Genomic DNA, 115,343 nt, shown 5'->3' with positions numbered 1-115,343 from the left:
CGCGGTAGCCAGATGCCACCATGGCGTACACGGCATCGGCCCCGGCGAAGGTGGCGGCCAGGAAATCCGCATCTTCAAATGTACCGATGGCGGCGGTGGCCCCCAGGGCCTCAATGGCGGCCTGCCGCGCCGGTTGGCTACTGATAACCGTGACCGCGTGGCCCTGCTGCACTAGCGTAGCAGCCAGGGGCTTACTGATGTTTCCGAGTGAACCTGTTACGATGATTTTCATAGTGCAAAGCTCGGCTTCGATGCCTGGGGTTGAAAGGGCCTAATGGCGGGAAGGTTGGGCCAAAGTGCGGGGGTAGTAGCCGGACGATACCACGCGCGGACTCGCAGCGTCCGCGCTACACTTATGCCCGCTGGCGGTAGGCGGCGGGCGAAACGCCGGCATTGTTGCGGAAAAACCGCCCGAAAGTGGATTGGTCGGCGAAGTGCAGCGTATCGGCTACCTGGCCGATGGTCAGGGCCGGGTTTAGCAGCAGCACCTGGGCTTCGAGCAGCACGGCGTCGGCTAGCCACGCCACGGCGCGCTTGCCGGTGGCTTCCTTTATGGTTTCGGCCAGGTGCTTGGGGCTGATGCACAGCTTATCGGCGTAAAAAGCCAGGCCCCGCTGGGTAGCGTAGTGCGTATTAACCAGCGCCTTAAACTCGGCGGCAATGAGGTGGCTTCTCGGCTGCGCGGCCTTGGCCGACCCGCGCAGCGCGCCGTAAATGGGGGCCGTTTCGTGCAGGAGAATGTGCAGCAGGCTGCGCAAAATCTCCTCGCGGTACACGTGGGGCGCCCCGTAGCGCTGCTCGATGGTGCGCAGCAGCGCCTCGATGCTCGCGGCCTGGGCGGGGGGTAGAGCCAGCACGTGCTGGGCATCACGCGCAAAAAAAGCGAACGTATCCGGGCCAGGCCCGCCGTTGGCCGCGATAAATTCCTTAGTAAAAAAGATGCTCAGCGAGTCAAAATCGGCCGACATGGCGGGCCACTGCTTGATAACGTAGGGCGAGAGCATGACCAGCGAGCCGGGCCCTACGTCGTAGGCTTCGAGGTTGACGTGCAGGCGGGCGCTCCCCTGCAAGCCAAGGCCGATTTTGTAATAATTGCTGCGGTACGGCAGGTGAATCGGCAACTGGGACGGCGGCGAGTTAGGCCCCAGGAAAAATATTGCCGCAGGCTTTTCCTCGGTTTCGGTGAGGGTAGCTAGCTGATAAACAGGAATAGTAGCGTTCATAGCGGCTGGTGGCCAGGTCGTTGATAGAGGATGCGCGGCAGTTTGGAAACCGCAGGCGCGGGCCGACGGTTTGGATAACCCAGCCGCGCCGCCGGGCGTACTGCCCCAACCGGCCTTTTTTTGTAATGACTGAACTCCAACGTCTCTTTCTCGCTTACGACCAGCACCACGCCGCGCACCGCCCCTGCGCGCTGGCCACGGTGGTCGAAGTTATTGGCTCGGCCTACCGCCGCCCCGGCGCCCGCATGCTCGTGACCGAAGACGGTGAGCTGACCGGCGCCATCAGCGGTGGCTGCCTGGAGGGCGATGCCCGCCAGCGCGCCCGCCGCGCTATTTTCCAGGGCGAGCCGGCGCTCGTTACCTACGACACCCGCGACGAGGACGACCCGCGCCACGGCCTCGGCCCCGGCTGCCAGGGCGTGGTGCGCATCCTACTGGAGCCGCTCGATTTTACCAATGCTGATAACCCGCTGGAGCTGCTGCGCGACTTTGCCCGGCACCCCACCCCCGCCGTGCTGGCCACCGTGTTTGCCACCGATGCCAGCGGGCTAAAGGCCGCCGTGGGCCAGCGCGTATTGCTGTCTGAAACGGGGGTAGTGCGCGGCACGCCGCTGCTGGCCGCTCCGCTGGCCGAGGCCGCCCGCGCCACCCTGGCGCTGGGCCAGCCGCGGGTGCTGGATATTGAGACCGACGCCGGGCCGGTGCGGGCGTCGCTGGAAGTGCTGCGGCCGCCGCTGCGCCTGGTGGTGTACGGCGCCGGCAACGATGCCCAGCCGCTGGTGCACCTGGCCGCCTCGCTGGGCTGGCACATCACCGTCGTGGACGGCCGGCCCAACCTTGCTACCCCCCTCCGCTTTCCCGAAGCCGCCGAAGTGCGCCTCACGCCCGTGCGCGAGTTGGAAACCGCCCTGCCCGACCCGCTGGCCTACCACGTGCTGCTGAGCCACAACTACGCCTACGACCTGGCCGCGCTGCAAACCCTGCTGGCTTCGCCCGCGCCCTACATTGGCCTGCTGGGCCCGCGCCTCAAGGCCCAGCGCCTGCTCGATGAGCTGGATGCGTTTCCGGCCGCGCAGGTAGCCGCCTTGCGCGAGCGCCTGCACAGCCCGATTGGGTTGGATTTGGGGAGTGAAACGCCCGAGGAAATTGCGCTGGCTATTGTGGCTGAGATTCAGGCGCAGCACAGTGGGCGGCAGGGCCGGCCGCTGCGCGAGCGGGCGGGCACGGTGCACATTCCGGCCAGCATATGATACTGGGGTTCAACGAGGCGTTTATTCCATCTATTATCGCGGGTACCAAGATTCATACTATTCGGGCGGGCCAGCGGTGGCAGGCGGGCGAGGTAGCGCAGTTTTGCGCCCGCGCCCACCAGCCCGACCAGTACGAGTTCTGGCCGCCCTTGCCGGTGCGGCTGGTGCAGGAAATCGAGCTAACGGCCACCGAACTGCGCGTAGACGGCCGCCCCCTACCCCCCTCCGAGCTGCTGACGCTGACCCAGGCCGATGGCTTCGAGACAGCGGCCGAGCTACTGGCTTTTTTCGCCGACAAGCCTTTGCCTTTCCGGGGCCAGCTCCTGCACTGAACCGACTGCTGTTACTAAGCAAATCGGCCCCGCCTTCCATTAGTTAGCAGCGGGCTATTAGCCGACGAGCGCGAAGCCGCTGCATCAGTTCCCTACCCCCCTTAGGCGCGCTGAATTCAATTAGGGAGCTTATTTCTCAGCGAAAAGTAATGGGAATGACGAAACGCACGGCGGCGGGCTGACCGTTTTGGAGGCCGGGCTGCCAGCGCGGCAAGGCCGCTACGGCGCGCAGGGCCTCGGCATCGCAGGCTGGGTCGAAGCCCTTCACAATGCGGGTGCTGGTGATGTTGCCCTGTGGGCCCACCACAAACTGCACAAAGACCTGGCCGCCGCCCGCGGGCATGCTAGCCGGGCGGTGCATCGTAGCTCCGAGGTACTGCGCCAGGGGCAGCGGCCCTAGAAACTTGGGCATCTGCTCTATCAGCTGCGGCACGTCACTGTCTGCGGCTTTTATAGTGTAGGTCGCTAGGACTTGTCTACTGGCGTGCCACGTTATTTTTCGGCGCAGGGTGCCGTCCTCGTTCCAATACCGCCACTCGCCTTCGCGCTTGCCATTGACGAACCGGCCGGTGGTACTTTTAGGCCCCGAGCGGAAAAAGTACGTCACGGGCCCATCCTTCACCACCGGCGGGCCCGACCAGCCCAGGGCTTCCATCTGCCGCTCGCCACTGAGGTAAAAATCCTGGATGCGACAGCGGCCCGAGTCGAGCGGCGTATTCCAGCCGTAGTACACGGCGTTGGCGCGCTGCACGTGCCGCCAGCTGCTGTCAAAAAAGGTGGTGTCGATGGCGAGCTTCGGCGGAGCAGCCAGCACGAGCAACAAGGCTAGAGCAGTCATAGGTAAGTAGCTAGCAGCTAATAGCCTACCGCTCTCACAAAGCAACATGACTAACCTGTAGACCGCGTGAACCGCCAGGCCCTACCCCCCTCTTTTTACTCGAAGCCACGGCCGGCGTCCTCTTTTTCCTCCTTGCGCTTGGACTTAGCCGATTCACCGTCGCGGCCGAAGCGATAGCTGAAATTGAGGAACGCTACCCGCGACTCGCGCTTGTTGTAGCTCTGCGAGTCGAGGCCGGGACCGTAGGCTAGGAAGTTGAATTGCAACGTATTAAAAACATCTGACACGCGCAACGTGAGCGTGCCGCGGTCTTCGGGCAGGAAAGTGTACTTGGCGGCGGCATCGACGTTGAAGGAGGTGAGGCGGCGGCCCTGGGCCGTGACCACCGGCGAGCGGTAGTTGAGCGACACCTGCACGTCGAATTTCTTGGTGGGCGTGAAGGTCGAGTTGAGGCGGGTCGTGCCCACGATGTTGCTGTTGGTGTAGTCGGAGGCCAGCAGCGTGGTGCGCACGAGGCGGCGGAAGGTCGAGGCCGAACCACTCAGCTTCCACCACGCGGCGAGGGGTAGGGCGCCCACCAATTCCAGGCCGTAGTTGGTTTCCTGGCCGATGTTGAGGCGGCTGCTGCTCGTGACCTGGTTGCCGGTGAGCGGGTCGCTGATGACCTGTCGAAAGCTGGTAATCGTCTGGGTTTCGAGGCTGTAGAAGCCCGTCACGGCCACCGAGGCTTTGTTAGCGAAGCCTTTCTGGTAGCCCAGCTCGGCCTGGCCCTCGTACTCGGGCAGCAGCGCGGGGTTGCCGGCGCGCAGGTTCAGCGGGTCGGAGCGGTCCAGAAACGGGTTCAGCTCGCCCTGGTTGGGGCGCTGCACCCGGCGCGAGTAGCTGAGCTGCACCTGCTGCTCGCGGGGCAGGTCATAGGCCAGCGTGCCGCTCGGAAACAGGTTGAGGTAGCTGCGGCTAAACTCCTGGCCCGTTTGCTGTTGCAGGCCATGGGTATTGGTTTGCTCCAGGCGCAGGCCACCCTGGTAGTGCAGCTTGCCCAGCTCACCGCCCAGGCTGGCGTAGAGCGCCTGCACGTATTCCTGGTACAAGAAAACCGACTGCTGCGTGAGCGCCGGGCTGGCGCTGGTGGCGGTGCTGCTGAAGTCGTAGCGGTTATCGGAGCGCTGCCAGGTGCTCTTGGCCCCGGTTTCGAAGCGGCCCTTCTCGCCCAACGGCTGCGTAAAATCGACCTGTGCCGCGCCCTGGTGCAGGTTGGTGTGAAAGGTCTGCTGCTGGGTAGCCAGCACGCCATCGCCGAGGTAGCGCAGGTCGGCGGCCAGGGCATTGTCGGCCGAAAGGGGCGTGTACACGGCGCCGGCCGTGAGCTCGCGGCCGGGCCGGGCGGGCCACACGCGGCGGTAGTCGAAGGTGAAATCGGCCGAGTTGTTGTGGCCGAGGCTCGCGTTCTGGCGGTCGCTGGTGCCCACGTACACCGGCTGGTTCAAGGTCTGGTCCAGTTGGCGCGACAGGATAGTTTCGTCCGACGAATACGTGTTGAAGCGCGGCTGGGCGGCCAGCGTCAGCGTCTGGTCGTGGGGTAGGGCGTATTCCAGGCCCAGGCGCACGGCGTGCGAGGTTTGGTAAGCCAGGCCATTGCGCTCCTGGTGCAGGTAGAGGGTGTGCGCATCGGGGGTGGGCTGGCCGGTGGCGGGGTCGAGCACCGGGCCGCTGGTGGTCTGGTCGAGGCTACCGTTGGTGAAGCGCTGGTCGTGCCGAAAATCATACGAGCCAAACGCGTTCAGCTTGCCCTTGCGGTAGTTGAGCGTGAGCGAGGTATTGTACTTATTACGCGTCCCGAGTCCCCCCGCTGCTACGCCATTGAGGCCATCACGCTGGTTTTTCTTGAGAATAATGTTGATGATGCCCGCCGAGCCAGCCGCGTCGTAGCGGGCCGAGGGGTTGGTAATAACCTCAATGCGGTCGATGCTGCTGGCCGCAATCTGGTCGAGGCTGCCGCCGCCCGCGCCGCCCGCCGCCCCGGTCGGCTTGCCATCGATGAAGATGGTGACGCCACTCTTGCCGCGCAGACTCACGGCGCCGGTCTGGTCCACGGCCACCGAGGGCACGTTTTGAAGCACATCGGTGGCGGTGCCGCCCACGGCGGTGAGGTCCTTGGCCACGTTCACCACCCGCTTGTCGAGGCCAGTGCTCACGGGCGGGCGCTCGGCCGTTACGACCACTTCGGTGAGCTTGGTGGCGGCCGGACGCAGGCGCAGGCTGCCGAGCTGCGCCACCGGCGCGGCGCTGGTGAGGCTCACTTCGCGCCGGCCCACGCGGTAACCCAGCACGTTGGCCCGCAGCACGTAAGTGCCGAGCTTCAGGTTTTGCAGGGCAAAGGCGCCGGTTTCGGCCGTTTGCGCATCGGCCACAACCGTGGAATCGGGCAGGTGCAGCAGCACCACGGAGGCAAAGGGCACCGGCTGGCCGGTAGTGGCATCGAGCAGCGTACCGCGCACGGCGCCGGTCTGGGCCTGGGCCAGCGCGGGCACGCTCAGCAGCGCCAGCAAGGCCAGCGGCCCTGTTATTTTCTTAACAAACATGAATAGTACCCACTAAAACTGCTCAAAGCTACCGGCCGATTCTGTGGTAATTTTGGCAAAGGAGGCTTTTTAGCGCGTATGTTGCAGGCCACCGAGTCTTGGCGCGTGCGTTGGTCAGCAATCGTTCAACGACGAGACGCGAAGGGTCGCGTCTCTACACTGGTGACCGACAATTTGAAGAAACCTTCCTAGTTCTATGCAGGCAGCCATCTACGCCGATACTATCCTGATAGGGCACGCCGACTTGTTGTTAGGTGACAGGAGTATGGGCCACATCTATGGAGAGCTGCTGCCAACGTCTGCTTATTATGAGACGGTGCAACGGACGGTGCAGGATTTTTGCATCTCTACTTCACTAACTGCCAGCAAGTGGCAATCTTTAAGGCTTAATGCGCAGCTGGCCAACGGCTATTTTTTGTTGCCGCGTGGTGGCTATACCATTGACGACTCACCAGAATTTTCGAGTGCGCCGAAACGCATCGATATAGCGGGTATTGCAGCCGATATACTCAGCGATTTTATCAGTAGTGAGCCACCCCGACCCTTCGTGGAAGAACCTTGGGAAGCGCTAACAATCGAGCAAAAATTAGCGTTGGAGCTAGAGCTGCGCCAGGAACTAGGCAATGTGCCAGCCACCGTTCAACCTCATGCGCACCCGTTGACAAACTGCCGGTTCTCTGCGCTTTGCCGATTTGGCCCGTCAGATGATGTATTATTTCAACTTGACTGCCCAACAGATAGTAGAAAAAGCTTTGCTATTGTGCATTTAATGTGGTCAGGAAAGAAAGAATCTTCACCGCGCTTTCCTTCGACAACTTTCTACGAGTCATTCGATGAATTTAAATTCTATCGCATGTACCCGGACAAAGCAGTGTGGGAAGATTGACAGAAGCACCAATTCTTTCAAACCCCTACCCCCCCCTGGCCGTTTGGCGTAGCAACCTTGTTTCGCCTTCATGCAGCTTCGCTACTTTCTCCTACCCCTGCTCACGCTGCCAGCCCTGCGCCTGGCGGCGCAGCAGGCCCCTACCCCTCTTGACACGCTCAATGCCCGCGCCCTGCCCGCCGCCACGGTAGTTGGCTACGGCGAGCGGCTGCCGCTGCGCCGCACGGCCGCCGCAGTGGGCGTGGTGGATAACACCATTATTCAGCGCTTTAATGAGAACTCGCTGGCCTCGGCGGTGAATACGCTGCCGGGCGTGCGGCTGGAGGAGCGCGCCACGGGCAGCTACCGCATCAGCGTGCGGGGCAGCACATTGCGCTCGCCATTTGGGGTGCGCAATGTGAAGATGTACTACTTCGACATTCCGTTTACGGAGGCGAATGGCACGAGCCCGCTCAACATCCTGGACCCGGCGCAGATTGGGCGCATTGAGGTGCTGAAGGGGCCGGCGGGCAGCGTGTACGGGGCCGGCACGGGTGGCGTGGTGCGCCTCGAAAACCGCCGCCCTACCCCCCCGGTATTGGCGGGCGCGGCCAGCCAGGGCCAGGCACAGGTGGGCTACTCGGTGGGCTCGTTCGGGTTGCGGCGCTTCACGGCCGCCGTGGAGCAGAGCAAGGCCAACGGCGATTATTTCCGCGCCCAGTACGCCCACCAGCAGCTGCACGGCTACCGCGTGCAGAGCGCGCTGCGCCGCGACGTGTTTGCGCTCGATGGCCAGACTTCGCCCACCGACCGGCAGACGCTGGCCGTGCATGCGCTCTATACCGACCTCTATTACCAGCTGCCGGGCGGCCTCACGCGCGCTCAGTATGAGCAGGACCCGCGGCAGGCGCGGCCGGGCACGGCAGCCGCCCCCGGCACGGTGGCGCAGCGGGCCAGCTACGCTTCGCAAACCGGGTTGCTGGGGCTCACGCACGAGTACCGGATTTCGGATAAGTGGCGCACGGTGGCCACGGTGTATGGTCGCAGCACCAGCGTGCAGACGCCGTATCTGGTTGATTGGGAGCGCGATGCCATATTGGGCGGCGGCGGGCGGGCGGCGCTGCACTACCGCGGGCTGCTGGCCGGGCGCACGCTGCGGATGCAGGGCGGCGGCGAGTTTCAGGCCTCGTTTACTGATTCGCGCAGCTACCAGAATGTGGGTGGCGCGCCCACTACCCTGCGTTATGACGACGAGATTCGGACCCGCACGGGCTTCGTTTTTGCCCAGGCCGACTATGAGCTACCGGCGGGCTTCCTGCTCACGGCCGGGGCCAGCTACAACCGCCTGCGCTACCAGATTGCCCGCATATCGTCGGCCGCCACCAACCCTACCGGCTACGGTGTGGAGCGCGATTTTCAGCCCCAGGTGTCGCCGCGCCTGGCGCTGCTCAAGGAGTTGACTACCAATATTTCGGCCTACGCCAGCGTGAGCACGGGCTTTTCGCCGCCCACCGAGGCCGAGCTGCGGCCCTCCGATGGCACCATCAGCCAGGACTTGCAGGCCGAGCGCGGCACCAGCTACGAGGTGGGCAGCCGGGGCACGCTGCTGGGCGGCCGGCTGGTTTTCGACATGGCGCTGTTTGATTTGGAGCTGCGCAATACCATCGTGTCGCGCTCCAACGCGCAGGGCATCCAGCTCTTTGCCAATGCTGGTGACACCCACCAGCGCGGCGCCGAAGTGGCGGCTAGCGGCTGGCTGTGGCAGCCCCCTACCCCCCCCGACGCCGCCAGCCCGGCGGCGGGCCTGCGCGCCTGGGCCAGCTACGCCTACAACCGCTTCCGGTTTGGCAGCTACGAGTCGGCCACCGGGCAGCAGTACGGCGGCAACCAGCTCACCGGCACCGCGCCGCACACGCTCAGCGTGGGCCTTGATTTCAGCCAGGCGCTGGGCTTTTACCTCAGCCCCACGGCCGGCCACCAGGCCACCCTGCCACTTAATGATGCCAACACCGACTACGCAGCCGGCTACTGGGTATTCGGCAGCCGCGCCGGTTGGCGGCGCACGCTGGCCGGCCGGCTCAGCCTCGATGTGTACGGGGGGGTAGAGAACGCCACCGACCGCCGCTACAGCCTTGGCAACGACCTGAACGCCTTCGCCAGCAAGTACTTTCAGCCCGCGCCGGGGCGCAACTGGTATGGTGGGGCGCTGCTGGGCTGGCGCTGGTAGGCGCGCCAGCGAGCAGTAGCGCTACCCGTAAAGGTAGCCCTACAGCGTGACGCCGATGCCCGGCCCGAATAGCAGGAAGGGCTTGCCCGCCGACAGCAGGTAGCCCCCGCCCAAATAGAGGGGAAACGTGAGCCGCGCGCCCGTGCGCACCGGCACTACCGAACCCAGGATGACGATACCCAAGTCGCGCGTTATAGTCTTATCATTGGAGAGGTTGAAGGCGTTGAGGGCCACGAAGCCGGCGCCGACGCGGTAGGGCCGCAGCTTATTAATTCGGTCGGGGGCGTAGAAGCTAAGCTGCGCCAGCGTGGCCAGGCTAATGCCACCAAAGCTGTTGTAGCTGGATTCGCCGGCATACTTGGTGAGCAGGCCGGCCGGGAAGCTGACGCTGATATCGAAGTTGACGTGGCGGCGCAGTACCAGCTCAATCTGCTGCGAGTAGCCCTTGCTGCTGTACTGCCCGGCAACGTCGCGCACGGTGATGATGATGCGGTACCAGGCGTCGAGGTCGTAAGTTTTGCGGCCCAGAATGCTGTTGAGGCTGAAGTTGCCCACCTGGCAATCGTTGCCCTGGTAGTAGGCGTAGCGCGGCGACGACTCGCCGGGGCACACCACGAACTGGTCCACAGTGCGCTGGTCGATGAGGTTGCCCTTGTCATCCACGGTGCGCACGTCCATCGTCAGGTACTGGCGGCCGTAGAGGTTACCGCTCTCGTCGATGGCGTTGTTGTTGAAGCTGAAAATAACGTCCGAAATCGTCTTATCGTAGAGAATAGGGCCGTTGAGTTGGTTGATGGGGTGCGGGCCGTTGCCGTAGTTCACCTGCACGAAGTTGAGCGGGTGAGGCCGCTGGGCTTCCTTCACGTTCAGGCTGAAATCGGTGGGCGAGTTTCCATCGTATACCACAATGCGCTTGCGCACGCTGCTCAGCGGCACCTGCACCCGAAAAATCGCCACCTTCTCGGAGCGCGTGGAAGAGTCCGAAGGGATGATGTTGGCGCCATCGAAGTGGTAGCGGCCCTTCAGCAGCGACTCGCCTTCGAAGCGCACATCCACGGTTTCGCCGGGGTTGATGGTGGTGTTGGTCGTCCAGTCGCCGCCGCGGTGCAGCACGCTGAGCGTGGCAATGCGCGGCCGGGGCGTGATGTCGAAGTTGGTGATGTACTTAGCCATGTCGCCGTCCTTGATGTAGAGGTAGCCATCGGCCTGGCGGTGGGTGTTGTACACGCGCAGCTGGCACAGCACGCGGTCGTTAGACAAATAGCTGCGGGTGTACAGCTCGGCGATGAGCGCGCCGCCGGGCTCCTGCTGGCCCTCGATGCGGTAGGTGCGGCGCAGGTCGAAGTTGTGGCCATCGTCGAGGGTCAATTCGCTGCCCGCCGTGCGGCCCGCCTCGTCGTAGGTAATGTCCTTGCGGTCGGCGGAGAGGAAGCGTAGGCGGCTGGCCCGCACCACGAAGTCGAGGCGCAGCGGCAGCAGCTGGTAGCTGAGGCGGCCGGCCCCGTCGAGGTGGGGCCGCTCGGTCTGGGCACGCACGATAACCGCGTGGCCCCCCAGGGTATTGGGCACGAGGTGCAGAAACAGACCGTTTTTCTCGCGCGTCAGCTTGTAGTCCACATCCTGGTTTTTAGTCCACTCGTTGGGCACGCGCACGTTGGCCAGGTTGTTCGTACTCAGCTCAATTACCTTTTCTTCGCCAATAAACAGCTCGGGGCTGGTGAGGCGCGCGTCGAGGGTGGTGCGGGTGAGGGGCAGCAGGCTCACGAGCTGCTGCGCCCGCGCCAGCTGCCCGGCCGAGTCGGCGGCCGGCGCAAAGGCCAGCCGCACAAACGGCGCCCCGGTGAGGTTGCGGAAGTGCAGCATGCCCCGGTACTCGCCGTTGGGCCCGGCAATGAGCGAGTCTTGCAGCACAAAATCGGGCGAGGGCAGCAGGCGCGGCGCCCTACCCCCCGCCCGGCTAGGCACGAGGCGCAGCTCGGCCACCTGGTCGTCGTTGTGGTAGTAGAAGTAGAGCCGGGGCTCGCCGGCCACGGTCAGCATCTGTTCGCCAAGGCTGTAGCGCACCGTGTCGAAGGTGAGCGAGAGGCTGCGCAGCAGCGGCGCGGTGGGGGCCGAGCCCTGGGCGCGGGCCGGCGCGAGGCTACCCAGCCACAGCACCAAACCCGCCAACACGCTACGCCAAACTAATATTTTCATGGGCACAAAGGTCCGGCCGGACCCGGATTGGGGCAAGCCAGTGCAAAAAACGGGTATTTTTATCAACAACGCTAAACTATCGGGGGCGGCGCCCGTCTGGCAGCCGGCCCCAGGCCGGCCGCAAACATCAGTCCTTTTTGTTGAGGTTTGCGTGAGCCGGGGCTTCATGGCTCTCTCCTGGCCGGCTACTTGCTTGAGGGCCGGCTTACGTTCTCCTCCTTCGCCTTCTGCATGCGTCATTCACTACCTGGCTGGCTGCCAGCGGCCTGCCTGCTCCTGACGGGGCCGGCGGCCGCTGCGGCCCTACCCCCCGACTCGGCGGCCACTTCGCCCCCGCCCCGCCTCACGCTGGGCCTGGCCACGGCCAACCGCACCACCTACCTCCAGCGCGCCCCGCTGGCCGCCGACGACCGCGGCTACTTCGGTACCACGCTTACCTACCAGGCCCCCAGCGGCTTCATCGCATCGGGCTACCTCAACCACTCGTATGCCTACACCTACCTGCACGAGCCATTTATCAACTTTGGCGAGCTGATGGCGGGCTGGCAGTCGGTCAGCAATTCGGATACGTACTGGACGGTGCAGTACACGCGCCTGTTCGTGTACGGTGAGAGCGCGCTGGTGCAGGCATCGCTGCGCAACGACCTCAGTGCCAGTATTACGCAGTTTTTTGGGCTGATTACGGCCAGCGCCAGCGCCGACTTGTTTCTGGGTGGCAAAAATGACTTTGTGCTGACTTTCGACGTGAGCCACCGCTTTCAGCTGCCCATGCTGGCCCACGACACGCTCAGCATCGAGCCCACCGTGGAGTTTGGGGCGGGCAGCCAGCACTTCTACGCCTCCTCGCTGGGCCAGACCGCGGTGGTCAAAACCAGGCGCAACGGCACCACTACCACCACCTTTGCCGAGCCGGCCACGCCGGCGTTCAGCTCATTGGGCTACACGTTTTCGCTGCCAATCAGCTTCGCGGCCGGGCGCTACGTGGTGGCCGCCACACCCAGCTATCTGGTGCCGCTGCATATACCCACGGGCGGCGACACGAGCGCTTTTTTCTACGGCACGCTGGCCGTTAGCCGTACCTTTTGGTAGGGGTAGGCGCGGGGCCTACCCCCTGTTTTTTGGCTAAGGCAGGGGCTGGCGTGAGATGTAGAACAGCGCCGTCTTCTGCTGCGTGCCCTCAATGGGCGCTATACTGGCCGCCCACTTTATGATAGTAAGGCGCGGCAATATAGCACCACTTACCTACGCAGCCGGCTTTGGCAGAGACAGCTGCGCGATAATCTCGCCTACCAGCTGCTGGGGCGAGTCGGCCACGTTGAGGTGCAGGCCGTAGGTGGGCATTTCGAGGGTGGCGAGCTGCGAATCAAGCATATTGGCCTTCATGTAGCTGCCCTGGCGCGACTCCATGCGGTGCAGCAGCAAGTCGCGGTCGCCGGTCAGAAACACCCAGTGCAGCGGCTGTTGCGCGCCGGCTTGCAGGGTAGTGCGGTAGGTTTCCTTGAGGGCCGAGCAGGCCAGGATGGTGCCCTTGTCCTGCTCCCACTGGCCAATGTGCTGGGCCAGGTCGGCGAGCCAGCCGGCGCGGTCGGCGTCGGTGAGGGGCGTGCCGTGGGCCATCTTGTCCACGTTGGCCTGCGGGTGAAAGTCGTCGCCGTCAAAAAACGGGATGCCGGTTTGTTTGGAAAGCAGCTCGCCAATGGTCGTTTTGCCGCTGCCCGAAACGCCCATCAAGATGATGATTGGTCTGTTCATATCAGAAAAGTAGTAAGCGTTGCGCGCGTTGAGCTATAAGGGCCGCAGCAGCACCCGCGCAGGTGCGCCGTCGCTACCCACTATTTTGAGGGGTAGGCACAGCAATTCGTACTCTCCGGGCGCAATGTGCTGCAAAGCCAAGCCCTCAATCACGCAAATGCCCGCGTCGAGCAGGGCGTGGTGGGCATCGGCCTTGCCCACCGAGAGGTAATCGACGCCCACGCACACCACGCCCGCGTCGCGCAGGTGGCGGGCCGCGTCGCCATCCAGGGCCACAAAATCGGGCTTGAACGGCTCGGTGCTCCACTCGCTGCCGGAGATGCGGGTTTTGAATAAAATCCGGGCACCGGGCAGAATGTCCAGCTGCTGCACCTCGGCCAGACTGATGCTTTTCGGGTCCTGAATGGCCACTACCGTGGCCGGGCCCATGAGGCGGTCCAGGTCGAGGGTAGTAGTGTCGCCGGCACCGGTGGTGAAGTGCAGCGGGGCATCGACGTGGGTGCCGGTGTGGGCGCTCAGGTGCAGCTCGGTCACGTTGGCGGCGTCGCCGCGGTCCTGGCTCAGGGTGCGGCGCACGGCCACGCCGAGGTTATCGGGCCAGTGCACCATCTGGTCGCGAATGGGGGTAGTGGCATCGAGCCAGGGAGCAGGGGTAGGCATATTTTTAATGACTAATTACGAGTGACTAATGACGTTTGTCATTGCGAGCCTGCGAAGCAATCGCACCCGAACGATACCCGAACGATTTCGTTCTGAGGCGATTGCTTCGCAGGCTCGCAATGACAAACGGCTCACAACTTCTTATTTATCAGAATTCTACTTGCTGCTTTCGTAGTGCGACTCAATAGCGTAGCTCGGCAGCAAGAGCTTGGCCACCAGGCCCGTCCAGCCGGTTTGGTGGCTGGCGCCGAGGCCCTCGCCCGTGTCGCCGTTGAAATACTCGTTGAAGAGCACGTAGTCGCGGAAGTTGGGGTCGTGCTGCAAGAGGTCGCGCGGGCCAAAGCAGGCGCGGAGGCCGGTTTTGTCGTTGCGCAAAAACAGCCGGTTGAGCCGCTGCGATAGCTCGTCGGCCACTTCCAGAATGGTCGCGTAGTGGCCCGAATGCGTAGGGCACTCCACCTTAAAGTCGTCGCCGTAGTAGTGATAAAACCGCTGCAACGACTCCACAAGCAGGAAGTTGACCGGAAACCAGATGGGCCCGCGCCAGTTGGAGTTGCCCCCAAACATGTCGCTCTCCGACTCGGCCGGCTGGTAGTTGACCACGAATTTTGAGCCGTCTTCCTCAAATACGTAGGGCTCATCCTGATACACCCGCGACAGGCTGCGGATGCCGTGCTCAGAAAGGAATTCCGCAGGGTCCAGCATCCTGAACAGCAGGCGCTTCATGCGGTGGCCACGCAGCAGGCTCAGCAGCCGGCGGGCACCCTTACCGGGCTCCTGCCAGTGGCTCACCAGGCCAGCCAGGTGCGGGCGGTTGGTGAGCAGCCAGTTCATGCGGGCCAGAAAAACGGGCGCCCCTATCAGCAAATCCTCGTCGAGCACCTCCACCGCAAACAGCGGAATGAGGCCCACCATCGAGCGCACTTTCAGCAGCTCATGGCCACCGTTGGGCTTGTTGAGGGCGTCGTAGTAAAACTCGTCCTCCTCGTCCCAAAGGTCCAGCGCGGTGTTGCCCACGTTGGTCATGGCCTCGGCGATGTAGAGGAAATGCTCGAAAAACTTGCACGCCAGGTCCTGGTACACGGGGTTGGTCTGGCTCAGCTCCAGGGCAATGCGCATCATGTTGAGCGCAAACATGGCCACCCAGGCCGTGCCATCGGCCTGCTCCAGGGTGCCGCCAAAGGGAAGCGGCGCTGAGCGGTCAAACACCCCAATGTTGTCGAGGCCCAGGAAGCCGCCCTCGAAGATGTTGTGGCCGTCCTTGTCCTTGCGGTTAACCCACCACGTAAAATTGAGCAGCAGGCGGTGGAACACGGTTTCCAGAAACTCCACGTCGCCGGCATCACCGCGCGCCTTCTGGTCAATCTTGAAAACCCGAAACGTGGCCCAGGCATGCACCGGCGGGTTCACGTCGGAGAAGTGCCACTCGTAGGCCGGCAGCTGGCCGTTGGGGTGCATGTACCAGTCGAGGCACAGCAGCCGCAGCTGGTTCTTGGCAAACTCGGGGTCGAGCTGCACCAGCGGCAGGCAGTGAAAAGCCAGGTCCCAGGCCGCATACCAGGGGTATTCCCAGGTATCGGGCATCGAGATAATATCGTAGTTAGTCAGGCTTTTCCACTCCGCGTTGCGGGCGTTCTGCCTTTCGGCCGGCGGGGGGGGTAGGGCCGGGTCGCCGGCCAGCCACTTCGGAATGTCGTAGTCGTAGAACTGCTTGCTCCACAGCATACCCGCGTAGGCCTGGCGCTGCACCAGGCGGGCATCGGCGTCGGTTATTTCGTGTTGTAGCTCGGCATAAAACTCGTCGGCCTCCTGCTGGCGCTGCGCGAATAGTTGTTCAAAATCGGCGAAGGGCGCGGCCTGGCCAGCCGGGCTCAGCCGCAGGCGCACCTGCCGGCTCTCGCCCGGCTGCAAGGTGAGCACGCAGTGCGCGGCGGCCTTGGTACCGGTGCGGGCCGGGTTCACGGTGTCTTGCTGGCCATCAACCAGGTAGGTATTGATGCCATCCTTATAATAGGTCTCGCGCAAGGGGTAGCGGGTAATACGCTCCGCGTTGGTGTGGTTGTCGCAAAACAGCAACTCGGGTTCGCCATCCACGTGCCAGGTCAGCTCGCCCAGCTCGCGGTGGCTCACCTGCACTGCGTTGTTGGTCAGCGCTTTCAGCTCGGGTCGGTAGTCGTCGTAGCCCCAGCTCCAGGTGTTGCGAAACCAGAGCTGCGGCAGCACATGCACCGTGGCCGCCTCGGGCCCGCGGTTTACGATGGTGTACTGAAAGAGCAGGTCGCCGGCGTCGGCCTTAGCCATTTCCACAAACACGTCGTAGTAGCGGCTTTCGTCAAAAACACCGGTATCCAGCAGCTCATATTCGGGTTGCTGGCGGGTGCGGGCGGCATTTTCCTGCACCAGCTCCTGGTAGGGAAAAGCGGCCTGCGGATACTTATACAGCAGCTTTTGGTACGCGTGCGAGGGGGTAGCGTCGAGGAAATAGTAAAGCTCCTTCACGTCCTCGCCGTGGTTGCCCTGCGGGCCGCTCAGGCCAAAAAGCTGCTCCTTAAGGATGGCGTCCTTCCCGTTCCAGAGCGCCAGGCTCAGGCACAGCAGCTGCCGCGTGTCACAGAAGCCGGCCAGGCCCTCCTCGCCCCAGCGGTAGGCGTAGGAGCGGGCCATCTCGAAGTTGGTGTAGTTCCAGGCATCGCCGCCGGCCGAGTAGTCTTCGCGCACGGTGCCCCACTGCCGCTCCGAGAGGTAGGGGCCGTAGTGCCGCCAGTTTTTCTGGTTGGTGTTAGCTTCTTGTAAGCGTTGATTTTCGGCGTTCATACAGTGAAATGTGGCGTTTTGGCCCGAAAAGGATTCCCGCAGAGGTCGCGGAAGAAACGCGGAAGACGCAGAACGTTCTGCATCTTCCGCGTTTCTTCCGCGACCTCTGCGAGCAATGAATCCCGCGCCTACCCCCCCGTGGCAAAGCCAGGGTACAGGGTCATGCCGCCATCTATGAAAATGGTTTGGCCGGTAATGTAGTCGGCCTCATCAGAGACGAGCCAGGCGGCGAGCTGGCCAATGTCTTCGGGCTCACCCACACGGTCGTAGGGAATGAGCGTCAGCAGCTTGGCTTCGGCCTCGGGGGTAGCCCAGGCATCGTGGTTGATGGGCGTTTTGATGGCGCCCGGCCCAATGCTATTCACCCTAATTTTGTGCGGGGCCAGCTCCTGGGCCACACTCTTCATGAGCTGCATAATGCCGCCCTTGCTGGTGGCGTAGTTGACGTGACCCGCCCACGGAATGACTTCGTGCACGCTGCTCATGCAAATGATTTTGCCGGCGGCCTTGCTCACGTCGGGCCGCACGCCCTGCTTCATAAACTGGCGCGCCGCCTCGCGCAGCACCAGAAACTGGCCGGTCAGGTTCACGTCAATCACCTTCTGCCACTGGGCCAGGGTCATGTCCACGAACGGCGCATCGACTTGCAGGCCAGCGTTTGACACCACAATATCCAGCCCGCCGAAGTGCTCGATGGCCTGCTGAAACATGGCCTGCACCTGGGCTTCCTGGCTCACGTCGGCCTGATAAGCCAGGGCCTGCCCGCCGGCATCGGTAATGTCTTTTACAACGGCATTGGCGCCGTCGGTATCGTGGCCGTAGTTGACGATGACCGAGGCGCCGTGGGCGGCCAGGGCTTTGGCCACGGCCACGCCGATGCCGGAGCTGGCCCCGGTTACGAGGGCGTGTTGCCCGGCCAGGCGGAGTGAAGGAGGGGTAGGCATGAAGAAAGCGACGAGCAGAAGGTGAAAAGAAGGTAGCCGGCAGACCCGGCAATCAGGCACTAGACGGTATTTGCGGGGTGCAGGTTGGGAAATCCGGCTTTTCTCATCTACTCTTCACGCCCACGGTCTTGGCGGGGGTAGGGATGCGGGTTGGTCGGCACATTTGCGGTGCTGGCCGACTAGCCGCGCGGTGCCGCGCCAGGGCGGGCTAGCTTTGAGAGCGATTCCTGTTACAAGGCACTAGCACTCACCTCCTTTTCCTTACCCGTATGTTCTCCCGTTCGCTTTACCTGGTTGGCCTGCTGGCCGCCGGAGCCCTGGCTACCGCGCCCGCCGCCCACGCCCAAACCACCCCGGCCCCCGACCAGGCCGCCGCCGCCGGCCAGGGCCGCATGGGCCGCCAGGCCGAGATGATGAAAGAGCTGAATCTCACCCCCGACCAGCAAACTAAGATGGAAACGCTGATGAGCGCCAACCGCCCCGCCCGCCCCAGCGGCCCGCCCTCCGACGCCGACCGCCAGGCTATGCAAACCCGCCGCGCCGAAATGGAAGCCAAAATGAAGGAAATTCTTACCCCCGAGCAATACACTAAGTACCAGGCCATGCGCCCGCAGCGCGGCCAGCGCCCAAGCAACTAAGCACGCTTATTGTTTTCCAACTCTTCTCGCTGGTTTTCAGCCCTTCCCGCTCTGTTATTAATTATTATCAACAACAACGCCCCGAGTCAGCTAGGCTCGGGGCGTTGTTGTTAAGGAGCTATGATAACGGGGCGCCGTAGTGCCGACCCACTTGCTGGCGCAACGGCTAGCTTTGTACAATGCGCACCCTACTGCTTGGTTTTGTTTTTTCGGTGGTTGCCCTGGCCGGCGGCGGCCTGCGGGCCCAGGCTTTGCCCGAGGTAGTGGTGCTGGGCCACAACAAGCGCGCTACCCTGCTGCGAAAGCTCGACCTTAGCCCCGCGCAGCTGGCCCGAGTTGCCACCGTGCTCGATGAGGAGCGGGCGCAGCGCAAGCAGCGCCTCACGCACCGACCCAACGAAACCGAGCACGCGGCCCGCCTGGCGCGGCAGGCCGACTTCGAAACCAAGATTGCGGCAGTACTCACGCCCGCCCAGCGCGAGCGTTACGAAGAGCTGCGCGGCCTGCGGCCTACCCCGCGCGCCCCGGAGATGCAGGTGCCCGGCGCCATTCCCAAGTAGGGTAAGCTTTAGCTTGCCGTCGGCAGTTCACAAAACCCAAAAACGGCAAGCTAAAGCTTACCCTACACTTTTCAGCTCCAGCGAGTTAGGAACTGCTGGAAGGCTTCTTTATATTGCTCGCCCACGGGGATGGTTTCGGTGCCGATTTGCACGGTGAGGCGGCGCACGGCCTCAATCTTGTCGAGGGCCACGATAAAGGAGCGGTGAATGCGCAGAAAACGCCGGGCAGGCAGCTTCTCCTCCATCGCCCGCAGGCTCATGAGCGAGAGTAGGGCGCGCGGCGTGCTCTTGAGATGCACCTTCACGTAGTCCTTCAGGCCCTCCACGTAGAGAATATCACTGAGCGCCACCCGCACCAGTTGGTACTCTACTTTCAGGAAAATGTGCTCTTCCTCAGCGGCGGGGGGGGTAGGGGTGGGCGCGTCGGCACTGGCGTGGCTCAACTCGGCGTAGGCCCGGCCCTTGTTGGCGGCCCTTAGAAACTCTTCGTAGTTGAAGGGTTTCACCAGGTAGTCGAGGGCATCGACCTTGTAGCCATCCAGGGCATACTGCGGGAAGGCGGTGGTAAAGATGATACGCGGCGGCGCGGCCTGCTGGCCCAGCACCCGCGCCAGCTCCAGCCCGGTCAACTCCTGCATCTGAATATCGAGAAAGGCCAGGTCAACCGGCTCGGTCTGCTCGTGCAGGCCTTTGAGGGCTTCCACGCCGCTGCCGTAGCGGCCTACCAGCTTCAAAAAAGGCGTTTGCTCAATAAAGGTGCAGAGGAGCGCTAGGGCCAGCGGCTCATCATCAACGGCAATGCAAGTAACAAGTGTCATCTATACTATTTTAAGAATTGGTTGGGGCAGCGAGCTGGCGGGCAGCTTATTATCCACCAGTAGGCTGAGCTTTACCTCAAATTCGTTGTCGGGGGTTTTTTCGGTCACCTGCAAGGTATAGCGGCCGGGATAGAGCAGGTCGAGGCGGCGGCGGGTATTCACCAGGCCGATGCCGTTGGAGCCGGCCAGGTCGGTGCTGGGCTTGGCAAACAGCGTGTTGCGCACCACTATTTCGAGCTGCTGCGCCGTGGGCTGGCGCAGGCCGATGTAGATGTGGCTGGGTGCTGTGGCCGCCACGCCATGCTTGAAGGCATTCTCCACAAACGGCAGCAGCATCATGGGGGCGATGAGCACCTCGCGCACCGGCTCGGGATGCTCAAAAGTGACCTGCACGCGGTCGGTGAGGCGCAGCTGCATCAGGGTGATATAATCCTGAATAAACGCCACTTCCTGGCTGAGCTGGGCCTGGCCCGAAGCCGTGTCGTAGAGCACGTAGCGCATCATGCGCGAGAGGCGGTGCAGGGCCGCCCGCGCCCGCTCGCCATCAATGAGCGTGAGCGAGTAGATGTTATTAAGCGTGTTAAAGAAGAAGTGTGGGTTGATTTGGGCCTTGAGCAGGCTTAGCTCGGCCTCCACGCGCTGCTGGTCGAGGCGCTCGCGCAGCTGGGCTTCCTGCTGCCAGTGCTGCACCACCGTGATGGCCGTGGCAATGCCCAGCACCAGCAAGGTAATGAGCATACTTACCACGTCGAAATAGCCGCCGCGGGGCCGCTCGGGCCGGTGCGGCCGGCTCGCGCCCTCCGCTGCCCGAAAAGCCTGGCGCATGAGGTCGGGCAGGTGCAGCACGTTTTCGAGCCCCCGGCCCACCAGCACCACTACCCCCGCCGTCACCACCAAGGCCAGCACAAACCAACCCGTGCGCCCGCGCAGCAGCAGGCGCGGCACGCTCACCCGCGTGGTCAAGTAAAAGGCGCCCACCCACATCAGCAGCAGCGCGCCCTGCTTCACCCAGTATTGGGGGGGTAGCACTATGCGTCCCTGCATGGGCTGAAACAGCAGCAGTGTGAGCGCCAGCAGCCCCCATGCCAGCACGTGAATAAGGGGCGTAAGAATGCGGCGGGACGAAAAAGCGGACATGACAACTCCGTGAAATTAAGAATATCAAAAATAAACCGACCGGGGCACGCCCCTACCCTACCCCCGACCACCGGGCCAATTGTGCCGACTGCGGGCCCGCTTTCGCCGGTTGGGCCGGGCCGTGTTTTTCAGTACTTTTACGCTACCTCCTCCGCGTGCGCTTTCTTCCCACCCACCCGCGCTTTGCTCTTGCTTTACCTTTTCCTACCCCTGCTGCTGGGTATGCTGGCCTGGCTGGCTGGTCGGCACCGGGTCGCCTGGCCGGTCTTTGGCCTGGTGCTGGCCCTCAGCCTCGCCCGCCCCGCCCTGGCTGCCCCCGAAGACACCCTGGTGGCGAGCCCGGCCCGGCCCGCGCAGTACCTGGATGGCCAGTTCTACAGCGTGCTGGAAGACCGCACCGGCCGCCTACCCCTGCGCCTGGTCAGCAGCCCGGCCTGGGCGGGGCGCTTTGCTACGCTGGCAGGCACCCGGCTGCCCCCCAATATCCGGCACCCGCGCAGCACCTACTGGCTACGCTTCACGGTGCGGCCCGAAGCTGACCCGGCGTCTGACTGGTACCTGGAGCTGTATGACCCGCACATTGGGGCGGCTACGCTGTTTCGGCCGGTGGGCGTGCCGGGTGGCCCGGCCCTGGCCTATGATAGCGTGCTCACCGGGGCCAATTACCCCTTCGCCACGCGGCCGCTGCCCTATAAGAACTTCCTGTTTGACCTGCCCCTGCGCCACGGCCAGCCCGTGACGTACTACCTGCGCCTGCGCTCCGACTCGCCCACCAGCTTCCGGGCCATGCTGCACAGCGGGCCGGGCCTGCTGCCCGAAATGAGCCTGCAATACTGCCTGCTGGGCGGCTTCTACGGCATTCTGCTCATCATGGTGTTGTATAATCTGTTCCTGTTTTTCTTTCTTCAGGACCGGTCATACCTCTACTACGTTTTCTACGTGCTGAGCGGGGCGCTGCTCTTTTTGTCGGAAGACGGCCTGGGTTTTCAGTACTTATGGCCGGGTAGCCCCCAACTCAACCACTTCATTGGGGCGGTGGCACCGGTGCTGCTGCTGCTCACGTTTGCCCAATACGCCTACTCCTTTCTGGATATGGCGGCCCGGCTGCCCACGCTGTACCGGGCCGTGCGCTGGGTGGTGTCGCTGAGTGTGGGCCTGCTGGTGCTCGATGCGGCGGTAGTGCACGCGGGCCTCAGCTTCTGGCTCTACCTACTCCCCTACGGGCTGCTCTACTACACCGCCTGGCGGGCCTACCGCGGCGGCCTGCGGGCCGCGCGCTACCTGCTGTTGGCCCAGGCCATGGTGGCGGGCAGCCTGGCCTTCCTCATCAGCCGCAAGCTGGGCATTGATTTTTATAACAACGCCTACACGGTTTACAGCCTCAACGTCGCCTTTGTGATAGAAGTAGTGGTGCTCAGCTACGCCCTGGCCGATAAGATTAAGGGCATTATGGACACCACGCTGCACACGCAGCGCCGCCTGCTGAAGCAATTGCGTAAAAAGCATCAAGCCCAGGACCAGCTGGTAGATCAGCTGCGCGAAAACCAACTCCTTAAAGACCAGCTCAATACCGAGCTGGAAGCCCTGGTAGCCCTGCGCACCGAGGAGCTGAGCCAGCAAAACGACCTCATCGCGGCCCGCAACCGTGAGCTGCTGGAGCGCAACAGCCTGCTGGCCTTGCAGTCGGCCGCCATTGAGCAGCTCAACCGCGACCTGAGCCGCGACCTGCAAGACCAGAAGGAGGCCCGCCTCGAAGCCCGCGAGTTCGACTTTGGCGAGTTCAGCCAGCTTTACCCCGACAAGGACGCCTGCCTGCGCTACCTCGCCGACCTCAAGTGGCAGCACGGCTACCACTGCCGCAAGTGCGGCCACGAAAAGAGCTGCGAAGCTCGCGAGCCCTTTGCCCGCCGCTGCACCCGCTGCCGCTACGTGGAGTCGGCCACCACGGGCACGCTGCTTCAGAAGTGTAAGTTCCCCATTGTGAAGGCGCTCTACGCGGTGTTTTTACTGCATGCCCACCGGGGCCGCTACGCCCCCGCCGAGCTGGCCCGCGTGCTGGAGCTGCGGCCCGCCACCAGTTGGGCTTTCGCCCAAAAAGTACTCGCGGCCCTACAGCGCCGCAGCCAGGCCGCCGACTACGACGAGGCCGAACCCTGGACCTATGTGCTCCTCGACGACACAGCAAACGCTGACCTAGAAACCCTGCTGGAATCAGCCTGATTTAGTCTGGCACGGCTCTAACCACCGCATAAAAACCGCTACCAAACCCCAGCAGTCATTTTTCTGAAAAATCCCTGTTTTAAAACGTTGTTTTTTAGTCCTAATCGCTCAGCACCCAAAACACGGATTATGACTTTTAAACCCTCAATAGGCTGAATTTACGTGTGCGCTAGGTGTAATAGGGAGTGGTACCAAAGCGATAAAATCCCTTTTATAAGTTGTTTTGATGAAATCAGACTTGTTTTTTTACAAAACACTTTAGCTATTTTTGACTAGTAAATGGTGCTGCTCTAAGATTATCGTTCCTGCTATTAGGGCAAAAGCACCAGATGCGCACCTAGCATCAGGCTAGGCATAAAAACGATGATTGTTAAGCAATCAGCTCTTTTTGGTCAAAAAGATGCAGAGCTGACTCAGAGAATCTTCTAAGTCAAAAGTGACTTCAATTACTGGAATTGAGACCTGCTTTTTCTGGCTCGACAGCAAGGAAACGCTAAGTGTGCATTCGGTGCCTTTTCCCTGTTCCTACTGTGCCTTTTCCATCTATCGCAATCGTTGCCGGTTCTGCAACCGATTGCAGGACCTTACCTTTGAAATACTACCCTTTTAGCCTAGCACTGCTAGCTAGTTAGTTGCTTTTTTACTTCTTTCCCACCCTTTTTTCACTCATAGTATGAAGCGAAAGCTTTACTTAGCCCCGTCGTTTAGACACACAGCAATACTGTTGGCCTGTGGGCTACCAGTAGCCGCTGGGGCCACTACTCCCCACTTGCTGCCGACTTCGGCGCTGCACGTCCTGGTTGATGTGCCGGTGACGGGCCGAGTAGTGGGGCCGGATGGCAAACCCCTACCTGGTGTTACAGTGCTGGTACGCGGTACCACCATTGGCACCAATACCGATGTTGATGGCCGCTTCAGCCTACGAGCGCCCGAAGGCAGCACGCTGCTGTTTAGCTTCATTGGCTTCATTAGCCAGCCGGTGGTCGTGACGAGCGCCAATGCTTCGAATGTCAGCGTCACCTTGCGCGACGACACGCAGGCGCTTAACGAAGTCGTAGTAGTAGGCTACGGCACCCAGGAGCGCGGCAGCGTAACGGGGGCCATCTCGTCGGTTAGCGCGCAGGACATTATACGTCAGCCTGTTGCCGAAGTTTCGCAAGCTATTCAGGGCAAAGTTTCCGGGGTAACCATTACCTCCGGTGGTGGTGCTCCCGGTGGGGCGGCCGGTACGTCAATTCGTATTCGGGGTATATCGTCGGCTGGTAACAACACGCCACTGTACGTTGTCGACGGCTTTCCGCTACCCGACAATGGTGACGCTCAGTTGAATGCTATCAGCCCCAACGACATTGAAACCATTGACATCCTGAAAGACGCCTCGGCTACGGCTATCTACGGGGTGCGGGCAGCCAACGGGGTGGTTATCATCACCACCAAGCGCGGCAAAATCGGTAAAACGACCTTTAATGTTGATGCGTACGGCGGGGCACAAACCGTGACCCGTAGACTGAACCTGCTCAACGCCGAGCAGTATGCGACGCTCAACAACGAGGCCCGTATTGCGGCAGGCAAGCCCATTGCCCTGGATAAGCTGCGTGACCCGGCTGCCCTGGGCACGGGTACCGACTGGCAGGACCTGGTGTTCCGCCGCGCCCGCATCCAGAACTACTCACTCTCAGCCACGGGCGGTACCGAAAAGGCACGCTTTGCGCTGTCGGCCACGTATTTTCAGCAGGATGGCATCATCGTTGGCACTGACTTTGAGCGTTATACGCTGCGCGCCAATGGCGATGTACAGCTAAATAAAGTATTTAAGATAGGCACCAGCATCGCGCTAACTCACCTTAGCGACCGCCAGATTTCGAGCAATAACGGGGAGTACGGCACTGTGCAGCAGATGCTGCGCCTACCCCCAACGGTGCAGGCATACCGGCCCGATGGCTACTGGTACCAGCCCAACAGCGTTTCGGACAACTTTACGGAGGAAAACCCGCTGGCCGTGCAGCGCACCAACCAGCGCTTCAACCGCAACCGGGCCATTACCACGTTCTTTGCCGAACTGGAGCCGCTGAAAGGACTGCGCTTTCGCACCAACCTCGGGGCAGACCTTGTCTTTGATAACTTCAATGCCTTCTCGCCCAAAGGGCCGGAGCTGGCGGGCTACACGCAACGCTACATCACGGCTGGTGCTTCAGCCACGTCGAGCTACGCGCCAACCTACCTGATTGAGAATACGGCAACCTACGACCATCTGTTTGCTGAGAAGCACCAGTTTACGGTGCTGGTGGGTCAGTCGGCCCAGCAGTTCAACTACAGCAATGTGGAGGCCTATCGGACTGGCTACCTGCGCAATGATTTGCAGGTAATCAACACCGGTCCCATCAACACGCTGTTGGCTAACGCTGGCACTATCGACCCTTCCCGTAGCTTGGCCAGCTACTTCGGCCGCCTCAACTACGAGTTTGCCGGCAAGTACATCTTTCAAGCCACGGCTCGTTACGATGGCTCCTCGCGCTTTGAGCCGGGCAACAAGTTCGGCTTCTTCCCGGCAGTATCGGCCGGCTGGCGCATCTCAGAAGAGCCTTTCTTGAAGGGCAACAGCGCGATAAGCAACATGAAGCTACGGGCCGGTTACGGCCAGGTAGGTAATGAGTTGAACGCCGGTCGTTTCGCTTATCTGTATTCCATCAACTTCGGCATCAACTACCCCTTCGGCCCAGATGGGACCATCAACCAGGGGGCGGCGCCTACCCGCCTGTCTAACCCCAACCTGCGCTGGGAAAAAAACAATCAAGCTAACATCGGTTTGGATTTGGGTTTCCTAGATAACCGCCTGGAAGCCAGCATTGATGTTTACAACCGCGAATCGCCTAACCTGATTGCCCCGGTGCCGGTATCCCTGGTTTCGGGTACGTACGAATCGGTTAACTCGAACGCGGCTTCGGCTTATAACCGGGGTATTGACTTCTCGCTGACCTCGCGCAACTTCGTGAGCGACAATGGGGGGCTGAACTGGTCAACCACTTTGAATGCGTCGGCTTACAAAACCCGCCTGCAATCGCTGGGTGGCGGCGTACCCTACAACGGCCAGGGCTCGCTGAGCGGCACCATCGTGCGCTACGACAAGAACCAGGCGTTCGGGGCTTTCTACGGCTACATTGCTGATGGCCTCATCCAGACTCAGGAAGAGTTGAATACGCTGAACGCCGGGGCTAAATCCGGCACGGCCAAAGCCGATTACTACATTGACCAGAGCACTGGCCCTGGCGACATCAAGTACCGGGATATAAATGGCGACGGAGTTATCACGGATGCGGACCGCACGTTTATCGGCAACCCCAATCCTAACTTCACGTTTGGCATGACCAACACCTTGACGTATAAGGGCTTTGACTTGAGCATCTTTATTCAGGGTGTTCAGGGCAACGACGTATACAACCTCAACCGCTACATCACGGAAACTGCGTTGTCGGGCACCACGAACGGCACTACCAACCTGCTGAACCGTTGGACCGGACCCGGCACGAGCAATGATGTGCCGCGCGCCTACGTGGGCAACGCCAACAACCTGCGCGTATCCACGCACTTCATCGAAGACGGCTCTTATGTGCGCCTCAAAAACCTGACGTTTGGCTACACGCTGCCGCGCACCCTATTGAACCGCATCACTGCCAACCAGGTACGTTTCTACCTCACGGCTCAGAACCTGGCAACGCTGACTCACTACACGGGCTTCGACCCGGAAGTAAGTGCCAGCGGCATCGACCAGGGCGTTTACCCGCAGGCGCGGGTGCTCATCGGTGGCGTGAACATCGGGTTCTAATTCTTAACAGCTGACATTTCTCATGAAATTTACTAAGTATACCCTCAGCGTGCTCGCAGTAGCCCTGAGCGCACTAGCGGGCTGCACCCAGAAGTTTCTGGACGAAGCGCCCGTGGACCAGATTACCGACGCCAACTTTTACCAGACTGAAACCGATGCCATCCAGGCAACCAACGCGGCTTACAGCGAGCTGACTAAAGAAGGTCAGTACAACTTGGCGATGTGGGCCTTCGATATGTGGTCGGACGTTTCCAGCTCGGGGGGCGACGACGGCAACGACGCTATTGAGTACAAGCAGCTCGAAGCGTACAGCATTCCGACTACCAATACCGTAGCTAACCGGCTCTGGGGTGGCTCTTTCATCGGTGTTCAGCGCGCTAACATCGTGCTACAGAAGGTACCCCTGATTACGAACATCGACCCGGCTATCCAAAAGCGCTGCCTGGGTGAGGCGCAATTTCTGCGGGCCAAATTCTATTTCGACCTGGTGCGGGCCTACGGCGATGTACCCCTGTTTACCACCCCACCAAACAGCCCGGCGGCCGTGAGCATTCCACGCACGCCCGCCGCGCAGGTGTATGCCCAAATTGAGAAGGACCTGGCTGATGCCATCGGCAACCTGCCGGCTTCTTACGTCGGAGCCGACCTGGGCCGGGCTACCAAGTGGGCCGCCACTGGCCTGCTGGCCAAAGTGTACATCACGGAGGGTAAAAAAGCGGAGGCCGCTACCCGTGCCCGCGAAGTGCTTAACAACTCGGGCAAGACAATGTGGGCCAGCTACGGCGACAACTTCAAGGTAGAGAACGAAAACCGCAACGATAAGGAATCGCTGTTTGAGGTGCAGTACATAAACGGCCGCAACCAGTACGAGCGCAACAACGTGGGCTCGGCCATGAACGAGTTCTTCGGCCCGCGGGGTGCCAACCAGACGCCCGGTAGCGGCTACGGCTTCAACGTACCGGACCCAGACTTCGTGGCGGGCTACGAGGCCGGCGATATCCGCAAGTCCGTAACCGTATGGGCGCCCGGCGATACGTATCCCGATGGCAGCAAGGTAGCCAACAAGGCCACCGGCTCGCCGTTTGGCTACAGCTGCAAGAAGTGGTTCGTCGGTAAGGTCAACACCAACATCTGGGACTCGGGTCTGAATGTGCCGGTAATACGCCTGGCCGAGATGTACCTGATTGTGGCGGAGGCCGTTGGCCCGACGGCTGAGGGGCTGGAAGCCATCAACAAAGTGCGGCGGCGTTCTTTTGGGCTGGACTACACCAAGCCATCTACCGCCCACGACCTGACGGCCGGTACGGCCAACTTTACTGATGCCGTGCTACGGGAGCGTAAGTATGAGTTGGCGTTTGAGTTTGACCGCTGGTTCGATATGAAGCGCGCGCAGAGCCTGTACCCGACGCTGACTAACCATGCGCTCATCCCGCGCATGACCGAGCAGGCGGCTTATTTGAAGAATATCGCGCCTAACACGCACGGTATTCCGACCCAGAACACGCTGGTGCTGCCCATTCCGCAATCGGAGATTGACACCAACCCCGGTCTGGTTCAGAACCCTGGCTACTAAGCTGCCTCCCACCCACAACTCAATCTGTTAACTAGATGAAAAAATATTGGAAATCGGCGGCGGGATTGGTACTAGCCGGTCCGCTGCTTTTCACCGCCTGCAAGAAGAGCGATAATGGCGAGCTGAGTGGCCCGGCCCCCCAGCCCACGTTCAGCGTCGTTACCAAGCAGGTGGGTCTGACAACCCAAGCCACGTTTACGAACACCACTGCCTACACCGGGCCGGGGATTGTGTTCTACGAGTGGGACTTTGGCGACGGGAGCACCGTGAGCAGCACTACCCCCACCATCACCCACGTGTACTCGAAAGGCGGCACGGTGCAGGCGCAGCTGCTGGCTTCGGCCAGTGGCGGCAACGGCTTCTCCGCCAAGCAGAACATTGTGCTCCCCGACGTAGGCACCCTGGTGAAGCAGCTGCTCACGAACGGCACCACCAAGACCTGGCTCCTTAATGATACGATAAGCGTTATCACGGTGGGCCCTAGCGATAGTGATGTAACAAGCTATTACAGCGGGAACACGAAGGTAAATCAATCACCTGCCTGCCAAGTTGATGACGAATATACCTTCTCGAATGCTGGCGTGCTTACTTACGATGCGAAGGGCCAAACCTTCGTAGCGGGTGGCAATTGCGATACTCCCCGCAACTACACCGTGAACTACACGTTTGGTCCGGCAGTGGGCACAGGTTTGGCCCAGTTCGACCTGCAAAGCACGGCCACGGGTGCCGCCCGCCCCTTTATTGGGGTTACGGATGCGCCGGACTTAACCTATCGTATCATGCGCATCTCGGCAAACCGCATGACGGTGCGGGCTGGCAAATCGACTGGTAACCTGGTATTTGAAATGAAATTCAAGGCCAAGTAAGCTGGCTTGCTGCACCGCAGACGTTAGCTAATTGTTTTTCTGTTGCTTACACAAGTGCCCGATGAACTATCCGTCGGGCACTTGCTTCTCCCCTACTATGCAAACTTTCCCACTCACCCGCGTGGCCGGCGCTAGCCTGCTGGCGCTGCTACTAATCGCTTGCACGGAATCTAAAACTCCGAACATCCCGGCCCCTACCCCCACCCCTACTACCCCCACTACGCCGACTGCACCGGCCGCAGTTAATGCGGACTCCCGCGACTACGCCGACTACACGGAGCTGCAGTGGGCCGACGAGTTTAATGGCAGCGGGGCCATTGACCCGGCAAAGTGGATGTTTGACCTGGGCGCCGGCGGCTGGGGCAACCGAGAGTTTGAAACGTACACCAACTCGACGGACAACGTTTATCAAAGCGGCGGCAACCTCGTTATTCAGGCACTGCAAACCTCGGGCGGCTACACGTCGGGGCGGGTGCTGACCAAGAATAAGAAAGACTTCCAGTTTGGTCGCATTGACGTGCGGGCCAAGCTACCCCAGGGCGTCGGCATTTGGCCCGCCATCTGGATGCTGGGCAGCGACATCGACACAAATAACTGGCCTAAATGCGGCGAGGTTGACATTATGGAGCTGCGCGGGCAAACGCCCACGGAAACGCTCACTACCCTGCACTATGCCGACCAAAGCGGCAACCACCAGCAAAGTGGTATCGACCACATCAAGCTGCCCGACGGCAGCAGCTTTGCCAATGACTTTCACACCTACAGCGTAGTGCGCAGCACGAATCAGGTTCGTTTTTACCTCGATGGGCAGCTCTATTACACTTTTACCAAGAGTATGGCAGGGGCTAACACTTATCCCTTCAACAACAACTTTTTTGTAGTTCTAAACGTGGCCGTAGGGGGCGACTTTGTGGGTAACCCCAGCATGGCCGCCATTAATGCTGCCACCACCTTCCCGAAGCAGATGCAGGTAGACTACGTGCGCTACTACCAGTATAAGTAAGCAGCGCGACCAGCTTCTTGATTTGGGACTGTTTAGGAAGTTTAGGCGGCGCACATGGTGGGCTACCGGCTTTTTCCAGACCGAATTCCTGAACGGCCTGTTTAGCAAAAAAAGGCTCTGCGAAAGCAGAGCCTTTTTTATTGACGGCGCTAGCAAGTAGCAATGGCTCACTTTTAAACCGTGCCCACTGCCAGCCGTGCGCTCACCTTTGGGCCAGCCCTACCCCCTTTGCAAACCAGCGCCAGCCGGCGGTCGGCATCCTGGCGTAGTAGTTGGGCGTAGGTGCTACCTACCGGCTCAGTGGGTCAGTTATCAGCTTTCTATTTGAAAGCTCATGCCCGGTTCACAACTCCCTGCGCTATTTGAAGGCCGGCTGTTGCACTCGCCACTGCGGCGGCCAGCGCTCTTTTCTACCCATCCATGACCCCGACAACCGACCTGCCCCCCGCTCTGACCCCAGAGCCCGAAGCCACTCCGAAGCCCGCCGATTTTCAGATAGCCTTTCGGCAAAAGGAAACTCTGATTGCCGGTTACCTGGCGGCCTTCGCGGTGGTGTGCTTCCGCCAGCCAGCCGAGCGCAGCGCCACCCAGCTGCAAGCCACGCTGCGGGCTGAGAATGACGTGGCGGCTTTTCCGCCCGCCACGGCGCTGCTGAATATCAGCGACGCGCTCACGCTGGCCGAGGTGGAGGCTGAGGCCGCCAGCCAGCTTGTGATGGGCCTGGCCGGCGTGGCCGAGCAGCTGGGCGCGGCCATCACGCGGGCGCGCATCTCGTTTCCGGCGCCCGAGGCCCAGAGTGCCGACCACGAGTGGTGCGTGACCCTGGACTTTGCCGCCGACAGCACCGTGGCCGTGAGCTTTGCCTGCACCGCCGGGCTGCCGGGGCCCTGGGGCGCAGCCTACCTGCCGGCCCACGTGCAGCGGGTGTTCGAGCAGATTGGGAGCAATCCGCAGGTGCCGGTGGGCTACGTGTTTTTCCTGGCTGATGAGGAAGTGCAGCTGCTGCGCGACTTCCGTACCGTACCGCAGCAGGTGGCCGAAGGCGGCCCCCAGCAGCTCCATCACTTATTCGAAGAAACCGCCAGCCACTACCCCAATAATCTGGCCCTGAGTTGGCTAAGCGATACCCGCACCTACGCGCAGCTCAACGCCGAGGCCGACCAGTTGGCCGCCTGCCTGCAAAGCCAGGGCGTGCAGGCCGGCGACTTCGTGGGCCTGTACATGGCCAAGTCCATTGAATTGTACGTGGGGATGCTGGCCGTGCTCAAGGCCGGCGCCGCCTACGTACCGCTCGACTTATCGTTTCCGGCCGACCGCGTGACGTTCATCCTGGGCGACTGCGGGGCGCGGGCGCTGCTCACCAACCGGCCGCTGCCCGCAGGCTTCGATGCTTGGCCCGGCCTGGTGCTCGACCTCACGCAGCCCGCGCCCGCCCTACCCCCCGCGCTGGCGCCGGTGGCGGGCGGGCCCGATGCCATTGCCTACGTCATTTACACCTCGGGCACCACGGGCTTGCCCAAGGGCGTGCTCATTCCGCACCGCAGCATCTGCCACCTGGTGCGGGCCGAGCAGGTGCTGTTTCAGCCCACCCCGCAAGACCGCGTAGTGCAGGGCTTTTCGGTGGCCTTCGATGCCTCGCTCGAGGAGCTGTGGCTGGCGTGGGGCGCGGGCGGCGCGCTCGTGCCGGTGCCCGAAGAAACCATGAAGGCGCCCGACGCGCTGCCGGGCTTTCTGGTCGAAAATCAGGTCACGATTTTCTCCACGGTGCCCACGCTGCTCTCGCTGCTGCCGGCCACTATTCCCACGCTGCGGCTGCTCATTCTGGGGGGTGAGGTGTGCCCGCCCGAGCTGCTCACCAAGTGGGCCAGCCGGCAGTGCCGGGTGGTGAACACCTACGGCCCCACCGAAGCCACGGTGGTGGCCACGGCCGCCGACTTCGTACCCGGCCAGCGCCTCACTATCGGGCGGCCGCTGGCGGGCTACGAGCTGCTGCTGCTCGACCAGCTGGGCCAGCTGGTGCCGCTGGGCCAGGCCGGCGAGCTGTGCATTGGCGGGCCCGCGCTGGCCGCCGGCTACCTCAACCGCCCTGAGCTGAGCGCCGCCAAGTTCAACACCGTCAGCGAATTGCCGAATGGCTTCAGTGGCCGCCTCTACCGCACCGGCGACCTGGCCCGCTTCGAAGCCGAGGGCAACGTGGACTTTTTAGGGCGGATTGATACGCAGGTAAAAATCCGGGGCTTCCGGGTTGAATTGGCCGAAATCGAGAGCCTGCTCCTGCAATGGCCGGGCATCCGCAACGCCGCGGTGGCCCTCAAAGAAGGCGCCGATGGGGTCAAAAAGCTCATCGCCTACCTCATCCTTACCCCCGACCACCTGCTCGATGAGAAGGCAGTGCGGGCCTACCTGCGCGAGCGGCTGGCGCCCTACATGCTGCCCGCCGCGCTGGTGCCGCTGCTGGCGTTTCCGCTGCTCACCAGCGGCAAGGTGGACCGCAAAGCCCTGCCCTACCCCGTGAGCGGCGACCAGGCCCCCACCCGCGAGCTGACGCTGCCCCGCAACCCGCTCGAAAGCACCATCTACGCCGCCTGGCAGAAGCGCTTCGACACGGCCGACATCTCCGTTACCGACGACTTTTTTGACCTCGGCGGCAACTCGCTGCTGGCCTCGCTTATCATCTCCGAACTGCGCCAGCAGCCCGATTTTCAGGGCCTGTCGGTGAAGGAGATGTACACCCGCCGCACCATTGAGGGGCTGGCAGCCGCCGTGGCGGCCGATGCGGCCACGGCCGCCGCGGCGCCTGCTTCCGAGCCGGTGCTCACTACCCCCTTGCAGCGCGCTAGCACCGGCACCCGGCTGCTTACGGCCATTTTGCAGCTGTTCTCCATTACGCTGTTCTACGCCGTGCCGGTGTTTTTCTTGAACGTGACGCTGCACCTGCGGCCGGTCATTGCCGAGTGGTCGTGGCCCGAGCTGGTGCTGGCCGGCGCGGCCGCGGTGGTGGGGTACGTGCCGCTGGCCTGCTTGCTGGTAGTGGTGGTGAAGTGGCTGATTATCGGCCACTTCCGGGCGGGCGAGTACCCGCTGTGGGGGATATATTACTTCCGGTTTTGGGTGGTGAAAAAGCTGGTGGAGGCGGCCCCTACCCCCCTGCTGTCGGCCACGCCGTTCCTGGCCATTTTCTACCGCCTGCTGGGCGCCAGCATTGGCAAAAACGTGTACCTGGGCACCACCCGCGTGCTGTGCTTCGACCTGCTGACCATCGGCGAGGGCACCAGCGTGGCCCGCGAGGCGGCGCTGCTGGGCTACCGCATCGAGCGCGACCGCCTCATTATCGGCCCTACCACCGTGGGCCGTGAGGCCTACGTGGGCCTGCGCGCCATTATGGAAGGCAATACCAGCCTGGGCGAAGGCGCCGAGCTCGACGACCTGTCGGTGCTGCCCGCCGGCCAGCAGATTCCCGACCGCGAAGGCTGGCTGGGCTCGCCCGCTAAGCGCGTGCGCGAGGTGGCGCTCACGCCGTTGCGGCCAGTGGCCGGGCCGGGCGCGGGCTACCTGGCGGCCCAGCTGGCGGCCATCGCGCTCATGCTGCTGGTGCCCACGGTGGCCTCGCTGCCAGTGCTGGCTATCCTCTATGAATTCGTAGAACCCCTTAAGCATGAGGCCTCTTTGCTGGCCCTAATGCCGCTATCGGCGCTCTACGTACTGCTGCTGATAGCCGTGCTGGCCGGCACCAAGCGCCTGGTAGCCGGCCGCCAGGCCGACGGTTCCCTACCCCTCTACAGCCTGGCCTATGTGCGCCACTGGGTGGCCGATGCCGTGCTGGCCCAGAGCCTGACGCTGCTGCGCCCGCTCTACGCCACCATTTATACGCCCTACTGGCTGCGGCTGCTGGGGGCCAAAATTGGCCACCGGGCCGAGGTTTCGACGCTCAACCACATCTCGGCCGACCACCTCACGGTGGGAGCCGGCTCGTTTCTGGCCGACTCGGTGAGCGTGGGCGCGCCGCGCGTGCAGCACGGGCTGGTATCGGTGCTGCCCACGGTGGTGGGGCCGCGCACGTTTGTGGGCAATGGCGCGGTGCTGGCTGGCGGCACGGTGCTGGGCACCAACAATTTGATTGGTGCGCTCTCGTCGGCGCCCCTCGACACGCCGCCCGATGGCACTTCCTGGGTGGGCTCGCCGGCCTTTCTGCTGCCCAACCGGCCGGTGTCGGCGGCCTTCGCGCCCGAGCTGACGTTTGCGCCACCTGCCCGGCTGGTGTGGGCGCGCTCCATCATCGAGCTGTTCAAGATTGTGCTGCCGTTCACGTTCACCTTCATGACGTTCGCGGTGCTGTATCACTATTGCCACTTGCACCTGCTATACTACGCTTTCTGGAGCAGTGTGGGGGTAGGCACGGGCGTGCTGGTGGGGCTGATTTTCGGCTTCTCCATTCTCACCGCCCTGCTCAAATGGGTGCTCATTGGCCGCTACCGGCCTTCGGAGAAGCCCTTGTGGTCGTCGTTTGTGTGGCGCAATGAATTTGTCAACTCCTTATGCGAAAGCTATGTATATCCATTTTGGGAAGCCGCGCTGCTAGGCACGCCGTTCGCCACCTGGTTTTTCCAGCTCATGGGCAGCCACTTCGGCCACTCGGTGTACATGGATACCACCGAAATCACCGAATTTGACCTGGCCTGGGTGGCCGACCACGCCGTGCTCAACAACGGCTCGACTATCCAAACCCACCTCTTCGAGGACCGCGTGATGAAGATGTCGAACCTGCGCATCGGGCGCTACGCCACCGTGGGCACGTCGAGCGTGGTGCTCTACGACTCGGTTATCGGCCCCGGCGCCACCCTCAGAAGCCTGTCGCTCCTGATGAAGGGCGAGCAGCTGCCGGCCAATACCAGCTGGCAAGGCATCCCAAGCAGCTTTATCTCGGGCGCGTAGAATCAGCTTAAATCCAGTTAAGCGCACGTCTCGCCTGTCATGCTGAGCTTGTCGAAGCACCTCTACCGCCGCGTTAGGTTAGTAATTCAACGAGGCGGCAGAGATGCTTCGACAAGCTCAGCATGACGTTCTTTTAAATTCTCAAATACCCTCTTAGCTAACCCAAGTTGCGAGGCATGCTCCCCGGTCCGCCGGCGAGCATGCCGACCGGTTGTCGTTGCTTGGGCCACAGCTGTCAACGATAACCGGTCGGCCGGCTCGCGCCGACGGACCGGCCAGGCGGCCCTTCCAGCTGAAACTTTGCCCCGCAGCAAGCTGGTCTGCAACTTGGGTTAGCTAGCGTTGGAGGGGGTAGGGCCGGCATCCGAAGTATCCGTCGGCTGCGGGGTATTCAGGCCGAGATTCTTGGTTTGGGCCTCGGTGGGCTGGTCGGTGCCACCGCCGTCGTAGCCGCCCACGAAGGGATTCTGATTAGTATTGGTATTTCGGTCGCTCATGTCCTCGCGGCCGCCGCTGGTGCCCAGGCCACCGCGGTAGCCGCTTTGGTCGTAGCCCCGGTCTTCATCGCCGTTGCCGCCCGCGTGGCCCATGCCCTGGCCGCGGCCGGTGGTGCCGTAGCTGTCGCCCTGGCCGCCGGCGCCCTGCTGCCGCTGCTGGTTGAAATCGGAGCCTTGCTGCGAGGTTTCCTTATTTTGGTCGGTGCGCGACTTATCGGCGTCGGCCATGATGGGCGACATATCGCGCGAATCGTCTTCGGGCGTGGTGGCGGGGCCCTGGTCGCCGCCCAGCTGGGTAGGGTCGGTGGGGCGATTCAGCTCGTTGTTTGCTTGCTCGTTGGTGGCCATGGTAAGGGGGTGGAAAAGGTGGTGAGAACAAAAAAGGTCAGCCAGTGCATACTTGGCTGGCTGGGTAAGGTTGCGCGGCGCGGGGCCAGGCGCAGCCATTAAGTACGTACTTCGCTGTTATGCGCAAGCCGCCCTTTCTGCACGTTTGGCAAGCCGACCTGGCCGCCGCCCTACCCCCCTGGGCCGCGGCCGAAGCCACCCTATCGGCGGCCGAAACGGACCGGCAGGCGCGCCTGCGCACCCCGGCCCTGCGCCAGACCTACGGCCGGGCCCACGGGTTTTTGCGGGCGGTGCTTAGCCAGTATACCGGCCGGCCGGCCGGCACTTTGGTGTTTGAGCACGACGCCAACGGCAAGCCCACGCTACCTGGCGCCGAGCTACGTTTCAACCTCTCATACCGGCCGGGCCGGGTGCTGCTAGCCGTATCCGACGCCGGCCCCGTAGGGGTCGATGTGGAGCCGCTGCGCCCGCTGACCGATGCCGCCGCGCTCATCCAAGAGCTGTATGCGCCCGCCGAGCAGGCTGCCCTGCGCGCCGCTGCGCCGGCCGACTACTGGCCGCTCTTCTTCACCATCTGGACGCGCAAGGAAGCTTATGCCAAGGCCCTGGGCCGGGGGGTAGGGATGCCCTTCGCCGACTTTTCGGTGCTAGCTTTTGAGCCCGGCCAGCCACCGGTTTTTATTGCACCGGCGGGGGCGGCGCTGCACCACTGGGCTGCGGGCGCGGGCTATCAGGGGGCCGTGGCAGTGCTAGGCGACGCGCTGCCGGAGCCGGCGTTTTTTACTTATCCGACAAGCTAGCGCGGCCCTCCCCCTGTCATCCTGAGCCTGCGAAGGACCTTACCGCGTTTGCGCAGTTCTACTTTTTTTTAGCAACTTATTCAAACGTGATAAGGTCCTTCGCAAGCTCAGGATGACAGGCGGCAGAAAACTCAGCCTGCTCCACCGGTCATTTCTTCCCCTTTGCCCTGCGCCTGGGAGAAGCTCAGAAACCGCTGGGCCGGGCGGGTCAGCGGCTGGCCCTGCACCCACACCGCCTCAAAGTGCCGGGGTAGGCGCAGGCCCGCCACGGGCACCACTTCGAGCACGCCACCCGCCAGCTCGCGGGCCAGCGCCCGCCGCGACACAAAGCCCAGCGCCGCCGGGGCCGCCGCCAGATAGCCCTTAATGGCCTCCGTACTATCCAGATAAATGGCCACGTGCAGCTCGCCGAGCTTGATTTTGAGCTCGCGCAGGGCCATTTCCAGCACTTCCAGGGTGCCCGAGCCGCGCTCGCGCAGCACCAGCGGGTGCGCCAGGGCTTCGGCCAGGGGCAGGGGGGTAGGCGGCGGGCCGGCGGGCGTGGCGCGGCGCACTGCTACCAGCTCATCGGGCAGCAGCGGCTCGTAGTGCAGGTCGCGGCTTTTGGTGCGGCCCTCCACGAAGCCCAGGTCCAGGTCGCCGCGCAGCAGGGCTTCGGCAATGCGCTCGGAGTTGACGTTGAGCAGCGTGAGCTGCACCTGCGGATAGCGCTGTTGGAACGCGGGCAGCCAGGCGGGTAGCACGTATTGGCAGAGGGTAGTGCTGGCGCCCAGGCGTAGGCGGCCGGCAGCCTCGTCGGGGTCGCGCAGGCCCAGCAGTTGCTCGTCGAGCTGGCGGGCCGAGGCTTCCACGGCTTCAGCGTGCAGCAGCAGCAGGCGGCCGGCCTCGGTGAGGGCTACGCGGTTGCCGCGCCGCGCCAGCAGCCGCTGGCCATACTGGGCCTCCAGCTCCCGAATATGTTTGGTGACGGCCGGCTGCGAGATAAACAGCTCCTGCCCGGCCTTGGTGAAGCTCAGGTGCCGGGCCACGGCGGCAAATACGCGCAGGCGAAAGTCGGACATGCCCGCAAAGTAACGGGAGCACCCGCAACGGCCAAAGAGGCCAGCCAGGCCGCCTAACAATTGTCGTTGCGAACAACGCGGAGCAACCGCACCAGAACGAGTCGTTCGGGTATCGTGCTGGTACGATTGCCGCGCGTTGCTCACAATGATAACCGGGGTTTCAGCCGTTAGTAAAGGCACAATGAACCTTCGCTTTTCGTTACCAGCGTACGCAGAATTTCCGAAAATAGCACGGAGCTAAGAACAAGTGGGATAAATAGCAAGTGACTGCTCACTGTTGACTGTTTCTTGCGCACTACTTTTGCCCCGTGCACGACTACTTGCTTTTCGTTGATACCGAGACGTCGGGCTTGCCCGCCGACTGGCGCCGGCCCTACGCCGAGCCCGGCGCGTGGCCGCACGTGGCCCAGGTGGCTTGGCTCATCTACACCGCGGCGGGTGAGTTGGTGAAGACCGAAAATCACTACATCCGGCCCAGCGACTACGACCTCACGCCCGCTTCTATGCAGGTGCACGGCCTCACGCTGGCCTACCTGCACGAGCACGGCGAGGCCCGCCTGCCCGTGATGCAGCGCCTGCACGACGACCTGCGCCGCTACAAGCCGCTGGTGGTGGGCCACTTCATCGAGCTCGACTACCACATGGTGGGCGTCAGCTTTCACCGCTCGGGGCTCGATAATGCGCTGCTGGGGCTGCCTACTTTCTGCACCATGCGCCTCACCGGGCGCTTCTGGCAGCCAGTGCGCCAGCAGTACCTTCGCCTGGCCGACCTGTACCAGCGGCAGTTTGGCCGGCCCATGGGCAAGCAGCACGATGCCCTGGCCGATGCCGAGGCCACCGCGCAGTGCTTCTTCGAGCTGCGCCGCACCGGCGACATCGACGCCGAGGTGCTGGCCAGCCAGCCCACGCTCCAGCCGCCGCCCACCCACGCCGTGCTGGCCGCCGCCCGCCGCCCCTTCTGGAAATACTGGCTGGGCATGATTTAATTTGAACGACTAAAATCGTCCGTCATTGCGAGCGCAACGAAGTGGAGCGCGGCAATCTTTCCTAATCGTTGGATTAATACCTCCAACGTGAAGGAAAGATTGCCGCGCTCCACTTCGTTGCGCTCGCAATGACAGTTGCTTGCGTTATTTGCCGCTTACCGCTCCCTGCTTCTATGGATACTCGCCTCGCTTTTCTGCGCACCGTTCGGCCCTTTGACCTCCTACCCCCCGAGGTGCTGGAAGAGGTGGCCGCGCTGCTGCAAGAGGTGACGCACCCGCGCGAGGCCGTTATCTACCACCAGGGCGAAACCAAGCTGCGGGGCGTCGATTTGATTATTGAAGGGGCCTACGACACGTTTTTTTTCGATGCCCAGCAGGCGCGCCGGCTGCCCGAAGAATATGGGCCCGGCGAGTGCTACGGCGGCGTGTCGGTGCTGCTCAACAAGAAGCGCTCGCTGCGCACGGTGCAGGCGCGGGCCGGCACGCGGGTGTATTTCCTGCATCGCAGCGATTTTCGGGGGCTGTGCCTGGGCTACGAGGCCTTTTTCCACTACTTCACGAGCCGCTACGGCCAGCTGATGCTCGACGACGAGTATGCCCGGCTGGTGCACCCCGGCCCCCAAACCGCCCAGAATTTCATTGCCGCTGACGAGCTGTACTCGCGCCGCATGGCTGCCGTGGAGCTGCGCGACGTGCTGGCCTGCCCCGGCACCACGCCCACTCACGAAGTGGCCCGCCGCATGGCTAAGGCCCGCAGCAGCTGCTTCTTCGTGCTCGATGAGGAAGAGAAAATCGTGGGCTACGTCACCGACATTACCCTGCGCGACAAGGTGGTGGCGGGCCTTGGCGATGCGCGCTTGCCCATCAGCACCTACCTCGACGCCCCTACCCGCTCGGTGAGTAGCCAAGCCTTTGTGTATGAGGCGCTTTTGCTGATGTTTCGGACCAAGACGCGCTACCTGCTGGTGGAGGGCGCGCCGGGCGAGTACCTGGGCTTTATCAGCCGCAATAAGCTGCTGGCCGAGCAGGCGCAGTCGCCATTTCTGTTTATTCAGGGCGTGAAGCAGGCGGTGTCGCTGCGCGAGCTGCGGCGCAACTGGCAGAAGGTGCCGGACATTGTATTTCAACTACTTGACCGTGGTGTGAAACCCGAAATCGTTAACCAGGTTATCACGACCGTGGCCGACACCATCGCCCTCAAGGTCATTGAGGACGTGATAAAGGAGCTGGGGCCGCCGCCGGCGCGGTTCGTGTTCATCGTGCTCGGCTCGGAGGGTAGGCAGGAGCAAACGCTGCTCACGGACCAGGACAATGCCATCATTTACGAGGACAAGGCCAACGAGCAGCGTGAGCTGGTGCGCGACTATTTCCTGCGCTTCGCCACCGAGGTGAGCGACCGGCTCAACGAGATTGGCTTCAGCTTTTGCGACGGCGGCTTCATGGCCAAAAACCCTAAGTGGACGCACTCGCTCTCGCACTGGAAGCGCAACTACACGGAATGGCTGCACGAGTCGAACCCCGAGAACGTGATGCGCTTCGCGGCATTTTTCGACATTCGCTTCCTCTACGGCGAAGCCGATATTCTGGAAGAGCTGCACGATTTTCTGGACACAGAGCTGCAAAAGCCGCTCGACCGCTTCCTGCACTACATGGCCACCAACGCCGTGCAGTACGAGCCGCCGCTCACGTTTTTCAACAACATTCGCACCTTTGCCGTGGGCCAGCAGCAGGTGGTGAATTTGAAGAAAATAATGTCGCCCATCGTGGATGCGGTGCGCGTGTTTGCCCTCAAAAACCGCGTGTTTGCCACCAACACCGGCCAGCGCCTGGACGCCCTGCGCACGCTCGGCGTCTTCACCGAAAAGGAATACCAAGAGCTATTGCAGTCGTACTACTACCTCATGGGCATGCGCCTCAAAAAGCAAGCTACCCAGATGATGCACGACAAGCTACCCCCCGATAACTACCTGGACCCCAAGAAGCTGACCAAAGTAGAGCGCGTCACGCTCAAGGAGATTTTCAAAGTCATCGCCGATTTCCAGCTGAAAATCAAAGTCAATTTCGCCAAGATGCTGAGCTAGATAGAACGGTCATGCAGAGCAAAGCGAAGCATCTCGCTCTTATCGCTGCACGAGATGTGGACGACCCCGAGCGAGATGCTTCGCTTTGCTCTGCATGACGTTCTCCCTCAACTTTTTGCCGGTTCCCTACCCCTCCCGCTGTGACGAATCCCTCACTATCACCTTGGGCTTGAGCACGATGCCGCGCGGGGTGCTGGCCTTGTGGCCGGGGGTAGGGAGCATTTTCTGGAGCTGCTGCACGGCCGTGCGGCCCATTTGCTCGCAGCGCTGGTCTACGGTGGTGAGGGCGGGCTCGGTGAGCTGGGTAAAGACCTCGTTGCTGAAGCCGGCGATGGCCACGTCTTCGGGCACCCGGAAGCCGAGCTTTTTGGCCACCTGCATGGCGCCCACGGCGGCTAAGTCGTTGGAGCTGAACACGCCGTCGGGGCGGCGGGTGGGTGAGAGGCGCAGCAGGCCGCGCATGGCGGCGGCCCCGCCCTGCTGGCTCAGCTCGCAGAACGCAATGAGGCGCGGGTCGGGCGTGAGGCCGTGGGCAGCCAGCGCATCGAGGTAGCCCTGGTGGCGGTTTTGATGGATGTTGACGTGCAGCGGGCCGGTAAAGTGCGCAATGCGGCGGCAGCCCTGCTCAATGAGGTGCTCAACCACCTGGTAGGCGCCGAGGTAATCGTTGAGCGTGACGGACGTCACGTTCTGGCCTTTAAAGCCCTGCACTACCCGGTCAAAAAACACCAGCGGCACACCCTGCTGGCGCACAGCCTCAAAGTGCTCAAAATCAGTAGTAGTATCCGATAAAGAGAGCAGGATACCAGCTACCTGCGCGCCCATCAGCAGCTCGATAATCTGCTTTTCCTGCTGCGCGTCTTCGTTCGACTGGCAAATCATGACATTGAAGCCCGCCGCGCTGGCTTCGCTGGCAATGCCGTGGATGACCTCGGGGAAAAAGTAGCCCGTGATGTGGGGCACTATCACGCCGAGCGTGTTGCTGCGGCCGCGGCGCAGGCCGGCGGCCAGCGGGTTGGGCTGGTAGTGCAGCTCCTTGGCCAGCTGGCGCACGCGGGCTTTGGTGGCCTCGCTCACATCGTGGTGGTCGGCCAGGGCGCGCGAAATAGTGGAGGGTGACAGGCCCAACGCTTTGGCCAGGTCGGTAATAGAGGCACGACGATTCATAAGGCAGCGGGGAGAAGCGGAAGCGTAACGGGCAATAACAACTGCAAAGATGGGGTTTAGGGTCCCTATCAGCGGGTGGGCGCCCTGGCAATAAGCGAGCCGATGGCTAAATTGCACTTAACTACGTAGGCAGCCGAACGCCCGGTGCGCAGCAGGTGTTGCGGACTGTATTAGCCCGGCTACCGTAGCTTGCCGTATGAAGTCGTTTTCCCTCTGGCGCGTGCTGGGTGTTGGTTTTTTACTTCTGCTGCTGGCACTAGGGCTGGCGGGCTGGTTTGGGTATAGGCGCTATGCCCAGCCCTACGTGCAGCAGCTCGTGCGCGAGCAGCTGACCCGCAACTCGGAGCTGGTACTCGACCCGTTTGAGGTAGAATTTTCGGTGTGGCACGACTTTCCGCACCTCACCGCCTCCCTCGGGCACCTTACCCTGCGCGACAGCTCGCACCACCGCACGCTGCCCGTGCTGCGCCTGGGCCGCGCCGACCTGCGCCTGAACCTGCGGGCGCTGCTGCACCGCCGGGTAGAGGTCACGCGCCTCACCCTGCGCGATGTGGCCATTGGCCAGCGCGTCGATTCGCTGGGCCGCTCCTGGGGCCTGCGCGGCAAGAAGCGCACGGCCAGCAGCGGCCCGCCCAAAATTGACCTGGCGCTGGACTCCATCATTATTTATAATTTCGGGATTTTTACCCGCAACGATTTCACCCATAGCGTACTGCAAGGCCGTATTTACCAGGCCCGCGTGGCGGCCACGCTGCACCAGGGCGTGCTGGCAGTGCGAGGGCGCTTTGGGGGGCGGCTTGTGCAGCTGCGCAACCGCAGCGGCGACCTGCTGACCAATGAGCCGGTGCAGGCCTGGCTCAACTACCGCTACGACTTTGGGCAGCGCCAGGGCACGTTTTTCAACACCCGCGCCACACTGAACGGCGATACGATTCACGTGAGCGGTACGCACACGGCGGCCGTGGCCGTGGGCAGCGCCCCGCCTCCTGGCACGGTGCTGAACCTGCGTTTTGCTGGCAACCAGCCGCTGCTGGCCGTGCTGCACGCCGCCCTACCCCCCTCGCTACGCTCGCTGCTCACCGACGCGACCAGCCCCAGTAAGGCTCATATTGAGTACCTGATGTCGGGCCTGAGTGGGCCCAAAGTGCGGCCGCACATTGTGCTGCACTTTGGCCTGCGGAGCGCCAGTATTCAGTGGCCCGACTCGGCGCGGCGCATTGACCGCTGGGACTTGCAGGGCACCTACGACAACGGCCCGGCTCACCTGCCCAAAACCATGTCCTTGAACCTGAGCCAGTGCCGCATTTACTCGCCGGCCGGCCTGCTCGACATGGCTTTTCTGCTGCGCGATTTTCGGCGGCCAGTGGTGCAGGGCCGGCTGCACGGCCGCACCGAGCTGCCCGCCCTGGCCGCGCTGCTGGGCACGCACGGCCGCTGGCACGCCCAGCAGGGTACCGCCGACCTCGACGTGCGCCTGCGCGGCCTGCTGCCCGCGATGGGGCCGCACCACCGGGGCGATTTTCGCCGCAATATGTCGGTGCGCGGCGTGGCTACGCTGCGCAATGCGGTGTTTGAGCGGGTGGGCCACCACGGTGACCTGCGCAATCTCAACGTGCGCATTGGGCTGAACGACAGCCTTTGGCGCCTCACCAATGCCTCGGGCGTGCTGGCGGGCATGAAGTTCAACGCCTCGGCCACTACTACCTACCTGCTCGACTACTTCACGGGCCAGCACCCGACTACTGATATCAAAGGCAGTTTCGCGGTGGATGAGCTGGACATAGGCAGCCTGCGGCAGCTGCTGCAGCCCGCCGGGCCGCTGGCCCAGGCCACCAGCCCTACCCCACTCCGCTTGGCTGGCCGCCGCGCACCGCGCTCGCTGGCAGCCAAGCGGCGCATTGCCACCACGCTGGGCAGCCACCTCATTCCCAGCGGCATGCACCTCGATGTGGCCCTGCGCTGCGGCCGGCTGGCGCTGGCCACCGACACCCTGCGCGAGCTGGCCGTGCGCATTCGCCACGATGGCGAGCGCGTGCAGCTAACCGGCATCCAGGGCAAGCTTTGGGATGGGAGCGTGCGTGGCGAGGCGCAGTGGCCCACCGACTCGGCCAACCGAGTGGTACCAGTGGTGTATAACCTTGATTTTCGGTTCGATACGCTTAACTACAAGTCCTTGCTGGAGCGGTTATCGCGGCCGCCGCGGCGTTCGGCCAAGTCGCCGGGCAGCCCGGCCATCCGGGAGCTGCTGCTGGCCGCCAACGGCAAGATTAACTACGAAATCAATACCCTGCTGCTGCCCGACGGCGAAAAAGTGCGCGACCTGCGCATGCGTTTCGACAAGCAAGGCACGCAGTTAAACCTGCCCTATCTCTACTTTATGGCGCCGCAGGGGGGGGTAGGCAGCGGCTCGGCCACGGTGCAGGTGCAGGGCCTGCGCATTGTGAAGGCCGATGCTAACCTCTACCTGCGCTACCCCACCCTCGACGTGCCGCAGCTGCTGCGCATGCTGGCCAGCGTGGCCCCGCCCCGCACCGACTCGGCCGCCGCCGCGGCGCGGCGGGCGCTGCGAGCGGTTCGGCGGGCGCAGCGGCAGGGCGACGGTGCGGCGCCCCGCGTGCCGGGCTCGCTGCTCACGAGTGGGCGCTTTTCGGCGCTGCTGCGCGTGGAGGCAGACCAGGTGCGCTACGCCGCCGTGCAGGGCTCGCAGTTTCGGCTGGTGACACACTTGCAGGAGGGCGAGGCCATGCTCGACGACTGCACCGTGAATACGCTGGGCGGCCGCGTGACGCTGCGCGGGCACCTCATCACCAACGCCGGCCGCCAGCACCACCCCTTGCAGGTGCAGGCGCTGCTGGAGGACATTAAGCTGCCCGAGCTGTTTGGCACGGCCACGGCCATGAAGCTTAATGTGCTGGAGCGCAGCAATATCCAGGGCACTCTGCGCTGCGCCGCCGCCGTGCGCACCGACCTCGACGAGAAGTTCTTGCCCAACCTGGATAATACCAACGGCTACCTTAAGGCCGACCTGCACGACCTAGAGCTGGTAGACGTGGAGGTGCTAGAAGAAACGTTTAAGCTCTTCAAGAAGCGCACCGGGCACTTGTTTTTTGAGCCCGTCAGCACCGAGTTTGTGCTGAGCCGGGGCCAGCTGCTCATCCCCAACCTGCGCCTGAACAGCAACCTGACCGAGCTGCAAGTGAGCGGCCGCTACGACCTCGATGGCCGCGCCGACCTCTTCGTGGGCCTCAACGTGCTGCACGCATTCACCGGCAACAACGACAAGCGCATTGCCCGCATTCAGGCCGGCGACCCCGTGCGCCGCCGCCGCGCCCCCCTCACCTACGTCAACCTGAGCCGCGACGTACCCCATACCAAATACCGCGTCAAGCTCTTCCAAAAGCAGGAGCAGCGCCAGGCCCAGGCCGATTTGCGCAAGCAATTCCGCCAGCTCATCATCACCCAGCGCCTCGATACCACGCTGCGCCTGCTGCCCGGCGCGCCGCTACTGGCCCCACTGCCTGGGGTAGCAACTTCGCCGTGAGGTGAGATGGCGAATTGGCGAATGGTGAGGGGTGAGAGGTGAGTAAAAGAACGTCATGCTGAGCTTGCCGAAGCATCTCTACCGCATCGTTGGATTACTAATTCCAGCGGCGTGGTAGAGATGCTTCGACAGGCTCAGCATGACGTTCTTTTACTCACCACCTCCCTACCCCTTTAAAATCTCCTCAATCCGCGCCAGCTCTTCCTGGCTGAACTGGTAGTTTTTCAGGCTGCCCACGGCGTCGGTTACCTGGCTCGGCTTGCTGGCGCCGATGATGACGGACGTGATGCGCGGGTCTTTCAGTACCCAGGCCAGGGCCAGCTGGGCCATACTCTGGTGGCGGGCCTGAGCCAGTTCGTTGAGCTTTTGGGCTTTGGCCACGTTGGCGGGCGTGAGTTGGTTTTCTTCGAGGGCGCCATTACCGAGGTTGCGGGCTACCCGCGAGTCGTCGGGAATTCCAGTTAAGTACTTGTCAGTCAAGAGCCCTTGGGCCAGGGGCGAGAAGGGAATGCACCCTACCCCCTCCTCGGCCAGCACATCGAGCAGGCCTTGCTCGGGGTCGCGCACCAGCATCGAGTACTTGGGCTGATGGATGAGGCAGGGCGTGCCCAGCGCGCGCAGCACCTCAATGGCGCGGCGCGCCTGCTCGGGTGGGTAGTTGGAGAGGCCCACGTACAGGGCCTTGCCCTGGCGCACCATACTATCGAGGGCGCCCATGCTTTCCTCCACGGGTGTGTCGGGGTCGGGGCGGTGGTGGTAAAAAATATCGACGTAGTCGAGCTTCATCCGGCGCAGGCTCTGGTCGAGGCTGGACATCAGGTACTTGCGCGAGCCACCATCGCCGTAGGGGCCGGGCCACATGCCGTAGCCCGCCTTGCTGGAAATGATGAGCTCGTCGCGGTAGGGGCGGAAGTCATCGTGCAGCAGGCGGCCAAACATTTCCTCGGCCGCGCCGGCGGGCGGGCCGTAGTTGTTGGCCAGGTCGAAGTGCGTAATACCCGCGTCGAAGGCCGTGCGCAGGATGGCGCGGCAGTTGGCCTGGGCATCTTTCTCGCCAAAATTTTGCCACAGGCCCAGCGATACGGCGGGCAGATGCAGGCCGCTGCGGCCGCTGCGGCGGTACTCCATCGCCTCGTAGCGGGCGGGGTTAGGCTGGTATGCCATGAGAATAGGGGGTAGGAAAAGGGAACGTTGCGGGGCCAAAACTACTCGCCGCCGCCGGGGTTTTGGCCCTACCCCCCGCCAGCGGCCCAGTAAACGCCAGATGCGCATTACTTTCCGGCCCGCGAGCCGTTTTTCGCCCCTTTTCCTATGCCCCGCCCCTACCCCCGCCGGCTAGCCGGCAGCCTGCTGCTAGCCGCCGCCCTCGCCCTGCCCGCCGCCGCCCAAACCACCCCGGCCACCCGCGCCCAGGATTCGCTCTTCGTGCGCCAGCACTACCGCAAGCTGGAGCAGCTCATTCCGATGCGCGACGGCACCCGGCTGGCCACCATCCTCTACGTGCCGCTCGATGCCAGCCAAGCCCGCCCCTACCCCTTCCTGATGGAGCGCACGCCCTACTCGGCCGGCCCGCGCGGGACCAACGCCTACCCCACGCGCGGCCCTGGACCCAGCCGCGAGCTGAGCCAGGAGCAGTACATTTTTGTGTATCAGGACGTGCGCGGGCGCTACCTCAGCGAGGGCCAGTTTGAGGAAATGACGCCCGCCCTACCCCCCACTGGCGGCGGCAAGCCGGCCAAGGGCCGGGGCAAAACCGCCGCCCACGACGAAAGCACCGACACTTACGACACCATCGAGTGGCTGCTCAAAAACGTGCCCAACAACAACGGCCGCGTAGGCATCATGGGCATATCCTACCCTGGTTTCTACGCCACGGCCAGCCTGCCCAATGCCCACCCAGCGCTCAAGGCCGTGTCGCCGCAGGCGCCGGTCACGGATGAGTTTATGGGCGACGATGCCCGGCACGGCGGGGCATTTTTTCTGCTCGATAACTTCGATTTTACCAATTACTTCGACGTGCCCCGGCCCAAGCCGCTGGCTGAGTACGCAGAGTTATTCCCGCTGAAAATCGCCGATGCCTACCAGTTTTTCCTGGACCTGGGGCCCATCAAAAACGCCAACCAAGCCAAGTATTTCAACGGCCGGGCGCGCATCTGGAACGAGTACCTAGCGCACGATACCTACGACGCCTACTGGCAGGCGCGCAACATCCGGCCGCACCTCACGGGCGTGCGGCCGGCCGTGCTGGTGGTGGGCGGCTGGTACGATGCCGAGGACCTGTTTGGTGCCCTGCACACCTACCAAGCCATCGAAAAGCAGAACCCCAGCGCCACCAACCGCCTCGTGATGGGCCCCTGGAGCCACGGCGCCTGGAGCCGCCCCGACTGGAGCCAGTTCGGCCCGCTAAAATTTGGCCAGAACACCGCCGAATACTACCGCCGCACGCTGGAAACGCCGTTTTTCAATTTCTACCTAAAAGACAAAGGCAATTTTAACGCGGCCGAGGCCACGGTATTCGACACGGGCACGAACGAATGGAAAACCTACCCGGCCTGGCCGCCGAAGGCGGCGCAGGCGCGGCCGTTTTATTTGGGCGGCGCGGGTCAATTGGCTACGGCACCCACTTCCGCGCCAGCCGACGAATACGTGAGCGACCCGGCCCACCCGGTGCCCTATGCCGAGGGCATCCTGAGCAGCCGCAACAACGAGTATATGGTGCAGGACCAGCGCTTTGCGTCCCAGCGGCCCGACGTGCTCACCTTCCAAACCCTACCCCTTCCGCAGGACCTGACCGTGGCCGGCCCGCTCGTCGTGGACCTCTGGGTGAGCACCACAGGCACCGACGCCGACTTCGTGGTGAAGCTCATCGACGTGCTGCCCGACGATGCGGCCGACCCCGCGCCCGGCGCCGCCAATACCACCCTACCCGGCACCCAGCGCCTGGTGCGGGCCGACGTGCTGCGCGGCCGCTTCCGCCATAGCTTCACCACGCCCGAAGCCTTCCAGCCTAACGTGCCCACCGAGGTGAAATATGAGTTGAACGACGTGCTGCACACCTTCAAAAAAGGCCACCGCCTGCAAGTGCAGGTGCAGAGCAGCTGGTTTCCATTAGTGGATAGAAACCCGCAGCAGTTTGTCAATATCTCTACCGCCGAGGCTAAGGATTTTCAGAAGGCGACGATTCGGATTTATCATGAGGCTGGACATGCTTCCAGCGTGTCGCTGCCGATGTTGAAGTAATCGTTTGTCATTGCGCTCGCAATGACAAACGGCTTTTTTAAACCTCTTTTTTCTCATGAAACGCCGCGCCTTCTTGCCGCTGCTGGGCCTGGCCCCGCTGGCCGCCACCTTCCGCCCCACACGCCTGATGCAACCCGAGAAACTGTTTTTCAAAGACGACGGCACGATTCCGAATAGCGCCTACCCCCTGCTGCTGTACCGGCAGGCGTTTGCGGCGCGCGACGCGACCGGCGCGGCGTGGCTGGAAAGCCAGTTTGCCGCTAATAACTGGACCAACTCCTGGCGCAACGGCGTGTACCCGTATCACCACTACCACAGCACGTCGCACGAGGCGTTGGGCATTTATGCGGGCTCGGCGCTGCTGCACCTGGGCGGCGAGTCTGGCCAGAAAGTGCGCGTGCAAGCCGGTGATATCCTGGTGATTCCGGCGGGGGTAGGGCACAAAAACCTGGGCGGCGAAAACCTGGGCGTAGTCGGCGCCTACCCCGACGGCCGCCACTGGGACCTCAACCGCGGCCAGCCCGGCGAGCGTCCCCAAACCGATAAAAACATCGCCGCGCTGCCGCTACCCGCCACCGACCCGCTGCTGGGCCGCAGCGCCGGCGTGCCAGCTATCTGGCAGTAGGCGCTGGGTTTTGCTTGTTATTAAAATACAAAAAAGAACGTCATGCTCATCTGGCGTCCGCTTGTCGAAGCATCTTGGCCGCTTCATCCAACGAGGCGGCCAAGATGCTTCGACAAGCGGACGCCAGATGAGCATGACGTTCTTTTAAGGCGTTTAGCTGAATCCTAAACCCCTTTACGCCGCCTGCTTCTGGGCGTGCCAAAGCACTAGCTGCCAGCCTTTAGCGGCGTCTTTGATATAGACCACCACGTACTTTATGCGCGTGAAGCTGGGCTGGCCGTCGGCGCCGGGGCCGAGGTCGATTTGGATAAGGGCGTTGACGATAGCGGTGTGGTCGTCGTTGTAGGGGCGCACGACAATATTCTCAATATCAACCTTATCGTAGCGGCTCTGGCCGCTGGCGATGGAGGCGATATAGCTGGCCTTACCATCCTGGTGGCCGTTGGAATGGGTGTAGATGAGGTCGTCGGCGAAGATGCTTTCGAGGGTCGGCAGGTCTTTGGCAACCTGGGCGTCGAAGCGCTGGCGCTCGAGCTGTTCAATTTCTTGGATGGCAGACATTTTTTTAGTGAGCAGTGAACAATGAGTAAGGAACAGTGCAAAAGAACGTCAGCCGCGCCCGTTGTCCTTGCGATTGCTGCGCTGCGCTCGCAAGGACAGACGGTCTTCATTCCAGGATATTTCCCTAAAAAAGCGTTAGCTGCCCGCTCGGGCCTACGGCAGCCGCCTCGCCATCGAGGGTGGAGAGCGAGAGGCCCAGCAGGCGCACGCCCTGGGGCAGGGGTAGCAGCGCGGTGAGCAGGTCCTGGCCCAGGCGTAGCAGCGTGGCTTCGTCGGGCACGGATAGGGGTAGGGTGCGGCTGCGAGTAATTTGGTGGAAGTCGGCGTACTTGACTTTGAGGGTTAGGCAGCGGCCCGACTGGCCGCTGCGCTGGCAGTAGGCCCACACCTTGGCGGCCACGGGCAGCAGCGCGGCCAGCAGGTCGGGCAGCTCGTGCAGGTCCTGGGCAAAGGTCATTTCGGCGCCTACCGACTTGCGGGGGCGGTCGGGGCGCACGGGGCGGTGGTCCTCGGCGCGGGCAATGGCGTAGTAAAAGCCGCCCGCCTTGCCAAAGTGCCGGCGCAGCAGCGCCTCGGGTTGGGCGCGCAGGTCGGCCCCAGTGAAGATGCCAAGCGCGTGCAGCTTGGCCTTGGTAGCCGGCCCAATGCCGTGAAATTCCCCTACCCCCAGCCCAGCCACGAACGCCGGCCCGCGCTCGGGCGGAATCACATATTGGCCATTAGGCTTGCGGCGGTCGGAGGCCAGCTTGGCCAGAAATTTATTGTAGGAAATGCCCGCCGAGGCTGTGAGCTGGGTGCGGGCCAGAATTTCGGCCCTGATGCGGCGGGCCACCTCGCTGGCGAGGGGTAGGCCGGCCAGGTTTTCAGTTACGTCGAGGTAGGCTTCGTCGAGCGCTACGGGCTCGATGAGGGGCGTGTACTCGGCCATGATTTCCCGAATCTGCCCCGATACTTCTTTGTAAACTTCGAAGCGCGGCGGCACAAACTGCAGCTCGGGGCAGAGGCGCGCCGCCGTGGCGGCCGGCATGGCCGAGCGCACCCCGTATTGGCGGGCCTCGTAGCTGGCGGCCATTACCACGCCGCGGGCGCGGGTACCGCCCACGGCCAGCGGCCGGCCGCGCAGGGCGGGGTCGTCGCGCTGCTCCACGGAGGCGTAGAACGCATCCATGTCCAGATGAATGATTTTGCGCAGGGGTGGTAGCATAAGCTTCAGCTCGTGCGGGATAGCACCCAAATTATTCCTGATTGATAAGCTGTTAACTCAACCCGGCGTACAGACCAAGCGGTTTTTAGCCCGCAGAAGGCGCGGAGGCTTGCGCAGAAGACGCAGAAGCTGATGGCCCTTGGTAGCCCAAGGCAGGCACGCCCGCTACTTCGGCAGCAGCACCGTGAAGGTGGACCCCACGCCCGGCTCGCTGGCTACCGAGATGCGGCCGCCGGCATTTTCCACCATCTTCTTTACCATAAACAGGCCAATGCCGCTGCCCTCCACGTGGTCGTGCAGGCGCTCAAACAGGCCAAACAGCCGGCGCTGGCCCGCCGCGTCGATGCCCAGGCCATTGTCTTGCACGGTTAGGCGCACGTACTGGCCCTCGGGGTAGGCGCGCAGGCTCACCTGGGCCGGGCGGCCGGGGTCGCGGTACTTGAGGGCGTTGCTGAGCAGGTTGTAGGCCACGCTACGCAGGTTTTTCTCGAGAAAGTGCACGGCCACCTGGTCGTCGAGGGCAAGGTCGAGCTGCGCACCTGCCGCCCGCACCAGCGGGGCCAGGTCGAGCGCCACGCCTTGCACCACGGGCGCCAGCGGCACCTGCACGGCCGCCAGACCATGCTCGCGCTGCAGCTTGGCCACGTCGCTGAGCTGCCCGATGGTGCGCTGAAAGCGTTCGACCGACTTAGTAAGCATAGCCAGAATATCATTGACCGGCGGACGCTGCCGGGCCTCAATGGGTAGCTCGTCGGCCAAGGCTTGCAGCAGACCTTCGATGTTGGTAATCGGGCCTTTCAGATCGTGCGAAGCGGTGTAGATAAAGCTATCGAGGTCCACGTTCACGCGGGTCAGCTCGTCGTTGTTATCGCGCAGCAGGCGCTGGGCCTGGGCCACCCGCTCCTGGGCCAGCTTGTGCGCATGAATGTCGGTGTAGGTGCCAATCCACTGCACTACTTCGCCCTGCTCATTGCGCGAGGGTAGGGCGCGGCCCAGCATCCAGCGGTAGTCGCCGGCCTGGTTGCGAAAGCGACACTCTACTTCAAACGGCTCGAACGTGCGCAGGGAGTGCTGCCACTTATGCAGGGCGGGCCCAAAATCGTCGGGGTGAACGCGGCTTTTGATGGTTGCATTGGAGAAGCTGCGCTCCCCCATGTAGTCGAGCCACCGGCGGTTGAAGAAGGTGCTTTGGCCCTTGAGGTCGGCCGTCCAGGCTATTTGCGGAATGCCTTCGAGCACGCGGCTTACTTCGGCGGCGGCTTGCTCCACGGTCCGGCGGGCCGCCTGCTGGCGCACCAGCTCCTCGTTTTTGCGGTCGAGCAGTGCGTTTTGCTTGGCTACCACTGAGCGAATGGAGGAAATTTCCTGCCGCGCCGACATGTCGGCCAGCAGCACCGCCAGCGTAGGCTCGCCGCCAAACGGCAGCACGTTCATCGACACCAAAAATGGCCGCAGGGCCCCATCCTGGCAATTTTGCAGCGGCAGCTCGCCCCGCGCTTGCGTGGCCCAGCCCCGCTGCCACAGCTCGGCCCAGTAGGCCTGGTACCGGGCCGGAATAAAGTCGGTGAAGGCGTGCCCCAAAATATCGGTGGAAGGGCAGCCCAGCGCGGTAGTCAGCGCGGCATTGCAGTAAAGCACCACGCCATCGGCCGCGAGCAGCACCGCGCCTTCGCTCATTTGCTCTACTAGGGTGCGGTAGCCCAGGTCGGCACTTTCCAGCGTGAAGAGGCGCGGCCCATCGGCCCCCGGCACCGACAGCACGTCGATAGCGCCGGTGCGCATAGCCGTTAGCAGTTCTTCGGCTTCGCGCAGCTGCTGGCGCAGCTCTTCATTTTCGCGGACCAGGTCGGCGGCAGTGGGGCTCATGGGAGGGGGTAGGGCGGCAGGTCATCCAAGCCCAATACTGCTAGTACGACCTCCCGGTTAGAAAGGTCACCTACCAGCCGGCGCAGGGGTAGGGGTTGGCGACGCACCAGCGTGGGCGCGGCCACTATCTGGGCCTGCTGCGCCAGCTCGGGCTGCTGGTAGAGGTCAATGATACGCAGGGTGTACTGCCCTGGTATATACTGTTCGCAAATTTCCCTGATGTGGCGCAGGGCCCGCGTCGAGTTGGGCGTGGCCCCGGTCACGTAGAGGTCTAGTTCGTAGGCAGGCGCTTCGGGCACGGCGGGGGGGGTAGGGCTCATGGGCACGGCCTAATGAAGCTGGAGGCGCACGCCACAAGCCACCCTGGCGTGGGCCTGGTGCGCAAGCCCAGCCACGACCGTGCGCGGGTGCCCGGCATTTTTCGTACCACGCTTGGCCCGGCCAGCGCCCAGGGCTGGGCCGCAAGCAGCAGCAGGAGATTTTCGTCCCTCAAATTCCTCCTCATAGCTACTCGCATACGGCGGTTAAGGCTGCGTGTTGGGTGAAGGCGCCAAATAACCTGGGCTATTGTTGGCGGCCAGCGAGACGCGGCCCTCGCGCAGGGCCGCCAGGCGGCCCTGCTCCTCGTCGCTCACTTTGCGCAGCTCCTCCTCTACCGACTCAAACTCGGTGCGCAGGTTGGCAATGGTAGCTTCCAGCATCCGGCGCTTGCGCTCCAGCTCGCGGTCGCGGCGGTCGGCCTCGTGCTGGCGCACCACGCGCTGGGCTTCTTCCTGAATTTGCTGGGTGAGGCGGGCGGCGCCCGTGATGATGCCGGCCGGCCCAATCACCACATCGAGCAGCTGCACGCCGTGGTCGGTTATCAAAAACTCGCGCACCTGGTTGGAGTGCGCCATGCCGCGGGCTTTCAGGATGCTCAGGCCCCGGTTGCGCTCGCCGATGCCCTCCAGGTCGCGCACCGAAATCCAGGTATCGACCAAGGACGACACGCCTTCCTCCGTTAATTCCAGCTGCCCGTGCCGGCCGTTAACGAGGGCCGTAAACAGGGCCGTGATATTGCTGATTTTCAAGAAGTCAATCATGCGCGTGAGCATACTGCGCACCTCGGCCACGCTGCCCACCGACACCAGGTTGCTAATGGGGTCGATGACCACGGCCCGCGGCTGGTAGTCGCGCACGAGCTGGTGCAGCGTCACGAGATGGCGCTCCAGGCCGTTGAGCGTGGGCCGCGAGGCCTCGATATACAGCAGGCCCTGGTCGATGTACGGCTGCAAATCGATGCCCACCGCGCGCATGTTGCGAATGAGCTGGGCCGGCGACTCTTCGAAGGCGAAGTACAGGCAGCGCTCGCCGCGCCGGCAGGTTTCGGCGGCAAAGGAGGCGGCCAGCGTGGTTTTGGCGGTGCCGGCCGTGCCCGTGAGCAGCACACTGCTGCCCCGGTACCAGCCCCGGCGTGCAAACATCTCGTCGAGGCTCGGCACGCCCGACGAGAGTATCTCGTCCGACACCTTATGCTCCAGCTTGAGCGAGGTGACGGGTAGCACCGAGATGCCGGCTTCGCTGATGAGGTAGGGGTATTCATTGGTGCCGTGGGTGCTGCCGCGGTATTTCACAATGCGCAGCCGGCGGGTGGTTATCTGGTCGATAACGCGGTTGTCGAGCAAAATCACGCAGTCCGACACGTACTCTTCCAGGCCCTGCCGGGTGAGCGTGCCATCGCCGCGCTCGGCTGTGATGATGGTGGTCACGCCCTTGTCTTTGAGCCAGCGAAACAGCCGGCGGATTTCGGCCCGCAGCACTGCCTCATCCGGAAAGCCCATGAACAGCGCCTCGATGGTATCGAGCACCACGCGCTTGGCCCCGATGGTATCAATGGCGTGCCCCAGCCGAATAAATAGCCCGTCGAGGTCATAGGCCCCGGCCTGCGCAATTTCGGAGCGGTCGAGGTGCACGTGGTCGAGGCGCAGCATCTTGTCGGCCTCCAGCCGCGGCAGGTCGAAGCCCAGCGAGGCCACGTTGGCGGCCAGCTCGTCGGCCGTTTCCTCAAAAGTCATGAGCACACCCGGCTCGCCGTACTGCTCGATGCCGCGCACTAGAAACTCGATGGCCAGCAGCGTTTTACCGCAGCCCGCGCTGCCGCACACCAGCGTGGGGCGACCCAGCGGCAGGCCGCCTTCGGTTATCTCATCGAGGCCGTCGATGCCGGTAGGGGCTTTGGGCAGCCGGGGCAGGGTAGGGACTGATGAAAGCTTGTCTTCTTGCATAAAAATATAATCAGCGCACAATCGACTGGAAAGTTAAGGCGACGGGCGCGGAAAAACGTCGAGGTTACTACTTGCGCCGGGGCTTTTTGAGGCGCCGCGCCCGCGCGGCGGCCAGCCGCTCGCGCTCGGCCCGGCGCTCCTCGCGCAGCAGCAGGCGTTCGGGCAGCCGGGCCATGAGGCGGGCCCGCACGTACTGCGCCAGGCCCGAGAGCGGCACCGTGTGCGTGGTGCGCAGAAACTGCGCCACCTCGCGCTGGCGCAGGGTACTGGCGCCGGCCAGGCCCAGGCTCAGCAGGTACTGCTTTATTTCCTCCACCCACAGCAGGCCGGCCAGCGGGGCGTGCTGCACGGTGGCGTTGTAGCCGGCCTCGCGGTGCACGCGCAGGGTAGGGCTGTCGGGCGCGGCCACCAGAACGCCCACCCAGGCGGGCAGGCGCGGCAGCAGCTTGGCCAGGTGCTTTTCGGTGACCACAAACGTGACGAAGTCGTAGACCTCAGCGTAGCAGCGCAGCTGGTTTTCGACGCGCTGCAGGGTGTCGCCGTCGCCCTTCACCTCGTAGCCGTGCATGAAGTGCTCGGTGATATGCACCACATCGGCGCGGGTGCTGCCGGTGGGCAGCTCGTCGATGTGCACGCCGCCCAGCAGCAAGGGGTAAAGCCGGGCGCGGATGTCGGGGTCATTCATCAGTAGCTTCAAATGTAAAACGGAGTGGTACTCCATTTCCGCTCGTACTTACCTTGCGCCAAACGGAGTACCACTCCGTTTTACCTCCCATGCCCGACATTACCACCGAAGCCGACATCAAAACCCTGGTTGACAGCTTCTACGAGCGCGCGCTCGCCGACCCGCTGCTGGCGCCCGTTTTTATCGACTTCGCGCACGTCGATTTCAGCCACCACCTGCCGCAGCTCTATGACTTTTGGAGCGGTATCTTGCTGGGCACCAGCCGCTACCAGGGCTTTCCCATGCGCAAGCACTTTCCGCTGCCCCTGGGGCTGGAGCACTTTGAGCGGTGGCTGGAGCTATTTCTGGAAACCGTGGACGCGCACTTTGCCGGGCCTACGGCCGAAACCGCCAAGCAGCACGCCCTGCAAGTAGGGCGCGTATTTGCCGGCCGGCTGGGGCTGCTGGAAGACTTGTAAAAGCCAGCCCGCCAGCCCGGCAAAACCATTTTACCCACGACCCGACGCCCGCGTGCGCCTTCACCGCCTACCCCCTTCCCTACCCCCCTCATGGACGCCCAAACCCGACAAGCCCTCGTGGCCGAGCTCACCGCCCTGCTGGCCGGCGGCAACGCCCACGCTACCTTCGAGCAGGCCGTGGCCGACCTGCCCGCACCGCTGCGCAACCAGGCAGTGCCGGCAGTGCCCTACACCATTTGGCAGCTCGTGGAGCACATCCGCATCGCGCAGGCCGATATTCTGGAGTTTTGCCTGAACCCTAAGTACGTGGCACCCGAATGGCCCGCCGCCTACTGGCCCGACAAAGCGCTGGCCGTGGACGAGGCCGGCTGGCAGGCCGCCCTGCACGCTATCGCCGCCGACCAGCAGCAGTTTATTGACCTACTGAACGACCCGGCTACCGACCTTTTCAAGCCCCTACCCCACGGCGACGGCCAGCACGTCTTCCGCGAGGCGCTGCTGATAGGCGACCATGCCGCGTACCACGTGGGCGAAATCATTTTGATTCGGCGTTTGCTGGGGGCGTGGGGGTAGGCCCCGCGCGCGGGTCGGCTGTTGGTTTTTTTGCGGGCGGTGCAGCAGCCTGCAACGTTTAGCCGCCTAAAAGCTACTTACTTGCAGCACTTCTATAATTCTCTTTCAAGTATGAAAACCTTACTTTACCTGGCCGCCAGCCTGTTAGGCGGGTTGCCGCTGGCCAGCCACGCGCAAACTACTGCGCTGCCGGCGGCGCCCCACTTCTACGGGGGGGTAGGCGTGTATAGCAGCACCAATCAGAATTTGGGTGGCTGGTACGGGCAGGCGCGCGTTCCGGTGCAGGGGGTGGTGGGCTACCAGCTGCGGCCGCGCTTGGCGGTGCAGCTGGGCCTGGCCTACAGCGGCAACAGCAACAGCTACGCTTACTCGCTTTTTTATGGCTCTTCCTACCCGTCGCCGCCGGTCACGGGGGTAGATTATGCCGGCACCTACCAGGAGCGCAGCACCACCACCACGCTGCTGGCCCGCTACGGGCTCACGCGCAAGCCTACCCACCGCTTTCAGGCCGATGTGCTGGGGGGGGCCAAGTTTGAGTATGCCCGTTACCGCAACACCGGCACCCAGACTACGCACGACCAGGCCGTGCCGGTCGTCACGGCTTATGAAAGCCCGGATACTTACACGCAGCCGTCGCTGAGCCTGGGCATTGGGCTGCGCTACCGGCTGGTTTCGCGGCTAGAGGCTGCGTATGACTTCACGCTTGACCTGCCACTGACGCATCGAGATTATTACATCAACCGCCTGCAAAGCACCTCGACTTTGAGCCTGCGCTACCACTTCAACCCCGGCTAGGTAGGCCCATCCTTCGCCCTTTTAGCAAAAGCGACTTTTCATTTTGACTGAAACAACCTCCCGTTTGGCCTCGCGCCGGGCGGGATTTTTTGGGTCAGGACTTAGGCAGCTGAGGGTCGGTTAGAATCAGATTTATCACTTAGCGCGATTTTCAAGTCCGGGTACGGGCTCCGGTCCGACGGCTCCGCTGGCCGACCAGTTGTCGTGGGAGCAAGGACTGCACGACTGGCCATGCGGCGCATACGTCAACCGGTCGGCCGGCTCCGCCGCCGGACCGGAGCTGGCAACTGCAGTATCCACCCAACTGCGTAAGCCCTGTTGCTTTATGGGAAGCGATAGTTCCATTCATCGGGTAGCGAGCCCTTCCCTACCCCCCATAAAAAAAGCAGCCCGCTCCAAGGTGGAGCGGGCTGCCTATTAACTCAGCTTTGCAGCTAGGGGCGCTTACTTCTTGCGAGCAGGGGCCTTCTTCATCGGCGACTTGCGGCTGCGGGGAGCACCCGTGCCAGTCGTCTTCTTGCCGGGCAGCTTCTCACCTGCCGAGCGGATTTCCGAGATGCTCGGGGCAGCGCCATACTTGGCTTCGGCCGCGTTGGTTTCGCCCGTCAGGTAGGGGTCGAAGTCTACGCGGCGGTTCAGGGCCTGGCCGGCAGCCGTGGTGTTGCTGGCAATCGGCTTGGTTTCGCCGTAGCCACGGGCCTCGATGCGGTCGGCCGAGATACCCTTATCGAGCAGGTACTTACGGGCCGAAGCGGCACGCTCGTAGCTCAGGCGCAGGTTGTAGTCGTCGGCGCCTTTGCTGTCGGTGTGGCCGGCAATGCTGAGGCTGTAGTCCGGGTAGTCATTCATAATCTGCACCATCTGGTCCAGCTTCGAGTACGACGAAGATTTCAGCGTAGCCTTATTGAAGTCGAAGTTGATGTATTTCGTGGCCTCGTTGAGGATTTTCTTGGCTTCTGCCTTAATCTCGGGGCAGCCTTTGTTGCTGGCGGGGCCGGCACGGTCGGGGCAGCGGTCCTGGAAGTCGGGCACACCGTCGCCGTCGCGGTCGAGCGGGCAGCCAGTGGCGTCCACTTTTACGCCAGCCGGGGTATCGGAGCACTTATCTTGGTAATCGGCTACACCGTCACCGTCGGTATCAAGCGGGCAACCCGAGGCATCGACGCGCACGCCGGCCGGGGTGTTGGGGCACTTGTCGTCGGCATCGGCTACACCGTCGCCGTCAGCATCGGGGCAGCCTTGCAGGGCGGCCAGGCCTTTCACGTCGGGGCACTTGTCCTGGTAGTCAGCTACACCGTCACCGTCGGTGTCAATCGGGCAGCCGTTCACGTCCACCTTCACGCCGGTTGGGGTGCCGGGGCATTTATCCTTTTTATCCGATACGCCATCGCCGTCCGCATCCTTGGCCTTGCCTAGGTTGGCACGCAGGCCAGCCGAGAAAGTCAGGTAGCGGTCCTTCTTATCCCAGAATGTCGTTGCGTTGTTGTCTACCCCATCGAGGCGAGCATCGCTGGTTTGCATGTACGACTGGCTGGCCTGTAGAAACAGGATAGCCGACTCGCCCAGGTGGAAGTCCAGGCCACCGCCAATCTGGCCGGTGAACGTGCCGAAGCGGGTGAAGTTGTTGCCCGAGGTAGGCGTAGCGTAGCGGTCCGTCGCTACCCAGGCAAAGCCCGGCTCAATCAACACGTAGGGGTGCAGAAAGAAGTTATCGTTGATGGGCGCTTTAATCTTGAAGCCCAGGCCGGCACCGTAGGTCTGCGCCCTAAAGCGACGACCAGCGCTGTTGAACTTGTCCTCCTCAGCAGGGCTGCGCAGGCGGGTATAGTCCAGGTCTAGCTTGATGTCAAGCACCTTGCCAATGTAGCGGTTGATGTCGATGCCCCCGCTGTAGGGCATGTTCTTGAACTCGAAGAAGTTGTTGCCCAGGTCGCCGCGGTACTGCGTGGCGTTTGCGTGCAAGCCAATGGCCGTTTTGCGGTCCGCCGTCTGGGCGTTGGCAGTGGATGCAGCGGCTAACAGGCCGAGTCCAAAAAGCAATGTTTTAGGAGAAAAATATCTCATAAGACAGGGGAAAAAAGGTAAAAAAAACAAGTAAACTGTTCACTATGTGGCAGAAGCAGAAAAGAAGCGCTAGCCACTCTCGTGAGGCTATTTTTCGCAGCTGCTATTCAATTGGTGCTAAAAACTACTTACGTACTCAGTCAGCGACGAGGATGAAATTAGCACTCCGTATGTGGCTGCCTAAACGGATATTGAGCAAGTTTGGCTGATTTTGGCACTATAATATGATAAAATTGACAGGAAAGAACAGGTCAAAACCTTGGTATACAGCCAAACATTATGCGCAAAAAGGTGAGGTGCGAGTTGCTAGCCAACGCAGCAGAGGGTGGTTGGGGGGTTCTCGCTTTTTGCCAAGGTTTCGGCTGCTACTTGGGTAGCCTGGCTTGCTACCGCCTTCTTTGCGGCAGGGCTATCCCAACTTCTACAGTGGTTGTGAGGTGCTGTACGCTGGTGCGGCGTCAGTGCGCGCCTTCCCAACCGCACGAGCAGGTACTAAATAATGGGAGCCTGAACTGCGTGAAGTACCCAAGCAATTTGCCTTTTTAGCAAAAACTGCTTTCCATTTTGAAAAAAACAGTTCCCCGCTCGGCCTTGCGCCGGGCGGGATTTTTTATTCATCATCCTGATTAACTGATTTTTATATAAAATAATCTTTCACTTTTTCTGAATCGGCACTGGTCTTGGCATTAGGTACACATCCCTCACCTACTAGCCCACACCGACATGGCCATTCTCGATAACCTGGCGAAAGCCGCCAAAGACTTCTTCGTCGAGCCCGACGGCGAAGCCCCGGCCGCTGCCGCCCCGCGCGTGGCCGTGCCGCTGGCCATCCCTACCCCCCCACTCACAGGCTTACCGCCCGGCAGCACCCAGCCCGAGCAGCGCCACCTCGACCACATTGCCCAATTGCTGGCCGGCGACGGCCGCGATTTCGGGGCCTTCACCAAGATGGTGAAAAGCCTGGCCGCCAGCGGCCTCAGCGGCCCGCTGCTCTACCAAACGGCCTTCAACGCCTTCGCGGCCGTGACGGGCACCGACCTCCCTACCCTCCTCACCTCGGCCGATGCGCTGGCCCAGAAGTTGGCCGACGACCGCGCCCGAATTCAGGAGCGCCACCGCGAAAAAATGGGCGACACGGTGCCGCTGCAAGGCAAGCCCGGCGCCCTGGCCCAGCTCCGCAACCAAGAAGCCCAGCTGCAAGCCGACGTGGCGGCCCTCACCCAGCAACTCACTGAGAAGAGCCAGCAGCTGACCGACACCCAGCAGCAGCTGCACCAGGAAGCCACCAAGGCCCAGGCCGCGCTCGCCAGCTACGAGCTGGCCCACGCGGCCGCCGTGGCCGAGCTGCAAGCCCACCAACAAGCCACTAAATCCTTTTTAATCAAATAACTAAACCCCCTTTCTGAGCCATGAAAACCTTGCTTTCCAATGACCTCGCCTCTACCCTGCCCAAGTGGCAGCAACCCGAAAAGGTAGCTGGCTGGGTGGTGCTGGCGGCCGGCGCCGGTGCCGGCGTGTACTACTGGGGCAAAATCGTGCCCTACCTCGTTGACATCGTGTTCAATAGCGTGAAGCTGGGCATCGGGCTGGGGGCGCTGTTCGTGCTGTTTTTGCTGGCGACGAACAAGCGCATTCAGACCGGGCTCTGGTACGCCGGGCAACGCGTGCTGCGCACGCTGGCGGGCATTTTCGTCAACACCGACCCCATCGGCATCATGGAGGACTATATCTCGAATACCGAGAAGGAGGCCCGCCAGATGGAGGGCGAAATCGGCCACATCGAGGGCGCCCACGAGCTGGTGAAGCGCAAGCTCGCCGCCAACGACCAGCAGATGAAGGAGTACCTAGCCCTGGCCGACTCGGCCACCCGCCAAAACGAAAAGGACGCCGCCGAAGCCTACGCCAGCCGCGCCGCCCAAATTCTGGACTACAACCAGCGCCTGCAGCCGATGGCCACTACCACGGCCAACGTGAGCGTGGTGATGCGCCAGATTCTGAAAGCCGCCCTGCGCCAGATTGACGGTAGCAAGTTCAAAGTGGGCCTGCTGAAAGACGAATACGAGCTCGTGAAACGCACCAGCTCGGGCATGCGCGCCGCCATGAACATCCTGCGCGGTGACCCCGACAAGAAGTACTTCTTCGACCTGGCCACCGACCGCGTGGCCCAGGACATGGCCCAGCAGCTTGGCCAAATCAAGCAGGCCATGCGCTACTCGCAGGAGTTCGTGAAGGAGATGGACATCCAGAACGGCGTGATGAGCGAGAAGGGCCAGCGCCTGCTCGACCGCTACCAGAAAGGCGACTTCAACGCGCTGCTAACCACCGATAAAACCCCGGTTGCTACGTCCGTAGCCGCCACTAAAAAACGCTCCGATGATGCCTATTCTAGCCTGCTTGATTAGTGGCTGCCTGGCGCTGCTGCTCGTGGCGGTGCTGCTATAGCCGACCGCCGACCCAACCGGGGCACCTCACCCCCTGCTCCCTCTCCCGTGGAGAGGGGGAGCCTGACGCCAAAGTGTCGTTCGCGCATGGCCGGTGCCCCCTCTCCACGGGAGAGGGGGTCAGGGGGTGAGGTTCACCCGGCCGCGCATTCCCCCATCTTTTTCAACAACTTATTCACCCGCAGACTAAAAGTCCGCGCTACTAACAATGACAACTCGTGGTAAAATCGTACTCGGCGCAATCGTGTTTGCCCTGCTGTACTTTGGCATCAATAAGCTGATTGCCAGCAATAAAATCTTCCAGAAAGCCGATACGCAGTCGGTGCTGCTTAGCTCGATTGAGCTGCCGGCGGCACCCAGCGGCAGCCGCGCCACGCTGGTGGTGCCGCTGGCCCCGCTGCCCGGCACAGCCCCCGCCGAAAACGGCGTGCCTGTGGTATGGGAAGTGATGGCCTGGAACTCGCAGATGGCCGGGATGCTCGCCAACGGCGGCGCCCGCACCACCATGGGCTCGGCCCTGGCCGCCAATAAAATCGACATGCAGATTGTGCGTCAGGACGACGTATCGAAAATGCAGGCCGACCTGGTGAAAAATGCCCTCGACCTGCAAGCCAACCCCAACACGCCTGGCCTGATTGTGAGCATCATGGGCGACGGCCTACCCGCCTTCTCGGCCATGCAAAGCCAACTGGAGAAAGCCGGCACCAGCCTGCAAGTCATCCCCTACTCGGTGGGTAAGAGCTTTGGCGAAGACAAGCTGATGGGGCCGAAGGAATGGCTCGACAACCCCAAGGCGGCGCTCGGCAAAACTATTGCCTGCTACCTGCGCGACGGCGACCAGAACATTGCCCTGAAATGGTGCGCCGACAACGGCCTGAAAGTGAACCCCGACGAAACGACCTACGACCCCGAAGCCGTGAACTTTATGGCCGCCAGCGACTTCCTGGTGGCCGCCGAGAAGTATATCGTGGGCAAGCCCGAATCGCGCACCAAGGTGGTGAGCGGCCACAGCACCGGCGTGAAAGTGGACGTGGTGGCCGACGCCGTGGCTACCTGGACGCCCGGCGACGTGAACATTGCCAAGCAAAAAGGCGGCCTCGTGAACATCGTTTCGACCAAGGATTATTCGAACCAGATGCCCAACATCATGGTGACCACCAAGCGCTGGTACGACGCCCACCAGCCGGCCGTGCTGAGTTTGATGACCGCCTTCGCCGTGGCCGGCGACCAGGTGAAAAGCCACCCCGAAGCCCTGACCCGCGCCGCCGACATCTCGGCCCAGGTCTACGGCGACCAGGACAAGCCCGGCGCCTACTGGCTGAAGTACTACAAAGGCACCAGCGAGGCCGACCGCACCGGCCAGGTGGTCGAATTGGGGGGTAGCAAAGCCTTCAATTTCAGCGATAACCTCACGTTGTTTGGACTCGACAACGGCGGTACCAACATTTACGCCGCCGTGTACAAGACCTTCGGCGACGTGCAGCGCAAGCTCTACCCCAAGGAATTGCCGAGCTACGTGCCGCTGGCCAACATGCTCGACCTGAGCCTGCTGCGCAAGCTGCAAGCTCAGTACAAGGGCAAGAACCTGGCCCCCGCTGAAACTCAGCAGTTCACGGCCGACGACGAAATCCGCCGCAGCGTGAGCAAGCGCGCCTGGAACATCGAGTTCAACACCGGCCAGAGCACCTTCACGCCCGCCGCCCAGCGCGAGCTGAGCACGCTCTTCGACGACCTCGTAGTAGCCGGCCGCCTCAAAGTGGCCGTGCACGGCTACACCGACAACACCGGCAACCCCACTGCCAACCAGCAGCTCAGCGAAGCCCGCGCCGAGGCCGTGGCCCACTGGCTCGAAACCAAGAGCGCCAGTGCCTTCCCGCAGGGCCGCGTGCAGGTGTACGCCCACGGCGCCGCCGAGCCAGTAGCCACCAACGCTACGGAAGCCGGCAAGGCGCAGAACCGCCGCGTGGAGGTGGTGCTGGGGAATTGACCTAACCCGCCCTCCTGTCATTGCGAGCCTGCGAAGCAATCGCACTAGAACGAAACTCACGCTGGTCGTTCGCCTATCGTTCTGGTGCGATTGCCGCGCTTCGCTCGCAATGACAAACGGTTTTTAACAACTCTTCCATAAAACCATGAACACCTTATTCACCCCCAACGCTCACCCGCGCCGCGCCATGCTGGCCGCGCTGGTGGCCGGCCAGGTGCTGGCTTTACTAGCGCTGTGGCTGTTTTTCCCGCTTCAGCTGTTCCCCAGCCTTGGCGACGTATTTCGCGCCCTCGGCGACCTTATTACTACCCAGGGGCTGCTGCCCGAGCTGTGGGCCAGCCTGCTAACGGCCTTCCAGGCGCTGGGTATTGCCACGGTTTTGGCGCTGTTTATCTCTTATCTCACGGCCCTACCCTTCTTCCGGCCGCTGGCCTTCGCGGCGAGCAAGCTGCGCTACCTCACCCTCACCGGACTCACGTTTTTTATGGCGCTGCTGCTCTCTTCGGGGCACCAGGTGAAGCTCTCGGTGCTGGTGTTTGGGGCTACGGTGTACCTCGTTACGGGCATGACGCGCGTTATTCTCAGCACCACGCAGGAGGAGCTGGACCACGCCCGCACCCTGGGCCTGGGCGAGTGGGGTAGCTTTTGGGAAGTGGTGGTGCGCGGCAAGCTGGCCGACATGCTCGAAGTAGTCCGCCAGAATTTCGCCATCATCTGGACGCTCATCACGCTGGTCGAAACGCTGTACCAGTCGGAAGGCGGCATCGGGCTCTTGCTTTATAAGCAAAACCGCTACCTGCACCTCGACGGCGTGGTGGCCATTCAGCTGGTCATTCTGGCCGTGGGCGTGGCCCAGGACTACGGCTTTGAGGCGCTGCGAAGGTCGTTTTTTCCTTACGCGGGGCTGGGGGCGGCTACTTAATAGTTCGCCTTCCGCAGGCGCCTCCCCCCCGGCCCCCTCTCCGAAAAGGAGAGGGGGAGCCTGACGAATATTTTTTCTGTCTTTTACATCACTCAACCCACCGCTTCAACCACGCCGCCGTGGCTCCCCTTCTCCTTTTCGGAGAGAGGGCCGGGGGGTGAGGCGAACCGTTGAACGATAACTCACCATGACCGCCCTACCCCACTCCTACAAAGACCCGCTGCTCACGCTGCAAGACGTGTCGATGCAATTCGGCAGCGAGGTTATTCTGCGCGACCTCAACGTGCAGGTGCTCGACGTTATCCGGCCCGGCATCAGCCAGGGGCAGGTGGTGGGCATCTACGGGCGCTCGGGCATTGGCAAGTCGGTGCTGTGCCGGCTGCTGTCGGGGCTGGCGGCGCCCAGCACCGGCACCGTGCGGGTGGGCGAAGCCCAGCAGCCCGTGCAGCCCGGCGCCGTAGGCTACGTGCAGCAGCGCTACCCCCTCTTCAACCACCTCACGCTGCGCGACAACCTGCTGCTGGCCGCCCACCGCAAGCACGACCCCGCCGAGGCCCAGGCTCGCACCACCGACTACCTCGCCCGCTTCGGCCTCACGGCCCACGCCCGCAAGTATCCGGCCCACCTCTCGGGCGGGCAGCGCCAGCGGGCGGCCATCGCGCAACAACTGCTGTGCTCCGAGCACCTTATCCTGCTCGATGAGCCGTTTTCGGGCCTTGACGTGGCTATGATTGACGAGGTGAAGCGCCTCATTTTGGAAGTGACCACGATGAATGAACTGAACACCGTGCTCATCGTGAGCCACGACATTGCCACTACCGCCGCCCTCGCCGACCGCCTCTGGCTGCTGGCCCCCGAGCGCGACCCGGCCACCGGCCAACTGCTGCCCGGCGCCACCATCAGCCCCCGTCACCAGTACAACCTGGCCCAGCTCGGCCTGGCCTGGCACCCCGACGTGGAGGCCGAACCCGAATTTACCCAGTTTGTGGAGGGGATAAAGGCAGAGATTCGGGGGAGTTAATTCGAGAGGCTGGAGTGGCAGACGCCGCAGTGCTCCACGGCAATGTCTACTTCTTCGGCACCCAGGGGGCCGGGGTCGTAGCTAAACGGTTCGAGCTGGCCGTGGGCGGCACTGGCAGCTAGGGCTTTCACTTCAGCCATTGGGCAGGTAGTGGGTTGGTTTGGAGAAGGGTAAAACCGGCGTTTCACGCGGAAACGGGCAGTTGCTTCCTCCAACCGCTAGCTGGCGCGCTAGGTTTGGCGGGGCGGGCGTTAGTATTGCTTAAACAGTGGCCTTTGACTCTTTAGACCTAAGGTTTGTCAGTAGTGTTACAATTTCTTCAGGTATGTCTTCAGGCGTAACAACACTTAATATATCAGAGTAATTAAATTTTATTTTTAATTCTCCATTTATCCAACCCATAAGTTTATTAAGAGCTTCTTTACCCATCCCATTTATTACTAGGTCTTCAAAGTCAGTACTAGACTCATAAAGCGCGCAGATTTTTTTTGCTGCACTTTTAGTTGTTTGTTGGTTTCTGAATTCGTCTTTGCCTAGAACAGCTGCGGTTTTATAAATATTATCTTCAAGAGTATCGTCATACCCATAAGACCTTAACTTAATTGTATCTTCCAGAAACTTCTGCAACTTATCTTCAATTGCACTCACTGACGTAATATGACTATAATCTCTAAATCTATTAATAGCTCTGAAAATTAAATCTGGGGACAATAAGTAATTTTCTATCTCATACCTTTCTAATACATGAAGAATAACCTTTTTCTTCTTAGCATATTGAGCAAGTTCATTCACCCAGTCGCTAGTCAAACCATCCCTGTCTCTCAAAACAGATATTTGCACCTCCTTTTTTAAGAAATTTTCAAATATTTCATGGAGCTGAAATGGTGCTTTATCATCTTTACCACGCCCCTTGATAACTGGTATTGTATTAGCACCTGTTAGAGTACCGATACCAAGAACTTGGTCGAATTTTTCCAATACGTTTGTGTTATTATCTTCTATAAAAACTAATTGACCGCTAATAACTGATTTGCCTAAATCATAAGCATCTATAGTTTCAAGAATTTTATTCTCTACTTCCGCAGAATTTATCAAAGCTTTATTAACAGCGCTAAGCGAAGAGACAGGAACTACTTCACTCGGTTCTGCTGCACGAATAATAGAAGTAGAATGAGTAGAAATAATAATTTGAATGCCTAGTTCTTTTTGTATATCACGAAGCGTCTTAGCCAACGCTGTTTGAAGATTCGGATGCAAATGTGCATCAGGTTCATCAAGAAGAACTATGCTTGAGAAGTCAGGGCAAAATCTGTAAATAGGAGTAAGTATTTGAAGGATTTGCATAAATCCACTACCAGAAGACATAAAGTCTAAAGACAGCTCCTTTTTATCACACATTTCAGAATAATGCGTAAGAACATTTAAATCGGTTTGCTCAGCAAATTCAACTTTTTCCAACTGAAAATTAAAATCATTCTTCAATCTTTTTTTAGCCTTTCAAACGCATCAGGGGTATTAACCTTGGTATCAAGCACTAGATTTCTAATAATAGTACTTACATCTCCAGAACGCATTTTATCCTGTATCACCATTGGAAACACTCGTTCCTCTGTAGATTTAAGACCTATAAAACCAGAAATAAATAACGGAGCTTTAGTATGTACTTCAGGATGATTTTGCACATCGGATGCTGAGGAAACACATTTGATATTAAAAGAACCGAAGTTCTCTCTTATCTGCATCTTAAATATATTACTTCTCTCATCCGTGAGTTCTATAACAGCACATTGGTTGATAGATGCATCTTCAGTTTTACCCCGCGAAACCTTAGCATAAAATAAGTCTCTATTATCAGAAAGACTCATTCCAGGTATGGATGTCATTCCTACACCTTTTTGTCTCACCTTATTTTGTCCAGCAGAATCTACAGTAATATAATCGTACTTATACAAAGTATTAAGTGATAGATTAATAGCTTGCATTACCGTCGTTTTGCCAGAGCTATTTTCTCCCATCAGAATAGAGAAAGGCCCAAGCTCAACTTCAATTTCCTTGAACTTCTTGAATCTCTTAATAGCTATCTTCTGAATCATGACAAGGTGCGCTTTTATGATGGGCGTGCTAAATGTACGTGCTCCCCACTGAAAATTAACCATATAGTCTTACAGTAACTTTTCAATACTCCCTACTCCCGCCCTAGCGCCTCGCGGATGCCGCCGATGCCGCCGGAGATATTCTCTAGCTGGGTGAGAACATGAAGCAGCTGGCCGCCGCTGGTGCGCAGGTGGTGGGCGAAGGTGGGGTTGCTAGCGGCCCAGCGGGTGGCTTCGGCGGGGGTAGGCTAGCCGGGCAGCTCGCGGAGCTTGTAAGTTTACTCCGATATTCCTAGCGCCAGCCCTACCCCCCATGCCCACCGGAACCCTGCTCCTCATCGACGACGAAGCGCGCTTGCGCCAGCTGCTGGCCCAGGTGCTGGAGCTGGAAGGCTACACCATGCTGCAAGCCCCCGACGCCTACCGGGGCCTAGCGCTGCTGGCCGCGCACGCCGACGAGGTGCTGGTGGTGCTAAGCGACGTGAAGCTGCCCGACGGCCATGGCGTGGAGCTGCTACCCCGCTACCGGGCCGCCGCGCCGCTGGCCGAGGTGGTGCTGCTCACGGCCTTTGGCACCATTCCCGACGGGGTGAAGGCCATGAAGCTGGGGGCGTTTGACTACCTCACCAAGGGCGATTTTGAGCAGCAATTGGTGGTAGTGGTGGAGCGCGCCGCCGAAAAGGCCCGCTTGCAGCGCCGGGTGGCCGAGCTGGAAAAGCGCGTGGGCCAGCGCCACAGCTTTGAGAGCATGATTGGGGAGGCCCCGGCCCTGCGCCGCGCCCAGCACCTGGCCCGGCAGGTGGCGCCCACCGACAGCACCGTGCTGCTCGAAGGCCCCACTGGCGCGGGCAAGGAGCTGTTTGCGCAGGCGCTGCACGAGGCCAGCAGCCGCAAAAGCAAGCCGTTTGTGGCCGTCAATTGCAGCGCTTTTCCGAAGGATTTGCTGGAATCGGAGCTGTTTGGCTACAAGAAAGGGGCCTTCACGGGGGCGCTTACTGATAAAAAGGGCCTGCTGGAAGAAGCCACTGGCGGCACGCTGTTTCTGGATGAAATCGGGGAGCTGGAACTGAATGTGCAGGCCAAGTTTTTGCGGGTGCTGGAGATGCAGCAGTTTACCAAGCTCGGCGACACCAAGCCCACGAGCGTGAACATTCGGCTGGTGGCGGCCACCAACCGCAACCTCAAGCAGGAGGCCGCCGAGGGGCGCTTCCGGCCCGATTTGTACTACCGGCTCTCGGTGTTCACCATCCTGGTGCCCTCGCTGGCCGAGCGGCCTACCGATGTGCCGGTGCTGGCCGCGTTTTTTCTGCAACATTTCGCCGCCCGGCTGGCCAAGCGCCTGCCCGGCCTGGCGCCCGACACCATCGCCGCGCTGCAAGCCTACCCCTGGCCGGGCAATGTGCGCGAGCTCAAAAACGTGCTGGAGCGCGCCGCCATCCTGGCCCCGGCCGGCGAGTTATTGGCGCTGGAATATCTGCCCGAGGAATTTCAGAGTGGGGCGCGGCCGGTTTTCGCGGGCGATGATGACAGCCTGCGGGCGCTGGAAGCCAAGCACATCAAGCGGCTGATGTTGGAATTGCAAGGCAGCAAGCCCGAGGTGGCCAAAAGGCTGGGCATCGGGCTCACGACCTTGTACCGGAAGTTGCAGGAATACGGGCTGGAGGAGTAAGGACGCGCTACCCTGGTTGCGTAATTATTTCATTGCTCTGGCTATCTACTCCGCGCTATGTCCTTAAAAACCCAAATTCGCCTGGGCGTTTTCATCATGCTAGGGCTGCTGCTAAGCCTGGGCAGCTACGTGATTGTAACCATTCACCGGCTCGAAACCGAGACGCCCAGCGTGCAGCAAACCAACGCGCTGGCCGCGCAGTGGGCGGTGTATTTTTTCTTGCTAATCAGTACCTTGCTGGGCATTGTGCTGATGGTGCGGCTGCCGCGGCTGGTCACGCGCCCACTCACGCGCCTCACCGCCGACGTGGAGCGCGTGGCCGCCCCTGGCCCCGTGACGCGCGTGGCCGTGACGCGCAACAACGAGGTAGGCTCGGTGGCCGCCGCCGTGAACCGCGTATTGCGCCAGGCCGAGGACGAGCGCCGCGCCACCCTGGCCGAATTAATTACTCAACGCAACCGCACCGACAGCCTCGTGCGCGGCCTCGACGAGGGCTTGCTGCTCATTGACCACCAGGGTATTATTGCCCTGATAAACCCCGTGGCCTGCCTGCTGCTGGGCCAGCCGGCCAAGGAATTGCTCGACCAGCCCGCCGCCGCCGTGGCCCAGCACAACGAGATGCTGCGCGAGTGGCTGCGCGCCCTCAACGCGCCCACCGCCGGCCCTACCCCCTCCGCGGAGGCCGACGCGGTGCGGCCCGCCGGGCCCGTGTTTATGGTGCGGCCGCACGGCGAAAACCTACACTACCAGCTCACGGTGAGCGAGGTGACGGAGGTGAACGAGGAGCTGAAGCGGTCGGTGCCGGCGGGCCACGTGTTTTGCCTGCGCGACGTGTCGGCTTTCAAAAATCTCGACCAGGTGAAGTCGGAGTTTCTGGCCACGATTTCGCACGAGCTGAAGACGCCGCTGGCCAGCATTAACCTGAGCCTGATGCTAATGCAGGACGAGCGCCTCGACGCCGGGCGGCGGCAGGAAATTGCGGGCGGCATCAGGGCCGAAACGCAGCGGCTGCTGGGCATGGTGGGCCAGCTCATTGAGGTGGCGCGGCTCGACGCGGGCAAGGATATTCGCCTCAACCTGGCCCCCGTGCCGCTACGCGAAGTGGTGCGCTACGCCACCGACATTGTGCGCGCCCAGCTCACCGACAAGGATTTGCGCCTGGCCGTGCACCTGGCCGAGCCCCTACCCCCCGCCCAGGCCGACGTGGAGAAAACGACCTGGGTTTTAATCAATCTGCTGTCCAACGCCATCCGCTACTCGCCGCATGGGGCGGCGCTCACCATCCGGGCGGTGCCGTGGGGCGAGATGGTGCAGCTGAGCGTGGAGGACGAGGGGCCGGGCATTGCGAAGGAGTTTCACCAGCGCATTTTCCAGCGGTTTGGGGGGGTAGTGGGGCCAGCGGGGCAGTCGCGGGGCAGCTCGGGGCTGGGGCTGAGTATTTCGCGGGAATTTATTACGGCGCAGGGCGGGCAGCTGTGGGTAGAGAGCCAGCCGGGCGCGGGCAGCTGCTTCACGTTTACGCTGCCAGCGGCGGGGTAGGAGCAGTGAGCAGTGAGCAGTGAGCAGTGAGCAGTGAGCAGTGAGCAGTGAGCAAAATATCGGTTGTCATTGCGAGCGCAACGAAGTGGAGTGCGGCAATCTTTCCTTCCCGTTAGAGTTACTAAGTGATGTTGCGCAGGCGGGTCGTTCTATCTTGCGCCTCACCCCCTAGCCCCCTCTCCGAAGAGGAGAGGAGGAACTAGTACTAGTTTAGAATTTAATGTAAATTACTGATTTTTAGAATTTTAAACTAAAGCTAGTTCCTCCTCTCCTTTTCGGAGAGGAGGCTAGGGAGTGAGGCGCACACGGAGGGCGAAAAAAACTGCGTAACATCAGTTACTAACCTAGGGAAGCGAACAACCAGGAAAGATTGCCGCGCTCCACTTCGTTGCGCTCGCAATGACAAACGGAGCGCTACCAGCGCCCTACCCCCTCACTTCGTGGCAGTGCTGGCACTGCGTGAGCCAAGCCGTGAGCGGGCCTTCTTCGGCGAAAAAAGCGACCTGATTGGTGCTGGCCGTGGGGCCGCCCATTTCGGACAATAGCCTGGGCGAGAGCAGGTAACCCAGGCACACGGGGCCGGCCAGGCGCTGGGCGGCGCGGACCAGAAACTCGTTGGTTAGCCACTGGCGGTCGGCCGCGTTGGGGGCGTTGCGGCTGCGCAAATCGACTTGCCAGAACGGGCAGTTGACCTGGCGCGCCAGCTGCAGCGTGGCGCGGTAGCCCTGCCGCAGCTCGGCGGCCGACACAGGCCGGCGCCAGCGCGCCACCAGCAGCTGCACGTCGGGGCGGTAGCGCAGCTCCAGAAAATCGGCTTCCGGGCGGAAGGGGGCAGGCGTGGGCACGGTGGTCATGGCAAAAAGGAATTGGTAACCAACGGGAGGATGCTCGTTTCGACGGCTAAGGTTGCCTGTGGTTTAGTCGACCAGGCCCTTTGTTCGGCCGGCGGCGAGGCTTTCTAGACCAACGGGCCGTTTTCTTCGGATGACGGTGGCACTAAACTAGTCCCGCAAACTGTAGCCTGCGTGAGTTGCTTACTGGGCCTGCTCACCCCACTTACTTTGCCTTCATGATTCGTCGCTTGCTGCCCCTGCTTTTTGCGTTTTCCAGTATAATGCCCGCCGCCCTGGCCCAGACCAAAACGAAAATCAAGACCAAGACCAACCCCAATTCCGCGGCGCCCTACGTCGATGCCGACCGCTACCCGCTCAGCCAGTACCCCTTCTACCAGGGGCCCGATTTGGGGCTGACGTTTGACCGCGCCGGCCAGGGCACGCTGCGGGTGTGGGCGCCCACCGCCGAGGCGCTGCGCCTGCGCCTGTACGCGGCCGGCATGGGCGGCGCGGCCACCGCTACCCACGCCATGCAGCGCGGCCCCAGCGGCACCTGGGTGCTGGCGCTGCCGGCTGGCACCACCGGCTTCTACACCGTGCAGGCCACCCTAGCGGGCCACGAAATGGCCGAAGTGGCCGACCCCTACGTGCGCGCCGTGGGCGTGAACGGGCGCCGCGGCGCCTGGCTCGACCCGGCCACCACGGCGCCCGCCGGCTGGGCCGACGACCGCCGCCCGCGCCTACCCCACCCCACCGATATCGTGGTGGGTGAGGTGAGCGTGCGCGATATTTCGGCTGACCCGCAATCGGGCATTCAGCATAAAAAGCAGTACCTGGGCCTGACCGAAACCGGCACCGCCGGCCCGCAGGGCGTGAGCACGGGCTTGCAGCACATCCAGGAACTGGGCGTGACGCACGTGCACCTGCTGCCCGTCAACGACTTCGCGGCGATTGACGAAGCCCTACCCCCCTCTTCGGCGCGCTACAGCTGGGGCTATGACCCGCTCAATTATTTTGTGCCCGAGGGCTCGTACGCCACCGATGCGCGCGACCCGGCGGTGCGCATTCGGGAGTTTCGGCAGCTGGTGCAGGCGCTGCACCAGCACCGGCTGGGCGTGGTGGCCGATGTGGTGTTCAACCACGTGGCCGATGCGGGCAGCAGCGCGTTTGAACAGCTGGTGCCGGGCTATTACTTCCGGCATACTGCCGATGGCCAGCTTTCCAACGCCACCGCCTGCGGCAACGAAGTGGCCTCGGAGCGCCCCATGGTGCGCAAGCTCATCGTGGAGGCCGTGAGCCACTGGGCCCGCGCCTACCACGTCGATGGCTTCCGCTTCGACCTCATGGGCGTGCTCGATATCGAGACGATGCGGGCCGTGCGCGTGGCCTTGGACCAGCAGGACCACGGCATTTTCGTGTATGGCGAAGGCTGGGCGGCCGGCGCCAGCCCCCTGCCCGAAAGCCAGCGCGCCGTGAAGGCGAATATGCCGCGCCTCAGCCGCGTAGCGGCCTTCGGCGATGAGCTGCGCGACGGTGTGAAGGGCCACTATGCGCATCAGGCGGAGGCGGGTTTCGTGGGCGGCCAGCCGGGCCTGGAGGAGAGCGTGAAGTTCGGCATCGTGGCTGCTACCCAGCACCCGCAGCTTGACTACCAGAAAGTTAATTACAGCAAAGCGCCCTGGGCCAGCCAGCCCGGCCAGGCCCTCACCTACGTGGCCTGCCACGACGACCGCACGCTGTGGGACAAGCTCAAAATCGCCAACCCCACGGCCAGCGAGGAGGAATTAATTAAGATGGATGCGCTCTGCAACACCATCGTATTCACGTCGCAGGGCGTGCCGTTTTTGCCGATTGGCGACGACTTTTTGCGCACCAAAAAAGGCTCATCCAATTCGTATAACCTGCCCGACAGCATCAACCAACTCGACTGGAGCCGCAAGGCGAAGTACCAGGCCGTGGCCGCGTTCTACCGCCAGCTGCTGGCGCTGCGCAAGGCGCACCCGGCCTTCCGCCTACCCACCCAGGAATTGATTGCGCAGCACCTCGAATTCCTGCCCGGCCTACCCCCCGGCACCATCGGCTACCAGCTGAAGGCCCACGCCGGCGGCGACGTTTGGCAGACGATTACCGTCTTGTTCAACGGCGGGCGCCAGCCGGCTGCCGTGCCCGTGCCGGCCGGCAGCTACAAGGTGGTGCTGCGCGGGTTGGAAATCAAGCAAAGTGGGCTGGAAACGCTGAGCGCGGGCGCGGCCGGCGTGGCCGTGCCGGGCAGCACGGCGCTGGTGCTCGTGCAGTAGCGTGGGCTAGTTGGTGGCTACGGCACCCGTAGTAGTCGGGCCTTCCTGGGCCGTAACCCAGGCCATGATATTCTGAATATTCTCGTCGGACAACTGCGGGAAGGCAGGCATCTGCTGCTTGCCATTATCGTTGAACAGCTTAACCGCATACTCGTCGCCGCTGGCGATGACTTTACTGGAGTTTTTCACCCACGGCATAAGCCACGAAATGCTGCGCCGCTTGGTAATGCCCGCCAGTGCCGGGCCTACTACTTTGTCATGCACGGCGTGGCACTGGGCACAGTTGCTTTTAAAAAGCGCATCGCCGGCCGCGATAGCCGGTGATGCAGCTACGGTGGGCGCGGGCGTAATGGGCGTGGGTGCCCCATCACTAGGCCCTGCGGTAGTAGTGACTGCGGCATTATTCTCCCCTCCAAACCCAATTAATCCGAGCGAACTCAGGGCAATCAGACCAATCAACAGCACAATGAGGCCCATACCGACGGTAATGGCAAAGCTGGCGGAGTTTGTACGCATGGCAGCGAAGGAATTAGGTGAAGAGAAAAGACCCAGGTTAAAACCACTCCACGCTCCTTTTGCTTGCTGAAAAAGTTATCTTTTCAGGAAATATTCACGCACCAACAACGCCTGCTTTTTACTGCACCTGCCGACCTTTCCAAGCGTAGCTGCCGCGCCGGGCGGCCAGGCCCACGGCCAGCGCGTAGGGCGCATATAGCAGTTGCAAGGGCAGCAGCCAGGCCAGCCAGCGGCGGCGCTTCAGCAGGCTCAGCGTGGGCCACAGCAGCCAGGCATCGGCGCCCAGCTTGAGGACCCAGGCGAGCCCTACCCAGGGCCAGAGCACCGGCCGGGCCAGGGCCAGCCCTACCCCCACCGCGAGGCTCAGGTTGGTGCCCAGCACCAGCAGCGCCAGCTGGCGCGGGGCGGCGGTGCGGTAGTGCGGGTATTTGCTGGCCCAGCGCACGCGCTGCCGCAGCAGCGCCCGCAGCGTGGCCGGCGCGGGCGTGTCTACCACGGCCCCGTCTTCGGCCAGGAAGCGCACGCCGGCCGGGTAGCGCTGGTGCATTTTGTGGAGCAGAAACTCGTCGTCGCCGCTGGCCAGGCCGGCATTGTCGAGGTAGCCGCCCACTTCGCGGAAGGTGCTGCGCCGGAAGGCCAGGTTGGCGCCGTTGCACATGGTGGGCCGACCGCGGGCGATGCAGCCCGCTCCTACCCCCCCCAGCCCGGCAAATTCCAGCCCCAGCAGCCCATCGAACCACGCCCCGCCCGGCGTGAGCCGCACCGGCCCGCTCACGAAGTGAATGGGTAATTGAGTAGCTGCGTAAATGAGGTCAGTATAGGCTTGGAGCCAGTCGGGGCCGGGGCGGCAGTCGGCGTCGGTGCAAACTACCCAGGGGGCGCGGGCCTGGGCCTCGGCAGCGGTGAGGGCGGCCTTCTTGCCGGTGTGGCCAGGGGGTAGGGCGATGAGCCGCAGGGCAAACAGGGCATTTTTGGCGGCGGCTAAGACCAGCGCGGCGGTGCCGTCAGTGGAGTGGTCGTCGGCGATGAGGACCTCGAAGGAATGAGGGGGTAGGGACTGGCTTTGCAGGGCTTGCAACAGGTGCGGCAGGGCGGCGGCCTCGTCGCGGGCAGCGATGAGGACGGAGAAAAGGAGGTCGTTCGCCAACGACACCTCACCCCCTAGCCCCCTCTCCAAAAGAGAGGGGGAACTAGTTTTTAGTTCTAAACTAGAATTAGAGGCTAGTTCCCCCTCTCTTTTGGAGAGGGGGCTAGGGGGTGAGGTGCCCCCGCGCAGCCACGCCCACACCGCGGCATATAGCGCCGGTAGCAACAATAGCCATACGCCGACCATCACCGGGCGCGGCGCTCGCGCAGCACCCGCAGGCCGGGCAGCAGCAGCAGACCCAGCGCGCTGGGCAGCGCAATATTAATGACCCACAGGCTCAGGCTGGCGCTGAGCACGGGCAGCGCCGGCTGGCCCAGCAGCCCAAAAAGGTGCGTGGCCGACAGCTCGCGCACGCCCACATCGGCCAGGGCATTGAGCGAGGGCACCAGCGACTTAAACAGGAACGTGCCGGCCACGGCGGCGGCGGCCGGCCCCAGCGGCCCGCGTACCCCGTAGGCGCTCAGCAGCAGCAAAAACTGCCCGCAAAACACCGCGTAGCGCAGCCCCGAAATGCCCAGCGTCGCATGCAGCTCGGCGGCCGAATAGGTGGGCATCACGGCTAGGTAGCGCCGGAAGCGCCGTAGCGGCCGCACCAGCGCCAGCGCCGCCAGCAGCAGGCGCGAGCGGTAGAGCGGCAGCAGCACCAGCGCGCCGCCCAGGCCAGCCGCCAGCCCTACCCCCACCTGCGCAGCCGGGTAGCCCACGAGGTAAAATTTCAGCAAGAAGTAGAGCAGGCCCGCCCCGCCCGCCAGTAGCGTGGCCACCAGCTGCGCGTAGCGACCCAGAAACACGGCGCCCACCGCATCGAGCCGGCGGCGCGAGTGCAGCTCCAGAATGCGGGCAGCATAGTCGCCCACCCGGTTGGGGGTAGCAAAGCCTAGCGTGAGGCCCAGCAGCACCGCCCGCAGGCTGCGCCCAAAGGAGTGGCCTGGCTCCAGGTGCTGCGCCAGCAATTGCCATTTCCAGGCCTCCAGGCCCCAGTTGAGGGGCACCAGGGCCAGGGCCAGCAGCACCGGCCCGCGGCCGGCGCCACCGAGCGTGGTAGCCAGCAGCTGCCGCCAGGCGGCGGCCGTGTCGGGCGCGGCAAACACCGAGTGGTAGAGCAGCCCCAGCGTGAGCAGCGTGACGCCGATTTTGGCCAGCGTGACCCAGCGCGGGCCCCGCCGGGGCCGGCCGGGGGGCGCGGGGGCGTAACTTTGGGCTACATGGCCGTTTCCCGCACTTTGCCCCCTACCCCCCTCCAACGGCTGCCCCCGGCCGAGAAGGTCATCATGGGCATCGACCCCGGCACCCAGATTATGGGCTACGCCGTCATTGAGGTGCGCGGGCAGCACGTGAAGGTGTTGCAATACGACGTCATTAATATGAAGGCCCTGGGTACGAATCACGCCGTAAAGCTAAAGCGGATTTTCACCCGCATGCTGGAGCTGATTGACGAGTTCCTGCCCGACGAGCTGGCTATTGAGGCGCCCTTCTACGGCGTGAACGTGCAGAGTATGCTCAAGCTGGGCCGGGCGCAGGGGGTAGCGATTGCCGCCGCCTTGTCGCGCGATATTCCGTTTGTGGAGTACGCGCCCACCAAGGTCAAGCAGGCCGTAACGGGCTCGGGCTCGGCCGATAAGGAACAGGTGGCCCGCATGCTGCGCCAAACCCTGGAACTGCCGCCCATTGAGGAGGCCCCCAAGTTTTTGGACGCTACCGATGCGCTGGCCGTGGCCCTGTGCCACCACTACCAGCAGGGCAACAACGTGAAGGCTGGCAGCAAAAGCTGGGGTAAGTTTCTGGAAGATAATCCGGCGCGAGCCCTCGCCACCACCGGCTCCCCGCGCAAGCCTACCCCCCGCCGGGCCGGCTAGCAGGACAGCGCGCATTTTCTCGTCGCGCCAGGCTGGCAGTTGAGCTACGAAAACCCCGCGTTCAGATAGTACTATTTTAAGGGAGGCTAGCGAACAATACATTTGCTGTAGATACATTATTCGCCCTTCTGGCAACGCACTCCCCTGCCTGCCCCTTCCCCCCTTATTATGCTTGCTACTTACTTAATCCGTACTTTTTCGGTAGCCAGCGTGGCGCTCCCGCTTCTGCTGGCGAGCCTGTCCCTGGCAGCCTCCGCTACCACCGGTCTCAGCCACCAGCCGGCCAAGCCGCGTAGCGTACCAGTTGTCCTGGCCCTGGCGGCCACTGGCTCCGCGCCGGCCGACACTACCACTTCAGCCACCCCGGCTGCCCAGCAGGTAGTGCAGCTTAAGGGCTTGGTGCTCAGTTCCGATGGCCGACCCTGCGCCGGCGCCAGCGTGTTTCCGGCGGGTGCCCCGCGGCAGCTCGTCGTGACCGATGCCAAGGGTGCTTTTACGCTACCCGTGCCAGCGGGTACGGCCCTTTCGCTGCAAGTCGAGTATTTTGGAGTGGGTAGCAGCCGGGTCGCCGTCGACAAGCCCACGGACGAGCCATTGCGCATTACGCTGGGTAAATAGCCCACGCCAACGCTCACCCGCGCTTTTTAGCCGCCTGCCATGTTTGGCAGGCGGCTTTTTAGTATCCAAGCAACAGGTATTTATACATACTACTACAGGCTACATTCAGATTGCACTAATACATTTTGAGATTGCACTGACATTATAAAAGTAATAATCCAGCTAGTAGAATATGCTATTCAGCTAGAAGAGTTAACAGCGCACAATAACTTAGCCTACTTTTATTACAGTAATTCCCCCCGGAAATACTATTTATGCTACCTCGCTCTACTATGCTAAGCCTCCGTTCTTTCTTCGTCGCTACAGTTGCATGCTCCCTGCTACTCGCCGGGCCTGCACTAGCGGCTCGCACCCTGCCGGTTGGTTCGAAAACTGACCGGCCCACCACTACTGCCCGCCGAAGTGCGACGGCCCGACCAGGCGCAGCAGCCAAGGCTGCTGCCCTGGCCGGAAGTAAGGGTACCCACCCCACCGGCGCTCCCGCAGTTGATAGTATACCGCAGCCCACCGTTGCTACTACCTCCAGCGCCCAGCCCGTAGTGGCCGAGCCGAAGCTAGTCTGCCTGACGGGCGTAGTACTCAACCCCGAGGGCCGGCCCTGCCCCGGCGTATGCGTTTTTCCGACCACCAATACCCACCAAGTAGTAGTAACCGATGCACAGGGCAACTTTCAGCTGCAAGTGCCGGCCCAAACGGCCCTGAGCCTGCAAGCCGATTGCTTTGGCTTGGGCAGCAGCCGCGTGACCATTGATGGCCATACGCCGCAACCAGTGCATATTGTGCTAGGCCGCTAAGCAGCGGCACCACCAACGCGGGTTTTCTTAGTTAAGAAGCTCCTTTCTAGCACGAAAGGAATTTTTTTTTGTATCCTTAGGTGAGCTTTGGCGGGCTCGGGGGCCGGAGGCTGGTAGCATTGCGGAGGGTGAGTACTTTAGTTCTCCCATTCGTGTTATCTTATGCTATCCTCTCCTGTTTTATCTGCCGTGGCCGACGACCCGCTCCCCTCCACTCAGCTACCCGAGCTGCAGTTGCTAGCCAGCCTGCCCGAGCTCAATCCCAACCCCCTCATAAGCCTCGATGCCAATGGCCGGCAGCTCTACGCCAACCGGGCCGCGCTGGCGCTGCGCCAGGGCCTGGGCCGCGCCGAACAGGTGCGGGTGCGCCAGCAGCTGCGGGCCATGGCGGCCCTGGGCCCGCAGGCGCACGGGCGGGCAATTATGGTGGGCGAGCGGCACTTTGATATGCAGGTGGTAGCCATGCCCGCGCGGCTTGGTTGCCTCACGCTCTTCTTGGCCGAAACAACCGAGCGGGTGCGGGCCGAGCAGCAGCTGGCTGAGCAACAAGATTTTATCAGCGCTATTCTGGATGCTACACCCAGCGCCATCTTTGTGCGCGACGCGGCCGGCCGCTTTGCGTTCGAAAACCGCACGGCTACCGAGCTGCGCGAGCTCACCGGCTACCTGCACCCTACGCAGGCCCGGCCGCCTACCCCCCACCAGGCCGCGCAACAGGCGCGCTACCTGGCCACCGATGCGCGGGTGCTGGCCAGCAACGAGCAGCTGATAACGGAATCGGAGGTGACGATGGCCTCGGGCGAGCTGCGCCATTTTTACGTGGTGAAGCGCCCGCTGAACCGGCCCGACGGCACGCGCCAGGTGCTGGTGGTGAGCACCGACATCACGGCCCAGCGGCAGGCCAGCCAGGCCCTGGCTCAGCGCGAAAAGCAATACCGCGACCTGATGATGCACTCGCAGGCGCTCATTTGCACCCACGACCTGGAGGGCCGCCTGCTCACGGCTAACCCCGCCGCCGCCGAGGTGCTGGGCCAACCCCTGGCCACGCTGCCGGGCCGCCACCTGCGCGAGCTGTGCGCGCTGGAGCACGAGCCGGGGGTAGACAAGTACCTGCGGCGCTTCGCTACCGCTGATAACCAGCGCGGTACGATGGCCCTTACCTGCGAGGGTAGCCCCCCCCGCTACCTGCTTTACGACAACCACGTGGTGCGCGAGCCCGACCAGCAGCCCTACGTTATTGGCTACGGCCAGGATATTACGGAGCGCGTGCTGGCCGAGCGTGAGCTGAAACGCGCCAAAACCGCCGCCGAGGCGGCCGTGCGGGCCCGCGAAAACTTTCTGGCCAACATCAGCCACGAAATTCGCACGCCGCTCAATGGGGTGCTGGGCATGGCCAGCCAGCTCAGCAAAACCAGCCTCGACGGGCGCCAGCAGGATTTTGTGCGCACCATCCGGCACGCGGGGCAGCACTTGCTGCACGTTATCAACGACGTGCTCGACATGGCCAAGATTACCTCGGGCAAGCTGGAGCTGGAGGCCGTGGCCTTTAACCTGTGCGACTCGATGAGCGAGGCCATGCGCCCGCTCATGGCCCAGGCCAAGGAAAAAGGCCTGCTCTTTGCCGGCACGCCGCTGCGCACTTCTTGCGCCTACCCCTGGGTACTGAGCGACCCGCACCGCCTCAACCAGATTCTTATTAACCTGGTAGCCAATGCTATTAAGTTTACTGAGCCCGGCGGGCGCATCGTGGTGATTGGCAAGCAGCTGGCCGAAACGGCTACTACCCTCTCCGTGCGCTTCAGCGTCGAAGACACGGGCATTGGCATTGCCCACAGCAAGCAGGAGCTAATTTTTGAGGGCTTCACCCAGGCGTATTCCGACACCACGCGGCGCTTTGGGGGCACCGGGCTGGGGCTGAGTATTTCGCGGGCGCTGGTGGAGCAGTTGGGCGGCCAGCTTACGCTCTGCAGCGAGGTGGGGCAGGGTAGCACGTTTGCCTTTAGCCTCACGCTGCCCAAAGCCCAGGGCACCGCCGCTACCCACGCCACCGACGCCTACGACACCGGGGCACTGCGCGGCCGGCGGCTGCTGGTGGTAGAAGACAATGAGATAAACCGCACTGTGGCCCGGCTGCTGTTTGAGGGCTGGGGCGCTATAGTGGAAGAAGCCGAGGATGGCCTGGCCGGCGTGCACCGCGTGCGCGACGATGCCCATTTGTTCGACGTGGTGCTGATGGATATTCAGCTGCCCGGCCTCAATGGGCTCGATGCCACGGCCGCCATCAGGGCGCTGCCCGACCCGGCGCGGGCGCAGCTGCCCATCGTGGCCCTCACGGCCAATGCCTTCCGCACCGACCGCGAGCGCTACCTGGCCGCCGGCATGAATGCCTGCTTGGCCAAGCCCTTTGAGGAGGAAGAGGTGTACCACACGCTGGTGCGGCTGCTACCCCCCGCCCCGGGCGACAATGCCCCGCCGTGCTACGACCTGGCCAAGCTGCGCGCCCTGGCGCGGGGCCGCGAAGAGTTTGTGGTGAAAATCATTCACTCTTTCTTGCGCAACATGCCCGACAGCCTGGCCCGGCTGCAAGAGGCCGCCACCAATGGCCACTGGGACGAGGTGGCCCGCATTACGCACCACATCAAGCCCAGCCTCGAATCGGTGGGCGTGGCCCACATAACGCCCGCCGTGCAGCAGCTCGAAGCCGCCACGCTCGCCCACCACCCGCAGCTACCCGCCGCCGCCACCCAGCTTATTGCCCAGGTGCAGCGCGTGCTGGCCGAGCTGCCGCGGGAGCTGTGAGTGGTGAGGTGGTGGCAATTAGAACGTCATGCTGAGCTTGTCGAAGCATCTCTACCGCGCAAGTAACTTCTAATGTTGGGATTACTTATGCGGTAGAGATGCTTCGACAAGCTCAGCATGACGGCCTTTTTACTCACCACTCATAAGCTCCTTAAATGGCGGGAAAATTCTTCCTGGTAGGATTTGCCGACGGGCACCTCGTAGCTGCCGAGCTTGAGCATGTGGTCTTCGACGGCCTCGATGCGGCGGAGATTGACGATGTAGGACCGGTGCACCCGCACAAAATGGGTAAAGGGCAGGCGTTCGCACAGGGCCTTGAGCGTCATGTACACGATGTGCTTTTGGGTGGTCGTCACCAGCACCGAGTAGGTCGAGAGCGCCTCAATGTAGAGCACGTCGTCGAAGTTAATCTTGATAGAGCGGGTGCCCACTTTCACAAACAGCTCGGAGGAAAGCTCGGCCTTGGCGGGGCTGGGGGGGGGTAGGGCGGCCGCGGCGGGGCGCGCGGCCAGCACCTTGCCAATAGCCTGGTTAAAGCGCACCAGCTCTACGGGCTTCACCAGGTAGTCAACTACTTGCAGCTCGAAAGCCGCCACCGCGAAATCGCGGTGCGTGGTCACCAGCACGATGGCCGGCACGGGCTTGGGCAACAGCTTGGCCAGCTCCAGGCCCGTGATGGTGGGCATTTCTACGTCGAGCAGCAGCAGGTCGCAGCGGCCGCCCTGCCGAAAAAAAGCCAGTGCTTCGAGGCCACCGGGCAGCGAGGCTACCAGCTGCAGCTCGGGCGTGAGGTCAACCAGGTGCTCCAGGGTGAGGCGGTTGATTTCGTTATCGTCGACGATAATGCAGGTAAGCGGGGCAGTATGTGTCATAGCGTGGAAAGAAATCCCCTATAGCTTGGGGTAAAGGGCAGGTTGGGCAAAGATATTACCTACCCGCCTAGGCAATAGGTAATGAGCTATGAGTAATGAGCAGCTAAAGAAAATCCGCTCATTGCTCATAGCCTCTACGCTCACAGCTGCACGTCGCCGCGCAAAAACGTGACCGCGTAGCCGCCGATGTCCACGCGGTCGCCGCGCAGGCGGCACCACAGCTCGCCGCCCCGCGCCGATTCCTGGCGGGCAAACAGCTCGGTTTTGCCCAGCTTTTCGGCCCAGAACGGGATGAGCGTGCTGTGCGCCGAGCCGGTAACCGGGTCTTCGGGCACGCCCACCTCGGGCGCGAAAAAGCGCGACACGAAATCGACCGGGCCGCTGCCCGGCGCCGTGGCAATGAGGCCGATATAGCCCAGGCCTTCGAGCGCCGCGAAGTCGGGGCGCAGGGCCAGCACTTCGTCGGCGTGGGCAAACTCGACCACCAAATCGCGCGAGGCCAGCACGGCCAGCGGCGTGGCCGCGCCGGGGCCCAAGGAGCGCATGAGCACGTCGGGGTGCTCGGCGGGGGGTAGGGCGCGGGGCGGGCGGCTGGGAAAGTCGAGCACCAGGCGGCCATCGGCCTCGCGGCGCACTTTCAGCAGGCCGCTTTTGCTGTGGAAAACGATTTCGGGCTTGGCGTAGCCGCGCTCATTCCAGAGCACGTAGGCCGAGGCCAGCGTGGCGTGGCCGCAAAGGTCAATCTCGAAGGTGGGCGTGAACCAGCGCAGGTGAAAATCGGCCTCCTCGCCGTGCAAAGGCACGAAAAAAGCAGTTTCGGCCAGGTTGTTTTCGGCCGCGATGAGCTGCATGGTTTCGGCGGGCAGCCACTCGTCGAGCGGGCACACGGCGGCCGGGTTGCCGGTGAAGGGCCGGCGCGCAAAGGCATCGACCTGGTAGATGGGGGTAGTCATGGGGAAAGGAAAAAAAGGAAACCCTGGAGAGTAAGCGAATCACGCCAGGGTTGCAAAGATGCGCGCGCAGTAGCGCGAACTTTCCAGTTCGTGCTACTGCGCGCGTCAGCGAGCAGGCGGGGCCGGGCCAGCTGCGAGATGCTCGCTGCGCTCGCGCACGAACTGGAAAGTTCGCGCTACTGCGCCGCTTGGGCCAACACGATTTCCAGAATGCGCGCGGCCTTGTCATTGCCCATTAATTGGTCAAACTCGGGCGACGACAGAATCTGCTGCGTCACGCCCGGCGCGGTAACGATGGTGGTGCCTAGTATGCCGGGACCGGTGAGCGCAAAGCCGCCGTCGTGCAGTGAAGTATTCACCAATACCGTAGCTGAATAACCAGTCAGGGCTTGAAGAAAGCTAGCCATTGGGCAGAGAGATAAAAGATTCAAAACCGGGTAAATATAGCCTGGCTGCTACACTGCGCGCTATAAATAGGCCAGCCACCAGTACGAATGCCGCTGCTTGTAGCCCTGGTACCAGCGGCAGGGCCAGTAGAGTAGCGCCACCACCACGGCCCACACCACGTAGGCACGCAGCAGGCTGGGGTGGTAGGCGGCGGGCGGGGCCACGCCCGGCGGCGCAAACGACAGGTTGAACGGGTGCCCAAAGGCCAGGAGCGTCCACCCGAACGCGCCGCCGCTGATGAGGCAAAAGTGCAGCAGGTAGTAGAACATCGGCACCCGGCCGTAGGTACTCAGCCAGCGGCCGAGGCGCCCTACCCCCCCTTCGCTCACCGAAAGCAACAGCAGCGCCCCGCCCAGCGTGAGGCTCAAAAACAGCAGCGATGGCGGGTACTTGGTTACGTTCAGGAACGAGAGCAGCGTGAACACGGGCCCGCGCGGCTGCACGCTCCAGGGCGCGGGGTCGCCGTAGAGGTTGGTGAAGCGCAGGCCCCCGAACAGCAGCAGCGCCCCTACCCCCGCCAGCCGCAGCCAACGGGCCCGTGCCGGCAGCGGCGCCCGAAACCACGGACCAAGGCAGTAGCCGGCGGCCATCACGGCGGCCCAAGGCAGGATGGTGTAGGCCGCTAGCACCGGCAGCTTGGGCGTGAGGGAGAACAGAAACGGGCTGTCGTAGAGCAGGGCGGGCAGCAGGTTGGCGGCCGTGACGGGCTGAAGCAGGGGTAGCAGGTGCTGGCCCAGCAGGAAGCCCAGCGCCAGCGTGGCCACCAGCCCGCGCGGCAGCCAGAGGAGGCCCGCCAGCAGCACCATACTCCAGCCCAGGGCCCAAATTACCTGGAGCAAAAAAGCGTTGTAGCCCCATTGCAGCAAAAAATTAATAACCACTAGCTCAAGCACTACCAGCCACAGACCGCGCGTGAGCAGGTAGCGGCTCACGGCGCCCCGGCTCGCTTGCTTTTGCTGAAAGAGAAAGACGCTGGTGCCGGCCAGAAACACAAACGTGGGCGCGCAAAAGTGCGTGACCCAGCGCGTAAAAAACAGCAGCACCGAGGCGTGGGCCACGTCTTCGGGCCGCACCGGGGTAGGGCTCCAAAACTCACGGATGTGGTCGAGGGCCATGATGACCATCGCCAGGCCCCGCACCACATCGATGGCCCACACGCGGGGCGTGGCCGCCCGCAAGGTAGCGGCCAGCGAAGAGGCAACGGGTTGCTCCATAGCGAAAAACGGATTGAAACCAGCCGGCAATTTACCCTGGCCGGCCGGTCTGGCGCGCGGGCCCAAAACATTGGCCGCGCAGTTTGTTGTCCCGCCAAGCTATTGTACCGAAACCTTTCGCTGTATGCATCCAAACCAAGACCCCAACCAGCCAAAGACCGAAGAACAAGATGCCGAGGAGCGCAGCGCGCCATCGGGCAAGGTCATTTACAAAGCCATTCTGGCCGAGGGCGAAGAGGAGCTGAAGCGGTCCTCGGCGGCGCTGTTCTGGTCGGGGCTGGCCGCCGGGCTCTCGATGGGCTTTTCGATGATTGCCGAGGGCCTGCTGGCGCGCTACCTGCCCGACGCGCCCTGGCGGCCGTTGGTGGCCAACTTTGGCTACAGCCTGGGCTTCCTCATCGTTATTCTGGGCCGGCAGCAGCTCTTCACCGAGAATACGCTGACGCCCATTCTGCCGCTGCTGCAAAACATGGAGTGGAGCTGCCTGCGCAACGTGGGTCGGCTGTGGGGCATCGTGCTGACGGCCAACCTCCTGGGCTGCCTGGCGCTGAGCCTGGTCATTGCCCACTCCACGGCCTTCGAGCCCGAGGCGCAGCGCGAGTTTGCGCACCTGGGGCAGCAGGCGCTGGCGCACGGCTTCGGCACCACGCTGCTGCGCGGCATCTTCGCGGGCTGGCTTATCGCGCTCATGGTGTGGCTGTTGCCATTTGCGGAGGAAGGGCGCATCTGGGTGATAATCTTCGTGACCTACATCGTGGGGGTGGCGCACTTCAGCCACGTCATTGCCGGCTCGGTGGAGGTGTTTACGCTGGCCGCGATGGGCCAAACCAGCTGGGGCGCGGCGCTGGGCAGCTTCACGGTGCCGGCGCTGCTGGGCAATATTCTGGGCGGGGTGATGCTGGTTGCCGCCCTCAACCACGCGCAGGTGACGGCCGGCAAAGACGATGAGAAAGGCAAGGACGACGAAAAAGGCCAGTAACGCCGCCCGCCGCCCGACCTTTGCGGCCTTCGTCCCCTACCCCCTCTCTTTATGCCATCCAAGCTTGAACCCTGGCACACGCTGCACTCGGAGCTGGTGTTTGACCACCGCTGGTACCAGCTGCGGCGCGACCACGTGCGCCTGCCCGGCGGCCAAGAGCTCGATGACTACTTCGTGAGCGTGCGGCCCCACGTGGTGCTCACCTTTCCCCTAACGGCTGATAACCAGGTAGTTTTTGTGCGGCAGTACAAGCACGCCGCCGGCCAGATACTGCTGGAGCTGCCCGGCGGCGTGGTCGATGCCCACGAAACTTCGGTGCCCGGCGCCGCAGCCCGCGAGCTGCTCGAAGAAACCGGCTACGCCCCGCCCCTACCCCCCGAGCCGCTGCTCGACGTGTACGACAACCCCACCAAGGACACCAACCAGCTTTCGTTTTTTCTGGCCCGCGACGTGCGCCCGGTGGCCGCCCAGCACCTCGACCCGACCGAGAATATCGAGGTGGTGCTGGTGCCGCTGGCCGAAGTCGAGGGCCTGGTGTTGCGGGGCGACATCCGGGTGTCGGGCTCGGTGGCGCTGTGCCTGCTGGCGCTGCGCCGGCTGGGTGCGTAGGGGGGGGTAGGGATAGTAAGGAGATACCAGAAGAACGTCATGCTGAGCTTGTCGAAGCATCTCTACCGCATCACTTAACTCTTGGCGTTTAAGATTAGTAGCGCGGTAGAGATGCTTCGACAAGTTCAGCATGACGTTCTTCTGGTACCAGTATTCATTACCATATGACAAAACAACTCACTGATTTTCTAGACCAATTTCCCGACGCGCTGGTGGTGCTGGGCGTGCTGCTGAGCGGCCTGGCCCTGGGTCTGCTGGCCAAGACGCTGCTCTTTGCCGGCCTGCGGGCCTACGACCGGCGCGAAGACTCGGCGCTGTCCCGCTCGGTGGGCCTGCACCTGAGCGGCATCAGCGCGTTTTTCTTTCCGGTGCTGGCTTTGTCGCTGCTGCTGCCACTGCTGCCGCTGCCGCCGAAGCCGTTTGAGGTGCTGCGCCGGCTCATCGAGTTTGCCCTGATTTTGTCGTTTGCCTGGGGGCTGATTCAAACCCTGGAAGTGGGCCAGGACCTCATTCGGCGGCACTACCTGCTCGAAGGCAGCGACAACCTGCGGGTGCGCAAGCTCTTCACGCAGCTGCAGTTTATCAAGAAAGTGGCGGTGGGCATTATCGGCTTCGTGGCGGTGGGCCTAGTGCTGATGAGCTTTGAAACGGTGCGCCGCCTGGGCACGGGACTGCTCACGTCGGCGGGTATTGCCAGCGTTATTGTGGGCTTTGCGGCGCAGCGCTCTATCAGCAACCTGCTGGCGGGCTTTCAGATAGCCTTTACCCAGCCCATCCGCATCGACGACGTGCTGGTAGTGGAGGGCGAGTGGGGCCGGGTCGAGGAAATTACTTTCACCTACGTGGTGCTGCACATCTGGGACGACCGCCGCCTGGTGCTACCCCTCAATTACTTCATCGAGAAGCCTTTCCAGAGCTGGACGCGCAGTTCGGCCCAGCTCACAGGCACCGTGTTTGTATACGCCGACTACACGGCGCCCGTCGAGGAGCTGCGCACTGAGCTACAGCGCGTGCTGGCCGCCCACCCCCTCTGGGACCAGCGCGTGTGCGTGCTGCAGGTAACGGACACCAAGGACCGCGTAATGGAAATGCGCGCCCTCGTAAGCTCTGCCAACGCCAGCGACCTCTGGGACCTGCGCTGCGCCGTGCGCGAGCAGCTGGTAGCCTACCTCCAGCAGCACTACCCCGACAGCCTGCCCCGCACCCGCGTGGCCCTGCCACCGGCCCCTGAACTTTGATGCAATAGCCACGTAGCGCGTGTATCTCCAACTCCCTACCCCCTCTTATCATGCCTACCGACTACCAACCCATCGCCTGCGGCTTTTATGACGAGCTGGAGGCCATAGCTACCCGCAAAAAGCAGGTGTACCTGCAATATTTCAACGACTTGCGGCAGCTATGCCAGGGTACTACCAGCCTCAAAACTTTCGTCACCCGCGACCACGCCGAGTACGCCGTGCTGGCCTCGGGCGAGGAAGTGCGCCTCGACCACATCATTAGAATTGACGACACGGCCGCGCCGGGCTTCGCCGAGTACCCCGATTTTCGGTGCGGGTGCTAAACGGCTAGTAACGCTGCCACTTCCTGCTTTAACTGCGGCAGGTGGCGCACTACAATACTCCACACCATTTCGTCCGATACCGTGTCGTAGCCGTGAATAATACGGTTGCGGGTGGCAATAATCTGGCGGGCGTTCACTAACTGAAAGCCAGGGTCCGCCTTTAGGATTCGACCCACAGCTTCACCCATTATTTCCAGGTTGCGCTCAGTAGCGCGCCGCGTGCGTACATCGGCCTGGTAGGCAGCAAACAACAGCGGCTGACCCACAAAAAAAGCTTTCTATCTCGGCAATGGCTTGCTGCACGTCCACGTCATAGAGACGGGCCCGAATGCTATCGTTCATACACCACCCGCTGCGTACGCGCTACTTCTGCTTGAAAATAAGGGTTGCGCAGCGCCTGAGCCTCCAGCAAGTCAACGGACCGGCCCAATGTTTCTTCCAAGGAAAACTTGAGAGCCAGGTAGTTATCCGCGTACTCTTCTACGGGCATTGGCTCGAAAGCTGCTACCAGGTCCACATCGCTGGCAGGACCAAAAGCTGGCGTTAACATCGAGCCGAACACCGCCAGCCGCCGCACCCTATACTGGCGGCAAAGCGCGGCAACAGCTAACTGCGGAAGATGATTTGACATACTAGCCTGATTAAGAAGCGCGAGCAAAGAACGGTAACTTACTGCAATTTTTCGCTGCGGCGCGCGCAATGCAGTACCGGCCCAAAGTTCCTACCCCCTACGTCCAGTACTGCACCGGCGCATGCGGAAAGCGGCGCTGCCACTCGGCGTAAAACCAGGCTTTTAGCTCCTTCATAGTGGGCAGGTCGTAGACATACTTGAGGCCGCCGAACTTGTTGCGCTTCACGGCGCGGGTGCTTTCCTCCAGGTCGAGGCTGGTGTTGGGGTACCAGCCGAGCAGCACCTCCTTCGAGCCGGGCGTGAAACGGTGGGTGATGAACTCCACGGTGAGGTCGCAGTCAAAATTGAGGGCCGCTTGCAGGCGGTCGAACAGCTCGCCGTAGTGCTGCTGCCAGTCGGGCAGGGGCATAATGGGGGCCAGCACCACGCCAATGGGGTAGCCGCCGCCCCCCTGCGCCACCGGCAGCGCCAGCCGCCGCAGCGCCTGGATGCGCGCCTCAATACTGGCCGTACCGCCCTCTAGCTGCCGGGCCAGCGGCTCGGCATTGAGCGAGGCGCGGGCGCGGGTGTGGCCACCGTGCGGCAGGCCCAGCAGGCTCTCGATGTGGTCGTACTTACTCACGAAGCGCAGTCGGGTACCCTCACGGCCAGCGAAGTAGCGCACAGTTTCGGCCAGCGCGCCGGTGAGGTGCTCAATGCCCAGCACGTCGGTGTAGCAGCTGGCCTCGAAGCTCACGGGGCGGTCGGCGCGCTCGTAGGCCTGGGTGTTTTCGAGCAGCTGGGGCAGGTTGGCGAAGGCGCGCACCACGGGCGGGCCGCTGAGACTACCGGCCAGGTAGCAGTACTGGCAGTGCGCGGGGCAGCCCTCGGCCAGGTTGAGCTGGTAGTCGGCCGAAGGGGGGGTAGGCTGGAGGCGCAACGCCCCGGCGGGCGCGTTTACCACGGCCAGCGTGGTTTTGGCAGTGCGGTAAGTGGCGCGCTCGTCGTCGCCGCGCAGGCCGGTGAGGCGGTTGCTTTTGAGCAGCTCAATGTCGAGGTTGAGGGCCGTGGCGCGGGCCAGAATCTGCTGGCCGTAGGCTTCGTCGAGGGCCGCTGGAGTGAAGAGCACGCGCTTAGGCAGCCACAGTTTTGCGCCGTGGGTGCGGGGCGCGGCCGCGTCGTCGAAGGCGGGTAGCGGGGCGGGCGCGGGCGCATTCAAAACGGGCAAAAAGAGGTCAGTCTGCATAGCTTTCTAAACGCCTACCCCCCCGAAATAGGTCGTTTTTGACTAGGCAAGCGCCTTATTTTTATTACTGATAAACAAGATGTTATGAATACCAGGCAATCTTTTTGACAGGCACTCACACGGGCGTGGTAGCGGCCTTTTGCGTATAGCCGGGCCATGCATGATGCCCCCCTCATTCTCACGCTTACGCTTGACGCGGCCAGCCAGGCTTTTTTTGACGAGCAGCGGCGGCGCTACTTTCCGCCCCGCATCAACTACCTCAGCGCGCACCTCACGCTCTTTCACGCCCTGCCCGCTGCCGAGGCGCCGGCCATCGAAGCCCACCTGGCCGACGTGGCGGCGGCCCAGCCCTACCCCCTACCTCTGGCCGTGACGGGCGTTAAGTTCATGGGCCGGGGCGTAATGTATACACTCGACAGCCCCGACCTACCGGCCCTGCATCGGCGCTTGCAGCGGCAGTGGCAGCCCTGGCTCACGGCCCAGGATGGCCAGGGCCTGCGCCCCCACATCACGGCGCAAAACAAGGTAGACCCCGCCGTGGCGCGCGCCCTGCACGCCGAGCTAAGCGCAGATTTCACTCCCTTCGAAGTACAGGGTACGGGGCTGGCCCTCTGGACTTACCGCGGCGGCCCCTGGGAACTGCGGCGGCTATTTGCCTTTGGGGGGCCGGGCTAAACCAGCAGCCGCTGGCTGCTGTGCTCCAGAAACTCGCACAGCAGCGGCTGGGCCGACGTGCCCGCCCCCAGAATAGCCATCTGCGGCGGCGTGAGGTAGCCGGGTATGCCGTCGCAATAGCCGGCCGGCAGCGGCGCGAAGCTCATATGCCAGCCCGTGAATTCGCGCCGGGGTAGGGGGCCATCGGCCAGCTTTTCGAGGAGGCTGTGGCGCGGGTCGGCTTCGATGCGGGCATAGAGGCGGCGCACGGCGGCCGGGCAGCCTTCGAGCACTTGCATAAACTGGCCGCCGCCGTACATCAGCACCCCCGTAATGCCCGCCTGCTGGTTGGCACACCGGGCGCGCCGCAGCAATTGCAATAGCGCTGCTTCACCTAACTGAGCGATAACCGTACTAACGTAGACGATGCTATGACACTCTCCTTCTTCTATCTTCATGCTCACTCACACCGTGCAACTTGCACACTCCTATTGCTTTCTAAGAATACTATCACTGAATAATCAGAAAGCCCGGCGAGGCTTCTGACACAAATATACTTTATCCAACACCACTTGCTCCACCTACATGAACCTAAAGACTCCTCCCGCCAAGCCTTTAACTGCCGATGTGGTGCTCGTTGGGGCGGGCATCATGAGCGCCACGCTGGGCGTTTTGCTCAAAGCGCTGGACCCTACCCTCACCCTGGCCGTGTATGAGCGCCTCGACGCGGTGGCCGCCGAAAGCTCCGACGCCTGGAACAACGCCGGCACCGGCCACTCGGCGTTTTGCGAGCTCAACTACACGCCGCAGTTGCCCGATGGCCGCGTCGATATTTCGAAGGCTGATAAGATAGCCGAGCAATTTGAGCTAAGCAAGCAATTGTGGACTAGCTTAGTACAAGCTGGTCAGCTGCCCGAGCCGGGGTCGTTTATCCACAGCATTCCGCACATGAGCTTTGTGTGGGGCGCCGAAAACGTGGCCTATCTGCGCACGCGCTACGAGGCGTTGCTGGGCTCGCCGCTGTTTGCGGGTATGGAATTCAGCGACGACGCGGCCCAGATTGCGGAGTGGATTCCGCTGGTGATGGCCGGCCGCGACCCCGCCCAGCCGGTGGCCGCCACGCGCATGGCCATCGGCACCGACGTTAATTTTGGCACCCTCACGCGCTCCTTGTTCGACCACCTGCGGCAGCAGCCGGGGGTAGCGTTTGAACTGGGGCAGGAAATTGAAGATTTCCGCCATAAGCCCGACGGGCTGTGGCGCGTTAAAATCCGCGACCGGGCCACGGGCAAGAGCCGTAAGGTGCGCACGCGGTTCGTATTTATCGGGGCCGGGGGCGGCTCGCTCACGCTGCTGGAAAAGTCAGGCATTCCGGAGGCCAAGGGTTTTGGGGGCTTCCCGGTGAGCGGGCAGTGGCTGAAATGCACCAAGCCGGCCGTTATCGACCAGCACGACGCCAAGGTGTACGGTAAGGCCGCCGTTGGCTCGCCGCCCATGTCGGTGCCCCACCTCGATACGCGCCAGATAAACGGCCGCCAGGAGCTGCTGTTCGGGCCCTATGCCGGCTTCAGCACCAAGTTTCTCAAGAAAGGCTCCTACGCCGACCTGTTTCGCTCGATTGAGCTGGGCAATATCCGACCGCTGCTGTATGCCGGGGCGCGCAATATTCCGCTCACCCGCTACCTCATCGGGCAGGTACTCCAAACGCCTGAGCAGCGCATCGCGGCCCTGCGCGAGTACTACCCCGAGGCCCGGCCCGAAGACTGGCAGCTCGAAGTGGCCGGCCAGCGCGTGCAGGTGATTAAAAAAGACAAGAAGCAGGGCGGCGTGCTGGAATTTGGCACCGAAGTCGTAACCTCGGCCGATGGCTCCATAGCGGCGCTGCTGGGCGCCTCGCCGGGCGCGAGCACCGCCGTGAGCATCATGCTCGATTTGGTGCAGCGCTGCTTTCCCGAGCAGGCGGCCACGCCCGAGTGGCAGGCTACTTTTCGCCGCCTGGTGCCCTCGTTTGGCCAGCATTTAGCCAATAATGCGAGCCTGACGGCGGCCGTGCGGGCGCACTCGGCGCAGGTGCTGAAGCTGGCATAATGTAGGGTAAGCTTTAGCTTGCCGGGGTAGGGAGTGTGCGGTAAGCTTTAGCTTGCCGTTTTAACGCTGGCGAACTACCTGCGGCAAGCGAAGGCTTACCGCACATTCCCTAATCCGGCAAGCTAAAGCTTACCCTACACTTTTTTACCGCCATGACTGCGCTCTTACTCATTGATTTTCAACTCGATTTCTTGCCCGGCGGCGCGCTGGCCGTGCCGGATGGCGACGCCCTCCTACCCCTGCTCAACGACTTGCAGCCGCGCTTCGACCTCGTGGTGGCTACCCAGGACTGGCACCCGGGCGGGCACCGCAGCTTTGCCAGCACCCACCCGCAGCACGCTATTTTTGAAGAGATTGAGTGGCAGGGCCTACCCCAGCGCCTGTGGCCCGACCACTGCGTGCAGGGCTCGGCGGGCGCTACCCTGCACCCCGGCCTCGACCTGAACCGCGTGGAGGCCATCTTCCGCAAAGGCACCGACCCCGAGCTGGACAGCTACAGCGCATTCTTTGACAATGGCCACCGCCGCGCCACCGGCCTGAGCGCCTACCTGCGGGCGCGCGGCACCACGCGGGTGTTCGTGGCCGGCCTGGCCGGTGATTACTGCGTGTACTTCTCGGCCAAGGATGCCCGCGGCGAGGGCTTCGACGTGACGGTAATTGAGGATGCTACCCGTGGCATTGCGCCCGAAAGTATGGCCGCCGCCAAGGCTGATTTGCTTGCGCTGGGCGTGCAGTTTGCGCAGGCAGCGGAGGTGTTGGCCTGAGAGGGGGTAGGGATTGTAAAAGAAGGGCGTTATAGAAAAAAGAACGTCATGCTGAGCTTGCCGAAGCATCTCTACCACGCCGCCAGGGTTAGTAATCCAGCGGCGTGGTAGAGATGCTTCGGCAAGCTCAGCATGACGTTCTTTTTTACTCCCTACCCCTCTGTTACGGGTTGATAGTCACGATGCTGCCATCGGGGTTGCGCTTGAGCTCGGTCACTTTCACGTTGCGCAGCCAGGTTTTATTGCTCAGCTCGGTGTCGTGGTAGAAGATGTACCATTTACCCTTGAACTCGACGATGGAGTGATGGGTAGTCCAGCCCTGCACGGGGTTCATTATCACGCCTTTGTAGGTGAAGGGGCCGGTGGGCGAGTCGCTCACGGCATACACCAGCAGGTGGGTGTCGCCGGTCGAGTACGAGAAGTAGTACTTGCCCTGGTACTTGTGCAGCCAGCCGCCCTCGAAGAAGCGCCGCTTGGTGTCGCTGGCCAGCAGCGGCTTGCCGGCTTCATCCAGAATCTTGATTTCCTTCACCGGGCCGGCGAAGTGCTTCATATCGGCGCTGAGCTGGACCACGCGCGGGCCAATGGCGGGCTCGTTGCCGTCGGGCTTTTTATCGGGCACAGTGGCGTCGTACTTGCCGGTGGTCCAGCGCTGCAGTTGGCCGCCCCAGAGGCCGCCAAAGTACATAAACGCCTTGCCATCGGTATCGGTAAACACGGCCGGGTCAATGCTATAGCTACCCGCCATGGGGGTAGGGTCGGCCTTGAACGGGCCGGTGGGCGACGAGCTGGTAGCCACGCCCATGCGGAACACGTCCTGCTTGTCCTTCACCGGGAAGTAGAGGTAGTAGGTGCCGTTTTTAAAGGCCGCATCGGGCGCCCACAGCTGGCGGCCGGCCCAGGGAATGTCCTTGGTATCGAGGGCCACGCCGTGGTCGGTTACCTTGCCGCCCACGCTGTCCATCGACAGAATGTGGTAGTCGCGCATGGCGAAGTGGTCGCCGTTATCATTCTCCGGAATACCCGCCTCGATATCGTGCGAAGGGTAGACGTAAATCTTGCCGTTGAAGACGTGCGCCGAGGGGTCGGCAGTGTAGATGTTGCTAATCAGCGGCTTGGCCAGGTACTTGGGCTTGGCAGCAGCTGAGTCGGCCGGCGCGGCAGGGGTAGCGGCCGTGGGCTGGTCGGTGGTTTGGGCGGGCTGGCTTTGGCAGGCGGCCAGGGCCAGGGGGGCGGCCAGCAGCCAGGCCGACCGCTGGGAAAGAAAGTTGGAAAGCATGAAAAACGCAACAATTAATCGGTGGGACTGCAAGCTAGCCAACAGCTTTTTGCCCGGCCTATCGGTTTCGATTGCGTAGAGGAGGCGGCGCAAGCCACCGCGCTATCGCCCGTCCGCAGCGCATGGCGCGCGCACCCCAAAGGCAGGCACCAACCGGCACAAAAGCCACCGGGAGCTCCAGCTACCTTTGCGCTGTGGAATTCCCTACCGCCCCTACCCCCGCCACGCCGGCCGACGTGCCGGCACTCGTTGACCTCATCAACCGCGCTTACCGCAGCGAGGCCGCCCAGGCTGGCTGGACCGCCGAAGGCCACCTGCTCGACGGCCCCCGCATCGACGCCGCCACCCTGCGCGATATGCTGGCCGCGCCCGCTGCCGTGCTACTAATAACCGCCCCTACCCCCGGCCAGCTTACCGGCTGCGTGTATCTCGAAACGCAGGATGATGTTCTCTACCTCAGCATGTTGGCCGTATCGCCCGAGGTACAGGCGCGCGGCCTGGGACGGCAGCTGCTGCACGCGGCCGAGGCCCACGCCCAGGTGCAGGGCTGCGTCAAAATCAAGATGAGCGTACTATCGGTGCGCGCTGAATTGCTGGCCTGGTACGAGCGTCAGGGCTACCGGCGCACCGGTGCAAGCGAGCCGTTTCCGGCTACTACGCGCTTTGGTACGCCGCGCCAGCCCCTCACGCTTTTGGCGCTGGAGAAGGGGGTAGGGAGTAATGGCGAGTGCCTAATGACGTTCTGAACTAGTCATTCGTCATCAGGCACTCGTCATTAGGCCAGTTGCTTTACCAGGGATAGCAGCTCGTGCTGGGTGGCCAGGGTGCGGTCGTGGGCGTACCAGGTGTGCAGCTCTTTGATGAAGTCGTCGTGGGCCATGCCTTCGCCTTTTAGCTTGACAATCAGGGCCTGGGCTTCGGCGGGGCGAGGGCCCCAGTGCGTGACTTCGGTGAGTGTATCGGCGTTGAGCACCACTAGCTTGGGGATGGAGCGGCTGCCGTTGGTGAGGTACTGGTCGATGAGGTCGGGGTTTTCGTCGCGCAGCAGGTAGGCGGTGCGCAGGTGGCCGGCGCTGGCCTGAGCTACGGCCTCCATCACGGGTACGGTTTGGGCAGCGTCGCCGCACCAGCCTTCGGTGATTATCAGCCAGATATAGCTACCGCGGACATCTGCGAGGGCGGCCACCAGCTCGGGCAGCAGCTTCACGGTTTTATCGAGGCGGTTCATGCGCTGCTCGTTGAGCTGGGCGTAGGCCAGTAGCTCGGGCGTTTGCACGGGGCCGGTAGTTTGGCCGGTGGCCAGCAGCTCATCAAGTAGCTGGCGGTAAGCGCTATAAGAATAAGCTGAGGTAAGGCGCTCGGGGCTAAGCAGCGGCGCGGGGGAAGTAGTAGGCATAAAAGAGCTTTACGGGAATGGAGTTATAACAACCAAACCGCCCAAATGGCTGCGGAAGCGAGCGAAGTAAAGAGCTAGCTTTGCCGCATGCGAATTCTTTTAGTAGCAATCGGCTTGGGCACGATGCTGGCGGCTTGCCAGTCGGCCACTATTCCTAGTGAGCAAACTACTCGTGGGCAGGCCCCTACCCCCGGCGCCCTCACTACCGAGGACGCCCGCGCCGCCGTGCGCCGCTACCTGGGCACGCAGCCCGACTCGGCGCTCTACGTGCTGCCTTCGGCCTCCATCCTCGATGCCGATGGCAGCTGGCAGGTGCTGGTGCCCCGCACCGACTGGACCAACCGCATGCCCAACAAAGCCGCGTTCGACGTGGACAAAGCCACTGGCACCGTAACGCGCCGGGCCGTGAAGTAAGGCGCTGGTTTTTTGCTTGAAGGCAGGTGTTATAGCGAGCCCGCTAAGCCCTGGCATTGTTAGCCCGCAGAAGACGCGGAGGGTTGCGCGGAAGCCGCAGAAGCAGGCGGCGCTTGACGGGGTCAAGCGAACAGCCGCTGGCCGGCAACTACTTAACCACTTCGAGCCAGCCCTTGATACGGCGGCCGTCGGGGTAAGTGAGCAGGTAGTAGTAGGTGCCAGCGGCCTGGCCGGTGGCGTCCCAGTCGTTTTGGTAAGCGGCGGTTTCGTACACCTGCTGGCCCCAGCGCGAGAATAGCTGGAGCTGCGGCGCGCAGCTGGGGGGTAGGCGGAAGTACTGGTTGCTGCCGTCGCCGTTGGGCGTGATAATGTTCGGAATGGCCTGGTTCTGCACTTCAATGGCGGCCAGCGGCGCAGTGGTTTCGCACTGCGCGTTGAGGTAGCGCAGGCTTACGGTGGGCTGGTAGCGACCCGCTTGCTGGTAGGTGTGCTGCACCACAGCGCCGGTGGCGGCGGGGCTGCCATCGCCAAAGTCCCAGCGGGTGCCGGCGTTGCCGCCCGCATCGCTGAAGCGCACTTGCAGCGGCACCTGGCGGTCTTGCGCGCAGGCCAGCGGCACCCAGCTGGGCTGGAAAGCAGGCACCGGTGCCACGCCCACGCGCCGGGTAGCCACGCCGGTGCAGCCGCCAGTCGTGACAGTATAGACCAGGCTAGCCGAACCCGTAAATCCGGCCGGCGCCGTGAAGTAAAACCCCGTGGCAGCGCTGCCGCTCACGCCAGTGCCCGTCCACACGCCCCCGGCGGGCTGGCCGCCGCGTAGCGGCACCGGCCGCTGGCTGCCAGGGCACAGCAGCGTATCAAGGGGCAGGCTCACGTTTAGCGTAGAGGAAACCGTTACGGCAAGCGATTTCTGCACCGGGCAGGGGGTGTTGATACCCACCACGTAACTCAGGAAAAACGTGCCTACACCAGCCATGGCCGGCACGAAATAGTAGTCGCCGTTGCTACCCTGGCCCACGCCCCGGCCCGACCAGTACCCGCCCGGCATACTGGCCGACAGGGGGTACTGGGTGGTATTACCCACGCACAGGGGGGTGGGCAAAGAGTTCAGCACCAGATTAGTGGCATCGATAGTGGTGATGCGGCGCTCGTCGGTGGCGGTGCACGAGTTGTCGGCTGCCCGGCGGGAATAGGTCAGGCTGACGGTGCCGGCCAGTGCCGCCGAGGGCGTAAAGACGTAGCCCGCCGCCACCGAGCCCGACACGCCGGGCCCGCTCCAGGTGCCGCCGGCCGGCGTGCCGAGCAGGAAAATGGGCGAGTAGCCTACGCACACCGTTTGGTCGGGGCCGGCGTCGGCCTTGGTCACCAGCACCTGGCGGGTGGCGGTGCCGGGGCAGCCCACGCTGTAGGTATAGGTGAGGGTGGCGCTGCCGCTGGTCACGAGGTTGGGGTCAAAAACCTGGTCGGTGCCATTGGCCGCCAGCCCTACCCCCGTGCCGCTAAACGTGCCGCCCGCCGGCGTGCCCACCAGCGGCACCAGGGGCAGCGGCGCATTATTGGTGGTGCAGTACGCGCCCAGCAGCCCCGCCCCGATGCTCACGGGCAGCGGGGCCACAGCCGTAACCTGCCGGGTGGCCGAGCTCACGCACTGCCCCGTGGCCACGGTGTAGGTGAGCGGGTAAGTACCGGGGCCGGGCGGGGTAAAGACGTAGCCCAGAGCCGGGCTGCCGCTCACGCCGGGGCCCGTCCAGACGCCGCCGGCGGGGGTGCCCACCAGCGGCGAGGGGCCGTTGGTGCACACGGTTTGGGGCGGGCCTACGTAGGCGAGGTCGGGCTGAAAGTTGAGCACGAAGGCCGCGTTGTTGCAGGTGCCGGGGCTGCCCGTATTACTAGCGTAGTAGTTGGCTCCCATCGGAATAGGAAAACCTTGGTTGGTGAAGCAGGCGCACACAGCCTGGTACACAATGCCGCGCGGGTCGAAGCGCGAGGTGCCGCCATCGACGTGCTCGACCTCGCTACCCCCGAAAAAAGTGCCGTAGCTAAGCGCCGTGAGGCCCGCCGAAAACTGCGCTAGGTAGAAGTCGGCGCCATCGGTTTGAGGCTGCACGGCGTAGGCCGTGGTGGGCAGGCCCAGGGTGCTACCCCCCTGGTTGGCCGTGAGGTACGACGAGGTGCTGTAGCTGCCGTTGTTGGGGCCGCCCCAGCCGCACACGTACACCCGGTCGCAGCGGTCAACTAAAAAGGCGGTGGGCACGATATCGACTACCGCGCGCCCGCTGCCAAATACCGTCGCCAACTGGGTTTGGGTGAGGTTGGCGTCGAGCTTGTGAATGAACTGCCGGCCATCGGTATTTTTATACAAGCCGCCAGTGGTAGGGTAGGCGCCCAGCGACTGGCCCAGCACGTACACGCCGCCATCGCCGCCCAGCTGCAGAAAAAACGCCTGGTCATAAGCGCTGGTGCCCAAGTAGGTGGTGCGCAGCAGGCTGGTGCCGCTGGCCGCAATGCGTGCCGCAAAGCCATCGACGTTGCCGAAGGCCCGCGGATTGAGGGCGCCGGTGGTGGCGGGCAGGTCGGCGCTGAGCGTGCCGCCGGCCACGTACACATCGCCGGTAGTGGGCTCCAGCTGCAGCGAGTAGGCGGCGTCGGAGGCGCTGCCGCCCAGGTAGCTGCCCCACAGCAGGGCGGTAAGGCCGGCGTTCAGCTTGCACACCACGCCGTCGGAAGTACCGCCGCGGTAGGTGCTTTGAAAGCCACGGGCCATCGGAAAATTGCTCGATGAGGTGCTGGACGCGATGTACACGTTGTTCGCCGCATCAACCAGAATATCACCCCGAAACGGGTCGCCGTAGTTGTGGGCCAGCTGCGGGGCGGCCGTGTACGGGTTCAGCGGCAGCAGGCCGTCATTATTGGAGCCGCCGAGGTAAGTGCTGGCCTGCAGCGCCGCGCCCGAGGCCGACAGCCGGCACACCACGATATCAGAGCCATTCACCTGATAAATACTGCTTTGCGCAGCATCGCCAAACGGGTCGGCCGCCGGCCCGCCGGCAAACGTGCGCTGCACTGCCCCGGCCGTGGTCGGAAAATCGGCCGAGCCGGTGCTGCCCAGCACCAGCAGCTCGCCCTGGGCATTGGTGACGAGGCTCGACGGAAAATCGGCCTGGCTGCCGCCCAGGTAAGTAGCCCAGGCCCGCGCCGCCGGCCCGGTCTTGGTCACGTCGTACTTGATGAGGGCCATGTCGATGATGCCCGCGAAGGTGGTCTGGTAGGCGCCGGGGCTGGCCGGGTAGCCCAGGCTGAACGCGATGCCGCCCGAGTAAAGGTTGCCGGCCGCATCATAAGTAGCCGTGAAGCCCCAGTTGGTGGCCGTGGAGCCGGTGTAGGTGGCAAACACCACCGTGGGGTCGATAGTGAGGGGTAGGGTCCGGTCATAATTGCCCAGCGCAAAGCGCACGGTGCCGCCCGCGCCCAGCGCGTAGCGGCAGGCCACGGGCCGGCGGGTACCGGCCGCGTCGGTTTGCCAGGCCTGCGGGGCCAGCTCGCGCACGGTGCCCACACTGGTGGTCAGCAGCAGGTTGCCGCCTGCATCGAGGGCCAGCTCGGCGCCGTCGTGGCGCAGCCCGATAGCCGCCGGGTCGGCGCCCGGTGCCACCGTAAAGTCATATTCCAGCCGCTGCTGGTCGTTTTCGTAGAACCGCGCCCCTACCCCCGGCCACAGCTCGGAGTAGGCCAGGGTGCGGTAGCTGCGCACGTCGGCGGCCCAGTGTGCGGGGTCCTTTCCCTGGAAAAAGTTGCGGTGCTCGGCGGTGCGGCCAGCGGCTACCGGGTGGACCGTGGGCGCGGCATTGACGAAGCGCAGGTCGAAGGCGTGGGCGCGCAGGGTGCCGCTGGGGGCAGGGCTGGGCGAGATGCTGGAAGTGGATGCGGCGCGCTGGCCGGTGGCCTCGGGCGCGTGGCTGGGGTGGGCCAGGGCACCATCGGCGAGCAGGGCCAGGCGCAGGCCGTCGGCTTCGGCAAAGAGCTGGCCGCCGCCGGGTAGGGCAGCGCGGTAGCGCACCGCGGCGGGCCACTGGCCGCGGTTTTCAATAAATTCCAGCTCGGGCTGGGTGGCCGCCTGGGCGGGCTGCTGCGCCAAGGCAGCGTGGCCTAGCACACAAAAAAGTAACGTAGCGAGTAGACGCATCCAAGTTTAGAATTCACGTAAGAAAAGAGCTTCCAAATATACCATTGGCTCAGCCTTCCCTGGCTTAAAATTCTATTTTCCTATCCCGCTGATTCTCTGGCCAGGCAGCCCGGCGGCCGGGTTTTGCGTATCGGGAGGCAGATACGCTTTCCCTTTTCCCTTAGCCCCTACCCCCACCTTATGGACCAAGTAGCCGCTGGTGTGCACCAGCTCCGCATCAAACGTTTTGTAAACGTGTATTTTGTCGAAACCGGCACTCCCGGCGAGTGGGTGCTGATTGACACCGGCCTGCCGGGCTTGGACAAGGAAATCATTGCCGCGGCCGACAAGCTCTTCTACCCCGGCACGCACCCCGAGGCCATTATCCTGACCCACGGCCACCTCGACCACATGGGCTCGGCCAAGGAGCTGGCGGCGCATTGGCACGTGCCGGTTATCGCGCACCCGCTGGAGCTGCCCTACATCACGGCCAAGGCCTTGTACCCGCCCAGCGACCCCACCGTGGGCGGCTCGCTGGCGTTTATGAGCCGGTTTTTTCCAACGCAATTGCCCGACCTCACCGACGTGGCCGAGGCCCTGCCGCTCGACAGTGAGCAGCCGCCCTACCTAGTGCAGTGGCGCTGGCTGCACGTGCCGGGCCACGCGCCGGGCCAAATCGCCTTCTTCCGCGAGGCCGACCGCACCCTCATCGGGGCCGACGCTTTTGCTACTACTAATCACGAGTCGATTCCGGCCGTGCTGCTCGGCATTCCCGAAATCAGCGTGGCGGGCGCACCCTTCAACTACGATTGGGAAAAATGCCGCCAGTCGGTGCGCACGCTGGCCGACCTTAACCCCGCCGCCATTGGCTGCGGCCACGGGCCGGTAATTAAAGGCCCCGAAGCTGCCGCCGGCCTGCGCAAGCTGGCCGACAACTACCAGCTGCCCGCCCAGGGCCGCTACCTCGATGAGCCGGCCCTCACCGATGCCAGCGGCGTGGAGCACCTGCCGCCCAAGCCCGCCGACAAGCTGCCCAAGCAAGCGGCAGCCATTGGCGCGGGCCTGCTGCTGGCCGGCGCCGCGTGGCTGCTGGTGGGCGGCCGCCGCAAAAAGCGCAAGCCCTCGAAACCCGGCAAAAAATACGCCGACACCACCTACGCCAAGCCGGGCCGCCGGCCGGGCGCGTAGCGCCGGGCGCTATTTTTGACGGGGGTAGGGCGGGCGCGTTGGGTGCCCGTCCTACCCCCGTTTTTTTTATTGAACTTGCCCATGATGCGCTACCTCCTGGCGGCCGGGCTGCTGGCCGCCCCCGCCCCTACCCCCCCCGCCGCGTTCTACACCACCTATTCGTACACCGGCTACACCGTGGTGGACCTCACCACCGGCGAGCCGCCGACCCAGGTGCCGGGCGTAGGCGGCACGCTGGCCCTGCGCGCCGACGGCACCTACGACAAGCGCCTGAGCCTGCTCATGGGCGACAGCGGCCCGCGGATGTTTGCCCAGCACGGCCGCTTCACCACCAAAGGCGACAGCATCGTATTTCGCTTTACCGATTTGAAAGGGCCCGACGCGCAGCGCGGCACCTACCGCTACGTGGCCAAAACGCGCCGCCTCACCATTACCCTCGACGGCTACCCGCGCGGCAACAAGGGCGTGTATGAGCTGGTGGCCGCGCCGCCGGCCAGCCGCTAGCGCCGGTCGGGTTGCTACCCCCCGGCCGGGCGTAGTAACTTGCGACCGCATTCAACTCCTCTTCCCCACCCGGCCCCCGAGTTGATAATTGATAACTGTTAACTGATACTAGAAAAGATGGGACGCGCATTTGAATTCCGGAAAGGCCGCAAAATGAAGCGCTGGGACCGGATGTCGAAAGACTTTACCCGCATCGGCAAGGAAATCGTGATGGCCGTGAAAGAAGGCGGCCCCAACCCCGACTCCAACGCCCGCTTGCGCACCGCCATGCAAAACGGCAAGGGCGTGAACATGCCCAAGGACCGCGTGGAAGCCGCCATCAAGCGCGCCACCGGCAAGGACGAAAAGGATTACCAAGAGGTTGTGTACGAGGGCTATGGCCCCCACGGCGTGGCCATTGTGGTCGAAACCGCCACCGACAACCCCACCCGCACCGTGAGCAACGTGCGCCTGTATTTCAACCGCAACGCGGGTGCGCTAGGCACGGCCGGCAGCTCCGACTACACCTTCACCCGCAAGGGCGTTTTCAAGCTGGCCGCCGAAGGCCTGGACCGCGACGAGCTGGAATTGGAGCTCATCGACGCCGGCGCCGAGGACGTGTACGAAACCACTGAGGAAGACGAGCACGGCGCCGAGCACCAGTATATGGTGGTCGAAACCGCGTTCACTGACTTCGGCCAGATGCAGAAAGCGCTGGATGCCAAGGGCGCTAACATCGTGAGCGCCACGCTGCAGCGCGTGCCCAACACCACAGTTTCGCTCAACGACGAGCAGGCCGAGGAGGTCGAAAAGCTGATTGATAAGCTCGAAGAAGACGAAGACGTGCAGGCCGTGTACCACACCATGGGGTAGGAAAACCTGCGTTTGTCATTGCGAGCGAAGCGCAGTGGGGCGCGGCAATCCTTCCTAATCGTTGGTGTACTAACTCTGGCGTGAAGGAAAGATTGCCGCGCTCCACTGCGTTGCGCTCGCAATGACAGACTTATTTCTTAAAAACGCCGCCAGTCTTGGCCGACTGGCGGCGTTTGTCGTTTCTTGCAATTCCTTATGAAAATCCTCCTACTCCTCCCCGGCCTGCTGCCCTTCACCGCGCTGGCCCAAACCGCCAATACCCTACCCCCCGTTGACCCCAGCATTCAGCGGTGGGTGAACGAGATTTCGGCCAAAACCCTGGAAACCGACGTGCGCAAGCTCGTGAGCTACGGCACCCGCCACACGCTCAGCGAAACCAAGGACAAGAAGCGCGGCATCGGTGCGGCGCGCCAGTACGTGTTCGACGAGTTTAAGAAATACAGCAAGGCCGGCGGCGGGCGCATGACGGTGGAGATGGACACCTTTACCTATAACCCCGACGGCCGCCGCGTAGATAAGAAGACGCTGATGGCCAACGTGCTGGCCACCATCCCCGGTACCGACCCCACCGACACCCGCGTGTACCTGATGAGCGGCCACATCGACTCCAGGGTCACCGACATCATGAACCGCACCGCCGACGCGCCCGGCGCCAACGACGACGCCAGCGGCGTGGCCGCCGTGATGGAAGTGGCCCGCGTGCTGGCCGGCCAGAAGTTTCCGTGCACGATAAAGCTGGTGGCCGTGCAGGGCGAAGAGCAGGGCCTGCTCGGCGCCGACCACCTGGCCAAGCGCGCCAAAAAAGAGGGCTGGAACCTGGTGGCGATGCTGAATAACGACATCGTGGGCAACTCGAAAGGCTACGACCCCGAAATCACGGACTCGCTGCACCTGCGCGTATTCAGCGAGGGCGTGCCGGCCACCGAAACGCCCGACCAGGCCAAGGCTCGCCGCCAGCTCAGCAACGAGAACGACGCCAGCAGCCGCCAGCTCGCCCGCTACGCCCAAATGGCCGCCCGCCAGTACGTGAGCGCCGGCGGCTACTCAGTGCTGCTGGAGTACCGCCCCGACCGCTTCCTGCGCGGCGGCGACCACACGCCCTTCAACCAGCAGGGCTACGCGGCCGTGCGCTTCACCGAAACCAACGAGAACTTCAACCACCAGCACCAGGACCTGCGCACCGAAGGCGGCATCGAGTACGGCGACAAGCCCGAGTTTATGGACTTCCGCTACCTGCGCCGCACTGCCCAGGTAAACCTCGCCACCCTGGCCAGCCTGGCCATGGCTCCCGCCTCCCCGCAAAAAGTGGAAGTCCTCACTGCCAAGCTCACCAACCGCACCGAGCTGCGCTGGCAGGCCCCGCAGGGCGGCCCTACCCCGGCAGGATACCTCGTGCTGGCCCGCGAAACCAGCGCCCCGCAGTGGCAGCAGCGCTTCCCAGTAAGCGGCACCACCGCCGACCTGGCCATCAGCAAAGACAACTACATCTTCGGCGTGGTGAGCGTGGATGCGCAGGGCCGCGAGAGCCTGCCGGTGCTGCCCGTGGTGGGGCGGTAATTTTTGTGACTTTTTTTTAACTAGGACTTACGCAAAAGCGTCTGTCATTGCGAGCGAAGCGCGGCAATCGCATCAGAACGAGTCGCTCGGGTATCGTTTAGGTGCGATTGCTTCGCGTTGCTCGCAATGACAACCCCGTTTTGCGTAAGTCCTATTTAAATTGATACACAAAGCTCTTGATTCAGAAATTATAAAGCAATGCTTTAATTTCTGAATCAAGGGCTTTGTACTATTAGAATTATGACCTCTTCAAGTCTCTACCTTTGGCGCAACGCACGGGAAACACCTCGCCAACGCGGTTGCCTATAAACGGCGAACCCCCGGCGTTGTGGCGACGCCGAGGGTTCAGGAAGCAGGTGCTGTCACACCTTAACTTCCAACTCACAATGGATAAGGCTCGTGCGAAAACGGAAGTCAAAATTAAGCTTGACATCCGCATACCGCCAGAGGTTGCTAAATGGCTACTCTGGTTGCTGATGAGCGGTGGTGCCGTAACGGCCGCCGCGCATTGGATTAGGTAGGGTAAGGGGGTAGGCCGCGAGGCTTATCCCCTTATTTTTTTGTTGTGCTAAAGCTTCAACAAATGTAGAACATTCAACGCAAACCTGCTACCGTAAGTTTGGTAGTACCGAAAGCTCTCAGCCATATGCCCACCGACCCCAACCTCCAACGCTTCCTCGACGCGCAGGCTACCGCCTACCCCACCGCCCTGGCCGAAATAATGGCCGGCCGCAAGCGCAGCCACTGGATGTGGTACATCTTCCCCCAGATTCAGGGGCTGGGCTTCAGTGAAATCTCGAAGCACTACGCTATCCGCGACGCGGCTGAAGCGGCGGCGTATGCGCAGCACCCAGTTTTGGGCGCGCGGCTGCGGGAGATTGCCGGCGAGTTATTGAAACTGGGCGGCAGCAGCGCCGGCAGCATCTTCGGCAGCCCGGATGACTTAAAGCTGCGCTCGTCGATGACGCTATTTGCGGCGGTGCCGGGCGCGGACCCGGTTTTTCGGGCGGTGCTGGACAAGTTTTTTGGTGGCGTGCCGGATGCGTAGACGCAGCGGCGGCTGGGTTAATTAGCTCGCCAGGCCGGCGGCGGTAATGATTTGGCGGTAATACTTGTTGAGTAGGAGCGACATACGCGCTACACTTTTCCAACTTGCTCCCCATGCTGCTCCTACCCCTCCTTATCGTGGCCATCGTGCTGCTAGCGATGAGCCTGCGCATTGCTCAGGAATACCAGCGGGCCATCGTGTTTCGGCTGGGGCGCTATACCGGTACGCGCGGGCCGGGGCTGTATTGGCTGGTGCCGTTCATTGAGCGGCAGCAAACCATCGACATGCGCACCAAAACCGTGGAGCTGGAGCAGCAGGAAACCATCACCAAGGACAGCGTGACCATTAAGGTGAATGCGGTGCTATGGTTTAAGGTGCTCGACCCGGCGGATGCGGTTATAAAAGTGGCCGACTACAACAAGGCGGTGTACCAGCTGTCCGTCACGGCGCTACGCAACATTATCGGCCAGCACCAGCTCGATGAGGTGCTGCGCGAGCGCGCCCTCATCAACGGCTCGCTGCTGCGCATAGTGGACACGGCCACCGAGGCCTGGGGCGTGAAAATCGAGCTGGTCGAGATTAAAGACGTGGAAATTCCGGAGTCGATGCAGCGGGCGATGGCCCGCGAGGCCGAGGCCATTCGGGAAAAGCGCGCCCGCATCATCAAGGCCGAGGCCGAGCTGGAAGCCAGCCTCAAGCTCACGCAGGGGGCGCTGGAAATGGAGAAAAGCCCCATCGCGCTGGAGCTGCGCCGCATGCAGATGCTGGCCGAAATCGGCATCGACAACAATACCACGACGGTGGTGCTCATCCCCTCCGAGTTTACCCACGCCGCCAAAAGCTTCTCGCAAATGGTGGCGCAGCAGGGCGAAAAACCGGCCGCCTAGGGCAGCACCACGGGCTGGTAGCGTCGCTGATTGAGCCAGATGGCCAGCGCGCCCACGGCGCAGCTTACCAGGCCATAGGTGAAAAAAGAAAGCACCGCCTGGCCCAGCCATTGCAGGTCCATCTCGCCCTGCGCGAGCACCAGAAACTGCAGGTAGGTGTACACAGTGCTGAGCACAGTAGCCAGCACTGGCACGAGCAGGATGGGCCGCCACTCGTGCCACCCCAAGGGCTGACGGCGCTGCGCCTGCCCCAGTACCAGCCACCACACACCCACCGACACCAGCAGCCCCACCAGCCACCATACGTAGGCGAGGCCCACCAGCCCAAAGTTTATTGCGGCGGGCATCAGCCAGCGCGTGGCCAGGCTCAGCAGGGCGCTTATGGTGGGCTGCGCGCCGGCCACGGCCACCGCTACCCCCCACTGGCGGGCGCGCGGCTGGGTGGCCGTGGCGGCGTAGTGGGCCCCGCCCAGCCACGCCGCAAACGGCAGAGACAAACTCAGAAACGGGTTGGCATCGCCGAAGCCCGAGATGCTGCCCGCCGACTGCCCCCGGCTGAAAACGAACAGCCACGCCAGCCCCAGCAGCACGCTCAGCCCTACCCCCACGTAGTTGAGCAGCCGCAGCGGCTGCGAGGCCGGCTGCCGGTAAGCCAGCAGGCTGAACAGCATGAGCAGAAAGGCCAGCCCCCAAACGGCGGCTAGTAGTTTCAGCATCATAAAGGCCCCGTCGAGGGCATCGGCACGGGCCAGCAGGGGGCTGAGGAGCAGCAGGCCGAGCGCGAGCGGGGCAATACGACGCATAAGAAATCAGGAGTGAGCCGGGCGAAGCCGCAAGGTTACGCCCGGCCGGGCAGATGGCCTATTTCCTACCCCCCACTTCAGTCAGCAGCTGCGTATTGAGGCGAGTGTATTCGGCTTTGGCGATTTCGTTTTTGTTGGTGCCGAGCGCATCGAGCGATTTGCGGGCGGCGCTGGCGGCGTCCTGGTTTTTGCCCTGCTTTTGCAGCAGCTTGGCCTTCCAGTAGTAGCCGTAGTAGGCCGAGGCGGGCGTGGCTTTAATGTACTCATCGAGCCAGCCCACGGCCGGCGTGAGGTCGGGCTGGTTGGAGTTGTAGTAGTATTGCGCGGCCGCCACGTAGGGCTTCTTCTCGCCCTTCATCGCCTCCCGAATCTGGGCCAGTACGATGGGGTCGGGGTTGGCGGTGAGGGGGATGGCCACCTGCACGCGCTCCCAGGCCAGGGTGAGGTCGGCGGCGGCGGGGCGCAGGTTTTCGAGGCTCAGGCTCAGGCTCTCCTGCGGATTGGCCAGCTTGGTGGCTTTGGCGGGCAGGTGCAGCACGTCGAGGCTTTGCTTGTATTCGTAGGCGCCCCACTGGGCAGTGTCGCGGTTGAGGATGACGGTCCAGTTGGCCTTGCCGGGGATGGTGAGCAGGGCGTAGGTGCCGGCCGGCACGGCCTGGCCGCCCAGCGTTACGGCCTCACCAAAGCGGATTTTGGTTACGGTATTGGCGCCCGTGCGCCACACCTGGTCGTAGGGCACGAGCCCGCCGAAAGCGGTGCGGCCTTTCAGCGAGGGGCGCGAGTAATTCAGTTCGACAAAGGAGGTCGAGAAGGCTTCGCGGATTTTCACGGCCGGGCTGGGCTGGGGCACGGTGAGCGGGGTTTGGGCGTGGGCGGCGGAAGCCAGCAGCAGGGCGAGTCCGGCCAGGGCGAGGGGGTAGGGAGTAGTCATGGCCACAAAAGTACGGGGCGAGCAGCGGGGCAAAGCCGACGAACAAGTGCGTCATTCCTACGTTCTTACTTCGCACTCCTATACGTTCCTACCCCTCCCTTTTCCGCCCATGAAAATATTGCTCACCGGGGCCACCGGCTACATTGGCCAACGCCTGCTGCCGGTGCTGGCTGCCGCCGGCCACGAGGTGGTGTGCCTGGTGCGTGACGCCCGCCGCTTTGCCCTGCCCGACACGCTGCCCGCCAGCCGCTACCCGCAGGTGAGCACCGCCGAGGGCGACCTGCTCAAGCCCGACTCGCTGGCTGCCCTACCCCTCGATATCGACGCAGCTTATTACCTGGTGCATTCGATGAGCGGCGACGGCGGCGAGAATTTTTTTGACCTGGAACAGGCTTCCGCCCAACACTTTGCCGACTACCTCGACCGCACCACGGCCCGGCAGGTTATCTACCTCTCGGGCATTGCCAACGACCACGACCTGAGCGTGCACCTGCGCTCGCGCCGCGCGGTGGAAGACGTGCTGGGCCGCGCCCACACGGCGCAGCTCACGGTGCTGCGGGCCAGCATTATCATCGGCTCGGGGTCGGCGTCGTTCGAGATTATCCGCGACATTGTGGAGAAGCTGCCCGTGATGGTGACGCCGCGCTGGCTCAACTCGCGCTGCCAGCCGCTGGGCATCCGCGACGTGATGTTTTACCTCGAAGCCGTGCTGGATAACCCCGCCTGCCTGGGCCAGCGCTTCGACCTGGGCGGCCCCGACGTGCTGACTTACAAGGAAATGCTGCTCGGCCTAGCCGCCGTGCGCAACTACAAGCGCTGGATAGTAACGGTGCCCGTGCTCACGCCCCGGCTGTCGTCGTGGTGGCTGTATCTGGTCACCAGCACTTCGTTTTCCCTGGCCCAGAGCCTGGTCGAAAGCCTCAAAAACGACACCGTGGTGGACCCCGCCCGCAGCATCGAGCGCGTGGTGCCACACCGCTGCATGAGCTACCGCGAGGCGCTGGCGCTGGCCTTCCGCCGCATCGAGCAAAACGAGGTGGTGAGCAGCTGGAGCGACGCCATGAGCAGCGGCACCCTGCGCCCCGATTACATGAACGCCATCCAAATTCCCAAAAACGGGATGTTCTTCGACCGGCAGCAGCGCCGCTTTACGCGCCCGGTAACCGAGGTACTGGAGAATATCTGGCGCATCGGCGGCGAGCGCGGCTGGTACAAAACCGACTGGCTCTGGCGCATCCGCGGCATCATGGACAAGCTGGTGGGGGGGGTAGGGCTGCGCCGCGGCCGGCGCTCGCCCAACCACCTGCGCGCCGGCGACCCCCTCGACTTTTGGCGCGTGCTGGTGGCCGACCAGGCCACCAAGCGCCTACTGCTCTACGCCGAGATGAAGCTACCCGGCGAGGCCTGGCTGCAATTCCGCATCGTGGACAACCCCGACGGTAGTCACACCTTGGAGCAGCTGGCCGCCTACCGCCCCGAGGGCTTGCTGGGCCGGCTCTATTGGTATTCGGTGCTGCCCTTCCACGGCATCATTTTCAAGGGAATGGTGGAGAATCTGATTAGCTACGGGCGGTAGCGTTTGACTTTTCGCGGTATTAAAACGCATACAAAAGAACGTTATGCTGAACGTAGTGAAGCATCTCGCTCGCGCCGTTGGGTTAGTAATCTAACGGCGTGGCAGAGATGCTTCACTACGTTCAGCATAACGTTCTTTTAGCATTTTCTACTTGGCTTTCTTGGAGCGCGTCGCCGGGGCGGGCTTGCCCGCCGCGCCATCCTGGAAAGCCTTGAGCGCGGGCGAAGGCTTACCATCGTCGCCCCAGGCGCTGAGCTGGTAGTGGCTCCAGCTTTTGGCGCCCTCGGGCTCCCAGTAGAATACGCCCAGCCCTTTGCCCTGCGGCACGGCGCGCACGGCCTGCTGGGTGGCGAGCAGCATATCGAAGCTGTTTTGCACGTTGGTGTAGTCGTTGCCTACTTCGGCCACTACTACTTCTTTGCCGGGGTAGCGGGCCACCATGTCAAGCAGGTTGGCCCGCAGGTTGGCGATGGAGGCCGTGTAGTCCTGCTTGAGCCAGAAGGGGTAGTACGACATGCCGATGACGTCGAACTTGCCGCCGTTTTGGGTAAGCTGGTCGAAGAAACTCCGGTACATCGCGTTGTCGTTGCCGCGGTCGAGGTGCACAATGACTTTGGACGTCGGGCTCACGGCCTTCACCGCCTCGTAGCCCTTGGTGATGAGCTGGGCGAGTTGCGGAAAATTCTTGGTGCTGCCCTCGGGCCAGAGCATACCACCGGGAATCTCGTTGCCCACCTGCACCCACTCGGGCGTAACGCCGGCGGCTTTCAGCATGGTCATGGTGCTGAGAGTGTGGTCGTACACGTCGGTGAGCAGCTGCGCAAACGAATGGCTGGCCCAGGCGGCGGGCTTGGCCTGCTTGCCGGGGTCGGCCCAGGTATCGCTGTAGTGGAAGTCAATCATGACCCGAAAGCCCTGGTCGGTGGCGCGCTTGGCCATCGCCACCACTTCGGGCGGGCTGCAATGGCCGCTGGCTTTGTCATCGGAGGGATTGACGAACACCCGCAGCCGGATGGCGTTGATGCCCTGGTCTTTGAGAATCGCCAGGCAGTCTTGGGCTTGGCCCTGCTCGTTGTAGAACACGTAGCCCGTGGCCTCCATCTGCTGGAGCCAGCCCACGTCGGCGCCTTTGGCAAAGGTTTGGGCCGAGGCTGCCGGGGCCACCAAAACGGCCGCGCCCACTAGCAGGGCCGCCTGAAAAAAACGTTTTATCATGGAAACAGGAAGGTAAGGCGCCTCTTACAGCACATATTGGAGAAGCAACAGCCAACCGGGCAAAAATGGCCGTGGCCGCACTGGCTAGCTAGGCAAAATTACTTGCTTCATGCGGATGCGCGGGCGGGCCAGGCAACCCGCGGGGGGTAGGGCGCATCTGAGGAGAGGCCAGGTAAAAACCGCCATTTTTTGTAATGCCGGTAACGTTAGAACCGATAGACCGGTAGTCGGAGCAGGCAGCAGGGAACTAAAAGCAGGTAAGTCAGCCAGCACCAACAAATTATTTCAAATAAAAATCTTTGATTAGACGCCACCAGGGCAGTTTTCAAAATAAATCTGCAACAGTACTATGCGAAACAAAGTACCTGTTGTAAGTTTGTTCTATCAAAAGCCAAGTACCGCTTCCTACCCACAACCTGGCCGCGCCTAGCTGCGCCACCAGCGAGGTAGCTACCAGCCGCCAACCGGGCCGCTGGGCTGCGCCGGAACCCTCACCGGCCTACCCCCTCGACTAGCTCGCTAGTCAGCCTACCCCCCCTTTTTGCCCGTGTGCCATTGGCACCAGGCACCAGCTTTTCTCTCTCCCACCGGAACCGCGGCCGACTGGGAACGGAATCGCCATGCCCTTTCTGAACGCCTTTTTCAGCTCTCGCGCCATGCACTACGCCTTTCAACTCAACTCGCTACTCTTCCTGGCTACCCTGGGCCTGCCGCTGACGATGGCGGCCCAGACGGCTCCTACCCCCTCCCGCGCCACCGTAAGCGGTACGGCCGTGGATGGTGGCGCCAAGGCCGAGCCGCTGGCCTTCGCCACGGTGCTGCTGCGCCACGCCGAAGCCGCCGATACCAGCCTGGTAGCCAGCGGCCAAACGGCCCTGGATGGCACCTTTGCCCTGCCCCAGGTGCCGGCCGGCGCGTATAAGCTGCGGGTGCTGGCCTTGGGCTACCGGAGCCTGGCCCAGGCCGTGAGGGTGGCGCCCGGCCAGGCCAGCGTGGCGCTGGGCCTGCTCAAGCTGCGCACCAGCAGCCAGCAGCTGGCCGAGGTAAAGGTGACGGCCGAGAAAGCCGTGGTGCAGCAGGAGCTGGGCAAGACGATTATCAATGTGGAGAAAGACCTGAGCAGTGTGGGCGGCACCGCCGTGAACGTGCTCGAAAACGTGCCCGCCGTGGCCGTGGACGCCACCGGCACGGTGAGTTTGCGCGGGTCGTCGAACCTGACCATCTTGATTGATGGCAAGCCGGCCGGCACCAGCAACGGCGGGCCGGGGCCGCGCCTCGACCAGATTCCGGCCTCGCAGATTTCCCAGATTGAGGTGATGACCAACCCCTCGGCCAAGTACGACGCCAGCGGGGCGGGCGTCATCAACATCATTACCAAGAAAAACAAGCAGGAGGGCTGGAACGGCCAGGCCGCCCTGGTGCTGGGCAGCCGCGAGAAATACTCGCCCAGCCTGAGCCTGAGCCGCCACCACAATAAGGCCACCTGGAACCTGGGCTACGACGGCCGCGACCAGCTGTACCGCACCCGCTCGAACAGCCAGCAATCGGCGCTGCTGCCCGACGGTGGCACCCTGCTCACGGGCCAGGACGGCACCGGCATCCAGCACAACCGCAACCACAGCCTCAACCTGGGCCTCGACTATACCCTGCCCAAGGACCAGACCCTGAGCCTGAGCGTGCAGCCCCACTGGGAGCACCAGACCGAAACCGCCAACCAGCTATTGACACAGCAAACGGCGGGCTCGCCTACCGTAACGACCCAGCGCGGCCAGGAAATTGCCGATGTGAAGGTGACGGTCATTGAATCGTCGGCCAGCTACCGCCGCACCTGGGAGGCCCACAAAGGCCGCGAGCTGACGGCCAATGCCGGCGCGGTGGTTATCGACGCCAATATTCCGGTGAGCCAGCTGCTGACGGGCGGTTCGGCCCCCGCCGGCTTCAAGCAGCAGCAGCAGGTGAACGCGCAGATTTATTTCGGCCAAATAGACTACACGCTGCCCAGCGCCGATGGCAAGGGCAAGCTAGAAGCCGGCCTGAAAAACCAGGTGCTGCGCAACACCGGCAGCACGGCCATGCTGGTGCCCACCAGCCTGGACCCGAACGCCGAGTTTGTGCGCGACGCCCAGCGCTCGTTCGACTACAGCTTTGTGCAGGTGATGCCGGCCGCCTACGCCACCTACGCCCAGCAATTGGCCCAAGGCTGGAGCGCCCAGGGCGGCCTGCGCACCGAGGCTACCTTCCTGAACGGCGGCCTGGCCGATGGCCGCGCCTCGGTGAATCGGCAGTATATCAGCCTGTTTCCGTCGGCCACGGTGGCCAAAGAGCTGGCGAAGGAGCCTGGCCAGAGCCGGCTACAATTTAGCTACGCCCGCCGCCTGAATCGGCCCGACTTTATGCAGCAGCTGCCCTTGCAGCTCTACCAGGACCCGCGCAACTACCGCCAGGGTAATCCCAGCCTGCTGCCCGAGTTCAGCCACAATATCGAGCTGGGCCACCAGCTGAATCTGAAGAATGGGGCCAGCATCACGAGCACGGTCTTCGCCCGCTTCACGCAGAACGCCATTCAGCGCATCCGCACCATCGACACCTTGGCCACCCGCACCGCCAACGTGGGGGTAGTGACCCAGGAAACCTTCCAGAACCTGGGCAGCACCACCAACCTGGGCCTCGAAATGACCTGGGCCCAGCCCCTGACGAAGTGGTGGCGCGTGTCGGCCAGCGGCTCGCTCTACCGCTCGCAAATCGCCACCAACGCCGGCGACGCGGCCAACCGCTCGGCCCTAGCCGGCACCGCCCGCCTGGCCAACAACTTCACGCCCCGCAAAGGCCTCGACGTGCAGCTAACCGGCACCGTGCGCTCCACGGTGCTCACGGCCCAGGGCCGGCAGCTGCCCACCGGTGGCCTCGACCTGGCTCTGCGCCAGCGCCTGTTC

Annotated in this window: 94 protein-coding genes (2 of these 94 cut by a window edge); 51 read left to right on the top strand and 43 right to left on the bottom strand. The window is 62.7% G+C overall.

The features are described from left to right. On the bottom strand, window positions 1-232 hold the 5' portion of the coding sequence (locus E4631_RS19320; protein ID WP_133657837.1) for an NAD(P)H-binding protein. 656 nt of this gene lie to the left of the window's left edge; 232 of the gene's 888 nt are visible here — the first part of the coding sequence; it begins with the start codon at window positions 230-232; its stop codon lies beyond the left edge, outside the window. 121 nt (window positions 233-353) lie between these two features. Beyond that, window positions 354-1,223 carry an AraC family transcriptional regulator gene (locus E4631_RS19315; protein ID WP_133657836.1) on the bottom strand — a complete coding sequence of 290 codons (870 nt, stop codon included), beginning with the start codon at window positions 1,221-1,223 and terminating at the stop codon, window positions 354-356. A gap of 125 nt (window positions 1,224-1,348) precedes the next feature. Between E4631_RS19315 and E4631_RS19310 the strand changes: the two genes are divergently transcribed. After that, entirely contained in the window at window positions 1,349-2,473 is a 1,125-nt protein-coding gene (locus tag E4631_RS19310; RefSeq protein WP_133657835.1) for an XdhC family protein, read from the top strand. After that, window positions 2,470-2,805: a hypothetical protein gene (locus tag E4631_RS19305; RefSeq protein ID WP_133657834.1), complete on the top strand. Its 336-nt coding sequence runs from the start codon at window positions 2,470-2,472 to the stop codon at window positions 2,803-2,805. The genes E4631_RS19310 and E4631_RS19305 overlap by 4 nt, the downstream gene beginning before the upstream one ends. Window positions 2,806-2,941: 136 nt before the next feature. Here the strand turns inward: E4631_RS19305 and E4631_RS19300 are convergent, their stop codons facing one another. Both E4631_RS19300 and E4631_RS19295 read right to left on the bottom strand, forming a co-directional pair. Next, window positions 2,942-3,643 (bottom strand): energy transducer TonB, encoded by a 702-nt coding sequence (locus E4631_RS19300; RefSeq protein WP_166648107.1) that lies wholly within the window; start codon window positions 3,641-3,643, stop codon window positions 2,942-2,944. Window positions 3,644-3,738: 95 nt separating this feature from the next. Beyond that, complete coding sequence (locus E4631_RS19295; RefSeq protein WP_133657832.1) at window positions 3,739-6,225, bottom strand: outer membrane beta-barrel family protein; 2,487 nt, start codon at window positions 6,223-6,225, stop codon at window positions 3,739-3,741. Between the two features lie 196 nt (window positions 6,226-6,421). Between E4631_RS19295 and E4631_RS19290 the strand changes: the two genes are divergently transcribed. Further along, window positions 6,422-7,111, top strand: a complete 690-nt coding sequence (locus E4631_RS19290) for a hypothetical protein (protein ID WP_133657831.1) — start codon at window positions 6,422-6,424, stop codon at window positions 7,109-7,111. A gap of 70 nt (window positions 7,112-7,181) precedes the next feature. Further along, window positions 7,182-9,317 (top strand): TonB-dependent receptor, encoded by a 2,136-nt coding sequence (locus tag E4631_RS19285; RefSeq protein WP_133657830.1) that lies wholly within the window; start codon window positions 7,182-7,184, stop codon window positions 9,315-9,317. 39 nt (window positions 9,318-9,356) lie between these two features. Here the strand turns inward: E4631_RS19285 and E4631_RS19280 are convergent, their stop codons facing one another. After that, on the bottom strand, window positions 9,357-11,513 hold the full coding sequence (locus tag E4631_RS19280; protein WP_133657829.1) for a hypothetical protein: 2,157 nt from the start codon (window positions 11,511-11,513) through the stop codon (window positions 9,357-9,359). Window positions 11,514-11,744: 231 nt separating this feature from the next. Here E4631_RS19280 and E4631_RS19275 point away from each other — a divergent pair, with 231 nt between their 5' ends. After that, window positions 11,745-12,602 (top strand): hypothetical protein, encoded by an 858-nt coding sequence (locus E4631_RS19275; protein ID WP_133657828.1) that lies wholly within the window; start codon window positions 11,745-11,747, stop codon window positions 12,600-12,602. Window positions 12,603-12,755: 153 nt separating this feature from the next. On the opposite strand, the gene E4631_RS19270 is transcribed toward E4631_RS19275, so the two are convergent. The 4 genes from E4631_RS19270 to E4631_RS19255 all read right to left on the bottom strand — a co-directional run bounded on the left by E4631_RS19270 (window position 12,756) and on the right by E4631_RS19255 (window position 17,683). Next, window positions 12,756-13,265: a gluconokinase gene (locus E4631_RS19270; protein ID WP_205704272.1), complete on the bottom strand. Its 510-nt coding sequence runs from the start codon at window positions 13,263-13,265 to the stop codon at window positions 12,756-12,758. A 33-nt stretch (window positions 13,266-13,298) separates the two neighbouring features. After that, window positions 13,299-13,925 (bottom strand): cyclase family protein, encoded by a 627-nt coding sequence (locus tag E4631_RS19265; RefSeq protein ID WP_133657827.1) that lies wholly within the window; start codon window positions 13,923-13,925, stop codon window positions 13,299-13,301. 156 nt (window positions 13,926-14,081) lie between these two features. Continuing rightward, a complete protein-coding gene (locus E4631_RS19260; protein WP_133657826.1) occupies window positions 14,082-16,739 on the bottom strand; it encodes a glucosidase in 2,658 nt (885 codons plus the stop codon). 128 nt (window positions 16,740-16,867) lie between these two features. Further along, on the bottom strand, window positions 16,868-17,683 hold the full coding sequence (locus tag E4631_RS19255) for an SDR family oxidoreductase (protein ID WP_133657825.1): 816 nt from the start codon (window positions 17,681-17,683) through the stop codon (window positions 16,868-16,870). A gap of 269 nt (window positions 17,684-17,952) precedes the next feature. Here E4631_RS19255 and E4631_RS19250 point away from each other — a divergent pair, with 269 nt between their 5' ends. Next, a complete protein-coding gene (locus E4631_RS19250) occupies window positions 17,953-18,321 on the top strand; it encodes a Spy/CpxP family protein refolding chaperone (protein WP_133657824.1) in 369 nt (122 codons plus the stop codon). Between the two features lie 179 nt (window positions 18,322-18,500). Then, the gene (locus E4631_RS19245) at window positions 18,501-18,881 is read left to right on the top strand and encodes a hypothetical protein (RefSeq protein WP_133657823.1); all 381 of its coding nucleotides are present in this window, start codon (window positions 18,501-18,503) and stop codon (window positions 18,879-18,881) included. Between the two features lie 71 nt (window positions 18,882-18,952). Here the strand turns inward: E4631_RS19245 and E4631_RS19240 are convergent, their stop codons facing one another. Both E4631_RS19240 and E4631_RS19235 read right to left on the bottom strand, forming a co-directional pair. Continuing rightward, window positions 18,953-19,699 (bottom strand): LytTR family DNA-binding domain-containing protein, encoded by a 747-nt coding sequence (locus E4631_RS19240; RefSeq protein ID WP_133657822.1) that lies wholly within the window; start codon window positions 19,697-19,699, stop codon window positions 18,953-18,955. Continuing rightward, complete coding sequence (locus E4631_RS19235; protein WP_133657821.1) at window positions 19,700-20,836, bottom strand: sensor histidine kinase; 1,137 nt, start codon at window positions 20,834-20,836, stop codon at window positions 19,700-19,702. A gap of 189 nt (window positions 20,837-21,025) precedes the next feature. Between E4631_RS19235 and E4631_RS19230 the strand changes: the two genes are divergently transcribed. From E4631_RS19230 to E4631_RS19205, 6 genes are all read left to right on the top strand, one after another. After that, entirely contained in the window at window positions 21,026-23,056 is a 2,031-nt protein-coding gene (locus tag E4631_RS19230) for a 7TM diverse intracellular signaling domain-containing protein (RefSeq protein ID WP_133657820.1), read from the top strand. A 769-nt stretch (window positions 23,057-23,825) separates the two neighbouring features. Beyond that, on the top strand, window positions 23,826-26,879 hold the full coding sequence (locus E4631_RS19225) for a TonB-dependent receptor (protein ID WP_166648106.1): 3,054 nt from the start codon (window positions 23,826-23,828) through the stop codon (window positions 26,877-26,879). A 22-nt stretch (window positions 26,880-26,901) separates the two neighbouring features. Next, the gene (locus tag E4631_RS19220) at window positions 26,902-28,452 is read left to right on the top strand and encodes a RagB/SusD family nutrient uptake outer membrane protein (RefSeq protein WP_133657818.1); all 1,551 of its coding nucleotides are present in this window, start codon (window positions 26,902-26,904) and stop codon (window positions 28,450-28,452) included. A 35-nt stretch (window positions 28,453-28,487) separates the two neighbouring features. Then, complete coding sequence (locus E4631_RS19215) at window positions 28,488-29,318, top strand: PKD domain-containing protein (protein WP_133657817.1); 831 nt, start codon at window positions 28,488-28,490, stop codon at window positions 29,316-29,318. Between the two features lie 97 nt (window positions 29,319-29,415). Then, entirely contained in the window at window positions 29,416-30,321 is a 906-nt protein-coding gene (locus E4631_RS19210) for a family 16 glycosylhydrolase (protein WP_166648105.1), read from the top strand. 420 nt (window positions 30,322-30,741) lie between these two features. Beyond that, on the top strand, window positions 30,742-35,253 hold the full coding sequence (locus E4631_RS19205) for a Pls/PosA family non-ribosomal peptide synthetase (protein WP_133657815.1): 4,512 nt from the start codon (window positions 30,742-30,744) through the stop codon (window positions 35,251-35,253). Between the two features lie 332 nt (window positions 35,254-35,585). On the opposite strand, the gene E4631_RS19200 is transcribed toward E4631_RS19205, so the two are convergent. After that, on the bottom strand, window positions 35,586-36,098 hold the full coding sequence (locus E4631_RS19200) for a hypothetical protein (protein WP_133656199.1): 513 nt from the start codon (window positions 36,096-36,098) through the stop codon (window positions 35,586-35,588). 119 nt (window positions 36,099-36,217) lie between these two features. Between E4631_RS19200 and E4631_RS19195 the strand changes: the two genes are divergently transcribed. After that, the gene (locus E4631_RS19195) at window positions 36,218-36,898 is read left to right on the top strand and encodes a 4'-phosphopantetheinyl transferase superfamily protein (protein ID WP_133656200.1); all 681 of its coding nucleotides are present in this window, start codon (window positions 36,218-36,220) and stop codon (window positions 36,896-36,898) included. 131 nt (window positions 36,899-37,029) lie between these two features. On the opposite strand, the gene E4631_RS19190 is transcribed toward E4631_RS19195, so the two are convergent. Next, complete coding sequence (locus tag E4631_RS19190) at window positions 37,030-37,959, bottom strand: LysR substrate-binding domain-containing protein (protein ID WP_133656201.1); 930 nt, start codon at window positions 37,957-37,959, stop codon at window positions 37,030-37,032. Between the two features lie 308 nt (window positions 37,960-38,267). Between E4631_RS19190 and E4631_RS19185 the strand changes: the two genes are divergently transcribed. Then, on the top strand, window positions 38,268-38,945 hold the full coding sequence (locus E4631_RS19185) for a 3'-5' exonuclease (RefSeq protein ID WP_166647968.1): 678 nt from the start codon (window positions 38,268-38,270) through the stop codon (window positions 38,943-38,945). Between the two features lie 173 nt (window positions 38,946-39,118). Next, window positions 39,119-41,026, top strand: coding sequence for a DUF294 nucleotidyltransferase-like domain-containing protein (locus tag E4631_RS19180; RefSeq protein ID WP_133656203.1), 1,908 nt, complete (start codon window positions 39,119-39,121; stop codon window positions 41,024-41,026). Between the two features lie 126 nt (window positions 41,027-41,152). Here E4631_RS19180 and E4631_RS19175 read toward each other — a convergent pair whose 3' ends face one another. After that, window positions 41,153-42,193 (bottom strand): LacI family DNA-binding transcriptional regulator, encoded by a 1,041-nt coding sequence (locus E4631_RS19175; RefSeq protein WP_133656204.1) that lies wholly within the window; start codon window positions 42,191-42,193, stop codon window positions 41,153-41,155. A 196-nt stretch (window positions 42,194-42,389) separates the two neighbouring features. Between E4631_RS19175 and E4631_RS19170 the strand changes: the two genes are divergently transcribed. Continuing rightward, window positions 42,390-45,734 (top strand): AsmA-like C-terminal region-containing protein, encoded by a 3,345-nt coding sequence (locus E4631_RS19170; RefSeq protein ID WP_133656205.1) that lies wholly within the window; start codon window positions 42,390-42,392, stop codon window positions 45,732-45,734. 165 nt (window positions 45,735-45,899) lie between these two features. On the opposite strand, the gene mgrA is transcribed toward E4631_RS19170, so the two are convergent. Next, the gene (gene mgrA, locus E4631_RS19165; RefSeq protein ID WP_133656206.1) at window positions 45,900-46,898 is read right to left on the bottom strand and encodes an L-glyceraldehyde 3-phosphate reductase; all 999 of its coding nucleotides are present in this window, start codon (window positions 46,896-46,898) and stop codon (window positions 45,900-45,902) included. A 147-nt stretch (window positions 46,899-47,045) separates the two neighbouring features. Between mgrA and E4631_RS19160 the strand changes: the two genes are divergently transcribed. Continuing rightward, a complete protein-coding gene (locus tag E4631_RS19160; RefSeq protein WP_133656207.1) occupies window positions 47,046-48,974 on the top strand; it encodes a CocE/NonD family hydrolase in 1,929 nt (642 codons plus the stop codon). Between the two features lie 55 nt (window positions 48,975-49,029). Then, window positions 49,030-49,599: a cupin domain-containing protein gene (locus E4631_RS19155; protein WP_133656208.1), complete on the top strand. Its 570-nt coding sequence runs from the start codon at window positions 49,030-49,032 to the stop codon at window positions 49,597-49,599. A 174-nt stretch (window positions 49,600-49,773) separates the two neighbouring features. On the opposite strand, the gene E4631_RS19150 is transcribed toward E4631_RS19155, so the two are convergent. From E4631_RS19150 to E4631_RS19125, 6 genes are all read right to left on the bottom strand, one after another. After that, window positions 49,774-50,160 (bottom strand): nuclear transport factor 2 family protein, encoded by a 387-nt coding sequence (locus E4631_RS19150; RefSeq protein ID WP_133656209.1) that lies wholly within the window; start codon window positions 50,158-50,160, stop codon window positions 49,774-49,776. A gap of 124 nt (window positions 50,161-50,284) precedes the next feature. After that, window positions 50,285-51,364, bottom strand: coding sequence for a DNA polymerase IV (dinB, locus tag E4631_RS19145; protein WP_133656210.1), 1,080 nt, complete (start codon window positions 51,362-51,364; stop codon window positions 50,285-50,287). Window positions 51,365-51,529: 165 nt separating this feature from the next. Further along, window positions 51,530-53,230, bottom strand: a complete 1,701-nt coding sequence (locus E4631_RS19140; protein ID WP_133656211.1) for an ATP-binding protein — start codon at window positions 53,228-53,230, stop codon at window positions 51,530-51,532. Continuing rightward, the gene (locus tag E4631_RS19135; protein WP_133656212.1) at window positions 53,227-53,550 is read right to left on the bottom strand and encodes a circadian clock KaiB family protein; all 324 of its coding nucleotides are present in this window, start codon (window positions 53,548-53,550) and stop codon (window positions 53,227-53,229) included. The genes E4631_RS19140 and E4631_RS19135 overlap by 4 nt, the downstream gene beginning before the upstream one ends. Window positions 53,551-53,754: 204 nt before the next feature. After that, window positions 53,755-55,494 carry a circadian clock protein KaiC gene (gene kaiC, locus E4631_RS19130; RefSeq protein WP_133656213.1) on the bottom strand — a complete coding sequence of 580 codons (1,740 nt, stop codon included), beginning with the start codon at window positions 55,492-55,494 and terminating at the stop codon, window positions 53,755-53,757. A 67-nt stretch (window positions 55,495-55,561) separates the two neighbouring features. Then, window positions 55,562-56,179 (bottom strand): sce7726 family protein, encoded by a 618-nt coding sequence (locus E4631_RS19125; protein ID WP_133656214.1) that lies wholly within the window; start codon window positions 56,177-56,179, stop codon window positions 55,562-55,564. Window positions 56,180-56,268: 89 nt separating this feature from the next. On the opposite strand from E4631_RS19125, the gene E4631_RS19120 reads away from it, so the two are divergent. From E4631_RS19120 to E4631_RS19110, 3 genes are all read left to right on the top strand, one after another. After that, complete coding sequence (locus E4631_RS19120; RefSeq protein ID WP_133656215.1) at window positions 56,269-56,637, top strand: group III truncated hemoglobin; 369 nt, start codon at window positions 56,269-56,271, stop codon at window positions 56,635-56,637. Between the two features lie 90 nt (window positions 56,638-56,727). Further along, window positions 56,728-57,210, top strand: a complete 483-nt coding sequence (locus E4631_RS19115) for a DinB family protein (RefSeq protein WP_133656216.1) — start codon at window positions 56,728-56,730, stop codon at window positions 57,208-57,210. 111 nt (window positions 57,211-57,321) lie between these two features. Next, window positions 57,322-58,005 carry an outer membrane beta-barrel protein gene (locus E4631_RS19110; protein WP_133656217.1) on the top strand — a complete coding sequence of 228 codons (684 nt, stop codon included), beginning with the start codon at window positions 57,322-57,324 and terminating at the stop codon, window positions 58,003-58,005. Window positions 58,006-58,449: 444 nt separating this feature from the next. On the opposite strand, the gene E4631_RS26970 is transcribed toward E4631_RS19110, so the two are convergent. Further along, the gene (locus E4631_RS26970) at window positions 58,450-60,069 is read right to left on the bottom strand and encodes an OmpA family protein (RefSeq protein ID WP_135318624.1); all 1,620 of its coding nucleotides are present in this window, start codon (window positions 60,067-60,069) and stop codon (window positions 58,450-58,452) included. Between the two features lie 723 nt (window positions 60,070-60,792). Between E4631_RS26970 and E4631_RS19100 the strand changes: the two genes are divergently transcribed. The 5 genes from E4631_RS19100 to E4631_RS19080 all read left to right on the top strand — a co-directional run bounded on the left by E4631_RS19100 (window position 60,793) and on the right by E4631_RS19080 (window position 66,440). Next, the gene (locus tag E4631_RS19100; protein WP_133659481.1) at window positions 60,793-61,458 is read left to right on the top strand and encodes a hypothetical protein; all 666 of its coding nucleotides are present in this window, start codon (window positions 60,793-60,795) and stop codon (window positions 61,456-61,458) included. 20 nt (window positions 61,459-61,478) lie between these two features. Beyond that, complete coding sequence (locus E4631_RS19095) at window positions 61,479-62,471, top strand: hypothetical protein (protein ID WP_133659480.1); 993 nt, start codon at window positions 61,479-61,481, stop codon at window positions 62,469-62,471. A gap of 247 nt (window positions 62,472-62,718) precedes the next feature. Further along, on the top strand, window positions 62,719-64,497 hold the full coding sequence (locus E4631_RS19090; RefSeq protein ID WP_133659479.1) for an OmpA family protein: 1,779 nt from the start codon (window positions 62,719-62,721) through the stop codon (window positions 64,495-64,497). Between the two features lie 145 nt (window positions 64,498-64,642). Beyond that, window positions 64,643-65,419 (top strand): ABC transporter permease, encoded by a 777-nt coding sequence (locus E4631_RS19085; protein ID WP_133659478.1) that lies wholly within the window; start codon window positions 64,643-64,645, stop codon window positions 65,417-65,419. A gap of 187 nt (window positions 65,420-65,606) precedes the next feature. Beyond that, window positions 65,607-66,440: an ATP-binding cassette domain-containing protein gene (locus E4631_RS19080; RefSeq protein ID WP_133659477.1), complete on the top strand. Its 834-nt coding sequence runs from the start codon at window positions 65,607-65,609 to the stop codon at window positions 66,438-66,440. On the opposite strand, the gene E4631_RS19075 is transcribed toward E4631_RS19080, so the two are convergent. From E4631_RS19075 to E4631_RS19065, 3 genes are all read right to left on the bottom strand, one after another. Further along, a complete protein-coding gene (locus tag E4631_RS19075; protein WP_174805473.1) occupies window positions 66,437-66,580 on the bottom strand; it encodes a hypothetical protein in 144 nt (47 codons plus the stop codon). The two genes, E4631_RS19080 and E4631_RS19075, sit on opposite strands and share 4 nt — an antisense overlap. Window positions 66,581-66,701: 121 nt before the next feature. Further along, window positions 66,702-67,898, bottom strand: a complete 1,197-nt coding sequence (locus tag E4631_RS19070) for an AAA family ATPase (protein ID WP_166648232.1) — start codon at window positions 67,896-67,898, stop codon at window positions 66,702-66,704. Window positions 67,899-67,918: 20 nt separating this feature from the next. Next, window positions 67,919-68,533, bottom strand: coding sequence for an AAA family ATPase (locus E4631_RS19065; RefSeq protein WP_166648231.1), 615 nt, complete (start codon window positions 68,531-68,533; stop codon window positions 67,919-67,921). Between the two features lie 313 nt (window positions 68,534-68,846). Here E4631_RS19065 and E4631_RS19060 point away from each other — a divergent pair, with 313 nt between their 5' ends. Together E4631_RS19060 and E4631_RS19055 are read left to right on the top strand one after the other, a co-directional pair. After that, entirely contained in the window at window positions 68,847-70,202 is a 1,356-nt protein-coding gene (locus tag E4631_RS19060) for a sigma-54 dependent transcriptional regulator (RefSeq protein WP_133659474.1), read from the top strand. 57 nt (window positions 70,203-70,259) lie between these two features. Then, window positions 70,260-71,741: an ATP-binding protein gene (locus tag E4631_RS19055; RefSeq protein ID WP_133659473.1), complete on the top strand. Its 1,482-nt coding sequence runs from the start codon at window positions 70,260-70,262 to the stop codon at window positions 71,739-71,741. A 425-nt stretch (window positions 71,742-72,166) separates the two neighbouring features. Here E4631_RS19055 and E4631_RS19050 read toward each other — a convergent pair whose 3' ends face one another. Further along, a complete protein-coding gene (locus tag E4631_RS19050; protein ID WP_133659472.1) occupies window positions 72,167-72,595 on the bottom strand; it encodes a hypothetical protein in 429 nt (142 codons plus the stop codon). Window positions 72,596-72,810: 215 nt separating this feature from the next. On the opposite strand from E4631_RS19050, the gene pulA reads away from it, so the two are divergent. Further along, window positions 72,811-74,871 carry a type I pullulanase gene (gene pulA, locus E4631_RS19045; RefSeq protein ID WP_133659471.1) on the top strand — a complete coding sequence of 687 codons (2,061 nt, stop codon included), beginning with the start codon at window positions 72,811-72,813 and terminating at the stop codon, window positions 74,869-74,871. Window positions 74,872-74,877: 6 nt separating this feature from the next. On the opposite strand, the gene E4631_RS19040 is transcribed toward pulA, so the two are convergent. The 3 genes from E4631_RS19040 to E4631_RS19025 form a co-directional block, all read right to left on the bottom strand. Continuing rightward, window positions 74,878-75,387 (bottom strand): c-type cytochrome, encoded by a 510-nt coding sequence (locus E4631_RS19040; protein WP_240735076.1) that lies wholly within the window; start codon window positions 75,385-75,387, stop codon window positions 74,878-74,880. A gap of 118 nt (window positions 75,388-75,505) precedes the next feature. Further along, window positions 75,506-76,564: a glycosyltransferase gene (locus E4631_RS19035; protein WP_133659470.1), complete on the bottom strand. Its 1,059-nt coding sequence runs from the start codon at window positions 76,562-76,564 to the stop codon at window positions 75,506-75,508. A gap of 155 nt (window positions 76,565-76,719) precedes the next feature. Further along, the gene (locus E4631_RS19025; RefSeq protein ID WP_166648230.1) at window positions 76,720-77,778 is read right to left on the bottom strand and encodes a lysylphosphatidylglycerol synthase transmembrane domain-containing protein; all 1,059 of its coding nucleotides are present in this window, start codon (window positions 77,776-77,778) and stop codon (window positions 76,720-76,722) included. On the opposite strand from E4631_RS19025, the gene ruvC reads away from it, so the two are divergent. The 4 genes from ruvC (at window position 77,740) to E4631_RS19005 (ending at window position 82,601) form a co-directional block, all read left to right on the top strand. Then, on the top strand, window positions 77,740-78,390 hold the full coding sequence (gene ruvC / locus E4631_RS19020) for a crossover junction endodeoxyribonuclease RuvC (RefSeq protein WP_133659467.1): 651 nt from the start codon (window positions 77,740-77,742) through the stop codon (window positions 78,388-78,390). The genes E4631_RS19025 and ruvC overlap by 39 nt on opposite strands. A gap of 168 nt (window positions 78,391-78,558) precedes the next feature. Continuing rightward, a complete protein-coding gene (locus tag E4631_RS19015) occupies window positions 78,559-79,008 on the top strand; it encodes a carboxypeptidase regulatory-like domain-containing protein (protein WP_133659466.1) in 450 nt (149 codons plus the stop codon). A gap of 539 nt (window positions 79,009-79,547) precedes the next feature. Then, on the top strand, window positions 79,548-79,802 hold the full coding sequence (locus E4631_RS19010) for a carboxypeptidase regulatory-like domain-containing protein (protein WP_135318623.1): 255 nt from the start codon (window positions 79,548-79,550) through the stop codon (window positions 79,800-79,802). 162 nt (window positions 79,803-79,964) lie between these two features. Then, a complete protein-coding gene (locus E4631_RS19005) occupies window positions 79,965-82,601 on the top strand; it encodes an ATP-binding protein (RefSeq protein ID WP_133659464.1) in 2,637 nt (878 codons plus the stop codon). A gap of 140 nt (window positions 82,602-82,741) precedes the next feature. On the opposite strand, the gene E4631_RS19000 is transcribed toward E4631_RS19005, so the two are convergent. The 4 genes from E4631_RS19000 to E4631_RS18985 all read right to left on the bottom strand — a co-directional run bounded on the left by E4631_RS19000 (window position 82,742) and on the right by E4631_RS18985 (window position 86,087). Next, a complete protein-coding gene (locus E4631_RS19000) occupies window positions 82,742-83,473 on the bottom strand; it encodes a LytTR family DNA-binding domain-containing protein (protein WP_133659463.1) in 732 nt (243 codons plus the stop codon). A gap of 140 nt (window positions 83,474-83,613) precedes the next feature. After that, complete coding sequence (locus E4631_RS18995) at window positions 83,614-84,426, bottom strand: PhzF family phenazine biosynthesis protein (protein WP_133659462.1); 813 nt, start codon at window positions 84,424-84,426, stop codon at window positions 83,614-83,616. A 176-nt stretch (window positions 84,427-84,602) separates the two neighbouring features. Continuing rightward, entirely contained in the window at window positions 84,603-84,833 is a 231-nt protein-coding gene (locus E4631_RS18990) for a hypothetical protein (protein WP_133659461.1), read from the bottom strand. A 60-nt stretch (window positions 84,834-84,893) separates the two neighbouring features. After that, entirely contained in the window at window positions 84,894-86,087 is a 1,194-nt protein-coding gene (locus E4631_RS18985) for a DUF1624 domain-containing protein (RefSeq protein WP_133659460.1), read from the bottom strand. A gap of 124 nt (window positions 86,088-86,211) precedes the next feature. On the opposite strand from E4631_RS18985, the gene E4631_RS18980 reads away from it, so the two are divergent. From E4631_RS18980 to E4631_RS18965, 4 genes are all read left to right on the top strand, one after another. Next, the gene (locus E4631_RS18980) at window positions 86,212-87,066 is read left to right on the top strand and encodes a formate/nitrite transporter family protein (RefSeq protein ID WP_133659459.1); all 855 of its coding nucleotides are present in this window, start codon (window positions 86,212-86,214) and stop codon (window positions 87,064-87,066) included. 51 nt (window positions 87,067-87,117) lie between these two features. Next, window positions 87,118-87,675, top strand: a complete 558-nt coding sequence (locus E4631_RS18975) for an NUDIX hydrolase (protein WP_133659458.1) — start codon at window positions 87,118-87,120, stop codon at window positions 87,673-87,675. Window positions 87,676-87,839: 164 nt separating this feature from the next. After that, window positions 87,840-88,913 (top strand): mechanosensitive ion channel family protein, encoded by a 1,074-nt coding sequence (locus tag E4631_RS18970; RefSeq protein WP_133659457.1) that lies wholly within the window; start codon window positions 87,840-87,842, stop codon window positions 88,911-88,913. 50 nt (window positions 88,914-88,963) lie between these two features. Further along, window positions 88,964-89,236: a hypothetical protein gene (locus E4631_RS18965; RefSeq protein WP_133659456.1), complete on the top strand. Its 273-nt coding sequence runs from the start codon at window positions 88,964-88,966 to the stop codon at window positions 89,234-89,236. Here the strand turns inward: E4631_RS18965 and E4631_RS18960 are convergent. From E4631_RS18960 to E4631_RS18950, 3 genes are all read right to left on the bottom strand, one after another. Then, entirely contained in the window at window positions 89,233-89,502 is a 270-nt protein-coding gene (locus E4631_RS18960; protein WP_205704271.1) for a DUF86 domain-containing protein, read from the bottom strand. The two genes, E4631_RS18965 and E4631_RS18960, sit on opposite strands and share 4 nt — an antisense overlap. A gap of 65 nt (window positions 89,503-89,567) precedes the next feature. Beyond that, window positions 89,568-89,894, bottom strand: coding sequence for a nucleotidyltransferase family protein (locus tag E4631_RS18955; protein WP_133659455.1), 327 nt, complete (start codon window positions 89,892-89,894; stop codon window positions 89,568-89,570). A gap of 70 nt (window positions 89,895-89,964) precedes the next feature. Then, window positions 89,965-91,092, bottom strand: coding sequence for a spore photoproduct lyase family protein (locus E4631_RS18950; protein WP_240735074.1), 1,128 nt, complete (start codon window positions 91,090-91,092; stop codon window positions 89,965-89,967). Between the two features lie 156 nt (window positions 91,093-91,248). On the opposite strand from E4631_RS18950, the gene E4631_RS18945 reads away from it, so the two are divergent. Next, window positions 91,249-91,767: a 2'-5' RNA ligase family protein gene (locus E4631_RS18945; RefSeq protein ID WP_133659454.1), complete on the top strand. Its 519-nt coding sequence runs from the start codon at window positions 91,249-91,251 to the stop codon at window positions 91,765-91,767. Here E4631_RS18945 and E4631_RS18940 read toward each other — a convergent pair. Beyond that, complete coding sequence (locus E4631_RS18940) at window positions 91,764-92,204, bottom strand: BLUF domain-containing protein (protein ID WP_133659453.1); 441 nt, start codon at window positions 92,202-92,204, stop codon at window positions 91,764-91,766. The genes E4631_RS18945 and E4631_RS18940 overlap by 4 nt on opposite strands. Window positions 92,205-92,331: 127 nt before the next feature. On the opposite strand from E4631_RS18940, the gene E4631_RS18935 reads away from it, so the two are divergent. Further along, a complete protein-coding gene (locus tag E4631_RS18935; protein WP_133659452.1) occupies window positions 92,332-93,834 on the top strand; it encodes a malate:quinone oxidoreductase in 1,503 nt (500 codons plus the stop codon). Between the two features lie 152 nt (window positions 93,835-93,986). Beyond that, entirely contained in the window at window positions 93,987-94,598 is a 612-nt protein-coding gene (pncA, locus tag E4631_RS18930; protein WP_133659451.1) for a bifunctional nicotinamidase/pyrazinamidase, read from the top strand. A gap of 163 nt (window positions 94,599-94,761) precedes the next feature. Here pncA and E4631_RS18925 read toward each other — a convergent pair whose 3' ends face one another. After that, window positions 94,762-95,877, bottom strand: a complete 1,116-nt coding sequence (locus E4631_RS18925) for a glycoside hydrolase family 43 protein (protein WP_133659450.1) — start codon at window positions 95,875-95,877, stop codon at window positions 94,762-94,764. Between the two features lie 194 nt (window positions 95,878-96,071). Between E4631_RS18925 and E4631_RS18920 the strand changes: the two genes are divergently transcribed. Further along, complete coding sequence (locus tag E4631_RS18920) at window positions 96,072-96,623, top strand: GNAT family N-acetyltransferase (RefSeq protein WP_240735070.1); 552 nt, start codon at window positions 96,072-96,074, stop codon at window positions 96,621-96,623. Between the two features lie 29 nt (window positions 96,624-96,652). Here the strand turns inward: E4631_RS18920 and E4631_RS18915 are convergent, their stop codons facing one another. Further along, window positions 96,653-97,273 (bottom strand): thioredoxin family protein, encoded by a 621-nt coding sequence (locus E4631_RS18915; RefSeq protein WP_133659448.1) that lies wholly within the window; start codon window positions 97,271-97,273, stop codon window positions 96,653-96,655. A gap of 87 nt (window positions 97,274-97,360) precedes the next feature. Between E4631_RS18915 and E4631_RS18910 the strand changes: the two genes are divergently transcribed. Continuing rightward, window positions 97,361-97,687 carry a hypothetical protein gene (locus tag E4631_RS18910; RefSeq protein WP_133659447.1) on the top strand — a complete coding sequence of 109 codons (327 nt, stop codon included), beginning with the start codon at window positions 97,361-97,363 and terminating at the stop codon, window positions 97,685-97,687. A 148-nt stretch (window positions 97,688-97,835) separates the two neighbouring features. Here E4631_RS18910 and E4631_RS18905 read toward each other — a convergent pair whose 3' ends face one another. Then, entirely contained in the window at window positions 97,836-101,840 is a 4,005-nt protein-coding gene (locus E4631_RS18905; RefSeq protein ID WP_133659446.1) for a gliding motility-associated C-terminal domain-containing protein, read from the bottom strand. A 210-nt stretch (window positions 101,841-102,050) separates the two neighbouring features. Here E4631_RS18905 and E4631_RS18900 point away from each other — a divergent pair, with 210 nt between their 5' ends. From E4631_RS18900 to E4631_RS18875, 6 genes are all read left to right on the top strand, one after another. Next, window positions 102,051-103,037 carry an MBL fold metallo-hydrolase gene (locus E4631_RS18900; protein ID WP_133659445.1) on the top strand — a complete coding sequence of 329 codons (987 nt, stop codon included), beginning with the start codon at window positions 102,051-102,053 and terminating at the stop codon, window positions 103,035-103,037. A gap of 81 nt (window positions 103,038-103,118) precedes the next feature. Next, entirely contained in the window at window positions 103,119-103,541 is a 423-nt protein-coding gene (locus E4631_RS18895) for a hypothetical protein (protein ID WP_133659444.1), read from the top strand. A gap of 117 nt (window positions 103,542-103,658) precedes the next feature. Continuing rightward, on the top strand, window positions 103,659-104,393 hold the full coding sequence (locus E4631_RS18890; RefSeq protein ID WP_133659443.1) for a YebC/PmpR family DNA-binding transcriptional regulator: 735 nt from the start codon (window positions 103,659-103,661) through the stop codon (window positions 104,391-104,393). Between the two features lie 195 nt (window positions 104,394-104,588). Beyond that, window positions 104,589-105,950, top strand: coding sequence for a M20/M25/M40 family metallo-hydrolase (locus E4631_RS18885; RefSeq protein ID WP_133659442.1), 1,362 nt, complete (start codon window positions 104,589-104,591; stop codon window positions 105,948-105,950). 646 nt (window positions 105,951-106,596) lie between these two features. Next, window positions 106,597-106,998, top strand: a complete 402-nt coding sequence (locus tag E4631_RS18880; RefSeq protein WP_133659441.1) for a DUF1810 domain-containing protein — start codon at window positions 106,597-106,599, stop codon at window positions 106,996-106,998. Window positions 106,999-107,111: 113 nt separating this feature from the next. Further along, entirely contained in the window at window positions 107,112-107,885 is a 774-nt protein-coding gene (locus tag E4631_RS18875) for a slipin family protein (protein ID WP_133659440.1), read from the top strand. Here the strand turns inward: E4631_RS18875 and E4631_RS18870 are convergent. Both E4631_RS18870 and E4631_RS18865 read right to left on the bottom strand, forming a co-directional pair. Then, complete coding sequence (locus tag E4631_RS18870; protein WP_133659439.1) at window positions 107,882-108,688, bottom strand: hypothetical protein; 807 nt, start codon at window positions 108,686-108,688, stop codon at window positions 107,882-107,884. The genes E4631_RS18875 and E4631_RS18870 overlap by 4 nt on opposite strands. Window positions 108,689-108,746: 58 nt before the next feature. Beyond that, window positions 108,747-109,619: a DUF2911 domain-containing protein gene (locus tag E4631_RS18865; protein ID WP_133659438.1), complete on the bottom strand. Its 873-nt coding sequence runs from the start codon at window positions 109,617-109,619 to the stop codon at window positions 108,747-108,749. A 109-nt stretch (window positions 109,620-109,728) separates the two neighbouring features. Between E4631_RS18865 and E4631_RS18860 the strand changes: the two genes are divergently transcribed. Continuing rightward, on the top strand, window positions 109,729-111,195 hold the full coding sequence (locus E4631_RS18860) for an SDR family oxidoreductase (RefSeq protein WP_133659489.1): 1,467 nt from the start codon (window positions 109,729-109,731) through the stop codon (window positions 111,193-111,195). A 147-nt stretch (window positions 111,196-111,342) separates the two neighbouring features. Here the strand turns inward: E4631_RS18860 and E4631_RS18855 are convergent, their stop codons facing one another. Further along, window positions 111,343-112,410, bottom strand: a complete 1,068-nt coding sequence (locus tag E4631_RS18855; RefSeq protein WP_133659437.1) for a glycosyl hydrolase 53 family protein — start codon at window positions 112,408-112,410, stop codon at window positions 111,343-111,345. 656 nt (window positions 112,411-113,066) lie between these two features. Here E4631_RS18855 and E4631_RS18850 point away from each other — a divergent pair. Further along, window positions 113,067-115,343, top strand: partial view of an outer membrane beta-barrel protein gene (locus E4631_RS18850; RefSeq protein ID WP_166648228.1) — the 5' portion only. It continues 216 nt past the right edge of the window; only the first 2,277 of its 2,493 coding nucleotides appear in the window; the start codon lies at window positions 113,067-113,069; its stop codon lies beyond the right edge, outside the window.

The organism is Hymenobacter sp. UV11, from assembly GCF_004684095.1.
Classification (GTDB): Bacteria; Bacteroidota; Bacteroidia; order Cytophagales; family Hymenobacteraceae; genus Hymenobacter.
The sequence above is the reverse complement of the archived record's forward strand: the minus strand, read 5'-3'. Positions and strand labels throughout refer to the sequence as shown.

Coding starts and splice junctions, on each gene's coding strand:
- E4631_RS19315 (WP_133657836.1), bottom strand. CDS start 1,223: ATGAACGCTACTATTCCTGTTTATCAGCTAGCTACCCTCACCGAAACC.
- E4631_RS19310 (WP_133657835.1), top strand. CDS start 1,349: ATGACTGAACTCCAACGTCTCTTTCTCGCTTACGACCAGCACCACGCC.
- E4631_RS19305 (WP_133657834.1), top strand. CDS start 2,470: ATGATACTGGGGTTCAACGAGGCGTTTATTCCATCTATTATCGCGGGT.
- E4631_RS19300 (WP_166648107.1), bottom strand. CDS start 3,643: ATGACTGCTCTAGCCTTGTTGCTCGTGCTGGCTGCTCCGCCGAAGCTC.
- E4631_RS19295 (WP_133657832.1), bottom strand. CDS start 6,225: ATGTTTGTTAAGAAAATAACAGGGCCGCTGGCCTTGCTGGCGCTGCTG.
- E4631_RS19290 (WP_133657831.1), top strand. CDS start 6,422: ATGCAGGCAGCCATCTACGCCGATACTATCCTGATAGGGCACGCCGAC.
- E4631_RS19285 (WP_133657830.1), top strand. CDS start 7,182: ATGCAGCTTCGCTACTTTCTCCTACCCCTGCTCACGCTGCCAGCCCTG.
- E4631_RS19280 (WP_133657829.1), bottom strand. CDS start 11,513: ATGAAAATATTAGTTTGGCGTAGCGTGTTGGCGGGTTTGGTGCTGTGG.
- E4631_RS19275 (WP_133657828.1), top strand. CDS start 11,745: ATGCGTCATTCACTACCTGGCTGGCTGCCAGCGGCCTGCCTGCTCCTG.
- E4631_RS19270 (WP_205704272.1), bottom strand. CDS start 13,265: ATGAACAGACCAATCATCATCTTGATGGGCGTTTCGGGCAGCGGCAAA.
- E4631_RS19265 (WP_133657827.1), bottom strand. CDS start 13,925: ATGCCTACCCCTGCTCCCTGGCTCGATGCCACTACCCCCATTCGCGAC.
- E4631_RS19260 (WP_133657826.1), bottom strand. CDS start 16,739: ATGAACGCCGAAAATCAACGCTTACAAGAAGCTAACACCAACCAGAAA.
- E4631_RS19255 (WP_133657825.1), bottom strand. CDS start 17,683: ATGCCTACCCCTCCTTCACTCCGCCTGGCCGGGCAACACGCCCTCGTA.
- E4631_RS19250 (WP_133657824.1), top strand. CDS start 17,953: ATGTTCTCCCGTTCGCTTTACCTGGTTGGCCTGCTGGCCGCCGGAGCC.
- E4631_RS19245 (WP_133657823.1), top strand. CDS start 18,501: ATGCGCACCCTACTGCTTGGTTTTGTTTTTTCGGTGGTTGCCCTGGCC.
- E4631_RS19240 (WP_133657822.1), bottom strand. CDS start 19,699: ATGACACTTGTTACTTGCATTGCCGTTGATGATGAGCCGCTGGCCCTA.
- E4631_RS19235 (WP_133657821.1), bottom strand. CDS start 20,836: ATGTCCGCTTTTTCGTCCCGCCGCATTCTTACGCCCCTTATTCACGTG.
- E4631_RS19220 (WP_133657818.1), top strand. CDS start 26,902: ATGAAATTTACTAAGTATACCCTCAGCGTGCTCGCAGTAGCCCTGAGC.
- E4631_RS19215 (WP_133657817.1), top strand. CDS start 28,488: ATGAAAAAATATTGGAAATCGGCGGCGGGATTGGTACTAGCCGGTCCG.
- E4631_RS19210 (WP_166648105.1), top strand. CDS start 29,416: ATGCAAACTTTCCCACTCACCCGCGTGGCCGGCGCTAGCCTGCTGGCG.
- E4631_RS19205 (WP_133657815.1), top strand. CDS start 30,742: ATGACCCCGACAACCGACCTGCCCCCCGCTCTGACCCCAGAGCCCGAA.
- E4631_RS19200 (WP_133656199.1), bottom strand. CDS start 36,098: ATGGCCACCAACGAGCAAGCAAACAACGAGCTGAATCGCCCCACCGAC.
- E4631_RS19195 (WP_133656200.1), top strand. CDS start 36,218: ATGCGCAAGCCGCCCTTTCTGCACGTTTGGCAAGCCGACCTGGCCGCC.
- E4631_RS19190 (WP_133656201.1), bottom strand. CDS start 37,959: ATGTCCGACTTTCGCCTGCGCGTATTTGCCGCCGTGGCCCGGCACCTG.
- E4631_RS19180 (WP_133656203.1), top strand. CDS start 39,119: ATGGATACTCGCCTCGCTTTTCTGCGCACCGTTCGGCCCTTTGACCTC.
- E4631_RS19175 (WP_133656204.1), bottom strand. CDS start 42,193: ATGAATCGTCGTGCCTCTATTACCGACCTGGCCAAAGCGTTGGGCCTG.
- E4631_RS19170 (WP_133656205.1), top strand. CDS start 42,390: ATGAAGTCGTTTTCCCTCTGGCGCGTGCTGGGTGTTGGTTTTTTACTT.
- mgrA (WP_133656206.1), bottom strand. CDS start 46,898: ATGGCATACCAGCCTAACCCCGCCCGCTACGAGGCGATGGAGTACCGC.
- E4631_RS19160 (WP_133656207.1), top strand. CDS start 47,046: ATGCCCCGCCCCTACCCCCGCCGGCTAGCCGGCAGCCTGCTGCTAGCC.
- E4631_RS19155 (WP_133656208.1), top strand. CDS start 49,030: ATGAAACGCCGCGCCTTCTTGCCGCTGCTGGGCCTGGCCCCGCTGGCC.
- E4631_RS19150 (WP_133656209.1), bottom strand. CDS start 50,160: ATGTCTGCCATCCAAGAAATTGAACAGCTCGAGCGCCAGCGCTTCGAC.
- dinB (WP_133656210.1), bottom strand. CDS start 51,364: ATGCTACCACCCCTGCGCAAAATCATTCATCTGGACATGGATGCGTTC.
- E4631_RS19140 (WP_133656211.1), bottom strand. CDS start 53,230: ATGAGCCCCACTGCCGCCGACCTGGTCCGCGAAAATGAAGAGCTGCGC.
- E4631_RS19135 (WP_133656212.1), bottom strand. CDS start 53,550: ATGAGCCCTACCCCCCCCGCCGTGCCCGAAGCGCCTGCCTACGAACTA.
- kaiC (WP_133656213.1), bottom strand. CDS start 55,494: ATGCAAGAAGACAAGCTTTCATCAGTCCCTACCCTGCCCCGGCTGCCC.
- E4631_RS19125 (WP_133656214.1), bottom strand. CDS start 56,179: ATGAATGACCCCGACATCCGCGCCCGGCTTTACCCCTTGCTGCTGGGC.
- E4631_RS19120 (WP_133656215.1), top strand. CDS start 56,269: ATGCCCGACATTACCACCGAAGCCGACATCAAAACCCTGGTTGACAGC.
- E4631_RS19115 (WP_133656216.1), top strand. CDS start 56,728: ATGGACGCCCAAACCCGACAAGCCCTCGTGGCCGAGCTCACCGCCCTG.
- E4631_RS19110 (WP_133656217.1), top strand. CDS start 57,322: ATGAAAACCTTACTTTACCTGGCCGCCAGCCTGTTAGGCGGGTTGCCG.
- E4631_RS26970 (WP_135318624.1), bottom strand. CDS start 60,069: ATGAGATATTTTTCTCCTAAAACATTGCTTTTTGGACTCGGCCTGTTA.
- E4631_RS19100 (WP_133659481.1), top strand. CDS start 60,793: ATGGCCATTCTCGATAACCTGGCGAAAGCCGCCAAAGACTTCTTCGTC.
- E4631_RS19095 (WP_133659480.1), top strand. CDS start 61,479: ATGAAAACCTTGCTTTCCAATGACCTCGCCTCTACCCTGCCCAAGTGG.
- E4631_RS19090 (WP_133659479.1), top strand. CDS start 62,719: ATGACAACTCGTGGTAAAATCGTACTCGGCGCAATCGTGTTTGCCCTG.
- E4631_RS19085 (WP_133659478.1), top strand. CDS start 64,643: ATGAACACCTTATTCACCCCCAACGCTCACCCGCGCCGCGCCATGCTG.
- E4631_RS19080 (WP_133659477.1), top strand. CDS start 65,607: ATGACCGCCCTACCCCACTCCTACAAAGACCCGCTGCTCACGCTGCAA.
- E4631_RS19075 (WP_174805473.1), bottom strand. CDS start 66,580: ATGGCTGAAGTGAAAGCCCTAGCTGCCAGTGCCGCCCACGGCCAGCTC.
- E4631_RS19065 (WP_166648231.1), bottom strand. CDS start 68,533: ATGATTCAGAAGATAGCTATTAAGAGATTCAAGAAGTTCAAGGAAATT.
- E4631_RS19060 (WP_133659474.1), top strand. CDS start 68,847: ATGCCCACCGGAACCCTGCTCCTCATCGACGACGAAGCGCGCTTGCGC.
- E4631_RS19055 (WP_133659473.1), top strand. CDS start 70,260: ATGTCCTTAAAAACCCAAATTCGCCTGGGCGTTTTCATCATGCTAGGG.
- E4631_RS19050 (WP_133659472.1), bottom strand. CDS start 72,595: ATGACCACCGTGCCCACGCCTGCCCCCTTCCGCCCGGAAGCCGATTTT.
- pulA (WP_133659471.1), top strand. CDS start 72,811: ATGATTCGTCGCTTGCTGCCCCTGCTTTTTGCGTTTTCCAGTATAATG.
- E4631_RS19040 (WP_240735076.1), bottom strand. CDS start 75,387: ATGCGTACAAACTCCGCCAGCTTTGCCATTACCGTCGGTATGGGCCTC.
- ruvC (WP_133659467.1), top strand. CDS start 77,740: ATGGCCGTTTCCCGCACTTTGCCCCCTACCCCCCTCCAACGGCTGCCC.
- E4631_RS19015 (WP_133659466.1), top strand. CDS start 78,559: ATGCTTGCTACTTACTTAATCCGTACTTTTTCGGTAGCCAGCGTGGCG.
- E4631_RS19005 (WP_133659464.1), top strand. CDS start 79,965: ATGCTATCCTCTCCTGTTTTATCTGCCGTGGCCGACGACCCGCTCCCC.
- E4631_RS19000 (WP_133659463.1), bottom strand. CDS start 83,473: ATGACACATACTGCCCCGCTTACCTGCATTATCGTCGACGATAACGAA.
- E4631_RS18995 (WP_133659462.1), bottom strand. CDS start 84,426: ATGACTACCCCCATCTACCAGGTCGATGCCTTTGCGCGCCGGCCCTTC.
- E4631_RS18990 (WP_133659461.1), bottom strand. CDS start 84,833: ATGGCTAGCTTTCTTCAAGCCCTGACTGGTTATTCAGCTACGGTATTG.
- E4631_RS18985 (WP_133659460.1), bottom strand. CDS start 86,087: ATGGAGCAACCCGTTGCCTCTTCGCTGGCCGCTACCTTGCGGGCGGCC.
- E4631_RS18980 (WP_133659459.1), top strand. CDS start 86,212: ATGCATCCAAACCAAGACCCCAACCAGCCAAAGACCGAAGAACAAGAT.
- E4631_RS18975 (WP_133659458.1), top strand. CDS start 87,118: ATGCCATCCAAGCTTGAACCCTGGCACACGCTGCACTCGGAGCTGGTG.
- E4631_RS18970 (WP_133659457.1), top strand. CDS start 87,840: ATGACAAAACAACTCACTGATTTTCTAGACCAATTTCCCGACGCGCTG.
- E4631_RS18965 (WP_133659456.1), top strand. CDS start 88,964: ATGCCTACCGACTACCAACCCATCGCCTGCGGCTTTTATGACGAGCTG.
- E4631_RS18950 (WP_240735074.1), bottom strand. CDS start 91,092: ATGCAGACTGACCTCTTTTTGCCCGTTTTGAATGCGCCCGCGCCCGCC.
- E4631_RS18945 (WP_133659454.1), top strand. CDS start 91,249: ATGCATGATGCCCCCCTCATTCTCACGCTTACGCTTGACGCGGCCAGC.
- E4631_RS18940 (WP_133659453.1), bottom strand. CDS start 92,204: ATGAAGATAGAAGAAGGAGAGTGTCATAGCATCGTCTACGTTAGTACG.
- E4631_RS18935 (WP_133659452.1), top strand. CDS start 92,332: ATGAACCTAAAGACTCCTCCCGCCAAGCCTTTAACTGCCGATGTGGTG.
- pncA (WP_133659451.1), top strand. CDS start 93,987: ATGACTGCGCTCTTACTCATTGATTTTCAACTCGATTTCTTGCCCGGC.
- E4631_RS18925 (WP_133659450.1), bottom strand. CDS start 95,877: ATGCTTTCCAACTTTCTTTCCCAGCGGTCGGCCTGGCTGCTGGCCGCC.
- E4631_RS18915 (WP_133659448.1), bottom strand. CDS start 97,273: ATGCCTACTACTTCCCCCGCGCCGCTGCTTAGCCCCGAGCGCCTTACC.
- E4631_RS18910 (WP_133659447.1), top strand. CDS start 97,361: ATGCGAATTCTTTTAGTAGCAATCGGCTTGGGCACGATGCTGGCGGCT.
- E4631_RS18900 (WP_133659445.1), top strand. CDS start 102,051: ATGGACCAAGTAGCCGCTGGTGTGCACCAGCTCCGCATCAAACGTTTT.
- E4631_RS18895 (WP_133659444.1), top strand. CDS start 103,119: ATGATGCGCTACCTCCTGGCGGCCGGGCTGCTGGCCGCCCCCGCCCCT.
- E4631_RS18890 (WP_133659443.1), top strand. CDS start 103,659: ATGGGACGCGCATTTGAATTCCGGAAAGGCCGCAAAATGAAGCGCTGG.
- E4631_RS18885 (WP_133659442.1), top strand. CDS start 104,589: ATGAAAATCCTCCTACTCCTCCCCGGCCTGCTGCCCTTCACCGCGCTG.
- E4631_RS18880 (WP_133659441.1), top strand. CDS start 106,597: ATGCCCACCGACCCCAACCTCCAACGCTTCCTCGACGCGCAGGCTACC.
- E4631_RS18875 (WP_133659440.1), top strand. CDS start 107,112: ATGCTGCTCCTACCCCTCCTTATCGTGGCCATCGTGCTGCTAGCGATG.
- E4631_RS18870 (WP_133659439.1), bottom strand. CDS start 108,688: ATGCGTCGTATTGCCCCGCTCGCGCTCGGCCTGCTGCTCCTCAGCCCC.
- E4631_RS18865 (WP_133659438.1), bottom strand. CDS start 109,619: ATGACTACTCCCTACCCCCTCGCCCTGGCCGGACTCGCCCTGCTGCTG.
- E4631_RS18860 (WP_133659489.1), top strand. CDS start 109,729: ATGAAAATATTGCTCACCGGGGCCACCGGCTACATTGGCCAACGCCTG.
- E4631_RS18855 (WP_133659437.1), bottom strand. CDS start 112,410: ATGATAAAACGTTTTTTTCAGGCGGCCCTGCTAGTGGGCGCGGCCGTT.